This is a genomic window from Wohlfahrtiimonas sp. XWW7, from assembly GCF_056716055.1.
Genome location: NZ_CP168032.1, coordinates 1,410,344 through 1,525,686, shown reverse-complemented (window position 1 = coordinate 1,525,686; position 115,343 = coordinate 1,410,344). Strand labels below are relative to the sequence as shown.

Below are 115,343 nucleotides of genomic sequence, written 5' to 3'. Positions count from 1 at the left end.
CAAACCTGCTCAGATTCATATTCATAAGCTACAAATGGTCGACCAAATGTAATACCTGCACCACCAGGATTATAGCCTTTGCTGACTTTAAAACCTGCTGTGAAATTCTCAGTTGGCTTCCATGCAATATCCACCTTAGGTAAAAATACTTTTTCTGTTTTGTCTACATTCACAGCAATGAGTGAACTTCCGCCGTGTCTTTTATGCTTTTCTTGTTCAAATCGCCCTGCAATAGTGATATCCCACTCTTTTGTCGGCGAATACGTTAATTCAGCAAATACTGCTTTTGTTGTAGTGCGATCATCAAAAACATTCATCTGATTGAACAGCTTGACACTTTCATCCTGCTTACCTGTAAAGAAAAACAACCCCACTAAACCCCGTAAAAATTGATCCTCATTATTAAAGCGCACAATAGGCTCAATCTGCCACTCTTTACCATCCACCGTTGCTGGAATCCCTTGAGCATTGACAGCCCCAATGCGATTATTTTTATATTTGGTATAAATCACTTTATTAGCAAATCCAATATTGTCATTGATTTGCCAATCCACATCCCAAATTCCAGCATAAGATGCTGTTTTAAACATTGGGCGTTCTGGTGTATAACGTGGCGCTCCAGGATTGGTGGACGCTTCATTTTGTGGAGTGCGTGACTTAATATTATTAAATGTCAAACGCGTGAAAAAATCTGGGAAATTGGATGGTGTATATAATAACTTCGCGCGTGTTGTCGTTGTTTCAATATCTCTTGGGCTACCCACAGGAAAATAACTTGGCAATTTCACATAACTTTGGCGCGTCTGTCGGTCATAGCTCACACGAAATGCCAACTCATCAGCAATGATCGGACCAGAAATTACAGCTGATCCTTGTCGACTTTTTTGATTACCCAATAATAATTTCGCACCACCTTCCCATTCAAAACTTGGATCTTTCGAAGTCATCACAATGGCACCCGCAATCGCATTACGACCCTGAGAAAAACTTTGTGGCCCTTTAAACACTTCGATCTGCTCAATATCCCATAAGGATTGAGTTGCAAATGCAAATTCGTTATAAGTCGCTGAACGACCATCTGTTAATAAATTCAAACGAGGGCGAGAACCAGCCAAAAATGCTACAGCACCTTGTGCTGGGCCAGAACCATCCACACCGCGAACAGCAGGTAAATCATTTCCAACACTACCAATATCCACAACATTCAGCGTCTGCTTTAATAAATCTTTCACAGATTGAACATTACCATCTGCTTGTACTTGATCAATGGCAAAAATTTCTGTGCTCGCAGCAGTTTCAAAATGAGATCGCCCTGCTTTTTCACCAACTACAATCACCGCACTTAAATCTGTGACCGATTCATTTTGCTTAAATTCAACAGAACTCTCTTCTGCCAACACCTGCCCAGATACCAATAACGCCATCATTGCGACGACAGTATTTTTCCGCTTCAACATTGGATATTTCCCTTGGTTAACAATTTTGCTTAAATATTACAATTTTTGTAATATTATCATTAATAAATAACAATGCAAATGATTATTAATCTCAAATAGGAGTTATTTGATTTTAGGTTTTATATCAAACTTCGGTTACCATAGTGCCGATAAACGTAGATAGGAAGGTTATGGATCTAGGCAATCAAACTCGTCAAACCATCATACAAGCGAGCGAAAAATTATTTAGCCAACATGGTTGGCAGCGTATTTCTATTGGCGATATTTGTGAAGAAGCACAGATCAGTCGTGTGAGTTTTTATCGCTATTTTAAAAATAAAATAGAATTACTCAAAGAGATCATTAAGTTACAACAAATTGATGTCAAAAGCTATTACTCAGATATTCTGCATCAGGCAACCAATATAGAAGAACTCATTAATGCCATTTTTCAATATCAGGAAGCTGCACTGCAAAAGTTCTTCACTCCTGCGGTACTAAAAGACTTTGACAATAACAAGAACAAAGAACTCGATGCATTTATACAAGAAGAACGCCACCAAAAATACCTATTTTTGAACCATTTTTTTGAAGAATTACAACGTAAAAAACTCATTCATGTAAATTATCCAGTGCCATTGATACACGCTTATTTAAAAATCATGGATGATTTAATGATGAGTGAACATGTACAAAACATTTATGGCGGCGAGAAAAAAGAGCTTCGCAAAGATGTCCTCAAGCTCATTATGTTCGGTTTATCTGGCCCCAATTTATATCAAACTGAATAACCAATAAAAAAAGCTGAGCGTTTGCTCAGCTTTCATTCAATAAAACAGTCAATGTTAGATCAGTGTTTGTACACTCACTCGACCTTTAACAAGCGGCGCTTTTCTCTTTGTGCGATCATCTTCTTCACAAACAATTTCACCTGTAATACTTGTATAACAATATGCACCACTCGAATCTTTGTCCGTTGTATGCGTACTATTATCCTTACCTGTCAAATCTTCTAAAGACTCTTGGATAATTTTCTCCAACTGACTCACATCAGTCGTTGTATTACTAGTTGGTGGCTCAGAAATCGCATCACCTGTCGGCACACCTAATGCATTATTTGTTGTACCTTTATTGCCTCGTGGTGTTTTACCTACTCCACCTGTTGAAATATCAAATGATAAGGTTTTACCAAAAGCTAAATCCGCTAAGCATGGATCATACAAACCATTGTCATCATAAGGTAAATAACGCTCTGAAATACCCCATGTTGCAAACACTGCCGCTTTATAAATTTCATCATATTTCGGTGCTTGAACTAGACGCTCACCTGATTTTGTACCATCGGCGATCAATCTTTGATACCAGCCATCTTGTGTTTTAGCTACATCACCCGCAGGGCTTGTCAAAACCAAATCATGCGTAACAGTTTCATTGTAATCAATATTTGAGCCGTCCTTATAGCCGATCTTACCTTCTTTTAAGTTATTCACTGATAAAAGTGGTTGAATTCCAATGTTTGCTCGCAAATTAGATACTGTCGTTGTTGATAATGGCGTTGTTTTATTACGATCTGTAATACCATAAATTCCATGCTCTACAGCAGCATTATCGCCACGATCACGTACATGATTATTGGCAACACCTGTACCAAAATAAATACCGAATAAACCTGATTTCTCATTTTTAATCAATAATGGTTTCGCCGTAATTGCTGACTGATACTTTTTAGTTGGATGCTGTGGTGCTTGGAATAAATGCGTCACTTTCGTTTTATCATCATCAGTAAAATCCGCACCATTGAACTCTATCCGATATAAAGAACCTAAATAATCACCTACATATAGTCGATCTAGAACTTGCCCTTTGCCACTCGCATCTTTTCGTATGCTCGCAGCAATTGCGATCGCAGACACACCTGGTAAAGGAATACTGTGCAGCTTCTCACCTGTATAGGCATCCATAAAATAGATTTCTGATTTATCTGCCATACCATTACCAAATACAGCCACCAATTGACCTCTATCTTCACCATTTTTATTAATGATGCGATTAAACACCTCAAAATCAGAATATGTATAACCTAATTTATAATCAGAATTCTTTGCTGTACCATCAATTTCAAATAATGGCGTAATTTGGTTCATAATCGGTCGATTACTGTTCACAGATCCTCTAGATGCATTCCATTCTTTAACACTCAGATCAGATGCACCAAAGATACGGTAACCGACGATACCTTGTCCGCCCGTACCCATGCTAGTTAAACCTATAGTTGCATAAATATTACCAACACCAGGCTGATAAACTTTACCATCCACAATGCGAGTTTTCCCTTCCAATACCAAAGTTGCATTAGTATTCGGCTCTGTAATTTCTGGTAAACGTTTAACCAATAATTGTGGGAAATATGCTGTATCCCTTTCACCGCCTTTCGCATTACCTGTAAGACCGCGTTCAGCATTGATAAAGTTAATAAAGCCATCATTATCCGCAACAATCACGTAATTTTTGGGCTGGAATTTAGCTTTATACAGTAAATAATTCACGAGCTCTTTACTTAAACTCGTAGACATCATTTTAGGTAATACATTGATATGCAATACATCTTTATTAACTATCTGAATATCTGAATTTGTAATACTACCCATCGGATTCAATCGGCCGCGCAATCCCTGACTCGCTGCATTTTTAAAATCTGTCAGCCACTGAATATATTTTTGATCATAAACAGCATGGGGATTATTCAACTCTTTTTTCAGAACTTTAGTGAATTCTTTTTTAACTGCATCACTGTTTAGCTCATTAATTTCTAAACCATTCTTTTTACTGTTTAAAAAAGTGACATATTTACCCTGTTTAGGCTTAATGGTTTGATTGCTATCCCATATAATAGATGTAAATGTTTTAGACGTTTTTTCACCTTTGGCATTCGTTTCCGTAATTTTATACGGTACAACAGCACGTAAACTACCGAATTTTTGTCTAAAATTATAGATAGTATCATAACGAATCGCACCAATTTTTGATAAGTCTACACGACCATTTTTCATTGGTGGAGCACCTTCTAACATATCCGCATATGTCTTATCATTCTTTGCAAATGAGCTACTTGTACTACGGATAATGGATGCAAATATCGTATCAAATGCAATTAATAAATCCTCCGCTGATCCATTAGATCCTTGCTCCACTCCTAAATTCATACCTTTACTTGGCGCTGTCAATTGTGTATATACTGGCGAGGTTTTAGGCATATATAAACTTACGCTATGCGTAGTAATATTCATAGGGCGAGATAAAAGATCTTTCCAATTCCTCCCCGCATCATCAGTGAGTTTTTGTTGCCATTGACCATTCTTAAAAATTAATTTTTGAGCATCGCGCAAATCCACAGCTGCTAATTGTTCGCCTAATTTAATCTTTTGAGATGTTGCACCAAAGTTAATTGATAGTCGTTGATTAACACCATTATATTCACGAGAACCTCTACCACCTAAAGAAGTGGTCCCAAACATCGACTCATCTTCTGTTGCAATGCCTCTAGCAATATATTCATTGGGTAAACCATCTGTCATTAATACAATATGATTTTGTTGGCATCTATAACGTAATGGTGTTGCAAGTTGTTCTGCAGGAAAGTAAGTGACTCTTGATTCAGTTGCCGTTGTCCCTCCTGAACCATATTGATTAACAGGGAGCCCTCTAAACATTTTAGATGCTTCATATACCCCAGAATACACAGGCGTCATACCAGGTGCACGTAAAATCATATTAGATACAGGTGTAATCACATCTCTTCTAAAAGTATATTCATCTAAGATAGATAAATCAGCAATTGGCTGTGCAATTAAACCGCGCCCATTCGTCCTTTGGGATAAAAAGCTCACACCTAGATATGCTTTATCACGATATTTATAAAATAAATTTTCAAATGCATATTTAAGTGCCTCTGAACGTTTAATTTTTCTTTGTTTATTAGCATCCCATACGTCTCTAGCATCCATAGATCCAGAATCATCTAGCACCAGATGAATATTAGGTTTTGCTTGTGGCGTACTAAAAATAGGTTCATTTGATGGCTTCAGATTTTGGCCATAAGCTTGAGCAAATAAAATACAGCTGACGATACTTGCAAGCGCACCTACTTTATAAAAAGCCTCATTTTTTTTCATTATTTTGCCTCTTATACTGATTACATTTATTGGATATAATATACAGATACCTATAACATAAACTGTAATGAAATCATAACTCTATGGCAATATAATACAACTTTTTATATATATTTTCGATAAAATCAACCCTTCCCAACAATCAATTTTATCTATTGAGCAACATTGAGATACGATGAATCTATCTAACAATTTGATCTTCATAACAATATGAAAATTGCATAGCAAATGATCATTTCAAACCATTTGCTATATTTTTTGAGTTGATTGCCTTAAATCAAAAATAAATTAAGTAAATTATTTTATTGTGAACAAGCATTTAATAATGCTTCAATACTTTGGTATTCAATCCCTGAATGTTCAGTTAAGCCAATCTGACATGTACGACTCATAGAAACACCATGATCACAATATTCAGGGATATTTTTTTGCAATAACCTTAATCCATTAGCATTCAATTCAGGCAACAACATCCCTTTATTCCCTGCATAACCACAACAAGCAATATTCGTAAAGCTCAAATCATCCGTACAAGCCTCTGCCAATTTTGTTAAAGCTGGCGCTGCTTTCATTTTGGTGGCTGAACATGGGATATGTAGTGACAAATGCTCACGCTTATTCACGATGGTTAATTCGGGCAAAACCTTTTCCGCTAAAAAAGTTGCCGCATCATAGAGTGTAATTCGGCTATCCAACAAGCCTTGATCCTGAGCTTCAAAGAGTTTTAAAGCACATGGGGCATTATCAATATAAACAGGATATTCACCATTTTGACTTGCTTTCAACAATGCATCATTCACACGATTCACTGATTTTTCATTCGCCAATAACTCTTTTGTAGATTCAAAAGGTTGCCCGCAACATAAACTCGTATAATTTTCAGGGAAAATCGCGTTAAAGCCTGCTTTTTTGAATAATGACAAAGTATGATCAGCAACGGATACATGATCATTTGTGCCTTCTGCAAATGTACGATTCACACAGGATACAAAATAAACCACAAACTGCTGAGCATCGTCATTCACATATTTTGTAATAGGTTTTGCTGATTTTGGCAAAGATACAGGCAGAATCGGAATGCCTTTGAAGATTGAGTGCATTTTTTGAGAAATTTTTGCGCTGTTCTGGGCACCAATTGCATGGGAAGCATTGATCATTCCTCTTGCCACTTTACTCAAACCATTAATGTGAGATTGCGCAAAGTTAGCGATATCAGGCTGACGATTGGCAACTTTCAGTACCTTCATCATTTCACCTGTATTAATCCCAATTGGGCAACGAGTTGCGCACATGCCTGTGGTTGCACAAGTTTCAATGCCCATATAAGGATAAACTCGCTGAATGGATGCCAATAATTCAGGATTTTCACCTGTGCGCACTAATTCTTGATGCTGGCGCCACAATACAATGCGCTGACGCGGCGTTAAAGATAATCCATCCGATGGGCAAGCAGGTTCACACAAACCGCATTCAATGCATTGATCAATGATTGCGTCAGCTTCTGGCATTGCTTTAAGATTTTTTAAATGCAACGTTGGATCATCAGTAATGATCACATCAGGATTAAAAATCCCTTTGGGATCAAAAATAGATTTAATCGCACGCATGATGCCATAAGCATCTTCGCCCCACTCTACTTTCACAAATGGCGCAATATTTCTACCTGTACCATGTTCTGCTTTCAATGAGCCATTGAAATCAATCGCCACAATTTTTGCCAATTCATCCATAAAGAGATCATATTTTTTAACCTCCTCTTCATTGTCTAATTTTGGCGTGAGAATAAAATGCAGGTTCCCTTCCAAAGCATGCCCCATGATCATCCCTTCTTCATAGTTATGCTTTTTCAATAAATCTGTTAAAACTCGTACACCTTCTGCTAAGCGTTCAATCGGTACGGCTACATCTTCTGTGATCACATTACTACCTTGCGGGCGACTGCCACCAATAATGGGCAATAAGCCTTTGCGCACGCTCCAATAGAAATCCGTCACAACAGTATCTTTTGAGAAAGTACTGTGCTCAGTGGCATGATGCTCTTTCACTAAATTGTTGATGAACTTAATTTGCTGATCCAACAATGCATCATTTTCTGCTTTGGTTTCAATCAATAAACAACCTGAATCATCAGGAATATCCGCATAGAAAAAATTAGGGAGATTTTGTGTAATGTGTGAACCCACACAACGAATACTGAGGGCATCCAAAAGTTCCACTGAATCCACTGTCGCTCTTTGACGCAGCGCGGTCACTGCATTACAGCAGTTATCCAAATCATCAAAATAGATCAAAGCTGATGCTTTATGCGGGTGATCCACCACTGTTTTATAAGTAATCTCGCTGATGAATGCCAATGTGCCTTCTGCACCAATGATTAAATGCGTGAGCATATCAATGGGATCAGTGAAATCCACCAACGCATTGATACCATAACCCGTTGTATTTTTCAGGCGATATTTATGACGAATTTTTGTTTCTAATTCAGGGTTATCACGAATCATTTGCGCTAAATTTTGAATAGATTCCAAAAAGCTCGCATGAGACTGCCTAAAATCAGCGACACTTTTATCATCACTTGTATCTAAAATTGTGCCATCTGCAAGGATTAAACGCATCGTATCCATTGTGTGATAGCTATTATCTTTCGTACCGCAGCACATGCCGCTTGAGTTGTTAGAAGCTATCCCACCAATTCTTGCTGTATTAATGGTTGCTGGATCAGGCCCAATTTTTCTGCCAAAAGGCTTCAGAGCCAAGTTTGCATTAGAGCCAATCACCATCGGGCGCAATTTAACTTTCGCACCATTATCCAAAATTTTCGTATCGACAAAATCATCCCCCAATAAAACTAATACTGAATTAGATGATGTTTGCCCTGATAACGATGTGCCTGATGCGCGGAATGTCACTGGAATTTGCTGATCATGAGCGATTTTAATGATGCCTAAAACTTCAGATTCATTTTGTGCACGCACAACAATCTCTGGAATGTAACGATAACAACTTGCATCTGTACCATAGGCAAAGCGCACTGCTAATTCTGTATATATCTGTTTTTCAGGCAACACTTTCTTTAAAGCATTCTCAAACAAACCATAATCGCCCCGAGTTGTTTTTATATTTCCCATGATTGTTTTAGCCCCCCAGCCATACAATTTGATTTTTCCTGATTATTTGCGCTACATTTGCATTAATGTTTTAAATTATCAACACTGATAATGTAAAGCAAACACTTTTATTGACAATCGAACAGGATTCTAATTGGAGAAATCACATGATCATTTCAGCATCAACCGACTATAGAAAAGCTGCCGAAAAAACTTTACCGCCTTTTCTATTCCATTACATCGATGGCGGTGCGTATGCAGAACACACACTAAAACGCAATGTTTCTGATCTATCAGAGATTGAACTCAAGCAATTAGTACTGCGTGATATGTCCAACATCAGCACAGAAACCCAATTATGGGATGATACATTATCCATGCCAGTGGTATTAGCACCAGTTGGCTTGACTGGCATGTATGCCAAGCGCGGTGAAGTACAAGCTGCCAAGGCAGCAGCAAAACGTGGTATTCCTTTTACAATGTCATCCGTTGCCATCTGCCCAATTGAAGAAGTGACACCACAAATTGATCGCCCAATGTGGTTCCAACTGTATGTATTAAAAGATCGTGGTTTTATGAAGAATGTTTTGGAGCGCGCCAAAGCCAATGGTGTAAAAACATTAGTATTCACTGTAGATTTACCAACACCTGGCGCGCGTTATCGTGATGCTCATTCAGGCATGAGCGGGCCGAATGCAAATATTCGCCGCATGATTCAAGCATTCACTCATCCAACTTGGGCATGGAATGTTGGTGTACAAGGCAAGCCTCATGATTTAGGCAATATCTCTAAATACTTTGGGCAGCCGATTGGTTTAGAAGATTATATTGGCTGGTTAACGAAGAACTTTGACCAATCCATCAGCTGGAAGGATTTAGAATGGATTCGTGAATTTTGGGATGGTCCATTGATCATTAAAGGCATTTTGGATCCCGATGATGCGCGCGATGCTGTGAAGTTTGGTGCTGATGGCATTGTGGTTTCCAACCACGGCGGACGCCAATTAGATGGCGTATTATCTTCAGCGCGTGCATTACCACCGATTGCTGATGCAGTGAAAAATGATCTTAAAATCCTTGTGGATTCTGGCATTCGTACAGGTTTAGATGTTGTGCGTATGATTGCATTAGGTGCAGATAGCGTAATGATCGGCCGTGCTTATGCTTATGCATTGGCAGCGGGCGGACAAAGTGCGGTAGAAAACCTATTAACACTATTTGAAAAAGAGATGCGCGTTGCCATGACATTAACAGGCGCAAACTCTATTCAAGACATTACGAGTAAGATTTTGGTTTAATCTCATAATATATTCACCAACAAAAAGCCAACTCAGCTATTGAACTGCACCCCAAAAGTTGGACACAACTTTGGGGTGTTTTTATATGGCGAAGTATTCTTTTGATTTCAAATTAAAAGTTGTTAAGTTTTATCAAAAAGGAAATGGATATAGCTCTACAGCTGATCATTTTAATATTGATCACTCCACCGTTAAAAAGTGGGTCAAAGCTTATCAGTATCATGGTCAATCAGGGATTCAGCCAAGAACAACAAAACGATTATATTCTGCTGAATTCAAATATTATGTATTGAAGTTTATGTCAGATCATTATTACTCTGCCCGCGAAGCGGCTTCATATTTTAATATTCCAGCATTTACTTCTATATTAGAATGGCAATCACTGTTTAAAGAAGGTGGTTTGAGTGCACTTGAACCACGTCAAAAAGGAAGACCTAAAAAGATGAGATTGCCCAAAAAACCTGATAATCGCACTGAACAAGAAAAGTTGATAGATCAACTTCAAGCTGAATTAGCCTATCTTCGTGCGGAGAATGATGTGTTAAAAAAGTTTCAGGAATTGGACGAGAAGGAAGAAGCGCTCAGGCGCAAACAATCATCGCAGAAGAACTCAAAGTAAAGCATTCATTGTCATCGTTACTGAAAATCATGAATCTAGCCAAAAGCACTTATTACTATCATAAGGCAGTATTGGCTAAGCCTGATTCAGATGAAAGCCTTAAAGCAAGGATAACAGCCCTTTTTCATGAGCATAAAGGTCGATATGGTTATCGTCGCATCACTGCGATATTACAAAAAGATTTCCCCATTAACCATAAAAAAGTTCAAAGAATCATGCGATTACTGAATCTTAAATCTTTAGTAAGACCGAAGAAATACCAATCTTATAAAGGAAAAGTTGGAAAAATAGCGAAGAATATTTTGAAGCGTAATTTTAAGGCTCAAAGGCCCAACCAAAAATGGGTAACAGATGTCACAGAGTTTAAAGTGAACGGTGAAAAGCTGTATTTATCTCCGATTTTAGATCTATATAATCAGGAAATTATTAGCTATGAAGTTGCTAAAAACTCCAAATATGAGTTGGTGGGTAAAATGCTGAATAAGGCATTGAAGCATTTAAAGTTACATAAGAAAGGACGCAAGAAACTGATTTTACATTCTGATCAAGGTTGGCAATATCAAATGAAACAGTACCAACAATCTTTAAAAGATCACAAAGTTAGACAAAGCATGTCACGCAAAGGCAATTGCTATGATAATGCTGTGATTGAGAACTTCTTTGGTGTTTTGAAATCAGAGCTATTTCATGTGAAAAAATTTGAATCTATCGATCAATTAGAGAAAGAGATTCATGAGTACATCGATTATTACAATAATGATCGAATTAAGCTCAAACTAAAAGGACTGAGTCCGATAGAATATCGAAATCAGTCCTTGTCTTTATAATTTATAAACTGTCCAAGTTTATGGGGTCAGTTCACTATTGGGTTGGCTTGCTGTTTTTATAATAGCCATAAGATAATATCCCGCCTTGCAAGTGAGATATTAATGAATCAATGAGTTGATTATTGAGTGTCTTTCTCTAAAACAACCGCTTTACCGCGTAAAACTTTCCAAAATACAGATCTAAACATCCATAAGTTGATCAAAGCTAAAGCTGGTAAAAGTGTGATCAAGAAATAAACAATATACAGTTCTGACATCTCTTTTGCATTGGCCAATAAGCTATCTTTATCAAATTGCATGAATATCACGCTACATGCTGTAGCAATGATGAGCAAGAAAAAGGCAATGAACCATAATCTTCTCACTTGTTCTTTTTTCATAAATAGTGCAGTTAAAATGTACACAACAACTGCGATTGCTACGACTATTAATACCATCTTTCAACTCCTAGTGAATGCTTTCATATGAATTCTAGCAAGATAAATCCATTAAGGTAATAGTTTATATAATAATCTCCGATTAACCTGCTTTATTTTCTAAAATACTCAATCCAAACAAATACAGGCCGTGCAACCACCATGACCATTAATAAACGTAATGTTTGCATGGTTGTCACAATGGCGACATTTAAATGTAATTGTTTAGCCGTCAATCCCATTTCAGATATCCCCCCAGGCATCATCCCTAAACCTATGGTTAAAAAGTCCAAATGAAAGCTCACTGAAATTACATAAGCCACAACAATCAAAGCCACAATGCCCATCATGGATGATAGAATCATGCCTCTCATGTATTTCAAACCCTGTTTAACGGTTTGCGTTGTAATAGGATCGGCCAATGCCATTGCCAGCAAAACCTGTGCAAATGCCAAGAATGACACAGGCACTTTCATAGATAACTCCATAAAATATGTTGGCAGCGCTGTACCTAACAAAGCACCAATCATCCAAGGATTTGCCTGTTTTAACTTTTTCCAACCTAACACGCCAATGAGACTGCATATCCCAATTATAATCATGCCTAAAATGGATAAATGATTTTCAACATAAGCAACATCCGACACTCGGCTCACATCAGACCAAATAGTTGCGAGTAATGGCACACTGAATACTAATAAAACAATTCTAACTGTGTGACCAATAGCCACAAAAGCGGGATCTGCGCCAAATTTTTTCGACATATTCACCATTTCGCTTGCGCCACCTGGCAAATATGTAAAATAAATGGTCGCAAATGATGCATGTTGTTTAGCATTAATAAAAATAGTCATTAAACTAACAAATAAGCATGCAAATACTCCTAATGATAATAAAAACCACTCTTGAGAGATGAGATGAACTATATCCCGAGTAAAATATAAACCTAACGAGATACCAATAATGAATTGACCAATACGACGACCTTGCTTCAAAACCACATAATGTTGAGTACATAAATTCCACACAATGGAGGTAAACAATGCACCTAAAGTCCAAGGCAAAGGGATATTTAACAGGCTTGCCAAATATCCCCCAATGATTGCAACCGTGAATGAAATCAGTAAATTTCTAGTAACCAAGTGTTTATCCTTTAGCACTCACCTTCTTCATCAGGTATCTTTTATAAGCTCTATAGATTGGCAATAAAATGACAAAGAAAGATAAAACCCATAATGTGATAGAAATCGAGCTATTCCATAAAATACCAACTTCCCCGTTGGATATGGATAATGCTCGTCTTAAATTAGCCTCCATCATATCACCTAAAACATATCCTAAAATTAAAGCCGATAATGGGTAATTGAATTTCCGTAAGAAATAACCAAAAATACCAAATAAAATGACTAAAAACAGGTCAAAAGTCGTACTGTAAAGTGCATATACGCCTGTGAAACTCACCAAAGCAATGCCTGGCACAAGAATATAATTTGGCACACTCAATAATTTTGCAAAAAATCCCACCAGTGGCAGATTCATAATCAATAAAATAATATTACAAATGAACAGCGAAACAATTAATCCCCAAACTAATTGAGGCTCTTGGGAAAATAACTGCGGCCCTGGTGTAATATTATACAAAGTCAATGCACCAATCATCACAGCTGTCGTACCTGAACCTGGGATGCCCAGTGTTAACATTGGGATCAATGAACCATTGGCTGAGGCGTTATTAGCAGCTTCAGGTGCTGCAACACCACGAATATCACCATTACCGAAATCACCTTTATTACCTGCTAGCTTCTTCTCACTTGTGTAAGTAATCGCACTTGCAATGGTTGCACCCGCACCAGGTAATACACCCACAACAAATCCAACAATACCGCTTCTAATCATCACAGGAAATGCAATCAAAAATTCTTTAACATTAAAATACATGCGCTGCCCTCGAGTCGCAATTTTTGTACCTGCTGCCGCTTGCTCTAACATTAATAAAATTTCACTAATACTGAAAAATCCGATGATAATTGTCGTAAATTGAATACCATCAAATAATCCAACAATATCAAATGTATAACGATAAACACCGCTGACACCATCTACACCTGGAATTGATAATGCGATACCAATTAATGCTGCAATTAAAGTTTTAATTGGCTTATCTGTCACAAGTCCAGTTAAACAAGTAATGGCAAAAATCATCAATGCAAAATATTCAGCGGGCCCAAAGGAGGTTGCCCACTTTGCCAAAAGTGGTGCAAACAACACAACACCAATCGTTGCCAACAAACTCCCAAAGAATGAACTGACCGCAGAAATAGATAATGCGATACCTGCTTTACCCTGCTTCGCCATAGGATAACCATCCAGCGTTGTCATCAAAGCCGCTGCATCACCTGGAATATTCATCAAAATTGCAGAAATTCTGCCTCCGTATTCACAACCGACATATACAGCAACCAATAAAATTAATGCAGTTTCCGCAGGCAAACCAATCGCATACGTGAAAGGCATTAATAAAGCTACACCATTAACAGGGCCTAAACCTGGCAATAATCCAACAATTGTTCCAATAAATGCGCCCAATAACGCAACCATAAGATTAGTCGGTTGTAATGCAACCTCTAATCCTAACGATAAAAAACCTAATGTTTCCATAGTCAAATCCTATTCTGATTGGAATGGCCCGAGTGGCAATGGCACATCCAATAACACATCAAACAACAGATATCCGCCTATACTCATCACAAATGCAGTGATTAAACATGGGATAGTTTTGCCGCCAAATACCTTGCCAACCACAAAAATCATCATCATGCTTGCCAACGGAAAACTCGCAATTTCAAAAAGGTATGCATACGCAAAAAAAGCGATTAACAGCACGATAATCCGTTTAATTACTGGTGGCGTTACTTTCATTAACTCGTAATAATCATTGCGTCTTACTACTATGCTAATGAGTGATAAAATCAATAAGCTGGAAATTAAAATAGGAAATGCTTTGGAACCAACAGAATCATATGAAATAACACTATCAAATGAAAACGCCAGATAAAACATGCCCATCGATACAATCAATAAGCCTATCGAAAAAAAACGTTCAATTCTCATTTTTCACCCTCGACTAAGCACTGAAGGATAGTATTCCTTCAGTGCATTTCGTCTCATATTTCACTCAATGATATTATTGAATCAAGCCAAATTCTTTTGAGATTTCTCGCAAATCTTTCACTTGTTGATCAACATATTTATCCAATTCATCACCCGTCATTGCAAATGGCAATAAGTCACGTTGCGTACGCAACACTTGGAAATCCTTAGAAGCTAACAATTCATCAAATTTTGTTTTCCACCAATCATAATCAGAATCCTTCACTTTAGGCCCCATGTAGAAGCCCCTGATCACTGGCCATAAAACATTGTATCCCTGCTCTTTTGCTGTCGGAATATTTTCCAATACACCGCCAATTCGTTCATTTGAGAAAATTGCCAAGACTCTCATGTCACCACTTTCTACATAAGGTACCATTTCCGCAATTCCTGAACTCATTACATCAATATGCCCGCCTAATAAATTTGTTACAATCTCGCCACCACCTTCTAAAGCAACATAAGACATATTTTTAACATCGAAACCCGTCTCTTTACCTAACAGTGCAACTTGCAACCAATCTTGACCACCAATGCTTCCACCTGCACCAATCACAACAGATTTAGGATCTTTCTTCAAAGCTGTCACTAAATCTTCCAATGTTTTAATCGGTGAATCAGATTTCACTGAAACAGCACCATAATCAGTACCAATCGCGGCCAACCATTTCACATCACTTTCATCGTATTTTCCAAACTTACCTTGTGCAATATTTAATAAAGATCCTGTAGAAAATGCCACAATCGCATTCGCATCACTATTTCTATTGGCAATAATACGATTATAAGCAACAGCACCAACACCGCCTGGCATATAAGTCACACGAATAGGTTTGGTGATCAAACCTGTATCTTTAAATCCGCTTTGAATCAGTTTACATGTTAAATCAAAACCACCACCTGGTTGTGCTGGCGCGATACATTCAGGACGCTTTGCTTCAGCGGACCCAAATTGCATCATAGATGCAGTTAGTGCTAATACCAAACCTAAAAGTTTTATCTTAGATCTTTGTTTCATTAATATCCTCCAAATCCTTATTTATTGCTTTTAATGCTTTATTCTTAATCAATATTAGAAACATCCAACATTTATCACCTAAACTATGGACTTTGATCAATTTGGCACATAAACAAAAAAACTACAAATATAAATTTATATTGATCAGTGTCTAAATTTACATACATTGTTTCAATAATTTTGATATTAAACTTAATTATTTGATTTTAATCATGTTAAATATATAAATCCCATTTAAAAAATAGGAGCAAAGATATAGTAAAAATAAATTTTGTAGCCGCAATGTATCTATTATTTGACTAAATCAAATTCCTCAGAAAGACCGCGTAAATAGTGTACTTGCTCATCTATATATTGATCTAGTTCATTACCAGTCAACGCAAATGGCAACATGTCATATTGCGCACGCAATCCATCAAATTCTTTATGGATTAATAATGCATCAAACTTAGATTTCCACCACTGATAATCGGACTCTGTCACATTTGGCCCCACATAAACACCGCGCACAACGGGCCAAACCACATCATAACCTTGTGATTTTGCTGTCGGAATATTATAGAGCTCACCAATATCTTCCTCTGAGAAAACCGCTAAAACTCTAATATCTCCACTATCCATATAGGGCATCATTTCCGATAAGCTAGAGCTCATAACTTGTATTTTCTTATGAAATAAACTCTCTATAATGTCACCGCCACCTTCAAAGGAACGATATGTAATTTTCTTGGCATCGTATTGCCCACTTTTACTCAATAGTGCCACTTGCATCCAATCTTGATTACCTTCTGCACCTTCTACGCCAATCAAGATAGACTGAGGATTCTCCCTCATCGTCTTCACAAAATCCTTAAGGTTTTTAAAAGGTGAGTCCGCTCTCACAAATAATGCACCATAATCAATCCCAATAGCAGCAAGCCAGCGTACATCATGTTCATCATGCTGCCCATATTTGCCTTGCGCAATACTGAGCAATGTACCTGTTGAAAATGCTATCACCGTATTCACATCATCGTTTCTATCTGTCGTGAAGAAATCATAAGCTGTTGCACCAATCTTTCCTGGCATATAAACCAAACGAATAGGCCTCATAATTAATTCTGTTTCTTCAAAACTTGACTGAACGAGCTTACAAGTCATATCTAGACCGCCACCTCTTTTCGCAGGCACAATACATTCAGGTCGCCTAGCCTCAGCCTGTACAAATTGAAGAAACATAGATGATATAAAAATTGTGATAATTGTAATCATTCTGCACTGTATGAATCTTTTCATAAAAATCTCCTCGTAGTGCTTTTGTTTTTATACTGTGATACAAGCAACTACGCTTTCTATTGGTTGTTTTTTATCATTAAACGCCTAATTATTCACGATAAATACTACTTTAACTCTTTGTTATTCTAACATAAAAAATAAAGCCCTATTTTAACAACAGGGCTTTAAGATCAAACATCTATCATTTAGATAAAGTTAATTTTTTTGATTTCTGAATATTCATCACTGCAATAATGGCAACAATGATCATACCACCAATATCTGTATACAATTCAGGGATGATCAGCATTAAAGCACCCACAGCCAGTATCAAACGCTCAATCATATTCATATTCGTTTTAAAGTAACCTTCAACGGCCGCACCTAAACTAATGACACCAACAATTGATGTGAATGAGATCATTATAATAGACAAAATCGGCGGTACAGGAAATTCCGTCACATTCATACTTGTTAACCCTGTAGTATCGATATAGAGCATCGCAGGATTATAAACAAACATGAATGGCACGATGAATCCTGCTAAAGCAAGTTTCAATGATTGCCACCCAGTTTTCATCGGATCACCGCCTGCAATCCCAGCACCCGCAAAAGATGCCAATGCAACTGGCGGTGTAATATTGGCGAATAAACCAAAATAAAATACAAATAAATGCGCCACTAACACAGGCACACCTAATCCTGCAATTGCAGGTGCTGCCATCGTTGCTGTGATGATATAAGCAGGAATAGATGGTAATCCCATGCCTAAAACCATCGAAGCTAGCATAGTCAAGAATAATGTTAAGAATAAAGAATCTTTACCAATGCTCGTGATCATAGAGATCATAACACTTGCAAACCCTGTTAAACTCACTGTACCAATGATGATACCAACCACCGCACACGCTGCCATTACAGGCAATGATTGTTTAGCACCAGAAATCAATGCATCCACAACATCTTTGAAGTTCATACGAGTCTCTTTTCTAAATTGACTCACGATGATGCTGATCACAATTGTATAAAATGCTGCAAAGTTAATCGGTACGGACTCCGACAAAAAGTAAACCAACGCAAAAATTGGAATGAGTAGATGTCCACGCGCCAATAAAACTTCTTTAACTCGTGGCAAATCAGCTTTTGGAATACCTTTAAGATTATCTTTACCTGCTCTAAAATGAACTTGTGCAATCACACCTAAATAATAGAGTAATGCTGGGAAAAATGCCGCCAATGCGATCGTACTATATTTAACACCTGTTGTTTCTGCCATAATGAAAGCACTTGCCCCCATAATTGGCGGAAGAATTTGTCCACCAACAGAAGCACTCGCCTCAACTGCGCCCGCAAAGTTGGCATTATAACCAACGCGCTTCATCATAGGGATCGTGAATACACCTGTACCCACAACATTACCTACGGCAGAACCATTGATACTGCCCATAAAACCACTTGAAATGACGGCTACTTTCGCAGGTCCACCTTGCTTGTGCCCTGCCAATGCTAACGCTAAATCATTGAACAATTGTCCCATGCCCGATTTAGCCAAAAATGCACCAAATAATATGAATAAGAAGATAAAGGATACGGAAGCGCCAATGGCCGTTGAATAAATACCTTCTGTTTTAAGATACATCTGGCCGAAAATATCACCCAAATCATACGGACGAGTTAATAATCTATTCGGCATAAAGTCATAATGACTGATGAAAGGATAAACCAAAAAGATTAATGCTAAAATCGGTAATATCCAACCCATGACACGGCGCGCGCCATCAATGACTAAAATCACAGTCATAATACCAAAAGCAATGTCCAACTTATTGGGAATACCACCACGCGTATTCATAATGGCATCATACTCTATCCAGAGATAACCAAAGGATGCAAAAGCACAGCACATTAACAACCAATCATAGAATGGAATCTTAGTACGATTTTGTGAAGCATATGTAGGATAAATTAAAAAAATCAGTGCTAAACCAATCGCAACATGGGCTGCGCGATAAAGTAGCTGAGGAATCGGATAATACGTTGTCACCAGATGGTACAACGAATAAAACAACGCAAGCCCTGCGATAAACAGTGTAATGTTGCGATTAGAAGGATGTCGAACTAAAGATTCTCGATCAAATTTCTCGAGAATTTTTTGCCCATCATCAATTTGAGGCTGTGAACTTGTCATAGCAAGTATCCTTTAAAAAAGTCCAAATGGTATTCTTTTGTGTTGATAATGTGATTTCAGAGTAATCATCAAAATATTGGTAAATTGGAATACTGCCTTGCGCAGTCATAATCGTGGATTCAACATTTCTGGAAATCATCCAATAAATTTGTGGCATCTCTAAATTAGGATCAGATTCAACAAAACCTTCTTTAGTCGTCAAATGCACGCTATAGGGTGTACCTGCACCAAATGTTTTGAATTGAGATCGAAACAGCAGTAGATGATCATCCTCTGCTTTGTAAGTTTCTCGCCAAATTTCACGTTCGACAGAGTGAATCCACTGCAATGTAAAAATATCTTCCCTGAAACCACAAGAGAACTTTTCAGTTCTCAGGTTTATGGTTGTGAACCATGGATAAAATGACACACCTAACAGCAACAAGCATGCTGCTGTTAGATACACTGCTATTTTATTTTTTTTGCTCATCGTAGTACTTTTGAGCACCAGGATGAATCGGTGCAACCATACCATCTTGTGCTTTTTCTAAAGATACATCTTTAACTGCTTGATGAGAGTTTTGTAAGCGATCTAAGTTTTCAAAGAATGTTTTTGTTAATTTATAAACATCCGCATCACTTAAATTCTTATTCACAACTAAAGCATTCATGATCACCGCTGTTGGAATTGCTTCTGCATTACCATAAGTGTTTGCAGGAATTTCCATCGCCATGAAGTAAGGTTTATCTTTTGCGATTGTTGCAACATTTTCAGGCTTAATTGTCACCAATTGAAGATCAAAGCCTTGTGCCAACTCCATTAATGATGCATTTGGTAAACCGCTTGTTAAGAATGCCGCATCAATACGACCTGCACGAAGAGCATCTGCCGCCTCTGCGTAACCCAAGTAATCTACACTCAAATCATCATAAGTAATGCCATGACCTTTCAATAAAGCACGCGCATTCACTTCTACACCAGAGTTCTGATCACCGACAGCAACACGCTTACCTTTCAAATCTTCCAGCGTTTTAATGCCTGATTTTTGTGATGTCACGATCTGAACAAAGTTTGGATACAACACTGCAACTTGCTTAACTGAATCTACTTTCTTTTGGAATGGTGCTTCACCATTGATCGCTTGGTTTAAAGCATCACTCATCACAAATGCCATTTCTGCTTTACCTTGGTCGAGCAAGTTAATATTTTCAACTGATGCGCCCGTTGTTTGTGTTTTAGAGTTTGCTTTAAATTTTTCTGAGTAAATCTCGCCCATTGTAGTCGCAATGATGTTATATGGCCCCGATGCACCACCTGTTGCAATCGTTACAAAACGTGTATCTAAACGATCTGCATTATCTGCCTTAGGTGCTTCAGCTGTTGCTTTTGGTGCATCTGTAGAAGCTGTTGTCGCTGGCTTATCAGCTTCCTGTGAACACGCTGCTAAAAACATCGTTAATAACGTTGCTGCGATAACTTTTTTACGACTCATCATGGTGTGATCCCCTTCGAAATATTATAGTAATGCTATTAGATATATGTTTTTGACTCGATCGTCAATCATATTTCCCTAAATATTTAGCATGAATTTATAAAAACTCATATAATTCAATCAAATAAAAAATTATGTAAACTACATAATTCAATTAATATCTACATAAAAAACACCCAATGATTCATTGGGTGCTGATCAGATTTTATTTCAAATCTTGATAAAGTGCGATGGTTTGCTCAATATGCTGCTTCATTAACGAAACACCTAAATCTGCATCTTTTGCCACAAGTGCATTGTAAATCTCTCTATGCACATCGATGAATTGATCCACATTATCCAACTTACGAATGGTTGTCCGCGTTTCATTCAATGTTTCAAAAAAGCGTTCAAAAATGATCTCAACCATTTGTATCATCATGCTGTTATGACTTGCTTTTACTAGCTCTAAATGAAAACGAAGATCCTCTTTCGCTGCCGTTTTTTGTAATTTCACACGTGCTTCTAATGCTTCTAATGCTTCCTCTATCGATTTTAAATCCTGATTGGTAACCCTTTGCGTCGCCAAGACAAATGAGCGCGTTTCTAAACCTTCGCGAATCTCTAATAGATCAATAATATCTTCAGGGTGAATATTCAAAATCCGACTGCGAACACGACCTAAAATCAGATCCTTATCACTTCTTGTCAATATCAATGTGCCATGTGTTTCACCTAAAAGAATATTCTCTTCTTTTAAAATATCAACCGCATGCGCAACTTCTGCTTCAGAATAATGTAATCGCTCTGCAATCTCTTTTACCGTCGGTAATGTTTCACCTGGCAAAAAACCACCCGATTCAATGGATTCCATAATGTACACAATCACTTCTTCATGAGGTATACGTTTAACAGATGTAAGTTTCATGATGCATCCTCCTACTACGTTGATATTATTATTGATTGTTATCAAGCTTTTTGTAGCCGTAAATTCATACTAACACTAATTTTAAATATTACTCAAGCGATAGATACAAATAGCAAAAAGCCCTAGATGACGATTCATCTAGGGCTTGTCACAGATCTTAATATTTTAATATCACATTATACTGGACCATAATTCATCGCTGTTGCAATCCAAATTGCTACCATACCGATGACAATCCAAATCAATAGAATTGGGAATACAAATTTCACCCAACGCGTCCACGGTACTTTACCAACAGCCAATACGGCCATTAAAACACCTGATGTAGGCGTAATGATATTCGTGAAGCCATCGCCTAATTTTAAGATCAATACACCTGTTTGACGCGTTAAATCTAAAATATCCAAAATTGGTACCATGATTGGCATGATGATGGATGCTTGACCTGTGCCCGACGTTACCAACAAATTAAATAACAAGTTAAATAAATATAATAACTGTGCACCCCAATAATGAGAAGTTTGCTGTAATGGCACCAATGTTGCTTGAACAATTGAATCCAATACTCGGCCTTGATCTAAGATCACAATAACCGCACGCGCAATACCAACAACCAATGCACCATAAACCAAAGACTGCGCACCTTTCATGAAGGTTTTAATGTAAGCATTCGGTGAAATTTTGAACATCGCTGCAACGACAATACTCATCATAATGAAAATTGCAGATAAATGATCAACGCCCCATTTAAACTTAAATGCACCATATAAAAACACGCCAATGAATCCGATGAATACTAATAGACTCAATTTTTGCTTTAACGTGAATGTGCCATCCACTTCATGCACGCTATCATCTTCGTCAGGATCATCACTTTCCATACCAGCCATGTAACTCTTTTCAGGGTTATTTGCAATGCGCTTTGCATACCAAACGATATAAGTGATCGTTGCAACAATCAACACAGCAAACAACACAATTCTAAATACAACGCCTGAAAATAATGGAACTTCTGCCAATGTTTGCGCTGTACCTAAAATCGTAGGATCCAAAATCCCAACCGCATTACCAGCATAATAACCAAGGTAAACAACCGCAACACCTGTGATGGCATCAAGCTTCATGGAACGGGATAATGCAATTCCGATTGGAATAAATGCAATGACAGCATTCGCCGCCAATCCCAAAGAGGACAACATACCAAAAATGAAAGCCACCGTAATGATGAGAACTTTGTAATTCCCCTTCGTTTTCACAATCAAAGCATTGATACCAGCATCAATCGAACGAGTGCGATCATAAATAGCAATTGCACCACCAATCATAAAGATCAAAAAGATAATGCTCGCTGATTGTTTCAATCCTGTTGGAATGGCATAAAACACATCCATTAATGATGCGGGATTGGATGCAACTTCATGATAACTACCTGGAACCACACGATTAATGCCATTAATGGCTTCGCGTTCATAAGAACCCGCTGGGATCAAATATGTAGCAATCGCCGCTAAAATCACGATGCCAAAGATAATGATAAAGGCATCTGGCATTGCCCATTGAATTTTTTTCTTATTCTCCATAGTACCTCCTTATGCTGACAAACGCTTGATGACGTTTGCAAACAGCACTGTTCTTTCTGTTAATGTTGGTAATTCAAGGTACTCTTTATCGCTGTGTTGAAAACCACCCACAGGACCTAAACCATCCACGCTTGGCGTTCCAACGCCTGCTGTAAAGGAAGCATCGGAACCACCGCCTGTGAAAATATCATCCACTGATAAACCCATTGCCTGTGCTTCTGCCTTTACAATCTCCACAAGCACACTACTTTCCGCAGTTTTCATCATAGGTGGGCGATTAATACCTCCCGTTAATGAAATCTTAATACCATCCAAAACAGGCTGACTACACACTTCTCTCACTAAACGATCAATTTCAATTCCCTGCTCATCTGTTGTGATGCGCACATCGATTTCTGCACGCGCATTTGGTGCAACGGTATTGACAGATGTGCCACCTGAAATCAACCCAACATTCACGGACAAGCCGTCATCATGACGAGATAATGCATGCAATGCTTGAATCTTATAAGACAACTCTTGAATCGCACTAATGCCATCTTTCGGTGCAATACCAGAATGTGAAGCCTTACCTTCAATGATTAACTCATAAGTACCAACGCCACGACGCGCACTCACAATTGAACCATTCGCTCGCGCAGGCTCCATCACCAAAGCGTAAGATTTACCTTTTGCAAACTGCTCGATTAATCCTCGGGATGAATGAGAACCAATCTCTTCATCACAGTTCAATAAAATTTCAACATTTTTATAAGCATCATTGCCCGCTTCGTATAGTGCTTTAATCGCATAATATGTCAAAACATGACTTGCTTTCATATCGATCACACCTGGGCCATATGCACGATCACCTTCGATGCTAAATGGTCGCTCTGCCACTGTACCTTTTGGAAACACAGTATCTAAATGCGCTGCGATGAATACCTGAGGATTCGTCGCCTCTTGATGTACTAAACGATAATTATTGCCCAATGTTTCATTCGGAAATACTTCTACGGTAAATCCCAGCGCTTTATAACGCTGAATTAACACATCCGCAACCTGATCCACGCCCGCTTTGTCATATGATCCACTATCAATGTTCACAAGTTCTTTCAATAAATCGATCATTTGATCTTGCTGTGAATTAATAAAATTTTCCATCCTCACTATCCCCTTAACCTAACAATTACTTCTCCCAAAATCCGCACCCAACGTCATTAGCCATAACATATTCATTTTGGCGGAAAGTTTTATCCTATGTTACGACGTCGATAATGCAAGTGTAAAAATTAGACAACTACATTTTCACTAATCAGATTACATATTAAACTCACCCTCAACGCCTGATTTTTCCTATCATTATCATATCTATATGATTTTATTTTTTAATAAGTCCTAATTTTTAGAACAATATTGAAAAACTAGACATTGACTACATTTTAACCATGTATCACAATAAAAAAGACCATCTGGACGGTTTTTATTATTCATCTAAGGAGATCTATGAATCTATTATTGGCTTATGGTTTGCTAGCCATCGCTATTGTGACAGAAGTAGCTGGCACAGCATTTTTAGTGAAATCGCAAGGGTTTACAAAGCTGATCCCCAGCTCTATCACCATCATCTGCTATATCATTTCATTTTACCTATTAGCACAAGTGGCAAAAACGATTCCGATTGGCATCGCATATGCAATTTGGGGCGGCGTTGGCGTTGCACTCACAGCCGTGATTGGTATAGTGGCATTTAAACAATACTTGGATTCCCCAGCAATTATCGGCATTGGCTTGATCATGAGCGGTGTCATTGTTATGAATCTATTTTCCACTTCTCTTTCCCACTAATGCTATGACGAAACAGACAATAGACATGAAAACAGCACTGATCCAAAGTGCTATTACAATTTTGCTCTCTGAAGGCATTCAAGGCTTTACGTTACAATCCGTGGCAGATCATGCCAAGGTTTCTAAAGGTGGATTACTGCATCACTTTCCTAATAAACAAGCCTTAATTTCAGGCGTTTATCAAGCAATCATAGAGCGTTTTGAAGCTAAAATAAATGAATTTATTCAACAAGATACCATTGATCATGGTCGATTCACTCGTGCATATCTCAACACAGTGCTATTAGATACTGAAACTGGCGTCAACTCCAAGCTTTCCGCGCTATACATCGCATTGATCAATGATGAAAAGTTAAGCCTTGCTTGGAATCAATGGCTCACTCAGCAACAATCCAAACACAGTAAGACAGATAGCGCACAATCATTAGCAATGATTCGTTTAGCTGCTGATGGCCTTTGGTTTAATCATAATCTCAGTACGCTCACACCTTTTGAAAATGCAGCATTGATTGATCAAATGATCCAACAAACCTATCCGAGTTAGCAGTTGCCAGAACATAGCCAATGCTGGCTCGAAAAATCATAAATTAAAGAATCTACTGCCATTCCTGGTTCTGGAAACTCTAAACTGGCTAGATCCCGCCCTTCACGCTGATAAATGAATTGTGGCACATTGGTCTGGACTTTTTCATAATCTTCACTAATGTCCACCACTGTTGGAAAATAGCCATTTTTTTCCTTAAAGCTATTCACTACAACGATGAATTGATCCACTTGTTGCTGAATATAAAAAGGAATTAACTTGGTCGGAATTAATGCTGCCGAAAAAATGACAACAGCATAAATTAAATTCAACTGATGATATTTCAAACGCTTTTGATATTTCGTTCCCATTAACAATACAATCATCACCACTTGCCAAACGGCATAAACCATCAATACAACTACGCAAGCAATGTTCAATAACCAATCACCATACGACATGAATGGCAATAAAAATAGAATCAGTGCAATGGTTGTGACGATAATACGATCAATTCTAAATGGCATAGTATTCACCTGCAATATAACTATTTGAAAAAATAACAATATTTATAAGCATAGTAGAACTATAGCAAAATAGTTGAAGAAAACAACTTTATGAGTTTTTGAGAATTTCCTTATGATTCCTCAGGCTCATAAACATCAAACTTAATGATCGCAGTAAAGCCTTGTCCATCTTCCACGATTTCAATTTGATCAATGTAAGTATCTTTACTGCGGATCACAAGATCAATGCCTTCTGCAATGCTTGCCTTTTGCATCGTATTTTTGGATTGCTCACGAAATTGATGACTTGGCACGCTGATCTCACGATCAATCGCAAAGCCTGCTTTATTTTGCACCGCATTAAACACACGATTGATCTCTTGCTCTTCCACATAAGGCTTCGAGAAGTTTTCAAGATCTTTAAAGCGAATATCATCATGCTCTTCTAAATGGCTTTCTAAGCTTTTATTAAACTCCAAACGTTGCTCTGGCGTTGCGATGCGCTTATTCAAGCCACGCAAAATATCATTACTTGCTTTGAGTTCTGCATGTTCTGTTTGCTTTGGCTTTAAACTCAAGAAATCATCATGCCAATATTTTGTGCGTCTTTTTTGGCTATCAATCGCTAAAACAGATTCATCACTCGCCAAAATCAAAGCGCCTTTTTGAATATCTCTTAAAGAAATTCCTTCTTTTTCAATGAATTCCAAAGTACCGTTATTATCATAAATATCGAGATAATCATCTTTCGATTCAACTTTAAATAGCCCAAGCGCCTTGGTTTCCTTAGAGTTCATAAAGATGTTATCAAACAAGATAATAATAAAATCGCCCCCCATAATATTTGGGTGATTTGTCACGCTATGCAAGTGCCCTGCAATTTTTATGGAAGCATCATGAAAATCTGCATCCGCTGTAAAAATTTCTTTTGCATAACCCGCTATGACATCCGTTAAATCGCCTGCTTTAAACTCATAAGCATCTTCAAGCTCTGATAATGGCAATAAATAATGTTCTAATAATAGCGCTTCTAGCGATGCACTTGGCTTCACACTTGCTTCTGAAAATACGCACTCTTCCTCGCGCCCAATATTCCCAACTTGATGAATGATGATTTTTTCTATTGTTGCTGAACTGATGTTTAACATTTTGTTTTCCAACTAACCTAAAGACATATCTAAAATAAATTTAAAAAAATCCCAACTAATTCATTGAATTAAATAAATTATTTACTTTTATACTTAATAACTTTCAAAGCAATCCATGAATACAGTGAAATTAATAAAAATAAAACCATACTCAGAATAGTCATCATTACAATAATATTATCATTCGGAATAGGATCTTCTATTCTCCAAATATAATGCTGAATATTATAAGTCAAAATAAAAACTATACTTGTGGCTAATACAATTATTTTTTGTAAAAATCTTTGGCGAATCAGTACAAAAAATACAATTAAAGGTGGTATCAAAGGGATACTTAAACTGGCTAAATTGCTAATCCAATTCATATGAATAAGATCTACTGCTCGATGATAATCTTGCGCCTCAATATATTCACTAATAGACATTCCAATAGCAATAACCAATAAATAAATCGCCCATAAACTCAATGTTGCAATTGTGCACTGTTTATAGTTTGTTTTTACTTTATTCATATTAAAACCACCTCTACTGGTAAAGACTGAAGCCCTTTTTTTCCTTTTTCACAATCCCATAATTTAAATGGCACAACATAAAGCTTGAGATACTCCGCATGAAACTCAAATATAGGTAATGTTGTCGTAAATTGATCATGATAAGGATAAATTAAAATCATATTTGTGCAATTTTCTTGATTTTGTTGATATTTATAGCCATAAGCCAACATTTGATATAAATCCGCCTGACTGATGCCATATTTTTCAGAGCTATTACCCGCATTTTGATCCAACATTTTCCATTTAGTATCGGCAATGATCACATATTCAGATTCTTTATGACGCAATACAAAATCAGGCTTCAATTGGAATAAATTTTGACCTTGATGTTTCACCAAATGATAACTTTGCTCTTGAGTCTTAACATGATAATCAATGTGATTTTGCTGTAAATAATGCCCAACATAAGCCTCAAAAAGCTTTTCCATTGGAAACAATAATGCAATACCTTGATATTGTCCCTGCTGAAAATCAGGATTCATTTTTTCTAAAATCAAAGTACACCAAGGCAATATGGCACGATAACCTTTCATCAACTTACTATCTTGCCAATGCTTCAATTGCACATGGGCATGATGCACAATTTCCAAATCTGATAATCGTTGCATCAGTTCATTAGCAACACGCCAATTATCAGCATTTTTTGTGTTTTTAAACAAATAACTCAAGGCTGTTTTGATCAAACGGTTTTCTAACCGATTAAAATTAAACTCATCATAACGAATTGGAAATAAGTGCGCTTGCCCTGCCTTTTGCCGCATCACTTGGTTAATATCCAATCGCCCACGCATGAATTTTTCTGTGCGATTAACTCGCTGATAATCACGCTTTAAATCTTCTTTAAATAATATTTTCAGCTCATTTAAAAACTGCTGATAAATCCACTCATGCAAAGGTAAGTTATTACGTGTTAGATGTGCGCTATGCATCTCTTTAGGATTAACTTGAAGAACTACGCTCACCATTTTCTGTAAAAGCTCACGCAAGCGATCTTTTTCATCATCTTGAGTATGCAAAGCCGTTTTTGGCAAAATTTCCAAACCAATATCTGGCGTTTCCAAATAGCCAACTTGGCTACCTAATTTAATATGATCAAAGCCTAAAGTTGCATCTAATTTTTTGTGCTTAATCAATTCCGCTAAAAACTTAAATGTTTTATGCGAAATATGCGCTTGATCCAAGTTATCAGCATCCACTGATAATTGAGTCAAAACCGCATATTCTCTAACTTGAATAACTTCCATAATCATTACTCAGCAAGAATTTTTGAGTAAGCTTCTGCTTCCTTAAATGCATTTTCATTAATCTGATAACGACGATCAGTTAATGCTAATCCATCAACTTTTTTGAATAATCGTTCAATATCATCTTTTTTAATCTCACTTAGTAAATGAACAAACTGATATTGCTGAGATTTATTTTGATCATTCAAAACCCATTGAATTCGTTCCCAATCCTCAAAGAAATATTCTTGCAACAATGGAATGATTTTATTTTTGAAGATATTGGCTAATTTTTCTTGTTGTTGATCTTCTGTTAAACCTTCTAATTCCAAGAAATAACTATGCCCAATGAGATAATCACGCCCTAATAAAATTTCAATGCGATTATTCATGATTTTGAGTATTTCGCCAATATTAACGTCATGAACTTCAATATTATTCAATAGCTCATAATTAGGCAATAATTCCACAAATTCAAAACGACGACGTAGTGCCAAATCTAATTTAGTTAGTGAATGATCGGATGTGTTCATTGTGCCAATCACATATAGATTATTTGGCACAGAGAATGTTTTTTTAGAATATGGCAAAATCACAGATCGAGCATCATGATTCCCTGCGCGCTTGCTTGGTTCTAATAATGTGATCAATTCACCAAAAATATTGGCAATATTTCCTCGGTTAATTTCATCAATGATTAAGACATAGTTTTTCTTATCAACATGTCTAAATTGATAGTTCAATAGTTCCTTAAATTTTTCCTCTATCAAAATTTCTTGGCTAATTGGATACAGAGCATCCTTACCAAAACTTTGCGTTAATAAATCACTATAAGGAATAGATGGATCAAATTTTTCCAACCATTTAACATTACGTTTAGTGATATATGTATCTCGATTGATATTATCTAATAGTTTTGCTTCACCAGTAATTTCAGCTATTGCACGAATTTTATTGATGCCATCCGCAACCAAAATCAGATCGCCAACTTGCATTTCATCCATGAAATAGTTTTCCATATCTTGACGATATTTAGTATCGACAACTTTATCATCACACTGACCTAAATTATTACCATAACGCAATAAAATATAATTATTGTCCAAACATTCTTTTTCTATATTTTTTTGACCAACAAAAGATAATTTCCAAACATTGGTCAAAATCTTTTGACTTGCTAATTGGCTAATTTTTTTAAAAACACCATCTTCAATATCATATTCAATTTGCCTATTTTCTGTTTTAGCTCGAATACCTTCAACAAAATCCTCATAGCTAAAGCTTTGATGAAATGTCACAAAAGATATTTGTTTATTTTGAATTAACGCATCATATCTAGCTTTTAAACTGTCACGATCAAAAATATGACCATCTTCATTTTTGATAGATGCAAGAAATGCAGGATCACAAATGGCAACAGCCTCTTCTACAGTTTTATATGTTTTTCCTGTTCCTGGTGGACCGTATAAGACCACATTAGCAAGTTCACATTTATTTAATATTTCTTTTGTTGATTCCCCTATGACTTCATCCGCACTAGACTCTCTATTATTCCCAACTTGCCCGCCATATGCTTCTAAAGATAACTCTGGAAATGAATGGACGGGATAATCATCTTCTTGAAATAAATTATCTAAAGTGCCTAATAAATCAAAATACTCTGCGCCCGTACATCGTTGCTTAGAGCTGCTCGTGTAAATTTTAAGCTGTAATTTTTCTTTAATGTAACACCGTGTTTGCTCATCTAAAGGAAGATAATTCCAAGGTCTAATCCAATATAAACCTATAGATAATTTCCACCCTATCTGTTTTTGATTAGTAACAACATCATATTGCTCTAATAATTCATCTTGAATTTTAAACTTTTCACTTTCATCATGTAAATTAATTTGCGCCAATTCAAATACATTCCATAATTGATTAATGTCTTCTGGCTCTCTTTCTTCTTCGGAAGCAAAAAACCATGAATTTAAATTATTTAGTATTGGAATACCATCAAATGAAGCAGGTGCTGTAATGGAAACCTGTAGAAAATCTGCCAATTCTTGTGCAATTTTAGTTCTATTATTATTTGTCATTTTTCTATTAAACAGTCCAAAGACTGTAAAAGGACAAATATCTTGTAGATCTTTACCCTGCATATATGATAAAGAGAACCTTTCTGCCAACTGTAATACAAATTCAACAAGAGGTTTTCGATTATCCTTGTACTGTAATAATTTTTCTGCTAATTCCTCGTAAAAAACTGTCCATTCAAATGCTTGAGATGATTTATCAACATCGCCAAAACGGTCTTTCCAAGATCCATGATTTCTAAATCGATCAATATCTTGTGGAATATTATTCACACTAAAATCTATTAATGCTTTTTTCTTCCAATTTTCAGCCGTTACCTTCCAGATAGTTGGCTGATAGGTATAAAAATACCATTCATCTTTAGATAAAACACCTTGTCCCCAATCGACTTTTATTGTTCGACCATCACCATAATTCTCAACAATAGTGCCAATAGCTTTAATTAACATCACTGAGACGCTATGCTCACGATTATCAAAAGGGAGATCATACTTACGCGTATAGGTGCTTTTAATTAGAATGGTATCACCTATATTCATAGATCGAACAAGATCTAAATTCTTATCTGTATAGCCATTTTCCCATATGCCATTATTTATAAATCTTTCTGTTTGATCACCTTCTTCAAAAGATGCACCAACATACCAATAAACACCTGATCCTTCGTCTGATTTTTTATGATTCTCAATATCATTATTTGTCATATTTTTTATCCTTATATCAAAAAGCACCATATCACTATGATGCTTTCAATTAATTCTTACTTCTTCAAGCCGCCGAGCGCAGCCGCAAATGGATTATTACTTGGGGCTTCTTTCACATGTTTCTGATTAAAGCCCGCTTTGCGATCATTGCCTTTTGGTGCATTGTTTTTCACTTGGTTAATGTCATCCGATAAGCGCATTGTGAGCTGGATTCGGTTACGTGGCACATCCACTTCGATCACTTTAACCTTTACAATATCACCCACTTTCACAACTTCATGCGGATCTTTTACAAAGCGATCCGCCAAAGCGCTGATGTGCACTAAACCATCCTGATGTACGCCGATATCCACAAATGCACCAAAGTTAGCAACGTTTGTAATTACGCCTTCAAGCATCATGCCTTCTTTCAAATCTTTAATGGTTTCAATGCCATCTTTAAACGTCGCAGTTTTAAACTCAGGACGAGGATCGCGCCCAGGCTTTTCAAGCTCTTTAATGATGTCCAACACCGTTGGCAAGCCAAATTGCTCACAAGTATAATCACTCGCTTTTAAGCCTTTGAGGAAGCTTGCATTGCCAATCACTTGATCCATCGTTGTGTTGTTTTTCGCTAAAATACGCTCAACCACAGGATAAGCTTCAGGATGCACCGATGAACGATCGAGCGGATTATCACCAAAAATGCGCAAGAAACCTGCCGCTTGTTCAAAAGTTTTATCACCCAAACGTGGTACTTTCTTCAAAGCTTTACGATTGCTGAAAGCACCATTTTCATCACGATAAGCTACGATATTCTGCGCAATCGTCGCATTTAAGCCTGAAATATAAGTCAACAATGCAGAAGATGCAGTATTCACATCCACGCCCACCGCATTCACACAATCCTCAACCACCGCCGTTAAGCTTTTATTCAATTGCGCTTGGTTCACATCGTGCTGATATTGACCAACACCGATGGATTTAGGATCAATCTTAACAAGCTCCGCCAATGGATCTTGCAATCGGCGCGCGATGGAAACCGCACCACGGAGCGCAACATCCATATCAGGGAATTCTTTAGCTGCGAGTTCAGAAGCCGAATAAACAGAAGCACCCGCCTCGCTCACCACGATTTTCTTTAAGTTCGGAATACGCTCGCACAATTCCTGTGCCAATTTATCCGTTTCGCGTGAAGCTGTACCATTACCGATGGAAACCAATGTTAAATCATGCTTTTTACACAAAGCTTCTAAGATTGCCAAAGCTTGATTCCATTGATTTTGCGGTGCATGCGGATAAATCACAGCTGTATCGAGCACTTTGCCCGTCACATCCACACAAGCCACTTTACAACCTGTACGTTGCCCTGGATCTAAGCCCAAGATCGCTTTACTACCCGCTGGCGCCATCAATAATAGATCTTTTAAGTTTTTCGCAAATACTTTGATCGCTTCATCATCCGCATCATCACGCATTTGCCCAAGTTGTTCCAATGCTAATGATAAGAACAATTTTGAGCGCCAGCATAAACGGATCGTGTCGCTCATCCATTTATGCATATCTTTCAAGCCAAAATACTCCGCCATCATCACTTGTGGAATTTCTAAAGAGTTATCAGGCAGGATCAAATCCACATTCAATAAGTCTTCTTTTTTACCGCGCAATAATGCCAAAGCGCGATGCGATGGAATGGTTTTAATGGGCTCACGGAATTCAAAATAATCGGAGAATTTAATCGCTGCTGTTTTCTTAGCTTCATCCACAGAAGCTACAATCACGCCTTCATCCCAAACAAATTGGCGCAATTTACCCACTAAATCCGCTTGCTCTGACATATGCTCGATCAAAATAAAACGTGCGCCATCCAGCACTGCTTTTTCATCTTCAAAGCCTGCCTCTTTATTAATGAATTGCCCCGCCAATGTTTCAGGGTCAATGTTGGGGGATTCAGTGAGAATCGTCATTGCCAAAGGCTCAATACCTGCTTCACGCGCAATTTGTGCTTTGGTTCTGCGCTTTGGTTTATATGGTAGATAAATATCTTCCAATTCTGTTTTTGTTAATGTATTAAGGATTTTATTTTCTAAAACTGGCGTTAATTTATCTTGTGAACGAATGGATTCCAAAATCGTTTTTTGGCGCTCCGTCAATTCACGCAAATAAACCAAACGTGTATCCAATGTTCTCAATTGTGTATCATCCAATCCGCCTGTGACTTCCTTACGGTAACGCGCGATGAACGGCACCGTTGCACCGCCATCTAACAGATCAACAGCCGCATTCACTTGGTTAGCTTTGGCGTTAATTTCGCCCGCGATGATATCTACAATTGAAAGCATATTATTTGTATCCTAATTTTTATCAATAAGGCTGGATTTTAGCAGAATTACCAATGATTGGCACAATATGGCTATTTGCAATGCATAAAAAAATCCCGCATATTTTGCGGGATCTCTATAAAATTTAGAATTTCGACAATTACATCAATTTCGATAAGAAGATGTATAACAAAGTTCCAATATAATTACCTGTAATATAGCCCACTGTACCAACAACTAAGATTGGGCCAATTAAACTTCTCCAACCTTGACTAATTGCCATTGCCGCAGCAGTTGTCGGGCCGCCAACATTAGCGTTACATGCCAAAATGATCTCTTCTAATGTGAATTTAAAGAGTTTACCAACGCCCAATGACCAGAGTAAATTCACCATCATCACAATTGCTACGAATACAAATAAGATCGGCGCCTTCTGTATGATTAATGCGATAGATGCAGGCATTGCGATGACTACGAAGAATAAATAAATCGCATAAGTTCCTAATTCTTGTGCACCATGTAATTTTGCAAATTGTTTTCTAAAAATTAACAGTGCAACCAATGTAAAGGTTGTTAACAATAAGTATTTATCAGTGATTAAACCGAATAAAATCTCTTCAAAGATAGAAGCAGGCGCGCCAAAAAATGCTTTCAATAAACTAGATATTTTAAATGCTAATGCAACCAATAAAGCAGATGCAGCAATCGAGATACCAATATCTTTCAAACCAATTGTTTTTGGCTGCCAATAAGCTTCTGCAACTGTTTGGCTATGGTTGCCTTCTGCCGCATCTTTTTCAAACACATTGATGAAAGGCGTTTTATATTTGCGGCGGAAAAAGCCCATGCTCGCAATCAAGATCAGCATAATAAAGTAAACTGACATCACTAAGTTATCGGCAACAGTTGTTGCAGCCACGATATCTTTTGTTGGTTCATATTTACCAACCATCGCCGCAAAGTTCACACCGCCGCCAGTATAAGTTGCACCAATCATCGCGCTCACTTTATCCAGCTCTGGGATATAGTTTTTCAAAGCAAAGAATGCAATGATCACGCCAAATACAGTACCAATCGAACTTAATAAGAAAATTGCCAATAAGCGGCCACTTTCTCTAAAAATTGCGTGAATATCCACATGAAATAACAACAAAGGAATCGCTAACGGCACGATATAAGCCCAAACAGCATCATAAACTGCTGTATCTTGTGGCACTAAATTCAAATTCGTTGCAGCCAAACCAATGATCAAAGCGATCACTGCACCTGATAATTTCGCAGCCCATTGATATTTTTGCTCTAATACAATGGATGTTGTTGCTGCAATCAGTAAAAATGCCCATAAACCAATGGTATTATCGGCAGATATCCACGTTTCCATACTCTCTCCTCAATGATTATTTTATAAACTCGCAGCTGTATAAATTGCGTAGTTTGATTGACTATAATGTGCCCACGATTGATTGCCATAGTCAAAATGCCACCATTCGGTTGGCAAATTAGTGAAACCTGCATCTTTCATTGCATTGAACAAAATGCGACGACGATCACGAATTTCTACTGATTTTCCTGCCTTTTCAAAAGACGCTGTCCATGAATCTTCTTCTGGACTGTCAAACTCTGTGCCCATATCCAATGCATTGCCTGATAAATCGCACAAAGTTAAATCCACAGATCCACCAGTTAAATGCGGACTTGGGGAATCCTTTTGTGTTCTAGGTTCTGCCACAAATTCACTTAAACGTGCTTCAAATTCTGCTTGAGATAAATTAGGTTCTTGTGTGTGAATCACATCACCAACGCTATCGCGTAAAGCTTTTTGCACCGCATAAGGGCGCCAACCATCTAAAATAATAACGCCCATTGATTCTGGTAAAGATGCCACAACAATTTGTAGCTTTTCTGCAACACTTTCGCGTAACCAGATATCAGGCAATGAACCTTCAATTTTGCTCTCATAATAGAAAGATTGACAAAAAATCTTCCCTTTCCTATCGACCTTAACCAACTTATCCTGACTTTCGACAATCTTTCCCGTGTAAATTTCCGACCAATTTGGCGTTGTTAATACAGGAATCGCTCGATCAACCAAACTCATGTTACCCTCTTATACTGCGATGTTGACAAATTGAATTACACTATGCAAAAGATTACAAAATAACAACAAAAATTTTTAAATTATTTTGTTCTAATTTATAGAACACAATCAATGATAGAATTAAACACAGAGTAAAAGTAAAGTTAAGTACAATAATATTAATAACAATTGAGGATTTGGCATGATTTTTGTAATCGCTTTGGTATTGTTTATAGTCTATTCCGCCATTGTCAATCTGATCAAAGAGATGAGCGCTGCCTCTATTGCCTACCCACAGATTACTCAATTACCTAAAGACTTCTTTCCTGACTATTCTCAGGATCTATTTGTGCCAACCCATGAAAAACTCAAAGCTAGAGGTTGTTTAGGCCCATTGTGGTTTAAAATTGAATCTGAAGCGATGCCCAATCGCTATTTTGCACAAGCATATCTTGCATTTTATTTTGATCCTAAATACCAAACGATGATCAGCGTGCAACCTTCAGCCAGCATTGATATGCCCAATATCCTGTATCTATCTTGCATTACACCTACTGAAAATAATACATGGATTCACACGACCAATATGGCAACATCCATGTTAGAACAAACGTCAGATACTCAGTTGGACATTGTTGATTTGGTGAATATTGAAGAGGTGATTTTTCATCATTTAGAACGCTTAAAATCAGCCAAACAATCCATCAATTTTTCAATGACATCATCAGCAATCGCCGCCCATTGGCTAGATATAAAAAAACGATATGCCATGCTCATTGAAGAGAAAAGAATCATAGATGATCCTAACCAAAAGCAATATGTATTAACTTGGAAAGGCTGGCAACCGTTGTTTAAAAATATATTTAAACCCTTAAAGCAATTAATCAAAGATCAAGATACACCCACAGAGCGCATGGTGGAATTCCATCAAATGCAAGAACAAATGCTGAATTTTAAGAAAATCCCCTTAAAACTCAAAATATTCTTTCCTATATTCAGTTGTATTCTATTTTTAATCGCTGCTTACTTCATCTTCGATATAGAAACAGGCGCCATTTTATTATTCGTCATCATGTTTCATGAATTTGGGCACTACTTTGCCATGAAGAAGTGCGGCTATAAAAATGTTGATCTCGCAGCTGTGCCATTATTGGGCGGTGTAACAACGGGCATTCCCCAAAAATATAATCAATATCAACAAGCATGGATCGCAATGTGGGGACCTTTACCTGGCATCATTTTAGGATTGATCTTATCTGCCTTGCTGTATTTCAAACCTGAACTTTACCTAGATTTCAGCCATTTATCATAGATCATTATCTTTTTATTCATCATCAACTATTTCAATTTATTGCCAATTTTGCCTATGGATGGCGGACATATTTTAGTGAATTTAATCCCCAATCGTTTCATTAAACTCTATCGCACCATTGTCATCATGACCACAATATTGGGCATGGCAATCGTTTTCACATTAGATCTACCAATGTTTCTACTGTTTCTATTTGCTTTACCGCTCTTCTCGCTCGAGAGAGATATGGCTTTATATAAAATTGTGCAGCAAATTAAGCAAAGCCCTCAATATATGACAATGAATAATCAAGCACTATTAGTGACATCCATAGAAGCAGTTAAAACAAAATTTCCCAAAAAAACTACCAAAATTCAGCTCGCTTATATCAAAAATGTTTATTTAAACATTAGTGAGGTGACGATGACAAAAGCCCAAAGAGCTGGATTATTGAGCGTTTACTTATTGTTATTTACACCATTAATTGGTGCTGGCTTATATTTTTATCATGGCATTACATCATGGACAGATCAGATCAAAACTACCCAATATCAATCCTATGAAACACTTAAAGACTTAAAGCTTTTAAATCCTCCCATCACACCATCAGAGCGCTCTGATTTTGAGCATGCCTTCAAAATCACAATGCCAAAAGATTTGGCCGAACTCTATAACATGGCCAACGGTAGTCAAGATCATTACATTGCACCTAGTAATCATGTGGATTTCGTAGAGCATAATACAATGTGGCAAGATTTAATCCGTAGCTATCCACCAATGGAATATTCATATGATAATGATGGTAATGAGATCCAAACGCCAATATCATTACCTAGAAATCAATGGTTGCCCATCCTTGCACATCCTAAAGCCGTCGTGCTCATTAATATCAAAGCACAAGATGACAAAGTTTGGTTACAATGCAACCTCTATTCAGAATCAAAAAGTATGTACTGCGATTATAGTGAATCATACCCTGCAACCTATATATTCAGTCTTTATAAACATTTAATAGATAAAAAAGAGAAAATCTAGCGATCAAGCTTGCTCTCATTGAGTTTATACAATATGAATGGATTGCCATCTATACTCAAACAACCTATACCATTCATGTTTAATTGTTGGAGATTGCCATCCACAAATTTATATTTACTCTTTGCAGGCAGATCTAATTGAAGTTTTTCACCTGTTTCATCCCATTGATATAAGCCTGTATGAAATTCATCTAAATTGCTGGCAACGCCGATTCTTGTCACTGTTTGACTGTAATGCCCATCTGTTAAATTCAGCGTGATTTTAGTGCCTTTGCAATCAGCACATGGCAACATACCTTCATAAGTACCATTATGTTCAATGCCCTTTTTCGGTATATTTTGTTCATTGAATTTGGGGATTTTATCAGGATCAACAATGGCATCATCCACTTGGATAATTTCCATTTTAACCGATGGTTTCCCTTGCATGATGACATTGAAAGAAACTAACGCAATGCCTGTTAAAATCATGCCCAAGATAAATGCTCTCATCATTTTATAGCGCTCTATGGATATTCAAAATAATCTACCAATGGTAACAAATAATACTCGCAGCGTTATTGATTGAGTGCAATAAAAAAATCCTGCCGAAGCAGGATTATTGATCAATTTATATTTAATTATGCATTCGCAACTTCTGCATCTACAGGTTTTGGAATCAAGAATGACACAAAAAATGCCAATATTGTGATGCATAAACCCAATAACATGCCGTTAAAATAACCACCAATAGGCGTTTTACTTACAGTTTGCATTGCTGGTAATAATGCAAAGCTTAAGCCGGCACCAATGTGGAATGCTGCTGCATTCATGCCTGGCAAAAAGCCTGGATTATCTTTTGGTGATAACACAACGCCCAAACCATTCAACATGATATTAGCTGTACCTGCATAAGTTACACCAATAAAGATCGTCGCCGCAATTAAGATGGCCAATGTGCTTAAACCTAAATACATTAATGCAACAATGCCAGCCACACTGCCAATTAAACCCACACGCAAGATTCGGTTATAACCATAAACAGGTGCTAATTTACCCATAAATGGTCCAACTAACCAACCAATTAATGCATAAGGCGCTAAAAGATAAATTGCCGTTGCATTAGCAGTTAATTCATAACCAATCTCTTTATTTTGTGCAAAAGAAACCACCAAACCATTCACGATCGCAAAAATACCTGTCATGGTTAATACTGTCGTTAACAATAATGCCCATGTTGAACGCTTTTTGAGATCCGCAATGGTTACGAGTGGATTCATGACTTTTTTCTCTGTTTGCACAAATAATGCAAAAGAGACTAAAGCCGCAATCACCGCACCAATCACTAATGGAATATTGCTTGAGAAGTTCAATGCTGTTAAGAAACCTGCCAATGTTGTAACCAAGAAAACAACGCCCAACCAATCCATTTTTTGGCCTGCGTTCGGTTTGGATTCTGGCGCGCCTTTTAGAATGAAAGGCAATGTTAATAATCCCACCACTACAATGAACCAAAATACAGGTCTAAAGCCATAATGCGTTGCAATATAACCACCTAAAAATGCATCAATCCCTGCAATACCACCATTAACCGCTGTGATAATGCCCATCAAAATGCCGTACTGTTTAGGATCTTTTACTTCGTGGTGAAGCATGAGTAAACACAATGGCACAACAGGACCAGAAACCCCTTGAATCACACGAGATAAGAAATAGATCTCGATGTTAGGTGCCAATGCCGCCAATACTCCGCCCACCGTTGTCAATGCCGTCAGCGTAAATAAGACTTTCTGACGCCCCACAATATCACTCAAGCGCGGGATAAAAATTGAGAATAACGCAGCAGACATAAAAAATGCCGTTTGCGTTAAACTAACCGTTGCTTCCGAAGTTTCTAAACTGTTGGCAATTGTTACCAATACAGGATTGAGCATGCTGGCATTGAGCTGAAATGCCATACATGCCATTAAAAGTGCCACCATAAGTGGCACTACATTGGCTTTCTCCTTAAGTGGAGGATTATTGATCATAATCAACCTCGCCAATACGTTCTAACGCATCCACGATGAGATCCCAAAAATAAGTATGATCCAATTTAACCGCCACTTGTGTATGGCAATCAGGTTCTGGCGGATTGCGGAAATCTGCAACTGTCATACCCAATGTCAAAGTACCTGTTAATTCAATATCCACAGGAACTTTTTGCGTTGTCATAACTTTTGGATCAATCACATAAGCAACCGCACATGGATCATGCACAGGCGGATAATCAAAGCCTTGCGCCTTTTTATACATTTTACCGAAGCATTCTAAAAGCTCTAACACGAATTTTGCTGGCTTTGTACCGACTTGAGTGATTTTTTCCACCACTTCTGGCGTTGCCAATGCTTGGTGCGTTAAATCCAATCCCACCATTGTTAATGGCCATTTTTCATTGAATACAATGTGCGCAGCTTCTGGGTCAATTTTAATATTGAACTCTGCTACAGCACTCCAGTTACCCACATGATAACCGCCGCCCATCAATACGACTTCTTTCACACGCTCTACGATTTTTGGCTCTTTTCTTGCCGCCATCGCAATGTTTGTTAAACCGCCTGTAGGCACAATGGTCACAGTTTTGGGCGGATGACTCATAATTGTATCAATGATCAAATCCACAGCGTGGCGCGCATCTAATTCTAATGTTGGCGTTGGTAATTCAGGGCCATCTAAACCTGATTCACCATGCACATCAGGTGCAATTTCCACTTCTCTCACCAACGGTCGAACGCAACCTGCTGCAAATGGTACGCCCACAATATTTGCAACTTTAGCCATTGCCAACGCATTGTGCGTCACTTTTGCTAAGGTTTGGTTACCAACCACTGTTGTCACTGCTAATAACTCAATCTCTGGATTACCATGCGCTAATAAAATCGCAATTGCATCATCATGGCCTGGATCACAATCTAAAATTATTTTTTTGGTCATCATTCTTACCTTATATTGTTTAGAAGCACTCCTATCATATCCTAGTTTCTAGCAATAGTATTTCTCTATCTGTAGAAAATATATTCATGTCATAAAATTATATTTTTATCTTTGCATTTCTTAGGAAACATGCTAATAATAAAACCTCGTTCTGCAAAGAACACTTATCAAGAGTGGTGGAGGGATCGGCCCTGTGAAACCCAGCAACCTGAACATAAGTTTAAGGTGCTAACTCCCGCAAGTATCATGCTTGAGAGATAAGATGAATTGGATTCTAAGGCCAACATTCTTGATAAAAATTGAAGAGTGTTGGCTTTTTTAATGCCACAAATAAAGATTTTTGCTGGATTAAGGAGTAATAAAATGGATGATTGTTTGCGTCTGTCACAACTGCTTTCTGAAAGAATTTTGATTCTCGATGGCGCAATGGGGACGATGATCCAAAAACATAAATTGGATGAAAATGCATTTCGCGGTGAGCGTTTTAAAGATTGGCACAAAGATCTCAAAGGTAACAATGATCTACTCTCTTTAACGCAACCTGAAATTATTCTCAATATTCACCGTGCTTATTTAGAAGCAGGTGCGGATATCATTGAAACCAATACATTCAACTCCACAAGTATGTCCCTTGCTGATTACGGCATGGAAGATTTTGCCTATGAATTTAATCTTATTGGTGCACAATTAGCCAAACAAGCAGCCGATGAATTTTCAACGGTAGAAAATCCCCGATTTGTGGCGGGAACAATCGGGCCAACCAGTAAAACAGCATCCATATCGCCTGATGTGAATGATCCCTCTTTCAGAAATACATCCTTTGATCAATTAGTGGAAGGTTACACAGAAGCGATCAATGGATTAATCGATGGTGGTTCGGACATCATCATGGTGGAAACGATTTTTGATACTTTGAATGCGAAAGCAGCGATCTTTGCCATTGAATCGGTGTTTGAGGCACGCAATATTCGTTTGCCTGTGATGATTTCCGCAACCATTACTGATGCCTCTGGCCGAACATTATCAGGCCAAACCACAGAAGCCATGTACAATTCACTTCGCCATGCTGAACCATTTTCTATGGGTTTAAACTGCGCCCTTGGCCCTGATATGCTCCGTGCTTATTTAGAAGAATTATCTCGCATCTCCGAATATCCTATTTCAGTGCATGCCAATGCAGGTTTACCGAATGCGTTTGGTGAATATGACTTAACGGCCAATGCAATGGCCGAATCCATGAAATCATGGGCAGAATCTGGCTTAATCAATATCGTGGGTGGTTGCTGTGGCACAACGCCAGAACACATCGCTGCCATTAAAAAATTAGTAGAAAATTATGCACCAAGACAACTGCCTGAAATCAAAAAGATCACACGCTTATCAGGTTTAGAAGCTTGCAACATTGAAGCTGGTCAATCTTTATTTGTGAATGTTGGCGAACGTACCAATATTACAGGCTCTGCCAAATTCAAGCGCCTCATTAAAGAAGGCAATTATGCTGAAGCCTTATCCGTCGCCCGTGAACAGGTGGAAAATGGCGCTCAGATCATCGACATCAATATGGATGAAGGCATGCTCGATTCCAAGCAAGCCATGATCACGTTTTTGAATCTCATTGCTGGCGAGCCTGACATTGTTAAAGTGCCAATCATGCTAGATTCTTCCAAATGGGAGATTTTAGAAGCAGGTTTAAAATGTGTACAAGGTAAAGCCATTGTTAACTCAATTTCTCTCAAAGAAGGCGAAGAACTATTCATTGAACATGCAAAATTATTAAAACGCTATGGTGCAGCTGCCGTTGTGATGGCATTTGATGAAGATGGTCAAGCAGATACTTATGAGCGTAAAACAGAAATCTGTGCCCGTGCTTACCAAGTTTTAACAGAAAAAGTTGGCTTCCCTGCTGAGGATATCATCTTTGACCCAAATATCTTTGCCATCGCAACAGGGATTGAAGAGCATGCCAATTACGCAGTAGATTTCATCAATGCCACACAATGGATTCGCAAAAATCTACCTTATGTGCATATTTCTGGTGGTGTTTCTAATGTTTCCTTCTCATTTCGTGGCAATAACTTAGTTCGTGAAGCGATTCATGCGGTGTTTTTATATCATGCGATTCAAAAAGGCATGAGCATGGGCATTGTCAATGCTGGGCAATTGGCAATTTATGATGAAATCCCTGAAAAACTTCGGAACGCTGTAGAAGCTGTCGTTTTAAATACTCACCCAGAAGCAGGTGAACAACTTTTAGAAATTGCCCAAGAATACGCGGGGCAAGAAAGTAGTTCAGGTAAAAAAGAGGATTTAGAATGGCGCACATTGCCCATTCAAGAGCGCTTAACCCATGCACTTGTCAAAGGTATTGATACTTACATCATCGAAGATACTGAGGAGGCAAGACAACAATTTGATCGCCCCATCGAAGTGATCGAAGGCCCATTAATGACGGGCATGAACATTGTGGGTGACTTATTTGGCGATGGCAAAATGTTTCTACCACAAGTGGTTAAATCTGCGCGCGTGATGAAAAAATCAGTAGCATATTTGGTGCCATTCATCGAAGAAGAGAAAGCTGCAAGCGGCGAAACTCATGAATCCAATGGCAAAATCTTGCTCGCGACTGTCAAAGGCGATGTGCATGACATTGGTAAAAACATCGTGGGCGTTGTTTTGCAATGCAATAACTTTGAAGTGATTGATCTCGGCGTTATGGTGCCTTGCCAAACGATATTGGATACAGCCATTAAAGAAAATGTAGATGTGATTGGTTTATCTGGTTTAATCACGCCATCTTTAGAAGAAATGGTGCATGTGGCAAAAGAGATGCAGCGCCTTGGCTTTAAAACGCCTTTGATGATTGGCGGAGCAACCACTTCCCTTTCCCATACTGCTGTTAAAATTGATCCCAATTATGATCATGGCATCGTCTATGTGAAGGATGCTTCTCGCTCTGTGGGTGTTGCACAATCCTTAATCAGCCCTGAACTGCGCGATCAATTTGTGGCGGATACTAAAGCACTTTATGCTAATCGCCGCGAACTCTATTTATCCCGCCAGCAAAAAGTAGATTTAATTCCCTTTGAGGATGCCAAAGCTAATCATGCCACCATTGCACAAAATGCAATCAAACCATTGAAATTGGGCATTCATGAGATCACAGTGGATTTACATGAGTTGGTTGATACCATTGATTGGACACCATTTTTTTCATCTTGGCAATTGCATGGTAAATTCCCGCGCGTTTTAGAAGATGAAGTTGTGGGAGAAGAAGCCCGTAGAGTTTATGCGGATGCCAAGTCGATGCTTTCTAAAATTCTAGATGAAAAATGGCTCACTGCAAAAGCTCGCATAGGTTTATTCCCAGCGAGTAATGCAGGTGAAGATACGATTTTATATACGGATGAATCCCGCACAGAAATATTGACAAAGCTCCATCATGTTCGCCAACAAACTGCGCGCCCGCAAGGCAAGCCTAATCGTTCACTCGCTGATTTTGTGGGCAATGAAGATTATGTGGGTGCATTTGCCTGTACAGCAGGATTGGGCATAGAGCCTTATTTAGAAGCCTTTGAAGCAAAACACGATGATTATGCATCCATCATGCTCAAAGCATTGGCAGATCGCTTTGCGGAGAGCTTTGCAGAATATCTCCATAAATTAGTGCGCACAAGTTTATGGGGCTATGCAAAAGATGAAACCTTGGATAACGAAGCCTTAATTCGTGAAGAATATGTGGGCATTCGCCCTGCACCTGGCTATCCTGCCTGCCCTGAACACACAGAAAAAGGCACAATTTGGGAGTTATTAAAGCCAGAAGAAATCGGCATGAGCTTAACATCTAGCTATGCGATGTATCCGCAATCCTCTGTATCAGGTTTTTACTTTGCTGATCCTGAGGCTACTTATTTTGGCGTCGGGAAAATTGGCCGTGATCAAGTGGCAGATTATGCCAAACGCAAAGGTTGGGAATTGAAAGAAGCTGAAAAATGGCTCGCCCCGAATTTGGGCTATGAGCCAGATGATGAGTAATCTATACAATCACAAAATATCGCTCTCGTAGAGAGCGATGCTGTATTAAGATACTTAGCCATTGATCAATTGAGATTTTAGATCAGATCAACGCCAATACATCTCGCGGCTCTGCTCGCATCATGTAATTTGTTTCCACAAATGCATAAGTGATTTTGCCAGAAGGTGCAATCACATAAGTTGCTGGAATTGGTAATTCAAAAGAATCATCGCCATTAATGGTGGATAAATCCGCACCAATTTTCTTATAAATCTCTCTAACATTATCATCCAAAGCAAACACTAAACCAAATTGGCGCGCAATTTCGTTATGCTGATCAGCAATCAAAGTCAAATCAAAGTTCTTCTCTGCTTTCAGCTCTGCACTGTAAATTTGCATTTGTGGTGAAACGAATAAAAATTGTTCTGAAGGGAGTTTAAATTGCTCAATTGACTCTTGATAATCTGCCAATTCAGCCATACAAAAAGGGCACCAATTGCCACGGAAAAAGTTAATGATCACAGGCGCATTTTTCAATAAATCATACAATTTAATCTCTTTGCCTTCTGTATCCACAACTGTAATATCAGGTGCTTGATCACCAATCGTTAAAGCTTTGGCTGTAATATTTTGCTCTATCAATTGATTCAAATTTTCGCCAAATGCTTCAATAAACTCGCTGGGCATCTGCTCTGTCATTTCACCCTGAATTTTTTTTAATATTTCACGTAATGCCATAATGATCTTGATCCCTTAATTTTTATTTATATTTTGATTAATCTTTTCTAATATTTCACTGAACTGACTCATTTCTTGGATGCTGAACGAATCAGTCAATTTTTCAATCCACTGAGTGTGTTCTAATAAAGCCTGTGCAATCACTTGTTGCCCTTTTTCTGTGATTTTTAGTAGATATTTTCTGCGATCTTCCAACACAGATTCTTTATCAATCAATTGGTACTTAAACAGTGTATTAATCTGCTGCGTCATGGTTGCTTTCGTCACACCGCACATTTCAGCGGCTGCTTGTGGTGTTAACGCACCTTTTTCATTCAACAAAGTTAATAACAACAATCTAGATTCTGATAGCTGATGCAGCTCCAATTTTTCTGCACACGACTTATCAATCGCATCCGTAATAGATAGTAACTCCATGCATAAAGTGATTTTACTTACATCAACTGCATCTCTATCTCGAATTAAATCAATAAATGTTGTGTGTTTTTGCGCTAACATGATCTCTCTTTTAAAATTAGTAAGTACACGTACTATTGATAGGCATTTTAGTTTAAATGTAGAATTTGTCAATATAATCATAGATAAAAAAATAGCCCTGCGATATCACAAGGCTATTCATACTATTGATCATGCATTAGTAGCTTTGACACTCATTGACACAACGATTACTTAATCCTCTTGTCATTGTAAATACCAGTAAAAATGCTAAAGCTGTGATGATTAACATCGCTGCCATTAATGTCGTACCATTGAATGTATCCATCACAAATCCACCCATTAAACTGCCAATGGTGATCAAAATTAAGAACATAAATGTGATGAGCGCAGAACCTTTTTCAGTTAAATGTGGCACATGGATATACATCCAAATATTGATACTTGCTGGCACCATTCCTGCCGCAATTCCCCATAAAATGATCAAAGTAATGGAAGCAAATAAAGAGACATTCAGCACTGAAAATGCTAGGAATACAACCGTTAATAATAATGCCATCACAGCAAAATTATAGCGCACATTAAGCTTACCTAAATAACCTGCCAATACATTCCCTGCTACGCTTGCAATGCCAAATACTAATAGCAAGCCTGAAATTTGTGCATCCGAAAATCCTATAGATTGTTTGAAAAATGCCGTGAAATAATTATAAGCAGAAAAGTGTGCTAAAAAGATTAGTACAAATAGAATTAATCCTTTACGTGCAATGGGATGCATAGGCATGAGCAATAATTCATTCCACTGTAAAGTTGAAGATGGCTTCAATGAAGGTAAAGAGAAATACTGTGCGACCAATGCAATCCCGCCCAAAATGGCTAACACGATATAAGGTAAACGCCAGCCATAATGGTTGGCTAACCATGAACCAACTGGCACGCCCAATACAGTCACTAAAGTCACAGCTGAAAAGAATATTGTCACAGCGACAGATGTAGATAAATTATGTGGTGCCAAGCGAATCACCAATCCCGCTGCTACGCCCCAAAATCCACCCAATGCAATGCCTAAAGCAAATCGCCCTAGCAGTACTATATTGAAGTTATTTGAAAAGGCTGTCACCAAATTGGCAAGCATCATCAATACAATTAATGCTAATAAAAGGGCTCGGCGATCCATCGTTTTGGTATAGATAGGAATCAATAATGCAGAGATCATCCCTGCAATAGATGTTGCCGTTACCGTTAAACCTGCCATGCCTGTAGAAATTTGAAAATCATCGGCAATATTATTGAGAACGCCGATGGCCAAGAATTCGCCAGTGACCATGATGAAGCACGCGAATGTTGCTGACAGCAAAGCGAGCCAGCTACCATTGTGTGTAAAAGAGTTTGAGATTGTCATATCCATTCCAAAAAGGTGAGAGAATATTTTTATATCGATCGTTATAAAAATAGTGTGGTATTATTTATCGAAAATTAATTGCCTGTCAATCTATTTTATAACGATCACTACAAAATAGATTTAAACAGCATAATCTTTAATCTCAATGGTACATTGCAACAAATTATGACTAAACCTATCAAACGCGGCCGCCCGAAAGCCTTCAACGAAGAACAAGCACTTGAAAAAGCCATGCTACTCTTTTGGGAAAATGGCTACATTGGAACATCTATCAGTGATATTACTAAAGCGCTGGGCATTACTGCGCCTAGCTTATATTGTAGCTTTGGTGATAAAGCTGCATTATTCAATCAATGCATTGATTACTATTTAGCCAATGAAGCTTGCCCAATTATGCCCATTTTAAAACAAGCCAAAACCACAAAAGTTGCTTTTGAACTGTTTTTATACGATACCGCCAAACGTTTAGTTCAACCCGATAAACCCATGGGATGTATGTTGATCACGACAACTTTGGGCAATTCTAAACAGATCCAAGAAGTGCAACATAATATACAATCCAAAAAAGAGAGTTACAAAACCTTGCTATTGCAAAGATTACAGCAAGGTATCGAAAATGGTGATATTGCACCCAATGCACCCATTCATGAAATCTTGGACTTTTATCTTACAATTTTAAATGGCTTATCCATCAAAGCTTGCGATGGCGCAGATTTAGAAACATTGAACCGCATCATCCACAATGCCATTAAAGCTTGGGAAATTTTTGAGCATTAATTAAATCAATAAAAAATTATAGAATATAATATATTAATAATGTAGTTTATATAAACAAAACACATAATAAATAAAATATAAAGGTACTACATGAAAAAAAAGATAACTATCCTTGCCCTCTCTTGCCTCAGTCTATCTTATGCTTATGCTCAATTCCCACCCAATTCACCCTTGAACAATCCTGCTGTTAAAAAGAAGCTATTTACGCATGCAACGACAACAGGGGCAAACATTATGTTAGCCAACTATTTCACAACTTTTATTGAAATGCGTACAATTTCAGATCGAAAAATCTGAAATAAATTTCAAATTTAGAGACATTACTCATACAAATATCATCAAAAAACATTGGTGTGATTATAGCATTGGGTCACACATGACATTCAATCGCCATCACTCAGCGGTTTTAGAAGTTGGCACTGCAAATGGAAACTGTTTCAAGGAAGACCTCAATCTATCTTTTGCTTATCGCTATAACTTCTAAGTGATCTTGCATGTTTAATTGAACGTATTACAAGCTTGAATACTGCCTGTAGTAAAACCTTTATTGAACCAAGCTTGGCGCTCTTTGGATGTGCCATGCGTGAAACTATCAGGCACAACTCGTCCGCCATTTTGTTGTTGTAATCGATCATCACCAATGGCGGAAGCTGTATTCATGGCAGATTCAAAATCGCCCACTTCCATTAAGCCTTTATCTTTGACATATTTGCCCCAAATGCCAGCAAAGCAATCTGCTTGTAACTCTTGTTTAACGGAGAGTTGATTTGCTTGTTTTTGACTCACTCGACTTTGTGCTTCTCGCACTTTTTGATTGATGCCTAATAAGTTTTGAATATGGTGCCCAACTTCGTGCGCGATCACATAACCTTGGGCAAAATCGCCACCGCCGCCCAAATTACGTTTCATATCATTATAAAATGATAAATCTATATAAACTTTATAATCAGCAGGACAATAAAATGGCCCCATTGCTGCCTGTCCATAACCACATGCAGTCGAAGTTTGTCCACTGTAAAGTACAAGCTTTGGTGCTTGATACTGCTGCCCTGCTTGTTTAAATTCAGTTTGCCACAAATCTTCTGTCATCCCTAAAGCGGCCGCTGTAAAATCCGCCATACGAGCTTCTTGTGGAGAAATGTCTTGTGGTATTTGGTGCTGTGTTTGTGCTTGCTGGGGAATTTGTCCATTCAATAATGGCGTTAAATCAACACCATAATAACCTGCCACTAAAACGACAATTAAAACAACTGCGCCTGCTTTACCTTTGATGGGAATCGGCAAACCGCCCATATTATTTCTACGATTTGAACCGCGTCGATCTTCTATATTGTCACTACGTCTTTCATTTTCCCAGCGCATTTGTGTCTCTTACAATTAATTCAATAATTATTCAGTATAAAACATGATCGAGAATAATGAGCTAATTCAAATAATTTACTTTGTAATATTCATATTTTTATACGGAGATGAATAAATTTTATATTTACCATCATGTTTTCTAAAGCTTACTTGTTTCTCTAAAGTAAACCTCATACCAACATTAAAATAAGGACGCTCTTTACCACGTAACTTTTGTTCTAATGCTTCAATATTTTCCTGATTAGGATTATTCGATAAACCATACAACTCTTCCGTTAGCATTTCTTCCGCAACCTGACTTTCAGTTACAACACTTAATGAAATATCAGTATTAATAGACTCTATATTTTTCCGATTAACAATATAAACCCCTAAATTGGTTATAGCTTTCAATGTGTAATCATAATTTCTAATTAGTTCTATAATCTGATCACCATCATAATCTGACATAATAGGGTCTAAAGTTAATGAAAAATTTTCAAAATTATACCTTCTTTTAATGATTTTAAAGTCTTGCTTAATGCTCTGATCTTCAATTTTAAATCCTACAATATTTGGTATTTCTATATCTACATGCGCATATGCAGATAGAGTTAATGGGTAAGATTTTGGCAATAATAATGAAACATTATCAAATTCAATGTATAAGCCATAGAGAATAATATTTCTATCTTTCAGATTTAATAATGAAAATTTCATTCCTCCAGAACCAATATTAGAGTCATCAAAATTGATTACATATTCCAATTCAGCATTGGACTTTCTAGCAAAATTTAAATATCCAACGGTTAAAGCTATTCCCCCCATAATTATGGGTATGATTTTAAGCATTAAATCTACTAATCTCTCTGTAGGTCCATATATATGCAGTAATCCTAAAAGCACAATTAGAAATATATCCATACCAAGAAAAATACTACGCTTAAATATTAGTTCTTCTTTATTTTTAATATAATCTTTTAAATGTTTAATATCTAAATAAGCTTTGTAAATAATATAAGCTATAACAATGAAGTTTATTATAATTAAAATTGTACTAATAGGCTGAAGTATAGATTGAATCTCTGCAATTACTCCTGTCAACTCATTTGCATTACCAAACACTTCTTTCTCTAAAATATTGATTTCTTCCCTCAATTGAATATTTTCATTCAATACATCAATAGCCTCAGCCCTAATAGCCTTACTTTCATCCAAAATTTTCTGGGCTGCATCAAGTTTCTCATCAGCACTCACTCTAATTCTCCACCAATTTTTTTCTTACTTTGTCATAACACCAATTGTAAACATAAGTGTAAAACAAAAAGAAAATCAAAAATCCAATTTCGATCATAAAGGCTTCCAGCAAACTAACTTTTAGAAATAAAGCAATCATCGGCACTGTAAATAACACCAATGCGCCTTCAAAGCCAATGGCATGTAACATTCTGACTTTAATTGAGCGTTCACCATTCACAAAGGGGAATAAGCGATCAAAGAGCCAATTGAATACAATATTCAGAATCAAAGCAATGACAGAAATTAATACAGACAAAATCCCCATAGAGCCTACAGGTTTATTCAATAAAAATATTCCGATCAGCATCGTGAAAACAATTGCAAAAAATTCAAAAGTACATGCATGAAATACGCGCTCTTTCACTGAGCGATCATTAGTTAACGCCATTATTCATAACACTATAAAATTAATAACATTCCTGTATTATAGAACAAATGAACCGATAACTATAACCCTATAAATTTGAAGGAAAGATACACTCAAAGGAGAAAGTTAATGAGATTTTTACTGTGTATTCTTGCGTTGTGTACGCTATCTTGGGCTGAAGATCGACAATATGTCATGATAGATTCCGACATGCGAGACATTGATAAAGATAAAGAACCCGAATTAATGGTGCTTTATACTGTTTCTTCTCCTAGCAACCAAAACTTTGGTTTACCAAGAGAACTCATCATCTATAAAACTGCGGCAGATGGTGCTCTCATTCCTTGGATTCGTTCAAAATCAGCCGTTTTAGATGCAGAAGCTGGTGGAATCATGGGTGATCCCTTCATGGGCATGAGCTATGAATATGATACTTTAGTCATCAGCCATTTTGGTGGCAGTCAAATCAAATGGTCATATACCGATAAATATCGTTTTCAAGATAATAAAATGGTTTTAGTGGAACATATTTCAAAGTCTTTTGATGGTGGCTGTCATTTTAAAGAACTTGTTTATGATCTCAATACAGGCAATGCCTCTTATACACGCAATAAAAGCTTGCACGGTGATTTGAAAAACTGTGATCAAAATATCAAAACTCTCAATGCCAAAGGTAATTTTTCTCGATTACAACCTGTCTCCATTGAAAATCGTCATACTTTTGTCCCTTATGAGATAATGGCGGATCTCGAAAGAAGTTTTTATACCCAATAAAAGGCAACAATGAAGCGAACCTTTAAAGTCTTATTTATGATTTCTGCACTCACATCACTGCTACAAGCATCACCATTGAAATCAGATGAATATGTGATGTTCCTACCGAGCATCGCATATATCAAAAATGATCAACTGCATGTAGAAATCAATGTATGGATTTATGAAAAAGAATCCCGCCCTGGCTTTAATACCGTATTAAGCAAATACTTAGGCATCAAACGCTCTCAACTACCTAAAGATCAATTGGATTATTTCAATCAACAAACTGCGCTGTTCAAAGTGGATTCAGAGCGCAATAAATCATTCAATGTCCAATTTTCTGATGGCACAATCAAAACATTGTCAAAAAGCGATCGCGCTGGTCGCAGCCATAATTTATTCACATTTAGCCTCGCCGAAATGCCACAATTAATGACGCAAAATCACATCCATTTCACCATAGAAAACGATGAACGCGCACAAGGTTTTGCGCTCTATAGTGAAGATCGTGGCTATCTTATAATTTCGGACATTGATGACACCATTAAAGATTCTTCCGTTTTAGATACTAAAACTTTGCTGCGCAATACATTTTTATATCCACCCAAAATTGCACCCAATATGCCTGAACTATTTCAGCAATTTCAACGTGATTTACCATCGCCATTATTTGCTTATGTCTCTTCAAGCCCCATCCAATTAATGCCAACTTTAAGTCAATTCATCGATGATCACTATCCAAAAGGCTTATTAAAACTACGACAAAGCACTGCATGGGATCAAGTCATTGCATCGAAGAGCGAATCCATTGCTCATAAAACCTCTAGCATCACACAATTATTAGAAGCTTATCCTAATAAAAAATTGATTTTACTCGGTGATTCAGGTGAAAATGATCCCGAAATTTATCTTGACCTCCATCGCACTTATCCTGATCGCATCGAAGCCATTTACATTCGTAATGTCACCAATGAAGCAAAAGATAGCCCGCGTTATCAAGATTTCCCACATGATCAACTCACCATTATCCATCCATGAAGTTATATGAAAAATTTGCCAGCGAACTCATTGAGCTCATTCGTAATGGCACGCTCAAAGGTTCTGAAAAATTACCCTCCATTCGCCAAGCAAGCAAACGCTATGGTATTAGCCCTGCAACGGTGATTGAGGCATATTATCTTCTAGAAACACAAGGTTTAGTCTTTGCGAAAGATCGCTCTGGTTTTTATGTCAAACCACAAATTAATCGCTCGTTAAAAACACCGAAACAGATCACGAATGTCACACAGACGACAGAAGTGAATGTCAGTGACTTAATTTTTGCAACACTGCAAAACGATAAAGAGTCCGATACGATTACTTTTGGTACAGCATTCCCAAGCCCATCGCTCTTTCCAATTGCAGAGCTCACACAAAGCATGACAAAAGCGATGCGCCATTTTACACAATGCGCCAGTGAATTGATTGTGGATATGCCAACAGGTAATCCTGATTTAGTAAGACAAATCGAGCTCTGTTATCGCCTTAGCGGCACAGTGGTTTCTCCCGATGAGATCATCATTACAAATGGTGCAATGGAAGCTTTGAGTTTATCATTACAAGTGGTCACTAAAGCAGGTGATCTTGTGGCAATAGAATCTCCCGCTTTTTATGCAACACTACAAATTTTAGAACGCTTACAACTTAAAGCCGTAGAAATTCCCGTGGATCCTATCTCTGGCATGGACATTTCTGCCTTGGCTGAATCCATTGAGCATTTTGATATTAAAGCCGTTGTATTGATGACAAGCTTTCAAAATCCATTGGGTTCATCACTGTCAGATGAAAAAAAACATCAATTGATCCAATTAGTCAAACAGCATCAATTACCCACAATTGTGGATGATGTTTATGGTGAACTCTACTTTGGCAAAACTGCGCCCATTTCATTAAAATCCATGGATGAGCAAGGATTAATCATCCATTGCAGCTCTTTTTCTAAAAGCTTATCGCCTGGTTTTAGAATTGGCTGGCTCGCAGGCGGAAGATTCACACAATCCATTGAGCGCTTAAAGCTCACCAGTACATTATCCCCTTCTGTTCCAGCACAATTAGCGATTGCCTATTATTTACAGCGCAATCATTATGATCGCCATCTACAAAAACTGCGCTATATTTTGGCACTGTCACAAAGACAGATGCTCGCTGCAATTGCACGCTATTTTCCTAAAAATGTTGCGGTGACAGAACCTAAAGGTGGATATTTTTTATGGGTTGAATTACCTGAACATGTGGATGCACTAGAGCTGTATAAAAAAGCCTTAACACATAAGATTAGTATTGCACCAGGCCCTATATTTTCAGCGTCTCAAAAATTTAAAAACTGTATCCGTTTGAATTACGGCATGGAATGGCATCCTGAAATTGAAAATGCCATGAAAAAGTTGGGAATGATTATCAAAGGATTTAGTTAATCATTTATTAATATATACATAATATCAATGATTTTGATCAAACTGTTATGCTTTTTTAATAAAAACTGTATCTGTACTGCTTTCAATCTGCTTGTAGAATTAGCCGTACCAAAAGTGCTAGTCATTGCAGTTATAGGAGCAAATCATGTTTGGGTTAGAAGCGCTCGATCTCGCGCGCATACAGTTCGCATTCACAGTTTCATTTCATATCATCTTCCCTGCCATCACTATCGGGCTTGCAACATATCTTGCTGTGCTAGAAGGATTATGGCTCAAAACCAATCAACCCAAATACATCAATTTATTTAACTTCTGGAGCAAAATTTTCGCCGTTAACTTCGGGATGGGCGTTGTTTCAGGTGTTGTTATGGCATTCCAATTCGGTACACATTGGAGTGAATTTTCAAGATTCGCAGGTGGCATCACAGGCCCATTATTAACTTATGAAGTCACAACAGCATTCTTCTTAGAAGCAGGTTTCTTAGGTGTGATGATGTTTGGTCGCAATAAAGTCAGCAAAGGCATGCATTTCTTTGCAACATGCATGGTTGCGCTGGGTACAAATATCTCTATGTTTTGGATTTTATCATCCAATAGTTGGATGCAAACGCCAGCAGGTTATGAAATCATCAACAATCAAGTGGTACCTACAGATTGGTTCGCCGTTGTCTTTAATCCATCATTCATCTATCGCTTAGTGCACATGGCCATTGCTGTATTCATGACAACTGCATTATTCATTGGTGCAGTCGGCGCTTGGCACTTATTAAAAGGCGATCAACGCCCTGAAAACAAAACCATGTTTTCCATGGCAATGTGGTTACTATTGGCAGCAATCCCATTACAGTTTTTAGCAGGTGATCTTCATGGTTTAAATACCTTAAAACATCAACCGATGAAAGTTGCTGCAATGGAAGGTCATTGGGAAAATGTAGGGGATGAACCAACGCCATTGATCCTTTTTGCCATCCCAGACATGGCGCAGGAAAAGAACCATTTTGAAATCAAAATCCCAGCACTTGCAAGCTTAATTTTGACGCACAGTTTGACTGAGCAAGTACCCGCGCTCAAAGAAGTACCGAAGGCAGATCGACCAAACGTACCATTAGTTTTCTGGAGTTTTCGTATCATGGTTGGCTTAGGTTGCTTAATGCTATTAACCGCCGTCATCAGCTTATATCAACGTAAAAAACAGACGTTTTACACCAATAAAAATTGGCTTCGTTTAGTCATTGCAATGGGACCCACAGGTTTAATCGCCATCCTAGCTGGCTGGTTTGTCACAGAAGTTGGCCGTCAACCTTGGGTGGTTTATGGATTACTCCGCACGAAAGATGCCGTTTCTCCACACAGTACATTGCACATGAGCATCAGTTTAATCAGCTTTATCGTTGTTTATGGATTGGTTTTCATCACAGGTTATTTATACATGATCAAGCTAATGAAAAAAGGCGTTGATACACAACAAGGAGCAAACTAATGAGCACAACATTTGATCCTTCATTCATTTGGGCTGCGTTGATCTTAATTGGCGTGACAATTTACATCATCACAGATGGATTCGATCTGGGCATTGGTATTCTATTGCCATTCTTAAAAGACGAAGCCGAACAAGATCAGTTTGTGGACAGCGTTGCCCCCGTTTGGGATGGCAATGAAACATGGTTAGTTTTAGGCGGCGCAGCATTAATGGGTGCTTTCCCATTGGCTTATGCTGTGATTTTAGAAGCTTTTACTGTGCCAATTGTCATCATGTTATTCGCATTAATCTTACGCGGTGTTGCCTTTGAATTCCGTGTACATTCCAATCATAAGCGTTTATGGACATATGCTTTTATCATCGGATCTTGGGTGGCAAGCTTTATGCAAGGTGCAATGGCAGGTGCATTTTTACAAGGTTTTGATATGAATGGTCAAACATTCATCGGTACAGATATGGATTGGCTCACACCTTTTTCAGTTTTGACTGGGTTTGGCTTGGTGATCGCTTTTGCATTGATTGGTAATTATTGGGGAATGATGAAATGTCATACGAGTATTAGAAATCGCCTCGCTAAACTCAGTCAACCCATATTAATGGCATTGATGGTTGCATTGGCATTCATCGCCCTATTCATGAACTTTGCGAGCAATATCTCGTATGATTTAAGCATCACTCGTAAAATCATCATTGCAGCTTGCTTCATCGCAATTCTCATCATCGCTGTGATCTTATTTGCCACGAAAGTCAGCGATATGACAAAATTTTTACTCACACTTGGCATCGTATGTTCAGGCATGATCGGATTCATGACAATGTTTTTCCCTTACATCATTCCACCGAGCTTAACGATTAATGATGCAGCAGCATCAGGTGCAAGCCAAATGTTCTCTCTTGTGGGCACATTGGTGATGTTACCAATCATTCTGCTCTACTTGGGTTGGACATATTATGTCTTTCGCGGAAAGGTTTCATCCGAGGGCCATTACTAATGTCTAATAAAAACTCAACCCTTAAACAACTTGGCTGGATGTTTCTATTGTGGTGCGGTGGCGTTGGTGGATTATTCATCCTTGCGCTCCTCATTCGACTGATGCTCACATCCGCGGGATTAACCAGCTAATTAAGAACTATGCATCCCAATTAGCCCCCTTACTCCCAAGTTATTGTCCCATCTTTTTAATCTAAGATGCGATACCCTTGCTAATTGGGATGCGCCCTGTTTCCCCCAATCGGAGAAGGCGATATGCTTTCTCCTTCTTTTTTTCTCGGTTTCGAGGTGTGATTCACTAAATAGATCGCCAAAAAGATTAATAAACAGCCCAAGATAAATTTGACTGTTAATGCTTCACCTAAAAAGATCATCGCAAAAACAGTAGCGAACATTGGCACTAAAAATAGGAATGAAGAAGTTTGAGAAACGCCGCCTTTCTGCAAAGCCATAAACCACAATGAAAATGAGCCAATGGATGCAGGTATGATTAACCATGCTAAATTAAACCAGCCTAAGCCACTTAACTGTGCCCAATCATAGGATTCTGATGAAGAAAGCGAGATTACAGATAAGATAAATCCTCCCATCAACATCTGCCAACCTGCTAGGCTAAATGGTGTGCTATCAATTCTGCAAAAGCTTCTGACAGAGATCGTGCACAATGCCCAGCTCAATGCGCCGAGTAGTGCAAAGATCATACCCAAATAATTACCACCTTTGCCTAACTTCAAGCATAACATAACGCCCAAAATACCCAACAATAAACCGACTAAACGCTTCATTGTCAGCCTTTCCATTTTCGTGAAATGCGCCAAAATCAAAACCCATAACGGATTTGTAAAAAATAGAACTGATGCTAAAGCTGAATCAATGCGCATCAATGCTAGATTTAAAAATCCCATGGCTGCCGCCGTTTGTAGTAATCCCACGATGGAAACATTCAAAAAACCAAAGAACATCGAACCTCGAAATGTTGGAATCACACCTGCTAAACCATATTGATAACGACAAATGGCTAAGACAATCATGCCTGACACTACAAAGCGTACACCGCCCAAGAAAAATGATGGCAATGATTCTGTTGAAATTAAGAATTTGCCTGTGGGAAATGATGATCCCATACAGAAAGTTGCCACCAACAGTAGCGTTATGAATCCTAGATTGCCTCGATTAACCACATCTACTCCTTCTCTACTTTGTGTAGTTTTTATATCCTCACACTATTAATTAGCAGATTATGATTAATTCGTCATACGATATTTATGACTTACTTCATGCTTTGTTTAATACACTAAAATATTTTGACCACATTTTTAGATGTATTGTTTTTCGAGTTTATAGTGATTACAATGCTTCTCTTACATTGAACAAACTTTCTTTTCCATGAATCGTATCCATTCATATCAAAAGTGACTCAGCACAATAGTCTCTAGTTTAGAGGCAAGTGAGAGTGTCTAAGGCAAAATCGACCTGTTAACTTTTTTGTCGTAACACTTTCAGACTTTTTAACGCCTGTTAAAAATTGCTTTCTCACATTGAATATTGAACGACTTAAGGAACGACTATGAAAAGACGCGAATTTTTCACTACGGCAGCCACTTCTGTTGCTGGTTTAATGGCTTTAACCACATTCTCTTTTGCAAACACGAACGGTAATACAATCACGATTCCTGAACTGAAAAATCAGCGTCGTCGTTTCACCATCACACAGAAACATACACCAATTGCACCACTGGGTTCAGAAGGTACAACAAAATTGTGGATTCCATTACCAGAAGATACTGTATTCCAACGATTGATCAGCTTAAACATTGAAGGCAATTATGATGATAGCAATATCAATGCCAATAATGATTTTGGTGTTAAAACACTGTTTGTCACATGGCAACCTGAAACTAAAGATCCAAACATTACCATTACAATGGAAGTAGAAACTTTAGATTGGGAAATTGCGGCACAAGGTTTATTGGATCACTATGAAGCACCTGAAACGATCCATTATCCAAAGGAAGTATTGATTTACCTAGAACCCAGCGAGCAAATTGCAACAGATGGCATTGTTAAAGCAACTGCAGATAAAATTGTGGGCAATGAAACTAATCCTTTAGAAAAAGCGCGTTTAATTCACAAATGGGTCAGCGCTAATATGAAACGTGATAATAGTGTCATTGGTTGCGGTTTAGGCAATGTGAAACAAATTTTAGAAAGTGGTAATTTAAGCGGTAAATGCACAGATATTAACTCTGTATTTGTTGCACTTGCTCGTGCAGCTGGTATTCCTGCAAGAGAAATGTTTGGCATTCGCGTAGGCAAAAGTCATAAATTAGAGAAATATTCCAAAACAGCATTTGGTGGTGCAGATGCTAATGGCTTATCTAACATCACTGGTGCGCAACATTGTCGTGCAATGTTCTATTTAGCAGGATTTGGTTGGGTGCCTGCGGATCCTGCCGATGTCACTAAAATGCGTTTAGCTGAAAATAAAGCACACAATGATCCAGATGTTCAATTCATCGATGAATATCTATTTGGTAACTGGGAAATGAACTGGATCGGCTTTAACTTTGGCCGTGATTTTGACATCTATCCTGCAACGGAACAAGGAGCAATGAATAACTTTGGTTATCCATATGCTGAAGTGGATGGTGATCCACTGAACTATTACGATCCTAAAGTATTTGCGTATAACTATGAATCACAAGAGCAATAATTCCATATCATCTAAAGGGATTATAGGCTTTTTAGCAGCGGCTATGACAACAGCCGTTGCTTCTAGCTTATGTTGCCTAGCGCCATTGATCTATTTGGTCTTTGGCGTTTCCGCGGCAAGCTTATCGGGCTTATCCAAACTCACATGGTTACAGTGGCCGATGCTTGGGCTTTCTGTCATTTTTATTGTGCTCATCACACACAAATTATTTTTGTCTAAAAAGCCATTATGCAGTGGCGGATTACAGCGCAAACATCTCATCATTCTCTATTTTTTATCATTACCATTGGTGATTTTCATGCTGTCTTATCCTTTTGTATTGCCTTGGCTGTTGGAGTTATTAGAATGAATTTGATTAAACAATTATCCTTAATATTTATAATCTTTTTGGCAGCATTTTCTATGGCAGAAGATGTCAAAATTACGATTGATGTAGAAGATATGACATGCTCATTGTGCGTCACTTCAATTAATCATTCTCTGCGTAAAACTGAAGGTGTGATTAAAGCTAAAGCATCATTGAAAACACATAGCGTAGAAGTGATTGCACCCAAAGAATTAAACACAGATATTCTGCTAGAGGCGATCAAAAAAACAGGTTATACAGGGAAAATTGCTCAAATTGAGCCTATTGAGTAAGCTTTATGCTCTCTTTCACTTCTGCCAAAAGCCATTCTGTAAAAATATCGATATGACTGCCTTTTTGAATGGCTTTAGGTGATAACAAATAATAAGCAGAACCATCTTCAATGAATCCTTCTGATGCAATCAGTTGCCCTGAAAGCACTTCTTCTGTCACCATTAAAAATGAGGCTAATGCAGCACCTTGCCCAGCCAATGCAGCTTGAATACATAAATAAAAATGTTCATAAATGATCTGTTTATTCTCTTGAAGATTAATTCCCATGATACCTTGCCATGTTTGCCAAGCCATCGGACGAGAAGCCGTACTCAACAATGTTAAATCAGCGAATGGCTTCTTAATTTCTGATCGTTGAACGATGCCCATTCGTTCTGAACATATCTTTAAAGCATAAATATCATCCGACCATTGGAAATCGTTGCGGCGCAGCGCAATATCTACATGAGTTTTTGTAAAATCTATTGAACCACCAGCAGCAACTAAATGAATTGTAATTTCAGGATGTTGAGCATAAAAATTCATTAATCTAGGAATGAGCCATTTCATGGCAATGGTTGGCTCACAGGAAACACTCACCGTTGACGACTCAATTGGTTCCTGCAATTTAATGACAGTATCACTTAACTCTGAAAATATATGCGTTGTAGTTTGGAACAACAATCGCCCTTTTTCTGTGAGAAATACAGCACGATTACGACGCTCAAACAATTCACAACCTAAATGTTCTTCCAATAAACGAATTTGTCGGCTAATTGCGCTATGTGTGACATGCAGAGATTCAGCCGCTTTGACAAAACTCTCTTCGCGTGCAGCCGCATCAAAAAATCGTAAGGATGTTAAAGGTGGTAATTTCATAAATAGGTAACGAAAACTGACAGATAACCGTTAGAATAAATTGTTTTTCATATCCTTTCAATCGCTAGATAATGTAGTTCTTATATAGCATCAAGATTAAAATGGATCACAATTTATGAATGAAATCATCACCTTTGCAACCATCACTATTTTAGCTGTCATTAGTCCTGGACCAGATTTCGCTATGGTCACACGCAATAGTTATGCATATGGCATTAAAACAGGTCTACTCTGCGCTTTGGGCATTGCCATTGGTGTACAAGTTCACGTTTTTTATACGATTTTTGGCATCACTGTCATTATTTTAAATTCACCGATGCTTTTTTTAATCGTTAAATTATTAGGTGTTGGTTATCTCGTTTATATCGGTTTTCAATCATTCACTAATACGAAGCAACTGACCATCGAGGGCAACAATATAGCGTTACCATCGACTTTGGCGGCTTTTAAAAATGGCTTTTTAACCAATGCATTGAATCCCAAAACCATGTTTTTTGTGATCTCTGTTTATACGCAAGTGATCGATGCAGGACAATCCCTTTGGCGTAATTTCAGTTTTGGGCTATTCATCACTTTTGCCCATTTACTCTGGTTTAGTTTAATCGCCCTATTTTTTTCATCCCCAGTGATCCGCTCACGAATATTGCACCATCAATTTCTCATGGATAAAGTCATCGGTGTGTTATTAATCGGCCTTGGATTATCATTGCTATTCTGGGATATTGCTTAAAGCCCCATATTGGTCAAAGCATTATAAATGACATCTGCCAGAACTTTATAACCTGCTTGATTTGGGTGAACATGATCTTGCTTTAAATTTTCTTGCCCTAAAATGTCTGAAAACAGATCAGAAATGAGATTAACCTTCTCTTCTTTCGCCAAAGCCTGATAAATATCTGCATCACTAGGTTTTCCTGTGATGGCAGCAACGGGCGACAATGCTGGTACGGCGACCAATACAGGAATGGCACCATGAGCTTTCACACTTTGGATGATGGCTCTTAAATCCTCTTTGACTGCTTGAGCATTGCGCCTTTGCAAGAAATCATTACCACCTAGTTCAATGATGACCAACTGTGGTTGATGCTCAACCAACACGGAATCAATACGATTTTTCGCTTCATCCGCACGCTCTCCCACAACACCAGCATTGATCACATTCCAATAGGATAAATCTGCCAATAACGCAGGATAGGAATCTTTGGGATTGACTTGATAGCCAAATGTTACGCTGTCACCAAATGCCACAACTGTTGCATTGGCAGGCAAACGATCATAACGCTGTGGTTGATCACCACAAGCCATCACGACAAAGCTTAATAACAACACCCAAAGATATCTCATTCCCTACACCTTCACTAAAATAATATTTATGACAAGTAATCTAATAATTTTTGGAGATTAACTTGTCTATTTATTCTGCCTTTTTTCACAATTGGACTAATATTCGAATTTAAATCATGAGATTGAATATTTCTAATTATTTTCAATATATATGCTTTTGATTCCATATTTTGAATGATAGATAACGCATCCATCAAGGCTGATGTATCTTTTTCTGTATTTAATATACGATAAAAGAAAGTCTCTGCCCAATCATTAGCTTTATCAGATAAAACATAAATAAATTCTAAAAAACTATATAAATATGAATGATCCTTGAGTGTTAAATATTCCACTAATTTCAATAATTCAAATTGTAGTTCGGGGAATGAAGATTCATCATTGAACATTGATAACAATATTTTCATATTCATTGTTTCAGAAGATAAATAGCAATCCTCTAATAGTTGATCAAAATACTCTCGATCAACTTCAATATCGAACTCAAAAACTTTAGAAATTTTTTCAATCAATTGCATATTTACTAATCAGCCTTTTAATTTTACATGTATGCATTAAACCTTCACTAAAATGATATTTTTAGGATCAATTTGAATGCCCACAGAATCGCCTTCCTTCATGGCTTTAACATCAGCATGAATATTACTGGAAACAACCGTCTGATTACCCACTTTCAATGTCACTTCAGCACCATCTTTATCTGATTTATGAGAAATCACTTCACCCACAATGCAGTTATCTTCTGTATGAGGCACAATAGCCACATTCGGTGCTTTAATGAGCAAAATGAATCGCCCATTCTCTTCAATATCCAATAATTTTGTACTTTCATCCGTAATGGATGCTTTTAAAATATTGTCAGCACCGATGTCAAAATAGATTTCATCATGAATCCCAAAAGATTCCACTTTGATCACTTTACCAGACAATTGATTGCGTGCGCTCGTTTGAAAACGTAACTGTTGCAATAGATTCAAATCATCCTCAAAACTTTGTGAATACTGGCTCATGCTCTTTAAAAATGCAGAATGCGCTTCTGCAATGAGATCAAAACGCTGCACCAATTGCAAACCACGCTCTGTCAAACATGTTCCGCCGCCACCTTTTCCACCTGCGACGCGAATCACCAAAGGCTCGGAAGATAAATTATTCATTTTATTAATCGCATCCCAAGCTGCTTTATAGCTCATGGGAACAGCTTTAGCGGCATGAGTGATGGAACCTGTATGATGAATCTCTTTCAACAATTTAATTTGTTGCGGATTACCAAAATGAACACCTTCCGCAGTTAAACGTAAATCACCTTCAAAATTAAGCATTATCCACCTCATAATTCGCTAATTGACGAATAAAAAGCTGACGCAACTGATCAATTTCTGCATCATCTTTCATCGCTCTTTTGGGGATGATCGCATAATGATCCGAGCCATTATAAAAGATCATAAAAAGCTCATCCGTTTCTAAATACGCTGCATAATCATCCCAATCAATCGTTTCTGAAACCATCCCACATTCATACACAATATGCTCTTGTGAAAATATCAACGACTCTGTTTCGCCAGCATTCACCATTTTGTAAAAATTACGACGCACAATCCAACGCTTTGCATAACCTTGTTGCAACATAAAGGCAATCACTGCGATGGTGCCGCCCAAGAAAAATTGACCGATCATCACAAAAGCTACTGCAATGATCCATAAAGCGATCTGCACATATAAATCCACTGAGTTTTTCTTCAAAGCCTGACGAAAAGCTTCATCGGCATGATAATACTCTTCCAATGTTGCGATATAAGCAACTTTAATATTCATGCTATTCCTCGTTTTATAATTGTTGACTCATGTCGTACAACTCAAATCCTTGCGGCTCTATTTCGATATTTTTACCTAAAGCTAACACCTTAAAGCGCTCACCCATTTCAGCTGGTAAAACAAGTATCTGGATCGCTTGTGCGATTTTATACCACGCCATTTCATCGCTGATTTGCGCTTTAGCTTCTGTCAGCATCGCTTCCAAGCCATTACCATATAAGAAATATGCTTGCGATGTGTAACCTAGGAAATCTAAATCTGCTTCTAAACCAGCTTCTGCCAATAACGTGAAATCCACATTGGCCGTTAAATCTTGCAAGCCTTGGAACAACTCCCAGCTGTTGTGAACACGATGTTTAAAGTGAGCAATCAACGTGCCTTCTACGCGCTCAGCCATATAATATTGCTGACGACTATAACCATAATCCAACAATATCACTGCGCCTTTGGTTAAACATTGCGTTAAATCAGCGAGCCATGTTTTCACCATTGGGCAAAACTCACTTAAATAACCATCAGGCAATGTAATGTTAGCTTCAACAAGTTGCGCCATAAACTGCGTTAATTGATCATCTTGGCGGTTAGCGACGGTGATGAACTGCTCTATTGATTCATCATAACCAACATCAGCATAATAAGCTTCACCATTGTGAATCGTAAAGCGTTCCACAGGAAGAGCATCCACAATTTCATTACCAATGATGCAACCTTGCCACGCTTCTTTAGGTGCTTCATTCAACCAAACCACACGATCAATCAGATCAGGATGAACTTTTGCGATATTTTCTCTCTGTCTTTCACGCAAAACTGGTGATATTTCCACAATATAATAGTGATCAGGCAATGCATTGATCTTCTTTAACTGCGTTAAAATATCTGTTGCCATCACACCTGTACCTGCGCCCACTTCCATAATGGCAGGCGACTCACACAATGCTAAAATCTCTGCGATTTGATTCGCCAAGCAATAGGAAAAATATGGTGAGATCATCGGTGCTGTTACAAAATCGCCTGTACGACCAAACTTTGGTAAAGCGCCCGTGTAATAACCCAACTCAGGATGATATAAACATTCCGCAAAATATTCACTGAATGGGATCGAACCGTTAGCTTTGATTTTCTCAACCAACAAATGCGCTAAACGCGCACTATGTGCGCGCTCATCGTCTGTTAACTCAGGAAGATCTAACTCAACCCTCATTGAACAGCAACCTCACCATAACCACCTGCTTGTCTTTTCACACGGACTTTCTGCCCTGGAAAAAGATCTTGTGCTTCTTTCAACATGACGACAACGTAGCCTTGTCCTTCAATTTTAACACTCACTTCCTGCTGATTATTATCACGCAAAACCACCGCAGTAATTTCGCCTGTGCCGTTATAAGCTGATTTCTGATCATCTGGAATCGGTGCATTTGCACAACCCACAACTAATAAACCCACTAATAAAGATGTTAATAATTTAAGCTTCACCATTACCTCCAGTTTCTGTTGGTGCTTGTGTATTATTGCGCTGATGCGATTTGCTACGACCGCGCGTGTGCATGTTGCGTGGACGACGACGTTTTTCAAATTTACGTTCGATCTTATCTTCTGCCGATTGAACCATTTCATTCATATTGTCTTCCGTAGGCGCCGCTTCTACTGCATCTTCTACGATAAATACAGGTTCTTTATCTGCCTTATCAGTTTTATCTGTTTTTTCAGCTCTTGGCTTATTACGATTCTGATTTTGACGAAATTTATTTGACGACTGATTTCTACTTGGCTTTTTAGGCTCAACCAATAAATCATCTTCCAACTGAATCGTCGGGATTCTCATCTCAATGTATTCTTCGATATCTGGCAATGAATATACATATTCTTCACATGCAAAACTGATCGCTGTACCTTCTTCCCCAGCACGCGCTGTACGGCCAATACGATGAACATAATCTTCCACATCTTGTGGTAAATCATAGTTAATGACATGCGTTACATCAGAAATGTGTAAGCCACGTGCTGCGACATCCGTTGCCACCATAATGGAAATCTTGCCATCTTTGAAATCACCCAATAAACGCTCGCGCTTATTTTGTGGAATATCACCTGACAACACACCCACTTTATAGTCATTCGCTGCTAAGTAATTAGAGATCTCTTCTGCTGCTCGTTTTGTATTAACAAAAATAATCGTGCGTGTTGGCTGTTCTTTTTTCAATACGCCAAATAGCAATGAAATCTTATCTGGAGAGCCCACATGAATAAGATATTGCTTGATTTTATCTGCCGTCACATTGTCCGCTTCGATCTGAACTTTTTCTGGCATATCCATGTGCTCATACGCTAATTCTAAAACGCGCTGAGAAAATGTTGCTGAGAAAAATAGATTTTGGCGCTCTGTGACACTTGGCATTTTTTTGAACAAATAACGAATATCTGAGATAAAACCTAAATCAAACATGCGATCCGCTTCATCCAACACCACAACTTCGATCTCTTTAAGATTCAATTCACCTTGCTTATAGAAATCTAAAATACGGCCAACTGTACCAATCACCACATCCACATCGGATGCTAAATCACTGCGTTGTTTCTCGTAACCTGTACCGCCATAAATGCAGCTGAATTTTAAACCTGTGTAACGGCCTAACATCTCTGCATCTTCATAAATCTGGATCGCTAATTCGCGCGTTGGCGCCATAATGATGGCAAAAGGCCCGCGTTTACCTTGCACCACAGGAACCGTCATCAAACGATTCAAGGTTGCCAATAAGAACGCCGCACTTTTCCCCGTGCCCGTTTGTGCTTGGCCAACTACATCTCTACCTGCCAATAAAAGTGGCAAAGATAGAGCTTGAATCGGTGTGCATTGCACATAATTATTATCTTCTAACGCTTCTTGCAAAGATTCATCGAGCGGTAAATCCTTAAACATTATTTGACTTAATTCTGGTTTTGCCATGTGTATCTTGACCTTTGATTGAAATGTGTAATAAACAATTTTTACTGAAAGCGTTTAAACTTTAAATACAAACTATGCTTGTTATTTCTAACTAATTCCGTTTTAATAAACCAGAATTTTAAATAACAGACTAAAATTGTCTATTATAAATTATTTTAAGGAGTTTTATCATGAGTAATTACGTTAATGCAACAGATGCTACATTTGAAGCTGAAGTTTTGCAATCAGATCTACCTGTTTTAGTGGATTTCTGGGCTGATTGGTGCGGTCCTTGTAAAATGATCGGACCTCACGTTGAAGCAGCTGCTGAAACATTTGCAGGCAAATTGAAAGTTGTGAAATTGGATGTTCAAAACAACCAAGCAATCGCAACTCAATTGCAAATTCGTTCAATCCCTGCATTGATGATTTTCAAAAACGGTGAAGTTGTTGATACACAAGTTGGCGCAATTCCAAAAGCTGCATTAGAAGCTTTCATCAACAAAAACATCTAATTGCAAATATTACGAAGTTTCAAAAGGCAGAGCAATCTGCCTTTTTTGCATCTTAAATACCCGAAATTTCTATTGCATCATTTTTCATCTATAATCCTAAAAGCTTTCCGCTATTGAACGATTCTCAAGGAGATGACAATGTCACAAAGATCTAGCATTACAATGAAAGGCAACCCAATCACATTAATGGGCACAGAAGCAGTTGTTGGACAAGAAGGCGCAAACTTTAGAGTGGTTGATCTTGGTTTGAATCCTATCACTTTGGATAATTTTGACGGAAAAATTAAAATCATCTCCGTTGTGCCATCGATCGATACTGGCGTTTGCTCAATTCAAACTAAGCGTTTTGAAGAAGAAGCAAAAGCATTGGCAGATGTTGCAGTATTAACAATCTCAGTGGATTTACCATTTGCACAAAAACGCTTTGCAGATGAAAACTGCATTACTCATCAGAATCTATTATCTGACTACCAAACACATGATTTTGGTGTTGAATACGGCTTTGAAATCGAAGGCTTAGCATTATTGGCACGCGGTATTGTTGTATTAGATAAAAACAACATCATCCGCCACGTTGAATATGTTCAGGAAGTGACAAACGAACCTGATTATGACAAAGCATTGGAAGTTGCAAAGTCGTTGTAGTTTTCTAGTAGAAAGATGTGAAAAAAGGCAGAGAAATCTGCCTTTTATTCACTTTAAAAATATACTTTATATGCTAGCTCGATTTTAATCAAAATATAAATAAAAAAATTCAAAATATAGGCAAATAATGAAATACATCATCACCTTATTGTTACTATTCAAATTTAGCGTTGCTCAAGATATAACTGAACTACAAAAAAATATTGATCCATCAGATGTGCTCTTGGAAATATATAAAAAAGATAAGAACAAACAAAATTATTTAGAAGAAATATTACTATACCAACAATCAGCAGATAATGGAGATGCTTATGCTCAAACTCTCATCGGTGTTATGTATGATGACGGTATGATTATAGAAAGAGATTCTGAAGAAGCACTAAAATGGTTAACATTGGCATCCAATCAAGGTAATTACTATGCACAATTTCATATTGGAAGAGTAATGAGATATTCCATGGATAATCACATAGAAGCTATCAAATGGTATCAATTAGCAGCAGAGCAAGGATATGATGACGCGCAATATTACCTTGGTGAGATGTATAAAAAAGGTAATCCATATAAACGAAAAAATAGGGTCGATCAAAATTATGATCATGCTATTAAATGGCTAACATTAGCTGCAAATCAAGGTCATAATGATGCTCAGATAGCTCTTGGAGAAATCTACGAACAAAGTGAAGGTATACAACAAAATTATGCTGAAGCTTTTAAATGGTACAAACTAGCAGCTGAAACAAGTAATTCAAGTTATGACTACATTAAGCTTGCTGATATGTATTTTGAAGGTAAAGGAACGAATCGAGATTATTCAAAAGCAAGAGAAATATATAGAAAAATTTGTTATGAAAGTAAAAAGCAAAATGAGAAAGTTTGCACTAAATATAACAAATCCATATTAATTGAAATTCTATCACTGTACTCACCTATTAGTTCAAAGATAGCTGAGTATTTATAATAGACGAATAAATACAAAAACCCTTGCATCGCAAGGGATTTTGGTTAAGCAGAAGCTTATTAAGCTTTCATATCCACAACCATTCGGCCTTGGACTTTACCTGCTTCCACTTCTTCAAAGATAGCATTCACATCAGCCAATTTACGCTTTTGCACAACTGGTACAACCAAACCATCTGCTGCGAATTGGAATGCTTCTGCTAAATCTTGGCGCGTGCCAACTAAGCTACCAATCACTTCAATACCATCTAGCACTGTTTTAACAATCGCTAAATCCATAGTTTCTGATGGCAAGCCAACTGCGATAACTTTACCTGTTGCGCGGAGTGAATCCACAGACTGATTGAATGCAACTTTTGATGCCGCCTGTTTCTTAAAAAGAAGATATATCTTTACTTACAAGTTGGAATACAGCTTGTTTCGCATTTGAATTAAGATATTATCAATCAATATTTGATCTGGCTTATCTTGCAATGGTGATGCTGTGAGGGATTCCTCGATATTTTTCATGAGATTATCCGATAGTTCAATGAGTCTATCGTAATCTTCTTCGCCTGATTTTATTTTCAACAATGCTTCACGATTAGATCGTTTAACATTTAACTTTCCATCTCTAATAATTTCTTGAGCAACTTGTAATAACCTAATTGTGTGCATCATATTTTTCGAATCATAATTTTTTCCATGATCCATATTAGTTTGATAACGATCTTCATTTCTATTCTCAACCCAATCCCAATATGCTTTGTACTCTTTACAATAGCGAATATATGCTTCTTGATTCCAATACAGGTAAGCAACTAATGGTTCATTTTTAGGAATGGATGAAATAAACACACCATTAGTATTATCATTCTCAGCAATGCCTTTATAACCATAACTATTTGTTTGATCATAAAACAAAGCATGTAATCCTTTTGCATGATCAATCACGCTTAATCCGCATAAATTTTGCTGATAATCCTTATCTAACAGCCAATCTTTTGCAGGAATAGATTGCCCTTGTTCGATGATATAACAAAAATCTATCAATGATTTCCGCTCTTTATCCATAGGATTGACTATTTTCTTTTTATATCCACGAGCTTTTTTGATTTGTGTCGTAGCATAGCCTGCAAAAGTATCTTTGCAGAGTTTAGATAAAAACAGATCCAACGATAAATGATTCATAATCGGATGTTTATACAAAATACATTCCTCTGGCGATGCTAAAACCTCTAAAATATTAGGATTGTTTTTCGTAAGGAGCTCTATAAATCGCCCTAATTCATAATAAACTTCATCATTCGTTTCATTATTAATTTGTGCAACGTAATGACCTGCATAAAATTGATCTTTTGGCAGATAAAAAACACCTTTTAAATCAGTATCTGATTTTAGAGTATCTAATCCATATGCCCTACTTCCGCTGATACACTCAAAAAGTAAATAACCATTGTTCTTAATAAACTCAATGTCCATTTTTAATATCTATATCCTGTAATCAGAGATTTAAAATAGTCATCCGCTTTTTCAATACTCAAAGAGCTTTTTTCTAACAATCTTGCCTTGTCTCGACACTCATCAAAAGTTGTCATGATCCAATTTTTTAACTTCGGCTCGATTGTGATTAAATATCCCTCATGAACAGTTTCTTTTAACTTAATTAAAGCTACCACTTCATCTCTTAAGTCTTCTGGCAAAAGCTCTAACATAGGGTAAATATTCATTGGGGCAATTCTATTTTTTTCTATGCACCAAGTTGCTGCCAATAAAGGCCTCAAAACATAAAATAATTTTTTAATACCTATTTGTTCATTTTTCATTGTACTCATTGCACTTTCTGCAATGCCTACATAATGAAATGTATTACCTCTTTGGCCAAAATATTCTTGACATAAATCCCACAACTGCTTTTTGATCACCTCATCTTCTCTATAAATCACAGGAGATTGTAGCCATTCAAAAGGTGTTGTATTAGATTTTGTCATCAACTTTAAAAGCTTCACAACATCCCACCCCACAAAATCCAACTCATCATTAATAGGATAAGTAAGCTGATCTTTTTTAGGCATTAAAGATAAGTAATTATCCAATTCTCTCATATAAATAAAACGAACATCATAATCGCTATCAGGCGAAGGAAATCCCCAAGCACGACTACCTGATTCACACGAATAAAGTATTCTAATATTTTCTTGTTGCTCTATTTCAGTTAATTTATTGTCGATAACGACTTGTACATCTTTAGGTATGTTCATCATATTTATTAAAAATCCACAAAAATATTATAATTAGCAAGATAGTCTATAGAATTTTTTTAAGATATCACTGCCTTTTAATCATATAATAACCGATTCAAAATTTTCACCCATCAAAAGGAAACACAATGGAACTCAATTTACATTACGAAAAAATTGATGACCTCTTAACAAGATTGCACGATCTTAGGGGGTATCTTTGACTTTGATACAAAGTCAGAACGATTAACTGAAGTTCTTATGGAACTTGAAAGCCCTGAAATCTGGAATGATCCAGAATATGCACAAAAGCTCGGTAAAGAGCGCTCTTCCCTAGAAAACATTGTTTATGGTATTCGTGATCTAACATCCCACTTAACCGATGCCAAAGATCTATTAGAGCTCTGTGAAATGGAGAATGACGACGATTCTCTCGAAGTTGTTTTATCAGATTTATCAACGTATGAAAAAGAAGTTGAAGCGTTAGAATTCCGCCGAATGTTCTCTGGCGAATTAGATGGCGCAAGTGCGTTTATGGATATCCAATCGGGTGCAGGCGGCACAGAAGCGCAAGATTGGGCTTCTATGGTGATGCGCATGTATTTGCGTTGGGGCGAAGATAAAGGCTTCAAAACTGAAATCTTAGAAGAATCTCCTGGTGATGTTGCAGGCTTAAAATCTGCCACTATTAAATTTGAAGGCGATCACGCTTATGGTTGGTTAAGAACAGAAACAGGGATTCACCGTTTAGTTCGTAAATCTCCATTTGATTCAAACAACAAGCGCCATACATCATTCTGCGCTGTGTTTATTTCACCTGAAATTGATGACAATGTGGACATTGAAATCAACCCTGCGGATTTGCGGATTGACGTTTATCGTGCATCGGGCGCAGGCGGACAGCACGTTAACAAAACTGAATCTGCTGTGCGTATTACGCATTTACCAACGAATATCGTTGTACAGTGCCAAAATGATCGCTCTCAGCATCGTAACAAAGAAGTGGCAATGAACCAATTGCGCTCTAAGTTATATGAATTTGAAATGCAAAAGCGCCGCGAGGCTTCGGATGCATTGGAAGATTCTAAGTCTGATGTGGGTTGGGGCAGCCAAATCCGCTCTTATGTATTGGATCAATCACGCATTAAAGATCTTCGTACTGGTTACGAAATGGGCAATACACAAGCAGTATTGGATGGCGATCTCGATGGCTTCATTGAAGCGAGTTTGAAATCAGGATTGTAATTTCATCGGCTCATATCCATTAAAAAGCTCAATCATTATTAATGATTGAGCTTTTTTAAGCTAAAAAATACTGATCAATCTTTCTGACAAGTATTAATTCCCAGCAAAGTATATAAAGGACAAAAACGAATTGCACCTGCAATAATTGGCACTAAACCAACTAAGCCCCACAATGTTTTTGGTCCCCAAAAGATTAAGCTCAACAGGAATAATCCAATAATAAAACGGATCACCATATCAACCGTACCGACATTCTTTCTCATAACAACCTCCTTCTCTCTCTCGAATAAATTACTAAAAGTAACTTATAAAATATCATAACATAAAACATCTGAGAAAAATAAAGAAAATCTATGATTTAAGTTTTGAGAATTTTTCCACGCTGTGCTCAAATGAGCGATTCGATAGAACCTTAGCTAAACGATCAATCTCTGGTAAATCAATGGCAGCTTGCATTGTCCCATTTGGATTTTTTGTGATTTTCACTTTGCAGTAAATTAAACCACTATGAATACCTAACTCTTCTTTCTCTTGTTTAAGTGCGTGTGCAGTTTCTGCTTTCAAATGCCCAACTGGCATACCATTGATCAATATACGATGCTGAGAATGATTATCTCGACTCAATATATTTTGCGTGATCATCCCATCCATAATGCTCACTGTTTCAGTTGATCGTGCTGTGATAATTTGCAAATTTTCTTGGTGAACTTTTTCAGTGTCTAAAACTTCATTAAAAGCGCCATTCGCACACACATAAAAAATATTACCAGAGCCAATATGCTTTTTTCTGAATGAAAAAAAGAGTTGATAAACAATCGCAGATATTGCCGCCATAATGGCCAAAAGCCCTAAGATTTTTAACATCGTCACTCCGATTGCGATTGCCCTAAAACAAAGCATCCTATAAGGATGCTCCATGAAAACATTCAACTGCCTTAATCTCTAAATTGCCTACCTGACATTTGAGCATTTTTAATTTTTTGATCTGTTGAATATTGCGACAACGCATAAACTGACCAAATCACCGCAGGTAACCATCCGATGATTGTTAACTGCAAAATTAAACAAATGATCCCCGCAATTGGGCGACCGATTGTGAAAAACTGTAACCAAGGCAATAAAAATGCCAATAATAAGCGCATGACTCCTCCTTTTATTTAACTATAATTCGATAAAAACTCATCGATCACTGGCTGAAAATATGGGGCCATTCGTTGCTTTTCAAAGTATGATGCCAATGTTTTTTCATTCGATGGCTGATTAAAATCTTTCGACATACTGATCAAAGCTGCATCATCCACAACCCAACGCTTTGGCATATTGTGTTCAATGGCAAGCTCTTCCCTTTTCTTTGCCAACAATTTTAAAAGCTGTAAACGCTTGCCTCGCAAAGTTTTGCGTGCTTTCACCTTCATCCAAGCCATGTCAGGATTCGGTGCGTACTTTTCCACCATATATAAAGCTTCGGTTTTATCAAAGAACATGCGTTGTTCTTCTTTCGTTTCGATCTTATCTTTCATTAAAAGATAAAGATCATACAAATATGTCACATCATCGTAGGCATAATCAATTTGATTTTGTGACAATGGGCGTTTTTCCCAATCTGTGCGAGTTTCTGCTTTATCTAATAAAACATTCAAACGCATTTCCACAGTATCTTGATAGCTCATTAAATGATCTGCACCCAAAACTGTTTCCGCAATTTGTGTGTCAAAAATTGGCTTAGGAATGAGATTGAAAGTTGTATAAATTGTTTCCAAATCCTGACTTGCTGAATGGAAAATTTTTACGATTTTCGGATGCGTCAACATCGCCAACAATGGCTCAAAATCGGTGATTGCTAAGGGATCAATACAAATCGCTTCTTGATCTGTTGCCAATTGTATTAAACATAATTTTGAAAAATAGGTACGAAAACGCATGAATTCAGTATCCACCGCTATCGCTGTTAAATCTTGTTGATTGGCCAACCAGTTTTTTAATGCTTCATCACTATCGATGAAAAGATATTCTCTAGCCATGCTGTCCAGTTATTTTAAAAACATGGCGAAATTATAGAGTAAATTCCACAATAACAAAGATTATTTTTATAAAGATTCGTTCTAGTATAGAATTAGCACTATTTACCGACTTACTTTGCATGGAAATGATGATGAAAAAGAGAGTAATGCAGATCAGCAGTCTATTATTGATGACAGGCTTAGTTTCCGCTTGTTCCAATTTGCCAGGTTTACATAAAACAGTAATATTGCAGGGCAATCAAATCGAAGATACTCGTTTAGAGCAGATTAAACCAGGTATGGCACATTTAGATGTGCAACGTATTCTAGGTACACCTTTAGTGAGAGATCCGTACCATCCTAATGTTTGGCATTACACATTCATGAGCACATTATCGACAGGTGAACAAACAGCTCAACAAAATGTCAAAGTAACATTCGACAAAAATAATCGCGTTCAATCTGTTGAAAGACTTCAATAATCATAGGAGAAGTTATGCTTCATAAAGGCATTGGTTTAGTTGCACATGACCAAAAGAAAACTGAATTGGTAGAGTGGATGAAACCTCACTACGAATTTTTCAAACAATTCCCTTTGTATGCAACAGGAACAACAGGTAAAGTAATTTTAGAAGCCTATCCTGACTTAAATTTAACACGTTTAAAAAGTGGACCATTGGGCGGTGATCAACAATTAGGTTCGTTGATCTGTACTGGCGAGTTAGGCTTGCTCATTTTCTTTACAGACCCATTAACACCAATGCCACATGATGTTGATGTTAAAGCATTAATTCGTTTATCCACGCTTTATAATATCCCAATGGCTTGTAATCAAGGTACAGCGGACCTATTAATGACAGGTCTCACTCATGTTTACTCACAAAAAGGTTAATACAATGGTTAATATCCCTCTATTTAAAACTCCAGTTAGCAATGACACACCTTTTTTCTTGATCGCTGGTACATGCGTGATCGAATCAGAAGAGATGACATTTGAAGTTGCAGGTCGTTTAAAAGAGATGTGTGAAAGACTCAACATTCCTTTCATTTATAAGTCATCATTTGATAAAGCTAATCGCTCTTCCATCAATAGCTATCGTGGTCCTGGCATTGAGAAAGGCTTAGCGATTCTTGAGAAAATCCGTGCAGATTTAAATGTACCTGTATTAACAGATGTGCATGAAGATACACCTTTAGATGAAGTGGCATCTGTTGTGGATGTATTACAAACACCTGCATTTTTATGCCGTCAAACTAACTTCATCCAAAATGTTGCAAAAACAATGAAACCTGTCAATATCAAAAAAGGGCAATTCTTAGCACCTTGGGATATGCAACACGTGATCGAAAAAGCACGTGCAACAGGCAACCAAAACATCATGGCTTGTGAACGCGGTGTTTCTTTCGGCTACAATAATTTAGTTTCAGATATGCGTTCATTAGAAGTGATGAAAGATATCGGCTGCCCTGTTGTATTCGATGCAACACACTCAGTGCAATTACCAGGCGGACAAGGCACAAGTTCTGGCGGTCAACGTCAATTTGTTCCTGTGTTATCCAAAGCTGCGGTTGCTGTTGGTGTGGGCGGTTTGTTCATGGAAACGCATCCTGATCCTGATCAAGCATTGTCAGATGGCCCAAATGCGATCAAATTATCAGAATTAGAAGCATTGTTAATCAAATTAAAAGCCATTGACGAGATTGTTAAAGGCTAATGATTTTACTTGCATCCAAATCGCCACGGCGCCAAGAGCTATTGAGACAAATCGGTATTGATTTTCAAGTGATCAATACTGATATTGATGAATCGGTTTTAGATCACGAAGATCCTTATCAATATGTTGAACGTATGGCTCATTCTAAAGCGTTGATGGCAAAATCAATGCTGAGCAATACTCAGCATCCGATTTTAACAGCAGATACTTCGGTGATTAAAGACCAAATCATTTTAGGCAAACCCGAAAATTATGATGATTTTCAACGCATGATGTCTCTGTTATCTGGCTCAACACATCAAGTTTTGTCTGCCATTGCAGTGCAATATTTAGATCAAATCATTGTAAAAACTAATGTCAATGCCGTAACATTTGCACATTTACCCGAAACATTCATCGAAACTTATTGGGCAACCAAAGAGCCTTGTGACAAAGCTGGCGGCTATGCTATACAAGGCTTAATGGCACAATATATCCAAAAAATTGAAGGCAGCTATTCAGGCATTATGGGTTTACCTTTGTTTGAATTATCCGAAGTTTTACGAGAAATTGGTTATAATGCTCATTCGCCGATTCAATAGATCCTGACAATAGACAAATTCAATATGGAACCATCATTTAAATACATTAAAGACCCTGAAAGCGGTAATCAAGAATCTGTTGCCATTGAGACCAAAAATGTCAATGAACAGAATAAAGAAGCCGAAGTTATCCAGAAAAAGAAATCCAAAAAATATGGAAGTTCTTTAGGCTGGGGATGGTTTCAAGGTTTTAACTTATTTGTCACAGGATGTTTCCTTGCCATCTGCTTAGTTTTTGCTTACTTCATGATGGGCAGTGAAACAACACGCACAGGCTTACCTAAATACTCAATTGACAGAGCCAATGATTTAGGTAAAGCCATTTACAATCCTGCATTATCTGAAGAAGAGCGCGAATCATTTGTATACAAACCACCAGTTCGTCGTCCAACAATGACAGATAAACCAACTTTAGAAGAGATCGAATTGATCAGTGAAGCTGAAAAAAATCCGACAGCTAATTTGGATTTACCTGCATTAAGTTTGATTTCATCGGCCGAAGAAGATGACGAGGCAGAACACAATGCAGAAAATTTCTATGGTGATTCGCCGTTTGGTCTCAATATGGAATCATTACAATTGGAATCTTCTGCGCAAAATAGTGCGCCTGCTCAATCAGACAATCCTGCAATCAATACTGCAATTCAAAATGCAAAAGTTGCATGGCAAAAAGGACAATTGAGCGAACCCTATCAAGGTTCTGCACTTTCGTTTTATCATCAGGCATTGGCGATTGATCCTAATAACCAAGCAGCGCTTTCTGGCATTAGCCAATTAGCCAACCACTACTTAAATCAAGCTAAAAAAGAGTTCAGTAAAAATGATTACTTTTCAGCCTTGGATTATGTTGATGTCGGTTTAAAAGTGGATCCATTAAATCCTGAATTAAACCAATTAAAAGCTCAATTGATTAATGAATAAAACGATTCGCATAGTTGTTTTGATAGGGCTAATATTCTTCTTTATTGCCCATTGCTTAGTAATGAGCATTGATAAAGAATATTTCCCTGTCTTTGCTTATCTCTATCCTTTTGTTGCTAAAGTTTGGTTTGAAGCTGGTAGATTGGTATTAGCTTTCAATCTACAAACAGACATCACAACCATTTTCACAGCCATTAAATACATCTTCTTAATGAATATCGCGCTGGCTTTATTTGCTTTTAAATATGATCGTTTTTATAGAATGGTTTTATGGAGCAGCGCTGGCATTTTTATATGCTATCTCATCGCACTGCTCTTTTTAGGTTTAGCAACAATCTACCCCATTTATACCGTTTCCATTGCTTTTGCCTTAGCAATTAGCTTATCATTATTAAAAAACCAACATAACTGATCAATATATAATAATATGTGCATACATGTATCATTTTGATCATTCAATGATAAATTATTTTCGTTTAATTTCATCTAGATCAAATATCTATGAATTGCTGTTATAAATTTGTCATATGCACAGCATATAATTAAAGTATTGAAACTGTACTCAAGAAAGGAACCGACCTATGGTTAAATTCTTACTAACAGTGCTGATATCTATCCTACCGATTGTAACGTTTGCACATAATGTCGATGACCCAAATTTTTGGGAAGGTTGGAAACGTGACACATCTGTTGAAAATAATGTTTTAACACTTGTTAATAACAGTCGCTTATCTGCTCAAGACTTAATTGATTATGCAACTGAAGCTCATCCTGAGCATGCGTTTTATGTCGGCTTACTTTATTATCTTGGTTATCATCATCATGCTAGCGTCCCTTTTCCAAGGGATCATAAAAAAGCTTTACAATATTTCAGTAAAGTCCGTAATCATCAATATTTAATGCCTTACGTTAACTATTACAGTGGTATGATTTTATGGAATGGTTATGATGGCGTGACCAGTAATAAACGACAAGCAAAACAGTTATTGGCACGCTCTGGCACACCTGAATCATTTTTAATCCTTGCTGCGATTAACTATGATGATCCACAAGAACAACTACAATGGTACAAAAAATTAGCCTACACAGATGATTGGCGTGCAATTTTAACCGTTGCTCATTGGTATTCTATTGGACGTGGTACTCATCGAAATACAGGCGAGGCAATTTATTGGTATAGCAAAGGCTGTGAGCAGCGCATTGAAGATGCTTGTGAGAAAATACGCGCTTTAAAATATTAATATTTAACATGATAGGCTTTGATAATCATATGGCTACAAGATAAAATAGGCAAAAAATCAGGGATGGATAAAAATTATCACTATTCAAAAGAAAAAAATGTAGCCAAATGAAATTTTTCCTGTAAAATCCCCTGATTCCTCATCTTCATATGAGGATTTTTTTTTAGAGTTAAGTTTATATTGGGTATTTAACTCGCACACAAGGGGGCAGTAATTCTTTTGAATTTCGGCACATATTTATCTCTCTTTCAACAAGCCATGGAAAGGCTGGGGGAAATAAACTTATGTTATCAAACAAACAAACGTTATCTCCTAACGTTACCAATAACGGTTCTGCGAGCTTACAAAAAACATTAGTGCTTTGGCAGCTTGTCATGATCGGTTTAGCATATATGCAACCTATGACTGTGTTCGATACTTTTGGTATCGTTAGTCAAGATACAGGTGGACATGTTCCAACTGCATATATCATCACATTAGTCGCTATGATGTTCACTGCACTGAGTTACGGCAAGATGGTTCGCCGTTATCCTTCTGCAGGTTCAGCTTATACATATACACAAAAATCCATTGATCCTAAAGTAGGTTTCGTTGTGGGTTGGTGTACATTGTTAGACTATTTATTCAATCCAATGATCAACATTTTATTAGCAACGATCTATTTGAAATCACAATTTGGTGACATCAATATTTGGTTCTATGTTGTACCATTGGCAGCATTGATGACTTATATTAACTACCGTGGTGTAGAAATGGTGGCAAGCTTTAACAGCATCATCGTATTCTTCCAATTATTGTTAATGGTTATCTTCATAATTTTAGTCATTAAAGGCCTCTATTTTGATGGTGTTGGCGCTGCAACTTTAGCAAGCACAAAACCATTTGTGAGCCCCGAGATGTCAATCAGTGTTGTTGCTGCTGGTTCTGCAATTTTATGTTTCTCGTTCCTAGGTTTTGATGGTTTAAGTTCATTATCTGAAGAAGCAAAAGATGCAGCGAAAGCGGTCCCCAAAGCAATCTTCTTAACAACATTGATTGGTGGTGTGATCTTTATCTTCATCACGTATTTCATGCAGTTATTCTTTGAAGGTTATACTTTCGTTTCACCAGATGAAAGCCAGCCTGAAGTATTGTTATATGCAGCAGAGCAATCAATGGGCAACTTACACATTGGTAAATTCTTAGCATCAACCTTCTTCCAATCCATTGGTTTATGGTTGGCAATCTTTGCAGTATTTGCATCTGGTTTAGCAGCACATACAGGTGTTTCTCGTATGATGTATGTTATGGGTCGTGATGGTATCTTCCCTAAAAAAGCATTCTCTTACATTAACCCTAAATACAAAACGCCTTCTATCAATATTGTGATCGTTGGTATTGTATCGCTAAGTGCAGGTTTCTTCGATTTAGACTTTGCTTTGCATTTAGTTAACTTCGGTGCATTGACAGCATTCTTCATTGTTAACGTGTGCGTTATCGTACAATGTTACTTTAAAGATGGTCAAAGAGATGGCTTTAAAAATACTTTAAACTTCTTGATCTTACCTTTCTTCGGTATGCTTTTCATCGGTTATTTATGGTACAACCTCGAAAGCATTGCATTGCAGATTGGTCTTGTATGGGGAACTTTAGGTATTATCTACTTAGCAATTGTCACCAAAGGTTTTAGAAAATATCCTAAAGCATTTTTGGATCGCGAACATAGAGTAGACTAATAACATTAAATTTTCCCCCAGGAAAACAAACACCCGCACCCAATAGCGGGTGTTTTTGTGTTACAGTTTGTACACTTTTATATCTTCATGAGAACTCATTCATGCTTAACTTAAATCGCATTGGAAGCTTACTCACAATCGTTGCAATTACAGCAGGTTGTGCAACAACTATTCCTGATCCAAACAAACCCTTAGAAAAATATACTGCCATTGGTCGTGCCGCATTAAAAGCGCCTGAAAATAGTGGTCAAGCAAGTTTCAATTGGGCTCAAAAAAATCCTGAAGATTTGAAGCTGATTGTTCAAGGTCCTTTAGGTAGTGGCAGAATCGATCTTGCAGTAACGCCTAATGAAAGCGTATTAGTGACAGAAGAGCAAACATACAAAGGCCAATCACCAGATGCTTTATTCACTGAAATTACAGGCTTTGACTGGCCGATTTCAGGCATGAAAAATTGGATCGTTGGGATACCCAACGAAAAAGCAACAAACATAGAACGTGATGATAAAAACCGCGTGATTGCTTTTAAAGAAGATGGCTGGAACATCCAATACAAAAAATGGATGACATATAAAAAACGTGATATTCCAAAGAGCATTGAATTAACTCGTGGTGATGTCCGCTTACGTTTATTAGTTGAGCACTGGTTATATTAAAATGCAGTTTTTTAAATCCCCCGCTAAAATCAACTTATTCCTTCGCATTGTGCGCCAAGAGCCGAATGGTTATCACTATTTGCAGACATTATTTCAATTCATCTCATTGCAAGATGAAATCGGCTTTGAGCTGCGTGATGATAATAAAATTATGGCTGATTATCACAATGAGTTCATTACAGAAGAGAATGATCTCATTGTTAAAGCAATCCGTCTGTTACAAAAAGAAAGTGGCATTACAACGGGCTTAAATATTACTCTTAAAAAAAGTATTCCAATGGGCGCAGGTTTAGGTGGTGGCAGCTCCAATGCGGCTACCACATTAATGGCAATCAATGAACTATACCAACTTAATTACAGCTCTGATAAGCTTCAAGCGCTCGGCCGTACTTTAGGTGCAGATGTTCCGATCTTTATTTATGGGCAAAGCGCATGGGCAGAAGGTATTGGCGATTTATTCATTCCAATGCAACCGAAAGAAAAAGCTTATGGTTTGATCATTCCTAATATTTCCATAAGTACGCAAAAAATTTTCCAATATCCCGAGCTATCCAGAAATAATCCAATCTTAGAAAAGACAGATCAACCTGAATATTTGAATGATTGTACTTCTGCAATTTACGCGCTCTACCCCAAAATGCAAGACTATATGGCAACATTAACATCTCTAGGATTGGCACCCAAAATTACAGGGACAGGTTCTTGCATTTATATTAACGAGCCTACATTTGAGCAACAAATTCAATTAGATCAATTTTTAGCATCAGAAAATCTACAATACCGATCTTTCCATACGTTGAATCACTCGCCCTATCATCGTTAACATTCATTATATGCGCTCTTTTGTGGTATGATTTCGCACGATAATTACCACCAATTCACTAAAGGAGCGCATAGTGACCATTATCAAACGTGAAGATCTTGTTCAATCGATCCATGATAGTTTGCAGTTCATTTCCTATTATCATCCAGAAGATTATATTAAAAGTTTAACAGCAGCTTACGAACGTGAAGAGTCGAAAGCCGCTAAAGATGCCATGGCACAAATCCTCATCAACTCAAGAATGTGCGCTGAAGGTCGTCGTCCTATCTGTCAAGATACTGGCATTGTGACTGTATTTGTAGAAATCGGTACATCTGTACAATTTGAAGATGGCTTTGATGTGACTCAAGCGATCAATGAAGGTGTTGCAAAAGCTTATACTGATCCTGATAACATTTTACGTGCATCTGTTCTCGCTGATCCAATGGGTAAACGCATCAATACTAAAGATAATACACCTGCGGTGATCCATTATGATTTAGTGCCAGGCGATAAAATCGATATTCATGTTGCAGCCAAAGGCGGCGGCAGTGAAGCAAAAAGTAAATTTGCAATGCTCAACCCTTCTGATTCTGTTGTGGATTGGGTGCTAAAAATGGTACCTGAAATGGGCGCAGGTTGGTGTCCACCAGGAATTTTAGGCATCGGCATCGGCGGTACTGCGGAAGAGGCAATGTTGATGGCTAAAAAATCCTTGATGGAACCGATCGACATTCAAGATTTAATGGCAAAAGGTGCAGAAACTCGCGCAGAAGAAGTACGCTTAGAGTTATATGACAAAGTGAATGCTTTAGGTATTGGCGCACAAGGTTTGGGTGGATTAACAACGGTATTGGACATTAAAATTCTAGAATGCCCAACACATGCTGCTAACCTACCTGTTGCGATGATTCCGAACTGCGCAGCAACGCGCCATGTTCATTTTACTTTAGATGGCAATGGCCCTGCTGTATTAACGCCACCCAATTTAGATGTTTGGCCTGAGATCACTAATACAGGTTCTGCGGGTAAAAAAGTTAACCTAGAAACCATCACAAAAGAAGAAATCGCAACATGGCAACCAGGTGATACATTATTGTTATCAGGTAAAATTCTAACAGGCCGTGATGCAGCACATAAACGCATGGTGGATATGTTGAATAAAGGCGAGCAACTGCCTGTAGACTTTACCAATCGTTTCATCTATTACGTTGGCCCTGTTGATCCAATCAATGATGAAGTTGTCGGCCCTGCTGGCCCAACAACTGCAACGCGAATGGATAAATTCACTCGTCAAATATTAGAATCTACTGGCTTAATCGGTATGATTGGTAAATCAGAACGTGGTGATATCGCAATCGAAGCCATCAAAGATAACAAAGCTGTTTATCTCATGGCTGTTGGCGGCGCAGCTTACTTAGTTTCTAAAGCAATCAAAGCTTCTAAAGTATTAGCCTTTGAAGATTTGGGTATGGAAGCAATCTATGAGTTCACAGTGGAAGATATGCCTGTCACTGTAGCCGTTGATACTTTAGGGCAATCTGTTCACAAAACTGAGCCTGTAAAATGGCAAGCTAAGATCGGGAAAATCCCAGTCATTACTCAGTAACTCATTCTACTGATTAACTATATCTCAATATCTCAACAAAAAACCAGTTCATTATTGAACTGGTTTTTCTTTAGCACTGAATCAATTTATTTCTCAGCTTGTTTTGCTAATAGATCACGAATTTCTTTTAAGTAATCTTCAGATGTTGGTGCAGGTGGTGCTGGTGGCTCTGCCGCTGCTTTTGCTTTCTCTTCATGATGAGCTGCTGCAACAATTTTATTCGCAGCTTTCATAATCGCAAATAATACAATCGCCGTGATCAAGAATGTAATCAAAGCGCTCAACACTGAACCCACATTAAATGTCACACCTTTCACTTGAAACACCAAGTTGCCCAATGCATCATCTGCTGATGTTTTGCCCGTTGTCACAACGAAAATTAAGCTAATGATTGGTGTTAATAAACCCTCTACAATTTTATTAACAATCGCTGTAAATGCCGTACCAATCACAACACCCACTGATAAATCTAAAATATTGCCACGCAATAAAAATTTCTTAAATTCTTTCAACATAATTTGCTCGCTTATTTATAAATAATGATAAAAATTCGGAGTAATCAGATTAGTACACAAATGTGAATAATGAGTGACAGTGATTAATATTTGCTAAACCTACTAAAATGTTCCTGGGTACGCACCGCCATCAATCAAAAAATTTTGCCCTGTGATATAAGCTGCTTGAGCACTACAGATATAAGCGCACAACGCACCAAATTCATCAGGCTCGCCAAAGCGTTGCGCTGGAATTTTCTGCATACGTCCACTGATCGCATCTTCTTTAGAAATACCATTTTTATCAGCTTCTGCCGCCATTGTTTGCATTAAGCGATCCGTTGCAAACGCACCTGGCAAAATATTATTAATGGTGACATTATCTTGCACAGTTGTGCGTGCAACACCCGCAACAAATCCTGTCAAACCAGAACGTGCACCATTGGACAAACCCAAAACACTGATCGGTGCTTTCACGGCACTCGATGTAATGTTCACAATACGACCAAATTTTTGCGCTTGCATTTTTGGCGTCACTGCTTTAATTAATTCAATGGCAGTGATCATATTATTATTCAATGCCTTCATCCAATCTTCCGTTGTCCAATCCAAATAATTACCTGGCGGTGGACCACCTGCATTATTGATCAAAATATCCACTTGAGGCGCTGCTGCTAATACTTTTTCACGGCCTTCTGGCGTTGTAATATCTGCTGCCACAACAATGACTTTGCCTGCATTTGGTAATGCTTCTAATTCTTTTTGTGTTGCCAATAATGATGATTCAGTGCGGCCATTAATCACAACATTCACGCCTTCGCTCACTAAAGCTTTTGCACAAGCTTTTCCTAAACCTTTACTACCCGCGCATACAATCGCCCAGCGATCTTTAATCCCTAAATCCATACTCTCTCCTTGGTTACATTAATTATCAAATGATAATATGAATCATAGCGGAAATTCTCCACTCTTTCACTCATAAGGTTTTCTATGCTCAATCATTGGCCTCAAAACTCAAACACACCTTTTATTTTATCTTTCAGCGGTGGTAAAGACAGTACTTTGGCGCTCTATCACGCCTTGCAACAAGGTAAATGTATTGGCTTAATCATGATGCTATCTGATGAAGGTGATCATTCTCGTTCTCATGGCGTACCAATGTCCATCACACAAAAACAAGCAGATGCTTTAGGTCTCCCCATTCTCAGCGCTCAATCGAGCTGGGATGATTATGAAGTCAATTATCTAAAATTATTGGCAGATGCTAAAAATATGGGCGCAAATCTTTTAGTCACAGGCGATATTGATGTACCAGAACATGCCTCGTGGCATGAACAGATCGTACAAAAAGCCGATTTAGATTTATATATGCCTTTATGGAATCGACCACGCAGAGAAATTGTCGAAGAGTTCGTGAGATTAGGCTTTCAAGCTATGATCGTTTCTGTGAATTTAACTAAAGGCATGACAACAGAAGATTTGGGGAAAATGCTGACATTAGAGATGATTGATACTCTCGAAGATCGCGGCATTGATCCTTGCGGTGAAGCAGGTGAATTCCATACTTTAGTCATTGATGGGCCAATTTTTCAATCGCCCATCGAAGTCTTACCCATCGATATTCGCTCTAATGGGACAAATGCATTTTTGCAATTGACATCTTAAAATTTAACTCAAAGCCCAAGGGCTGCTGCTGAATATTAGGCAATAACCCACTATCCTTCCAATTACCTGATAAAAATACATTACTCAAATCCATATTTTTGAGTAATGACCAATTAGGCTCTAAAATTTCTCCCACATGACCGCCCAATAAGTAAAAATCCACATCCTGATAATTCATTTTTGGTGCATCATCTTTCCAATGAGCGATCTTAATGATCTTAATAGATTTAGGCAGTTGCTCACGTAGCTTTGTGATGAATGCTTGTGTTTCCCAGCCATTTAATAAAATCGCATCGAGCGTAATTTCATTCACCACATACAAAATATCTGCTAAATCCGAATTCTGAAAAATACCGATATGCTTTAAAGGAGAATCTTTAGCGATCTCTTTTGCATCCTCGATTGCAATGCCATAAGGTGACGTTAACACAAAGATAAAACCTGCGTAAGTCGCACCTGCTTCATGTGCTGCCATTAAATCTGCACGATTTGTGATGCCACTTACAATGGATTCTTTCGATCGTAATGTTTTCAATTGTGTTAACGCTGCCATTTCATTTCCTTTGGATATCATCGAGATATAAAAAAAGCCCGCTTTTGAGCGGGCTTTGATTTGATATAGGGTGAACTATTTTTATTCACGAACAACTATATCTCCCGCCTTGTGGAGATAGTAGTAATAATAGTAATTCGCAAAAAATTGGTTCATATATTTTCAATTAAAATAATTTCAATAACAAATCGATCATAATCTTTTATTTAAAGATGTCAAGAAGGTTCTACAGATGACTCTTCAAGCCCTAACTTTTTAGCATTGCGTCGTTCAGATAGATCCACAATCTTAGCAGCCACCAAATCTCCAGTGACGTTACCCAATGTAAATACCATATCCACAAGAATATTGATACCTGCTGTCAATGCAACGATTTCAATCGGTAAACCTGCTTGCGCAAATACCGCAGACATTGCAATTAAGCCTGTACCAGGAACACCTGCTGTACCTACAGCTGTCAATGTTCCGATCAAAATGATTGATACCAGCTCAACCATGCCCAATTCCATGCCCATGATTTCTGCGGCAAAAATTACAGCAACACCCAAACGCAATGCTGTACCGTTCATATTCACAGTCGCACCGATTGGCAATGTTAAGTTGGCAATACTTTCATCAATGCCCGCTCTTTTTGCAGCTCTAATTGAGATCGGCAATGTTCCTAAACTACTCGCTGTAACAAATGATGTCAGCATACAATCTTTAATGTCACGATAGAATTGGATCACTTTACCGCCACACAATTTCAAAATGATTGGGTAGAAAACAATGATTAATAAACCAACACCAATGTATGACGTTAAAATAAATTTACCCAACGCAATGACTGTATCCAAACCTTGCGATCCGATCGTTGCTGCTGTGATACCAAACACACCAATCGGTGCATATTCCAAAATACCGCTTAAAATTCTCAACGTCACTTCATTCGCAGATTCTACAAATTTCATGAGCGTATCACCCATTTCTTTATGGGTATCATTCTCTGAATGGCGCATATACAACATTGAAATACCGATGATGATCGCAACAAATACAATTGCAAGAATATTGCCATCAGCAAATGTCTTCACAATATTTGTTGGGATCATATTCAAGATAGTATCAATCAAACCTGGGCGATCAGGAACGGAAATGGTTGCACCTGTATCTAATTTCACACCAGCACCAGGATTCATAAATTTTGCAACCACAATACCAATGGCGACAGACAATGCCGTTGTCACAACATAAATCGGGAAAACTTTAACGCCGATGCGCCCTAATTCAGTAGGACTTGAATGATTCACTGCAACCAACAATGACAAAAAAATGAGCGGAATAACGATCATTTTCAATAAATTCATAAACACAACACCGAGCGGTGAAAAAATTGAGCTTTGTGGGCCTAGTACAACACCAAAAACCAATCCAAGAATAAAACCTACTGTAATTTTGAGCATAAAAGATTTGCTCATATACCAATTCCACAACAACTTCACTACATACCTCCCTAAAAACATTTTTATGTTTTGTCGACTATACTATCTACGAAAAGACTGATGTAATCGACAAAATGCTGATATAAAAGCTCTTCAGCATTATTGATTAGCATAACCTATTTTATTGATCTAGGTCATACAGTCGGGTAGATTAGTAGTAAATGTGTCATAATTGCAAACGAGCTTTCCGCATTAATTCATTCCATATTGGATTGAACACTAGATTTATATTTTTAAGGATACAATGTATGAACCTTTCACAAATACCGCGCAAACAAATCCCATCTATGGCTTCTTTGCAGTGTTTTGAAGCCTCCGCGCGCTATTTAAGCTTCACTCAAGCAGCTGAAGAACTGTTTTTAACACAAAGTGCTGTCAGTAAACAAGTGGCACAATTAGAAGCAACATTACAAACAAATTTATTTTATAGGGTTCGTAAGCGTTTAAAGCTCTCCGCAGCAGGTGCTGCATATTTACCAGAAGTGCGAAAAATTCTAGGCATTGTCGAAGATTCCACACTACATATGCTGACTTATGGCGGTGATCGTGAAATTTTAAGTTTAGCGGCACATCCAACATTTGGCGCCCGCTGGCTCATCCCAGCACTCAAAGAGTTTTATGACATTCATCCCAACATTCATTTGAATTTAAAAGATTATGTTCAGCCCTTTGATCTTGCAACAGCGGGCATTGATGTCGCCTTCATTTTTGGTGGTGGCGTTTGGGAAGATATCGAATGCATTAAGCTATTTGACGAATGGATGGTACCTGTTTGTCATCCTAATTTTCTTAAAGATAATGGCCGCGCCATTCAAAAAGTGGAAGATTTCCAACATTACACTCTTCTACAATGCCAATCTCGTGTGGCATCTTGGTTTTTATATTTCTCAAGCCAAGGCGCAACCATTGATCACTGTTATCAAGGCCCAGAATTTGAAACATGGTTTGCTTGCATTCGTGCAGCAGAGATGGGTTATGGCATCGCTTTAGTGCCAAAATTCTTAGCACAAGATGAATTAGAACGCGGAACTTTAATCATTCCTTGGGATTATGAACTGGATAGCCATGGCGCTTATTATTTAGCATACGAAGCACAATCCATTGATATTCCAAGAATTAAAAAATTCATCACTTGGTTAAAAACCTATTTACAGACGATGCATTCGGTGGAATCGGAAAAAAAGGAATAATTCACAGCTTTTTTTTCGTTTGAACCACTTTCGGATTTTTGATTTGATAGCTCCATCTTATAGCCCAGTTACATTTTTCCAACAGAGAAAAAGTGACTGGTTCTATCACTTGGAGGAATAACATGTCTATCACATCCGCACTATCCATCGTGCATCCTATCACTTTGTCTCACGGTTTGAATGCAACTGTATGGGATGAAAGTGGTCGCGCTTACATCGATTTCGTTGGTGGCATTGGCGTTTTGAACTTAGGCCATTGCAATCCTAAAATTGTTTCTGCCATTACAGAGCAGGTACAAAAATTAACCCATTATGCTTACAATGCTGTGCCACATGGACAGTACCAAAAAGCCATGGATGCATTGGCAAAGTTCATTCCAACTGAACAACCAATGATGGGAATGTTCACGAATTGTGGCGCAGAAGCGACAGAAAATGCCTTGAAAATCGCGCGCTTACAAACTAAACGCACGGGCGTAATCGCATTTGATGGCGGCTTCCATGGCCGAACATTGGCCGCATTGAATCTTAACGGTAAAGTTGCCCCTTATAAACAAGGTGTTGGCCCATTGCCTGGCCCTGTTTATCACTTACCTTTCCCAAGTCAAGATACTGGCGTAAGTGCGGCAGATGCAAAAGCAGCATTGGCGCGTTTACTCAGCGTAGAAGTCGATGTTCAAAACATCGCATGTATCTTCGTAGAACCAGTTCAAGGTGAAGCAGGATTCCAACTATTTGATCGTGAATTCGCACAATACTTACGTGAATTCTGTGATCAAAACGGCATTTTATTGGTATTGGATGAAATTCAATCAGGCTTTGGGCGCACAGGCAAACGCTTTGGCTTTGAACATTTAGGCATTGAACCTGATCTATTATTGCTTGCAAAAAGTATCGCTGGTGGAATGCCTTTGGGCGCTGTCATGGGTAAAGAACATCTCATGAACAATCTTCCTAAAGGTAGCTTAGGTGGTACATATTCAGGCAATCCTGTTGCATGTGCAGCGGCATTAGCAACGATGGAAATCATGTCAGATGCTGAACAACTAGCTCAATGGAATCAGCAGTACACTCAAACAATCGAAAAATATCATGCGCAATGGCAAGCTGAAGGGTTAACTTGTGTTGGCCCATTAACTGGCGTGGATGCAATGCGTGGCATTACTTTATTGAATCAAGATGGTTCAGCAGGCACAGAAGTACTCGCAAAAGTATTAAAAAGCGCACGTGAACGCGGTTTGTTATTGATGCCAAGCGGTAAAAGCCGAAACATCATCCGTTTATTGGCACCGCTGACGATCGAACCTGAAACACTAGAACAAGGCTTAAACATCCTAGGCGAATGTTTAGCCGAAGCAATTCACCAATAATAATATTAAGCAGTTCATTTGGAGGAACTCATGTCAACTACAGATTTTATCTCCCCTGATTTAATTAGGGCTAAATTTTCAAGAGCAATGTCCCACATGTACCGTGATGAAGTGCCATTGTATGGCGACTTGATGCAATTAGTGGCAGATGTCAACAAAACAACATTGGACAACAATCCATTGCTCAATAAGCATTTAATCCAAACAGGCGAAATCGAGCGCCTAGATGAAGAGCGCCACGGTGCAATTCGTTTAGGTACAGCACAAGAATTACACACAATGCGCCGTTTATTCTCAGTGATGGGCATGTTCCCAGTGGGTTACTATGACTTAACACCAGCGGGCGTACCTGTTCACTCAACAGCATTCCGTGCGATTCATGAAGATTCTTTGAATGTGAGCCCATTCCGTGTATTCACATCATTATTGCGCCTAGAATTGATTGATGATGCGGATCTACAAAAAGAAGCCAAAGAAATTTTGTCTCAACGTAACATCTTTACAGATGGCGCAATGCGCTTGATCGAAAAGAATGAGAAAGAAGGCGGCTTGAATGAAGCGGATGCAGATGCATTCATTCAAGAAGTGTTAGAAACTTTCCGTTGGCACTCTGATGCAACAGTCACAGCAGCACAATATCAATCATTGCATGATCAACATCGCTTAATTGCGGACGTTGTGGCATTCAAAGGCCCACACATTAACCATTTGACACCAAGAACCGTTGATATTGATATGGTTCAAGAGTTAATGCCAAAACGTGGCATCACACCAAAAGCCGTTGTGGAAGGTCCTCCTGCACGTCAATGCCCTATTTTGCTTCGTCAAACAAGCTTTAAGGCATTGCAAGAAAATGTACGCTTCACAGATCAAGCCGCAGATGAGAGCACAGGCAATCATACTGCTCGCTTCGGTGAAATCGAACAGCGCGGTGCAGCATTAACACCAAAAGGCCGAGTATTATATGATCAATTATTGAATCAAACGCGCGCGGAAATTGGTGCAACGTCTGAATCTAATGCTGATCAATACCGTGCAGCTTTGGCAAAGCATTTCCAAGCATTCCCAGATAGCTACAAAGAGTTGCATGACAATAAATTAGCTTATTTTGCTTACTATCCAACGCAAGATGGCATCGCAAAAGCAGGTTCATATGCCGCTGATGCAACGATTGAAGAATTAATCGAAGCTGGTGCAATCAGCTATGAACCAATCGTTTATGAAGATTTCTTGCCAGTGAGCGCAGCGGGTATTTTCCAATCTAACTTGGGCGATAATGCACAAGCGGAATATACAATCAGCTCGAACCAAGAAGAGTTCATGAGAGATTTAGGCTCTAAAACAATCGATGAATTAGAGTTGTATGCTTTATCCCAAGCGCGTTCGTGGGAAGCATGTAAAAAAGCACTTGCGATTTAATTAACGCATGCGCTAAAAAGCAAATGGTGTTCCTCCCGCCATTTGCTTTTTTTCGTGGCATAATAACCCACTACGTTATGCAGTCACTGAGGATATGATCGAATGGCAACATTATTAAACTATAAAATCACCCAACCTGAAACCGAGCTTCATGCAACACCGATTTTGTTGATTCATGGCCTGTTTGGCGATATGAATAACCTTGGTATGATCGCACGCGGTTTGACGGATTACACAACCATCCAAGTGGATGCGCGTAATCATGGTGATTCTTTCCATTCTGACGCAATGAATTATTCTGCAATGGCACAAGACATCGTTGCCCTGCTTGATACTTTGAATATTCCTGAAGTTACTATTATCGGCCATTCTATGGGCGGTAAAGTTACAATGAAAGTCACGGAATATATTCCTGAAAAAATCAAAAACCTCATTGTGATTGATGTTGCGCCTGTGGCTTACAATGTGCATCGTCATACTGAAATCTTTGCAGCATTGAATGCTGTGAGCGATGCTAAAGTCACAGATCGTAAAGAAGCGGCTGAGTTAATGCGTACGATTTTAGATGAAGAATTTGTGATTCAATTCTTATTGAAATCATTCAAGCAAGGCGCTTGGAAATTTAATGTGGCAACCTTACAAGATCGCTATTTAGAGATCATTGGTTGGCAGGATGTACCAACATTCACCAAGCCAACTTTATTTATCATTGGCGGTGAATCTGGTTATGTTCGCAAAGAAGATCAAGCATTGATCACAGCACAATTCCCTAATGCGACTGCAAAAGTGATCGCGGGCGCTGGTCATTGGGTTCATGCTCAAAAAACGGATGCTGTGCTCCGCACAATTCATACGTTTTTAGATTAAACACATAGCTAATAGCAGTTATTCATTATAATATGTAATTACATTTTCTGTTAATCATTAAAGGTTCTTCATGGCTAATGTAGCTCTTGATCACTTGCCAAGTGCGTTAATTTCTCAAATTTCTAATATTATTAATGTCAATCCACAAGATGTTATACAGGATATAAAGGCAAAAGGGTTGCCTGTTGATACTTTTGATGATTTAAATACTAATATAATTATCAAAAACTACCGAAGAATTGAAGATATGTCTCAATCTTATTGCAACTATGCTGCTAGAAATAGTGCTGTTACGGGTTTAGCATCAGGTTTCGGTGGATGGACAACTATGATTACAATTGGTGGGGTCGATATTTTAAATATGGCCGCCCAATTATATAGACTAAATCAAAGAGTTGCATATTTAAATGGTTTTAATCCCAATAATCCTCATGATTCTGAATTAACCAAAGAAATTTATTTATATTCATTGGGATTTGATAGAGCAGCTGTTGCTAGCATGCAAGCAATAATGACCAAAGCTGCAAATATTGCAGGAAAAAAAGGAGCTAACTCAAACCATATACTCAAATTTATCATACAAGTCGCCTCAATATTGGGGGTACAATTAAACACAAAACAAGCTGCTAAATATATCCCTATCGTAGGTGGGGTTTTAGGTGGCGGGATCAACTATACTTTTGCTAAAAAAACAGCAACTGCTATTCAGAAACGATATAAAGAAGAGTTTTTTCGTAGAGTACAAACTGAACTCATTAATGCTAATAGTTCAGCTGAATAAACTACTATAAACTTGTATCATAAAACAACTTCTTCTCGCCCATATTCTCAATCTATTGCTTTTGTGCTATGTTCAGAAAGTAGTCAAAAATAATTACAATTGGGAGGACGAAGGTTTATGAGAACAAGTAAAATTTTATTGTTATTGTCAGTTTTGATGCCATTTTCAATCGGCACATTATCCTTGGCAGAAAAAGCCAATAAGCGCGTGGCAATCACTGCGATTGTAGAGCATCCTGCATTGGATCAAGCACGCCAAGGTGTAATTGATGAACTGAAAGATGCAGGCTATGTGGAAGGTCAAAACTTAACAGTAGAATTCCAAAGCGCACAAGGCAACACAGCAACCGCAGCGCAAATCGCCAAAAAATACGCAGGTGATAATCCTGACGTGATCGTAGGCATCGGCACACCAAGCGCACAAGCATTGATTGCATCTACAAGAACAGTACCAATCGTTTATACCGCTGTGACAGATCCTGTGGCTGCTAACTTAGTGAGAAGCTGGGAAGCAACAGGCGGTAATGTGACAGGTGTTTCGGATCATTTACCTTTAGAACCACAAGTAGAATTAATTAAAGCTGTTGTGCCTACTGTGAAAAATGTGGGTTTCGTTTATAGCCCAGGTGAAGTGAACTCAACGATTGTATTGAAAGAACTTCAAGAAGTTTTAGATAAAGATGGCATTAAAGTTGTGGCAGCGCCAGCGCAACGCACGACAGACATTTCAACTGCTGTCAAAAGCTTACAAGGCCGCGTGGATGTGATTTACACAAGTACAGATAACAACGTGGTTTCTGCTTATGAATCCATGTATCAAGCTGCTGTACAAACTAAAATCCCATTGATTGCATCAGATACTTCATCTGCTGAACGTGGTGCAGTTGCAGCTTTAGGCGGTGATTATTATGGCATGGGCAGACAAACAGGCAAATTGGTTGTGCGCATTTTAGAAGGTGAAAAAGCAGGTGATATTCCTTCTGAAAAACCACAGAAAACACAATTGTATGTCAATTTAAAAGCAGCAAAACAACAAGGCGCAACATTGCCACAATCTATGATTGACTCGGCAACTAAGGTAATTGAGTAAATTTTTCTGGAGCATTAATGTCTTTAATTTCTTTATTTGGCGCCTTGGAAGTTGGGCTAATCTACGGATTGGTTGCCCTTGGCGTCTTAATTTCATTTCGTATCTTAAACTTCCCTGACTTAACCGCCGATGGTAGCTTTCCTTTAGGCGGTGCGATTTGTGCCATTTGTATCGTTTCTGGCATGAATCCTTGGCTCGCAACATTACTTGGCACATTAGGCGGCGCAATGGCGGGCTTTGTCACAGCTTGGCTCAATGTTTCATTAAGAATCATGCAATTATTGGCAAGTATTTTAGTGATGATTGCGCTTTATTCTGTGAACCTACGCATTATGGGCGCGCCCAACGTGCCGATCATTTGGGATCCAACGATTTTCAGCCCATTCATTGCAGAGGATTACAGCAATCAGTTTTGGGTAAAGCCTTTGATCATCTTATTATTTGTGATTGCAATTAAGCTGTTATTAGACAGATTCTTTAAAAGCCAAACAGGTTTATCACTCCGTGCAACGGGCGCTAATCCTCGTATGTCCCGCGCGCAAGGCATCAATACTAATGTCATGACTTATCTCGGCATGATGTTATCGAATGCATTGATTGCTTTGGGCGGTGCTTTATATGTGCAAACGCAAGGCGGAGCTGATATTTCCATCGGCATTGGTACAATCGTGATTGGATTAGCTGCTGTGATCATTGGTGAAACACTCATCACTTCAAGAAAGATCTTCTGGATCACACTTTCAGTGATCGTGGGTGCAATCTTATATCGCTTATTCATTGCTTTAGCATTGCACAGCGGGCCACTCAATAAAATCGGTATTGGCGCGCAGGACTTAAACTTAATCACAGCCGTTTTAGTGGTGATCGCCTTGGTATTGCCACAAATCAAAACAAAATTTAAAAGAATGAGAAGGAGAAAATCAAAATGATGCAATTAAAAGATATTCGTGTCGTTTTTAATGAGGATACTCCTTTAGAAAATATCGCCATTAAAAAGATCAACTTAACAATTCGTGAAGGTGAATTTGTCACGGTGATCGGCAGTAATGGTGCAGGTAAATCCACATTATTGAATGTAATCAGCGGTGATATTCCTGTCACGGAAGGCACAATCAAAATCAATGATATTGATGTGACGAATCATTCTGTTTCCAAGCGTGCCAATATGGTGGCGCGTGTTTTCCAAGATCCGATGGTGGGCACTTGCGAAGCATTGACCATTGAAGAAAATATGGCGCTTGCTTATGGCAGAAGCAATGAATCAGGTTTGGGATTGGGTTCGGCTATCACAGAAGAGCGTAGAAAAATCTTCCGTGAACACTTGGCAACATTGAATTTAGGCTTAGAAAATCGCTTGGGCGATAGCATGGGATTATTATCAGGTGGGCAACGCCAAGCCATTAGCTTACTAATGTCTTCCCTGCAACCTTCTAAAATTTTATTATTGGATGAACATACTGCCGCGCTTGATCCTAAAACTGCATCTTTCGTTTTACAATTGACGGATAAAATCGTGCGCCAAAATAAGCTCACAACATTGATGGTAACCCATTCAATGCAACAGGCTTTAACCTATGGCACAAGAACCATCATGCTGCATCAAGGGGAAATCATGCTGGATGTCTCAGGCGAAGTTCGTGAGAATTTAAGCATTTCTGATCTTTTAGAACTCTTTGAACACAAAAAAGGCACCAAAGTGAGCGATGATGCCTTATTGCTAGGTTAAATATTTTTAAATACATAAGCATCATCTTTCAGGATGATGCTTATTTTATATGACTATTTTTTATTTCTTCGCCGCAGGCTTTTGAATCAAATCAAATGTTAAATCCCAAAATTTATCTTCGTCAATCGTATGAACAATTTTTGCAACTTGTGTGCCCAATGGCCCTTGAATCGTATAAGCCAAGCTTCTGCCATAATCCTGCGTATATTCAGTGTTCACATCAATCCATTGATTTTTCGATTCTGTAATAATAGATGGATCAATGATAATTGCTGAAACCAATAAATCCCAAACATACGATGTTGCTTTTGGATTTTGGAATTTACGCTCGTACCAGCTCGTGACAAACATATCTTTTAATGCTGGATACAACTGCGGCAATGCTTTCATTTTTTCGTAGCGGTCTTTCGTCACAAAGACTTTATCTGTCACATCTAAACCCACAACGATTTGCTCTTTAAACGGTGCTCGCACGCACATTTTTGCAGCTTCAGGATCAAACCACCAATTAAATTCAGCGGCTGGCGATGTATTACCTGGCACTTCAAAAGCGCCACCCATATAAATGATACGCTTCACTAATGGAATAATGTCAGGATCCTTTCGGATTGCCATTGCGACATTCGTACAGGGCCCAATTGCTGCAATCGTCACTTGATTAGGATTTTTATGAATCGTATCAATGATAAAGTCCACAGCATCACGTTCGATTGGCTTCATTTTAGGTGGCTCGAGATAGATCTTTTTATAAAATTCATCCCATGCTTTTGGTTCACCTGTTGAGCGTTCATCATAACCCAATGAACCTAAGTAATTAGAAGGCCCAATACCAAACATTTGTTGCTCTAATTGAATCCCTTCATGACGGCTTGCTCGGAATGGATAGCGAATTCCCTCCACAACTGGTACATCCATACGATCAATCACTTCCAATTGCCTAATAGCATAAGCAGTACCTTCTCGTGACCAAGTATTGCCCGAAACAGTTGTTACACCGAGAAGATCCACTTTATCGGAATTAGCCAACATAATCATGGCTAAACCATCATCAAAAAGCTCCACCATATCTGTATCTAGAATTACTTTTTCTTTTGCCATCGTCATCGCCATAGAAGTTGCCAATACTGCTGTCGTTAATAATACTTTTTTCAGTGCCATATTATCTCCTAAACCAACGTGTAATGAATGTGAATGAGACCTGCCCGCGGCGCACTTGATCCAAAAATACTGCAAGAATAATCACAACGCCAATGATCAATCTTTGTGAGTAAGATGCAACATTAAGTAATGTTAAACCATTTTGTAAAACACCCATGATCAACGCACCAATCGCTGTACCAATCACAGAACCCACGCCACCCACTAAACTTGTACCACCGATAACAGTGGCTGCAATTGCATCTAGCTCATAGCCTTCACCTGCGATCGGTTGCGCTGCATTTAATCGCCCTACCAATATTACTGCGCCCAATGCAGCTAAACCACCATTGATAATGTACGCACGAATTTCTAGCCAAGCAACATTGATCCCTGATAAACGTACCGCTTCACGATTCCCTCCGAGCGCATAAATTTGTCGCCCAAAACGTGTCTGAGTTAATACATAATAGCTCACCATCACGACAGCAAAAGCGATGATCACAGGCACAGGTAAACTGAAACTTTCTGTGACAGGAATTTTGCCGTTACCTAAATAACGCAAGGATTGCGGGAAGCTATAAAGCGTTTTACCACCTGCGATTGTCAATGCTAAACCACGTGCAATCCCCATCATTCCTAACGTTGCAATGAATGGTGGTACTTTCATACACACAATCACAAAGCCATTAATTAAACCACACATTGTTCCCACTAAAATTGCCCCGATGATGGATAGAGCAACCACTAAAAGCACCATGAATTGTGAAGGATCTTGCCCGATCCACTTCATGCCAGCATGGATGAATGTACCTAAGCAAACTGCACTTAACGCCACAATTGAGCCAACGGACAAGTCAATTCCGCCCGTTAAAATCACATAAGTCATGCCTGTCGCGATGATGGAAATTGTCGCCACTTGCAATAGGATATTCACGATATTATTCGTTTTTAAGAACACAGGCGAAGCAAAGCTCATACCTATCACAAGCCCAACTAAAACGAGCCCAATCCCCAAATTAGAAATAATAGATAATGCAGATGATTTTGTTAGTTTTTGCATAATTATGTCACCTAAATATTTTAAATTCTTCGATTAATGGATTTATACGCCCACCATTAAGTGCATTAATTTCTCTTCTGATGCATCTTTTCTTAAAACCTCGCCTACCATTTTGCCTTGTCGCATGACCATAATTCGGTTAGATAGCGCCAACAATTCAGGTAAATCAGAAGAAACCATCACAACTGTGCCACCTTCTTGAGTGAATTCACGCATCAAATCATAGATTTCTGCCTTAGCACCTACATCTATACCGCGCGTTGGCTCATCGAAAAAAAGAATTTTCACGCCACTTTCTAACCAACGGGCTAGCACAACTTTTTGCTGATTGCCACCTGACAATGTCCCTGCTGTTTGCTCTTGGCTACTTGCCACAACGCGAAGCTTATCCAAATTCTGTTGCACACATGCTTTCTCTTTTTTCTGGTCAATGAATAAGCCATTCCATAATCTATGTAAGATGGGCAATGTCACATTTTTACGGATGCTTGTACCCAGCACTAAACCCTGCCCTTTGCGATCTTCCGTTAATAATCCAATGCCTGCATCCACCGCATCTTTCGGTGAGCGAATATTTTTCTTTTCACCATCAATATAAATTTCGCCACTGCTTTCATCTGCACCAAACATAGCACGCAAAATTTCTGTTCGCCCTGAACCCACTAAACCCGCAAAACCTAAAATTTCACCTGCATAAACATCGAATGAAAGTCTTTGTACATGAGCATTTTCTAGATTTTTCACACTGATTTTAATATGATTATGATCCGTATAATCCTCTGTGTGTGTTGCTTTAATCTCTCTGCCCACCATTAATTTAATGATTTCATTATTAGTTGTATCTTTATAAAGCATTGTGCCTGTGCGAACGCCATCACGCAAAACAGTTACGCGATCAGCAATGTGATTAAATTCTTCTAAACGATGAGAAATATAGATCATCCCAACGCCCTTTTCTTTCAATTGGTGAATGATTCTAAAAAGCGTTTCCGTATTTTTACGGGAAATGGATGCTGTTGGCTCATCAAAAATAATGATTTTATAATCATGCAAAATCGCTTTCGCAATTTCCACCATCTGTTGCTGCGCGAGGGATAAGCTACTCACTTTAGCATTGGGTGAAATATCGAGCTCCAATTCATCTATGACCTTTTTAGAACGATCATACATCTCCTTCCATTGCATCTGCCCAAAGGCATTATGTTTTTCACTACCTAAAAAAATATTCTCTAAAACTGTGAGCTCAGAAACTAGCAATAACTCTTGGTGAATGAAGCCAATACCTTTTTGTTGAGCTTCTTTAACTGTAGTTGGATTGTAGCTTTCTTCAAATAGCATCATCGAACCACTATTGGCGGGATAAACGCCCGCAATAATCTTGCATAAAGTCGATTTACCAGCACCATTTTCACCCACCAGACAATGGACTTCACCTGAGTGTAACGTAAAATCAACGCCCTTTAATACTTCAACTTGATTAAAGGACTTAGTAATATCATGCATTTCAAAAACAACTTTTCTATCTAGTTCATTCATATCATTATTCTTTTAATTCAATCGTTAATGAAAATTTAAACTGCGGTATAGATTTGCTTGCTTATAAATTTTACTACATAATAGCTATGGTTTGTTGTGATTTCTCTATTTTATACTATATCAATTAATCAGAGGTAAATCCGTATGAAACGTCTATTACAGTCATTAGTAGCAACCGTTACACTTCTCAGCGTCATCGCTTTCGGTCAAGCCGAAAAACCCAAAATTGCCCTTATTATGAAAACACTCAGCAATGAATATTTCATCGCCATGAAAGAAGGTGCAGATAAAGCCGCCAAAGAACAAAATATTGATCTTGTAGTGCAAGTGGCGGAAAAAGAAGATTCCACAGAACAATTAGTCTCATTGGTTGAAAATATGATTGCTTCTAAAGTGGATGCCATCATCGTAACACCCAATGATTCCCACGCTTTCGTCTCTGTGTTCAGTGATTCAGAAAAGGCAGGGATTCCTATCATTGATCTTGATGTAGAGCTAGACAAAGATGCAGCTAAAGCCGCAGGTTTAACTTATTACTATGTTGGCGTGAATAACTTTGAAGGTGGTTATAAATCGGCAAAACGCTTAGTGAATGAATTGGGCGGCAAAGGTAAAGTTGTGATCCTAGAAGGTATTCCTGGCGTTGATAATGGCGAACAGCGTAAAGCAGGCGCTATGAAAGCATTCTCTGAAGCATCAGGAATTGAGGTCGTTGCATCACAAACAGCTAACTGGGAAACAGAACAAGCGTTGAACGTGATGACAAATATCCTAACAGCAAATCCTGATGTTGTGGGCGTGTTTGCAGCGAATGACAATATGGCGATTGGTGCAATCACTGCGATTGAAAATGCTGGTTTAGATGGAAAAATCCTTGTCTCTGGCTATGATGCATTACCATTAGCATTGCAATACATTAAAGAAGGCAAAATGCTCAATACCATTGATCAAGGTCCTGCTGCTCAAGCCGCAAAAGGTTTGGAATTTGCTGTTAAACGCATCAACAAACAAGAAGTACCTGAGCGCTTCTACCAAGATTTAATCGTCATTGATAAAAGCAACGTACAATAACTAGCTAACTCATTCATTAATAATCATAAATAGCCATCATAGTCATGGCTATTTTTTTATGCTTTAAAAACAAAGACTAACCAATCAAAAACAATGTCATTATATTCAACACAAATCAGCAGATTTATAATTTTTATCGGTTTTTAAATAAAAATATTGCATTTTATCAATGATTTTTAGTAAATTTACGTGTTTTATTCAATACAACTTTCGGGATAATGGATGTATAAAAAACTTCAGTACTTTTTTTCTTTACCCACCGCAGGTGGCATCGTTTTAATGATCTCTGCATTATTGGGATTAGTAATCGCCAATAGTCCATTGGCTGACTCATATTTTTCTATTCTAAATAGTTACGTTGCTGGGCTTTCCATCTTGCATTGGGTGAATGATGCTTTCATGGCAATCTTCTTCTTATATGTAGGCTTAGAGCTGAAGCGCGAATTTTTAGTGGGAGAACTAGCGACTAATTCACAACGCATTTTACCTGGGTTAGCTGCATTAGCAGGTTTAGCAGTACCAGCTGTTATCTATTATTACTTCAATAAAGGTGATGCTGCTGCTTTAAATGGCTGGGCAATTCCAACAGCAACAGACATCGCATTTGCATTAGGTATATTAGCGTTATTAGGTAGCCGTGTACCGTTATCATTGAAAGTATTTTTAACAGCGTTAGCGATCATTGATGACTTAGCTGCCATCATTATCATTGCAGTTTTCTACACACAAGAGCTTCATTTAGTTTATTTATTGGGTGCATTAGGCAGCATCATTGCATTAATATTCTTAAACTTTAAGAAAGTAACATCGCCTTATTTATATCTAATTTTTGGTCTGATCTTATGGTTTATGGTATTAAAATCAGGGATTCACGCAACATTGGCTGGCGTAACATTGGCACTAACAATCCCATTGAATAATATCGGAACTAATGCAAAAGGTGAGCCACCATTAATCGCATGGGAGCATAGCTTAAGTAATTGGGTGAGCTTCTTGATCATTCCTATATTTGGTTTTGCCAATGCAGGTGTATCATTTGCTGGTTTAGAATTATCCATGTTAGCGCATCCTGTGGTATTAGGCGTTGCTTTAGGCTTATTCTTCGGTAAACAAATCGGTATTTTTGGTATCGTTTATGTGGGCGAAAAATTAGGGTTATTCAACCGCCCGAATGGCGCGACATGGTTACAAGTCTATGGTGTTGCATTATTATGCGGTATCGGCTTTACAATGAGCTTATTCATCAGCATGTTGGCATTCGTTTCACCTGAATTACAAGACTTGAGCAAAATCGGTGTATTCATCGGTTCATTCTTGTCGGGTGGATTGGGTTATGCAATCTTGAGACTGCATCCTCAGCCAAAAGTGTAAAACATCCGATAGAAAAACAAAATCCCCAAATACCACTATGATATTTGGGGATTTTTTAACTCAGAGTTTTAAATCATAATGCTCATATTATCTTTAGCATCTGAATAATAATCAGGCAAAGATGCTCGATTTTCAGGATCACGCAGCCACATATCCATATCATGACTAATATGCGTTAATATCACATGATCACATGATAAACGGCTTTCTATCTTCTTCACCAAATTAAGATCATTGTGATTACGCGGCGGCGTCTCTTGCGGTGGAAATGTACAATCCAAAATCAAATAATCAAAATGATAAGCCTGTAAGAGCTCATAAGTCTCTTCTGGTAAATCCACCGTATCCGTTAAATATGCCACTGTGCTTCTACTCGTTGCAATCACGTAACCCAAAGTGGGCTTAGAATGTTGCAAATTGACAGCCGTGATTGTAAAACCTTCAAATTCGATTGTTTGACCATGCTTCCAAGGTTTTTGGAAATTCAAAATGCCTGGGTGCTTATAAAGATCAGCAAACCCTTCATCATCCTCTGGACCATAAACAGGAATCGGCTTGCCAAAGCCCCAACGAATGTGCAACAAACCCTGCGCATGATCGCCATGATAGTGTGTTTGGATGATCGCACCGATCTCATCTCGTCTAAAACGCCCCAACATATCTGAAATACCGCAATCAATAAGCATCGTCTGCCCTTCGCATTTCAGCATCACAGAACACGAGCTTCGGCGAAACTCTTTTAAATTATTAGCATCCAAACATACTGGGCAATCACAACCAAAAACTGGCACTTCTGCTGTATCTGATGTTCCAAGAAATGTCAGCTTTAACATATTTCACCTTCTCTCACTCTTAAAATTAATTGAACAAAATCATCCACAACATCTGATAAAGGCTGATTAGCATTCAATTGAAAAATATTATCTATTTGCATATCACTGGTTAAAGCTTCATTGCGCATGATTCGTGCTTCGATCTCCGCTTGAGATTCTCGTGCTCGTCCTTCTAGTCGAGATCTCTGGACTTCTGTATCTAATGTTAATGCGATCGGAACTAATAACTCCGTAAATTTATCTTTCGCCTCTGGCCAATATTCCCTAGAACCATTGAGCAACACAATTTTATTTTCCGTCACATCATTGATCCACTGTTTATCATAAGCATAATGATAACCATTGGCTTGCCAACTCAAGGAAAAACAGTCTTTGACCAATAATTCATTAAAAATCTCTGGCGAGATCACATTATGCTGCTCTGCATCTGCCGTATTCAATATCCTTGTAATATAACGAGGCGGCCGACTCACTTGATCTGTAAAATGTTGACAAATACCTTCAATCACAGAATCCTTACCCGAGCCAGATGGCCCCATTATATAAAATGCATTGCGATGCATAATCACCCTTTTAAATCACTCGACGACCACTTTTCCAAACTGCTTGAATCAACGGCTGATCACCATGCATGACCACTTGCAATAAATCAGCTTGTTTACCAATGGCAATTTCACCACGGTCATACAAATCCACAGCTTCCGCGGGATTTTTACTCACACAGCGTACAGCTTTGGCCAAATCATAACCAATATCATCATGCGTTAATAAAAATGCAGCATGCAATAAACTGGTTGGATAATAATCGCTAGATAAAATGTGTAATAAATCTTGTTTGGCTAAAATACTAGCAGATATATTGCCTGAGTGTGAACCACCACGAACAACATTCGGTGCGCCCATCAAAACCTTCATATTTTTTAAAGTTGAAAATTTTGCAGCTTCTTCAGTGGTTGGGAATTCAGCAATCTTCATCCCTAACTCATAAGATTCTAAAGCGTGAGATTCTGTTGCATCATCATGGCTAGCCATCACAATATTTTTATCACGACAATATGTGGCAATGTCTAAGCGATGTTTATGGCTAAATTTCTCTGCATTGGCGATTTGCTGTGCTTCATAAGCATACATTTCATCCGCTGTTAAGCCATATTTCCCTTGATAATACACTCGATAATGTTCGACTTCTCTGAACTGTCTCTGACCTGGAGAATGATCCATTAAAGAAACCAAGCCCACATGTTTATTACCCACAGTTTCTTCAAATGCGGCTAAAGTATCAGGATGAGCCACTTCACAGCGTAAATGAAGCTTATGTTCCACTCTCGTCAACTGATGATCTTGAGAATAATCCAACGTTTCTAACATCGGTTTTAAGCTTTCTATGCGCGTACTTCGTGGGCTGATATCTCCCAAAGAGAGCGCATCGAAAACCGTTGTAATACCAGAGCTTGCAATCTGATTATCATGGCTGATCATCGCAGGCAATGATGGCCATTTGACAGAAGGTCTTGGCGTCATATGTTTTTCCAAGTTATCTGTATGCAATTCCACCATACCTGGCATTAAGTAACTGCCTTGCATATCCAACGCAGATGGCATCATGACATTGCCTTGCTCGATGCTTTTAATCTTGCCATCTTTCACAACCACAGTACCGTGAATAACTTCATCACCTAAAATAATCTGAGCATTTGTGAAAACTTGTTCAGCTAACATGATCAACCACCTCATTTTTCAATACATTGAATTGACGATTACCCACTTGTTGGCGCACATAAGCATCATGAAAAATCCCAACAATGGCACTGCCACTATCTTTGGCTTCTTGAATAAGCTCTAACACAACATCGCGATTTTTTTCATCTAATGATGCTGTCGGTTCATCCAACAATAAAATCGGCCAACTCACCATAAAGCCACGTGCAATGTTCACACGTTGTTGTTCGCCACCTGAAAATGTGCTCGGCGCTAAGTGCCACAAACTTTCAGGGATATTTAAACGGCTCAATAAACTTTCTGCACGTTGTTGCGCAGCTTCCTGAGACATGCCACGCTCCAATGCTGGCTGCATCACAACATTCAGTGTTGTCACTCGTGGAATCGTTTTTAAAAATTGGCTCACATAACCAATGCTATTTTTACGCAGCGCAACAATTTGGCGCGGCGTTGCTTTCACCATATCCACCCAATGACTACCTGTTTTAATCTTCAACTCGCCGCTATTGGAGAGATAATTACCATACATCATGCGCAATAATGTGGATTTACCAGAACCTGATTGGCCAGATAAAATCAAACATGCACCAGATTCAGCATCAAAATTCAGGTCATTGAATACGTTAATTTCTGCACCGTTTTGTTGATGCATGGTGAATTTCTTAGATATCCCTTTGGCTGAAATCATAACTTTAGACATAACGCGCCCCTTATACTTGCAAGATGGATGACACTAACAACTGCGTATATGAGTGTTGTGGATCATCTAAAATTTGATCAGTTAAACCTGTTTCAATCACGCGTGAGTTTTGCATCACCACTAAACGATCTGCCAATAATCTTGCCACTGCTAAATCATGCGTCACTAAAATGATGGACAAATTATATTGACGAACTAAAGAGCGAATCAGATCCAACAATTTTGCTTGTACCGAAACATCCAAACTACTTGTGGGTTCATCCATAAAGACTAAACGAGGATTAGACACTAAATTACGAGCAATCTGTAAACGTTGCTGCATACCGCCTGAAAATGTTCTCGGATAATCATTCACACGCGTTTCAGAAATTTCCACTTCTTCTAACCATTCGCGTGCTGTTTGATTCAAATGACCATAATGGCGAACGCCTTGCGCCATTAATCGCTCACTGATGTTTGCACCCGCTGAAACATCCATTCTTAAGCCATCGCGCGCATTTTGCTCAACAAAGCCCCATTCAGTTCTCAATAGTTTTCTGCGTTCTGCTTCTGTTTGTTCATAGAGATTTTGAATGGTGCCATCCATATGGATATAATTCACAGAACCATGATCTGGCTTCAATCGACCTGACAATGTTGATAATAACGTCGATTTACCTGAACCCGATTCACCCACAATACCGATCACTTCACCAGGATAAATTTCAAAAGAAACATCTTGGCAACCTTTATTCGGGCCGTACAACTTGGTTAATTGCTTCACTTCCAATAATGGGGTTTCCACAACTTCATTACTCATCATTAACTCACTTTGATTGACTAATTGCATGCGTCATCCTTCATTGCCAATTGTTGCTGACAATAATCCGTATCTGAACAGACAAAAATGTGCTGACCTTGGTCATCTATCACAACTTCATCTAGGAAAGAGTCGCCGCTACCGCAAATTTCACAAACGTCATCCCACTTTTGTATTTCAAAGGGATAATCCTCAAAATCTAAACTTTCTACATCTGTATAAGGTGGCAAAGCATATAATCGTTTTTCTCGGCCCGCGCCAAAGAGCATCAATGCTTCACTTTGATTCAATTTTGGATTATCAAACTTAGGAATCGGTGAAGGATCCATAATGTAATGGTTATCCACTTTCACAGGATAAGCATACGATGTTGAAATATTGCCAAAGCGTGCAATGTCTTCATACAATTTCACATTGATCACACCATAATCTTGCAGCGCATGCATTGTGCGCGTTTCCACTTCCGAAGGCTCAATGAAACGCAAAGGTTCAGGGATGGGCACTTGAAATACCATAATCTGCCCTGACTTTAATGTCTCTTCAGGAATTCTGTGGCGCGTTTGAATAATATCGGCTGCCTTCGTATGCGTTGTTGTTGCAACATTTGCCGTTTTTTCAAAGAATTTTCTGATGGAGATGGCATTGGTTGTATCATCTGCACCTTGGTCAATCACTTTTAATACATCATTTTCACCGATGATGCTGGCTGTGACCTGAATGCCACCTGTTCCCCAACCATAAGGCAATGGCATTTCACGACCACCAAATGGCACTTGATAACCTGGAATTGCGACAGCTTTCAACAAAGCTCTACGCAACATGCGCTTAGTTTGTTCATCTAAATACGCGAAGTTATATAAACTAGTTTCTTGCATTTGCTTATCCTTCCATTCCTTGATCAGCTTTGGCGGCGGCTCTTTCTGCACGAATTTTACGAAGCAACTCAAGCTCTGATTGGAAATCAACATAATGTGGTAATTTAAGATGGGATACGAAGCCAGAGGCTTCCACATTGTCACAATGGGATAAGACAAATTCTTCATCTTGAGCGGGAGATTCACGCTCTTCTTCCCAATCATCTGCACACAAAGCACGATCAATCAATGCCATCGCCATCGCTTTACGTTCACAGTAACCAAAACCTAAACCATAACCGCGTGTGAATTGCACATCCTCTGAAGTTTCCACAAATTGGTTCACCATTTCGCACTCGGTGATTTCAATCGTGCCAATTGGAATGTCTAAATCCAACTCTTCTGGATGCAACCAAACTTCAATATCGCCCAAACGCATTTCGCCCATAAATGGATGCGTCCGACCAAAGCCACGTTGTGTTGAATAAGCCAATGCCAACAAAAAACCTTCATCACCACGGGCTAACATCTGCAAGCGCTCTGCACGCCCTGCTGGAAACTGCACAGGATCACGCGTAATATCTTTAACAGGTGCATGTTTTGCTTGATCTGGTTGCGTCACCAAACCTTCATTCACCAATAAATCCAATACATGTGGACACTTCATGACTTCTGGCACAGCATGATGACAATCTTCAGCAACTTGGGAAATTTCTCCCTCTTCTGCGGCCAATGCAAAATTCAATAAACGATGCGTATAATCAAATGTTGGCCCTAATAGTTGCCCACCTGGAATATCTTTATAAACCGCAGAAACTCTACGCTTCAACAATGTTTTTTGTGTATCCAAGGGCAAGCTATCTGTCAATCTTGGCAATGTCGTACGATATGCTCTCAATAAAAAGATCGCTTCCACAACATCACCAGCACTCTGTTTAATGGCCAATGCAGCCAATTCAGGATCATATAAAGAACCTTCCGTCATCACACGAGACACTGCCAATGGCAACTGTTCTTTGATCTGCTCGATGGATAGTTCATCAACAGTGCGATCACCACGACGATAATCACTTAAATAAGCATGGGCATTTTCAATAGCTTTTTCACCGCCCTTCACTGCTACATACATTCGCTCATCTCCTCAATCGTGATTCTTGTACTTCTTGGCAAACCCAACACGCGATCACCTTGTGTGAAGATAAAATCGATGCCTCTTGGGAATTCAATCAATGCATCACGTTTTTCCCAAAATTCTTTGGGTAACGGCAACTGACATTCACGTGCATTTTCAATACCAGGACCGCTCCAAACAACATTCAATGATTCTGATGATTCAGGGATCTGCACAATAATGGTGGCAGACAGATCAGGATAACGATCATTCCCCATTGAAAAGGCTAACTGATCATCCGCTAAGAAATCTGCCAAATCATAAATAGCAAATTGCGCTGCATTTTTATCTTCTGTTAACTGACAACCACAATGGAATGTTAAATTGGTTTTGACTGCTTCTGATCGCTTAGAATCCACCAACCATAACGTGGTATCTGCATCCAATAATGTCAATAAAACAGACATTGTGCTTGGTTCAAACTCAGGCAATGTTTCGCATTTTGGCAATGTTTGCCAAATACCTGGCTCACTCAGTGCTGATAAAACCTTACGAAACACAACTTGCGATGATTGCACAGGATTTTCAAAATTTTTAATCAATTGAACTGTCATTAATCTTCCCCTCTTACCATCGTGAAGAAATCTACTTTCGTGGATTGAACACGGGCTTCTTCAGCTTTCAAACGCTCATTCAATGATTGCGTTAAAGGTGCCAATAAATTTTGCTGCCAAATGGTTTGCTCATCGCTTTGCAAATAAGCATCAGCCAATGCGATCAATAATGCTTGAGATTGACTACGACCAATCACGTAACCAAAGCCCATCGTGCCATCTTCAATGCGTACAACGCAGCGCGTTACAGTCACTTCGCCTAAATTAAAAACCTGCCCTTCACCAGCTGTTTTACCTTTCACCATTGCCATACCAACTTCTGGGGCACGTACAATGTCATATTTCTTTGCTTTCAAGCTTTGCTCATAATGGCTGATCTGCTCTTTTTGCTGAGTCAAAACAGACAACCACTGTTGACGATCTGTCAGTTGCATGAATACATTTCCTGTGTCGACTAAAATTAAATGAATTTTTTACGTAAATACTGTGACAACATATCAATGAGTGAAACTGTCACGATGATGATGAAAATAATTGCGGATGTTGCTGGGAAATCAAATCCACGGATGCTTTCCCACAATAAAACACCGATACCGCCAGCGCCCACCATGCCCACAACTGTTGCGGAACGAACATTGGATTCAAAACGATACAGCGCATAAGAGATCCAAAGAGGTAATACTTGTGGGATCACACCATACTGAATCTCCTGTAATTTACTCGATCCTGTAGAGCGCACACCTTCCACTGGGCCTTCATCAATGGCTTCCACCGCTTCGGCAAATAGCTTTGCCAATGAACCCACTGTATGTAAGAAAAGTGCTAAAATCCCTGGGAATGGCCCTAAACCAACGGCTGCCACGAAAATCATCGCGAAAACCATTTCGTTAATGGAGCGCAATGCATCCATTAAACGTCGAACGATTTGCTGAACCCAACGTGGCGCGATATTCGATGCACTCAATAAGCCTAAAGGAATCGCAAAAATTACACCCAACAATGTTCCCCAAATGGCAATATATAATGTCACCAAAATTTCCGATAAATAGAGCTTCCAATGCGTAAAATCTGGAGGGAAAAACTCTTTGGTCAATGTCCACATATTATCGGCATCAGTGATCAATTTAAGCGGCTGCATTTCTCCACCGCGCCATGAAATCACAAGGATAAATGCAATCCCAACCACTAATACCCAGTTAAACCACTTTTTAAAAGGGTTCGAGGATTGCACACTGATTGAATCCATATTATTCATTCACAAGACCCTTATTGATTTGCCTGCGCTTTTTTAAAGGCTTCCAATTCTCTAATTGGTTCCAATTGGCTATTATCAGACTCTTTAAACTTAGACCAACTTAAACGCTTCAATACCGCTTGCTCTTCTGGTGTTGAGCCATAATTAACGAAGAAAGCTTTCACTTTTTGCTTCATATCATCAGACATATCTGTACGCCAAACTAATGGATCTGATGGAATTTCTGGCGATTCCCAAATGATTTTTACTTTAGATAAGATTTCTGGCTGGCGCTCTTTCATCATATCCCACGAATTACTATTAAATGTTGCAACATCTAGCTGTCCATTCGCGACAGCCATTAAATTGCTCTCATGATTTGCATTTAAAGTACGCTTAAAAATTTGTTTGGGATCCACATTATGCTTACCAAAAACATAATAACCTGGTACTAAATAACCAGAAGTTGAATTCGGATCACCATTACCAAAATTCAATGTTTTTGCGCTCGCCAACATATCTTCAACATTATTGATTGGGCTATTTTTCTGTGCGATCAAAACACTTGTATAACCTGTTGTGCCATCATCATAAACAACACGAGCAAAAACTTCACCCGATGCACGATCCACAGCTTCCATCGCAGATTTATTGCCATACCAAGCCATGTCCACTTTGCCAAAACGCATTGCCTGAATCACACCTGCATAATCACTTGCAAAAAACGGCTTAATTTCTGCCCCAACTTGCTTGCCCATATCATCCAACAGTGGCTGCCAATCCGATCTCAAATTTTGAGAAGATTCTGTACTGATGATCCCAAAATTAATGACGGTTTGATCTTCTGCATTGGCAGAACTCAGCATGCTGATACATGCCGCAGAAACAAGTGCAACTTTACCCATAGAACCTAAAATTGATTTCAACATAGTGATCTCCTAACCTTTCATGAATTGTAAATCTAAAATAGAATTTGGTAATGCGCTGCACGCTTCATCATTACTGATGCGAGAGGCATATAAGTTATCTAAAAATGCATCATCTAAATTATCCATACGACCGTAATAGCGCACTCTGCCCTGTTTCAAAGCTGCAACGTGATCACAATATTCACGGGCATAGTCCACTTGGTGCAATGTCACAATGACAGTTTTACCATCAATGCGATTAATGTCTTGCAGTGCTTTCATCACTGATTTTGCAGATTCAGGATCTAAAGATGCGATGGGCTCATCAGCTAAAATAATGTCTGCTTCTTGCATTAAGACTTTAGCGATCGCAACACGTTGCTGCTGTCCACCTGATAATGTGGAAGCACGTTGATAAGCAAATTCTTCTAAGCCAACACGTCTCAAACAGCGCAATGCTCGATGCTTTTCTTCCCATGTGAAATATTTCACCAAGCTTCTCCATCCAGAGATTCGCCCTAAACTACCAATGAGCACGTTATCCAACACTGATAAACGCGTCACTAAATTGAATTGTTGGAAAATAAAACCGATATTGGAGCGCTGCTGACGAGCCGTTTTTGTAATATTGCCATTGTTTTGAAGCGTATTACCTAAAATTTCAACATGCCCCGAAGATGCTTTTGTCAGCGCATTAATGTGTCTTAAGAGCGTTGATTTACCTGAACCTGATGGACCCAATAGAGCGGTCATTTGCCCTTTTGGAATATCTAAATCTATATCAAAGAGAACCTGCTTTTGTGCAAACAACTTATTCAACGACTTGATCTTGATGGCATCCATAATTAAATCCCTTAATCATTTTTGATGGATGCAGTATAGGTAGCCATCGTGACATGGTCATGACATGAATATGACGATCCAATGACATGTTCATGACACTTTTATGACGCAGTTTATTGATATCAATAACGGTATAATCCAATGTATAAACTAAAATTATATTTATAAAAATCAATAATATATAAAGTTTAATTTTAATATTTATAATAAATAATATATGCTTGATTACATAATATTTATAATGAAAGTCTTATTGAGCAACTCTCTTCTGATATGGAATACAATGACAAAACGTAATTTATCCATTGCTTTAATCACAGCATTACTGGTCACAGGTTGTAGCAGCACAAATGGCGGTAGCGGCTTTGCCAGTGCCTTGAATCAATTTGCAGACATCATCAGCGGTGCATCACCTTACATTCAAGAGGCAGAAGAGTGGGAACAATATGCCAATACAACAGCACAAAAAGGTTTAACTTATCAGCCCGCAAGCACAACAGAAACACAATTCGTAGCAAATAAAATGAATGCTGAATACGCACCTGCCATTGATCGATTGGCCAAACCTTTCATCAAGAATGAAGCAATGGACAATGAGTTTGATCAAGCTAATCAAAACTGGCACTTCAAATACAATAAAATTGTCACTGTTAAGGATCAACAGTCAGCGCAAGTGGTTGGCTTTTGTGTGAATTTTGATGCGAATCATTGGCAAAATGGTCAACCAACGCCCGCAGATACAGCAGGTAATGTAAAAAATCATTTAGTTTATATTGCAACCAACCGTCCATTCTCGACAGCAGCATCGCATCCAGATATTATTAAAACATTGTGCAAAAACACACTTTTGTAATAAAAATTTAAATTATAAAGCATTGCATCACAGTGCCATGATGATGCTAGTCAGATCTTTTCACACCTGATTCTGACTAGCATTACCGTCAATTTCTTACGGACTTAATCCTATGATTTGAGTACCTATTTTTTTCTGTTGTCTAAAAATCCTGTCATAAAAACTTCATAAAGAGTCGTTAACATTTGCCGCATCTTCTCAACTCAGTATGTATTTATGACCATGAAACGGCAACAACATCTCTATTGGATATTACTTCCAACCTTCTTTTTCCTCATTATTTTCACCTACTGGCCTTTATTTCGATCACTCATCGATAGTTTTTATGACAGCCGCTACCTAGATCAAGCGCAATTTGTCGGCCTAGAAAATTTCTCAAGACTTTTCGCAGATCCTATCTTTTGGAAATCTTTAACCAACAACATCATCTACATCATTCTCACTGTTTTCCCAAGCATCATCTTAGCCCTTATTTTAGCGGTTGCTTTATGGGAGAATCGCCACATTAATCGTTGGTTACGCACAATTTTCTTTCTGCCCACCATCATCCCATTAGTCAGCGCTGCAACTCTTTGGACCTTCATTTTTATCCCAAGCATCGGTTTATTAGACTATTATTTAGCCAAATTCTTTGGCCCAATGAATAACAATTATTTAGGCATGAACAACAGTGCTTTGATTGCACTTAGTTTTGTGGGTATTTGGAAATTTGCAGGTTACTACATGATCTTTTTCATCGCAGGTTTACAAGCCATTCCACAATCCGCCAAAGAAGCTGCAATTATGGAAGGTGCATCTCGTACTCAAGTATTTTTCAGAATTACACTGCCACTATTGAGGCCCACCATTAACTTTGTCGTGATCATTGCGTTTGTCTACTCAATCACACAAATTGATCATGTGATTGTTATGACACAAGGCGGACCTAATCACAGTACTTCAGTGCTTTTATATTACATTCAAGATTTAATGCTCAATACGCATGATGTGGGTAAAGCCTCCGCCGCAACCTTCATCACATTGGCACTGCTGTTCACTTTTTCCATTGTTAATCTTCGTGTATTGGAAAAAGGAGTCCATTATGAACACTAAATCCAATAAAGTTTGGTTCATCACATTACCCATCATCATCAGCTGTGCTGCACTTTTATGGATCACGCCCTTCCTTTGGATGATGGCATCTTCCATCAGTGAAGATAGTTTTAGTTTGGATATGGCTTCCATTTTACCGCGCATGC

Annotated in this window: 114 protein-coding genes, 2 pseudogenes and 1 riboswitch (2 of these 117 running past the window's edge); of the genes and pseudogenes, 49 read left to right on the top strand and 67 right to left on the bottom strand. The window is 38.2% G+C overall.

Going from position 1 to position 115,343, the window contains the following annotated elements:
- Positions 1 to 1,457: the 5' portion of a TonB-dependent receptor gene (locus ACA100_RS07345; protein WP_481077059.1), read on the bottom strand. The gene continues 598 nt to the left of window position 1, outside the view; 1,457 of the gene's 2,055 nt are visible here — the first part of the coding sequence; it begins with the start codon at positions 1,455 to 1,457; its stop codon lies beyond the left edge, outside the window.
- Positions 1,458 to 1,627: 170 nt separating this feature from the next.
- Here ACA100_RS07345 and ACA100_RS07340 point away from each other — a divergent pair, with 170 nt between their 5' ends.
- On the top strand, positions 1,628 to 2,227 hold the full coding sequence (locus ACA100_RS07340) for a TetR/AcrR family transcriptional regulator (protein WP_481077058.1): 600 nt from the start codon (positions 1,628 to 1,630) through the stop codon (positions 2,225 to 2,227).
- A gap of 54 nt (positions 2,228 to 2,281) precedes the next feature.
- On the opposite strand, the gene ACA100_RS07335 is transcribed toward ACA100_RS07340, so the two are convergent.
- Positions 2,282 to 5,608 carry a hypothetical protein gene (locus tag ACA100_RS07335; RefSeq protein WP_481077057.1) on the bottom strand — a complete coding sequence of 1,109 codons (3,327 nt, stop codon included), beginning with the start codon at positions 5,606 to 5,608 and terminating at the stop codon, positions 2,282 to 2,284.
- 302 nt (positions 5,609 to 5,910) lie between these two features.
- Positions 5,911 to 8,736: an FAD-binding and (Fe-S)-binding domain-containing protein gene (locus ACA100_RS07330; RefSeq protein ID WP_481077056.1), complete on the bottom strand. Its 2,826-nt coding sequence runs from the start codon at positions 8,734 to 8,736 to the stop codon at positions 5,911 to 5,913.
- Between the two features lie 146 nt (positions 8,737 to 8,882).
- Between ACA100_RS07330 and lldD the strand changes: the two genes are divergently transcribed.
- Both lldD and ACA100_RS07320 read left to right on the top strand, forming a co-directional pair.
- A complete protein-coding gene (lldD, locus tag ACA100_RS07325) occupies positions 8,883 to 10,013 on the top strand; it encodes an FMN-dependent L-lactate dehydrogenase LldD (protein ID WP_481077055.1) in 1,131 nt (376 codons plus the stop codon).
- Positions 10,014 to 10,098: 85 nt separating this feature from the next.
- Positions 10,099 to 11,459, top strand: a protein-coding gene (locus ACA100_RS07320) for an IS3 family transposase (protein ID WP_481076906.1) whose coding sequence is annotated in 2 segments (ribosomal slippage) — positions 10,099 to 10,579 and positions 10,579 to 11,459 — 1,362 coding nt in all. Because the reading frame shifts where the segments join, the coding sequence is not laid out codon by codon here.
- 119 nt (positions 11,460 to 11,578) lie between these two features.
- On the opposite strand, the gene ACA100_RS07315 is transcribed toward ACA100_RS07320, so the two are convergent.
- The 12 genes from ACA100_RS07315 to ACA100_RS07260 form a co-directional block, all read right to left on the bottom strand.
- Positions 11,579 to 11,896 (bottom strand): hypothetical protein, encoded by a 318-nt coding sequence (locus ACA100_RS07315; RefSeq protein WP_481077054.1) that lies wholly within the window; start codon positions 11,894 to 11,896, stop codon positions 11,579 to 11,581.
- 92 nt (positions 11,897 to 11,988) lie between these two features.
- Entirely contained in the window at positions 11,989 to 13,017 is a 1,029-nt protein-coding gene (locus tag ACA100_RS07310) for an AbrB family transcriptional regulator (protein WP_481077053.1), read from the bottom strand.
- Between the two features lie 4 nt (positions 13,018 to 13,021).
- Positions 13,022 to 14,533, bottom strand: a complete 1,512-nt coding sequence (locus ACA100_RS07305) for a tripartite tricarboxylate transporter permease (protein ID WP_481077052.1) — start codon at positions 14,531 to 14,533, stop codon at positions 13,022 to 13,024.
- A 9-nt stretch (positions 14,534 to 14,542) separates the two neighbouring features.
- Positions 14,543 to 14,986, bottom strand: a complete 444-nt coding sequence (locus ACA100_RS07300; protein ID WP_481077051.1) for a tripartite tricarboxylate transporter TctB family protein — start codon at positions 14,984 to 14,986, stop codon at positions 14,543 to 14,545.
- Between the two features lie 73 nt (positions 14,987 to 15,059).
- The gene (locus ACA100_RS07295) at positions 15,060 to 16,043 is read right to left on the bottom strand and encodes a Bug family tripartite tricarboxylate transporter substrate binding protein (protein WP_481077050.1); all 984 of its coding nucleotides are present in this window, start codon (positions 16,041 to 16,043) and stop codon (positions 15,060 to 15,062) included.
- 291 nt (positions 16,044 to 16,334) lie between these two features.
- Positions 16,335 to 17,318, bottom strand: a complete 984-nt coding sequence (locus tag ACA100_RS07290; RefSeq protein WP_481077049.1) for a tripartite tricarboxylate transporter substrate-binding protein — start codon at positions 17,316 to 17,318, stop codon at positions 16,335 to 16,337.
- 181 nt (positions 17,319 to 17,499) lie between these two features.
- A complete protein-coding gene (locus ACA100_RS07285; protein WP_481077048.1) occupies positions 17,500 to 19,485 on the bottom strand; it encodes a TRAP transporter permease in 1,986 nt (661 codons plus the stop codon).
- Entirely contained in the window at positions 19,460 to 19,954 is a 495-nt protein-coding gene (locus tag ACA100_RS07280) for a DUF1850 domain-containing protein (protein WP_481077047.1), read from the bottom strand. The genes ACA100_RS07285 and ACA100_RS07280 overlap by 26 nt, the downstream gene beginning before the upstream one ends.
- Positions 19,938 to 20,960, bottom strand: a complete 1,023-nt coding sequence (locus ACA100_RS07275; RefSeq protein ID WP_481077046.1) for a TAXI family TRAP transporter solute-binding subunit — start codon at positions 20,958 to 20,960, stop codon at positions 19,938 to 19,940. The genes ACA100_RS07280 and ACA100_RS07275 overlap by 17 nt, the downstream gene beginning before the upstream one ends.
- A gap of 202 nt (positions 20,961 to 21,162) precedes the next feature.
- Positions 21,163 to 21,864: a FadR/GntR family transcriptional regulator gene (locus ACA100_RS07270; protein WP_481077045.1), complete on the bottom strand. Its 702-nt coding sequence runs from the start codon at positions 21,862 to 21,864 to the stop codon at positions 21,163 to 21,165.
- A gap of 176 nt (positions 21,865 to 22,040) precedes the next feature.
- A complete protein-coding gene (locus ACA100_RS07265; RefSeq protein WP_481077044.1) occupies positions 22,041 to 23,444 on the bottom strand; it encodes a YfcC family protein in 1,404 nt (467 codons plus the stop codon).
- A gap of 9 nt (positions 23,445 to 23,453) precedes the next feature.
- Positions 23,454 to 24,587 carry a M20 family metallopeptidase gene (locus tag ACA100_RS07260; RefSeq protein ID WP_481077043.1) on the bottom strand — a complete coding sequence of 378 codons (1,134 nt, stop codon included), beginning with the start codon at positions 24,585 to 24,587 and terminating at the stop codon, positions 23,454 to 23,456.
- 342 nt (positions 24,588 to 24,929) lie between these two features.
- Here ACA100_RS07260 and ACA100_RS07255 point away from each other — a divergent pair, with 342 nt between their 5' ends.
- A complete protein-coding gene (locus ACA100_RS07255; RefSeq protein WP_481077042.1) occupies positions 24,930 to 25,271 on the top strand; it encodes a DMT family transporter in 342 nt (113 codons plus the stop codon).
- Positions 25,272 to 25,296: 25 nt separating this feature from the next.
- The gene (locus tag ACA100_RS07250) at positions 25,297 to 25,815 is read left to right on the top strand and encodes a TetR/AcrR family transcriptional regulator (RefSeq protein ID WP_481077041.1); all 519 of its coding nucleotides are present in this window, start codon (positions 25,297 to 25,299) and stop codon (positions 25,813 to 25,815) included.
- Here the strand turns inward: ACA100_RS07250 and ACA100_RS07245 are convergent.
- The 8 genes from ACA100_RS07245 to ACA100_RS07210 form a co-directional block, all read right to left on the bottom strand.
- Entirely contained in the window at positions 25,812 to 26,321 is a 510-nt protein-coding gene (locus ACA100_RS07245) for a hypothetical protein (protein ID WP_481077040.1), read from the bottom strand. The two genes, ACA100_RS07250 and ACA100_RS07245, sit on opposite strands and share 4 nt — an antisense overlap.
- Positions 26,322 to 26,431: 110 nt before the next feature.
- Positions 26,432 to 27,448, bottom strand: coding sequence for a nucleoid-associated protein (locus ACA100_RS07240; RefSeq protein ID WP_481077039.1), 1,017 nt, complete (start codon positions 27,446 to 27,448; stop codon positions 26,432 to 26,434).
- Positions 27,449 to 27,525: 77 nt separating this feature from the next.
- Entirely contained in the window at positions 27,526 to 27,960 is a 435-nt protein-coding gene (locus ACA100_RS07235; protein WP_481077038.1) for a hypothetical protein, read from the bottom strand.
- Positions 27,957 to 29,246 (bottom strand): McrC family protein, encoded by a 1,290-nt coding sequence (locus ACA100_RS07230; RefSeq protein WP_481077037.1) that lies wholly within the window; start codon positions 29,244 to 29,246, stop codon positions 27,957 to 27,959. The genes ACA100_RS07235 and ACA100_RS07230 overlap by 4 nt, the downstream gene beginning before the upstream one ends.
- A gap of 5 nt (positions 29,247 to 29,251) precedes the next feature.
- Positions 29,252 to 32,005 (bottom strand): AAA family ATPase, encoded by a 2,754-nt coding sequence (locus ACA100_RS07225; RefSeq protein ID WP_481077036.1) that lies wholly within the window; start codon positions 32,003 to 32,005, stop codon positions 29,252 to 29,254.
- Positions 32,006 to 32,061: 56 nt separating this feature from the next.
- Positions 32,062 to 34,326 carry a Tex family protein gene (locus tag ACA100_RS07220; protein WP_481077035.1) on the bottom strand — a complete coding sequence of 755 codons (2,265 nt, stop codon included), beginning with the start codon at positions 34,324 to 34,326 and terminating at the stop codon, positions 32,062 to 32,064.
- Positions 34,327 to 34,465: 139 nt separating this feature from the next.
- Positions 34,466 to 35,686 carry a DUF819 family protein gene (locus ACA100_RS07215; RefSeq protein WP_481077034.1) on the bottom strand — a complete coding sequence of 407 codons (1,221 nt, stop codon included), beginning with the start codon at positions 35,684 to 35,686 and terminating at the stop codon, positions 34,466 to 34,468.
- 21 nt (positions 35,687 to 35,707) lie between these two features.
- Positions 35,708 to 36,403, bottom strand: a complete 696-nt coding sequence (locus tag ACA100_RS07210; RefSeq protein WP_481077033.1) for a M15 family metallopeptidase — start codon at positions 36,401 to 36,403, stop codon at positions 35,708 to 35,710.
- A gap of 181 nt (positions 36,404 to 36,584) precedes the next feature.
- On the opposite strand from ACA100_RS07210, the gene ACA100_RS07205 reads away from it, so the two are divergent.
- Positions 36,585 to 37,694: a site-2 protease family protein gene (locus tag ACA100_RS07205; RefSeq protein ID WP_481077032.1), complete on the top strand. Its 1,110-nt coding sequence runs from the start codon at positions 36,585 to 36,587 to the stop codon at positions 37,692 to 37,694.
- A gap of 75 nt (positions 37,695 to 37,769) precedes the next feature.
- Positions 37,770 to 38,708, top strand: a complete 939-nt coding sequence (locus ACA100_RS07200) for an SMI1/KNR4 family protein (RefSeq protein ID WP_481077031.1) — start codon at positions 37,770 to 37,772, stop codon at positions 38,706 to 38,708.
- On the opposite strand, the gene ACA100_RS07195 is transcribed toward ACA100_RS07200, so the two are convergent.
- The 3 genes from ACA100_RS07195 to uriH all read right to left on the bottom strand — a co-directional run bounded on the left by ACA100_RS07195 (position 38,705) and on the right by uriH (position 41,659).
- On the bottom strand, positions 38,705 to 39,202 hold the full coding sequence (locus ACA100_RS07195) for a copper resistance protein NlpE N-terminal domain-containing protein (protein ID WP_481077030.1): 498 nt from the start codon (positions 39,200 to 39,202) through the stop codon (positions 38,705 to 38,707). The two genes, ACA100_RS07200 and ACA100_RS07195, sit on opposite strands and share 4 nt — an antisense overlap.
- Before the next feature lie 125 nt (positions 39,203 to 39,327).
- Positions 39,328 to 40,716 (bottom strand): uridine transporter UriT, encoded by a 1,389-nt coding sequence (gene uriT / locus ACA100_RS07190; RefSeq protein ID WP_481077029.1) that lies wholly within the window; start codon positions 40,714 to 40,716, stop codon positions 39,328 to 39,330.
- A complete protein-coding gene (uriH, locus tag ACA100_RS07185; RefSeq protein WP_481077028.1) occupies positions 40,706 to 41,659 on the bottom strand; it encodes a uridine-preferring nucleoside hydrolase UriH in 954 nt (317 codons plus the stop codon). The genes uriT and uriH overlap by 11 nt, the downstream gene beginning before the upstream one ends.
- 161 nt (positions 41,660 to 41,820) lie before the next feature.
- Positions 41,821 to 41,923: riboswitch (SAM riboswitch) on the top strand.
- Between the two features lie 99 nt (positions 41,924 to 42,022).
- On the opposite strand from uriH, the gene metH reads away from it, so the two are divergent.
- A complete protein-coding gene (gene metH / locus ACA100_RS07180) occupies positions 42,023 to 45,691 on the top strand; it encodes a methionine synthase (protein WP_481077027.1) in 3,669 nt (1,222 codons plus the stop codon).
- Positions 45,692 to 45,773: 82 nt separating this feature from the next.
- On the opposite strand, the gene ACA100_RS07175 is transcribed toward metH, so the two are convergent.
- The 3 genes from ACA100_RS07175 to ACA100_RS07165 form a co-directional block, all read right to left on the bottom strand.
- Positions 45,774 to 46,409, bottom strand: coding sequence for a peroxiredoxin-like family protein (locus tag ACA100_RS07175; RefSeq protein WP_481077026.1), 636 nt, complete (start codon positions 46,407 to 46,409; stop codon positions 45,774 to 45,776).
- Positions 46,410 to 46,424: 15 nt separating this feature from the next.
- Positions 46,425 to 46,907, bottom strand: a complete 483-nt coding sequence (locus ACA100_RS07170; protein ID WP_481077025.1) for a MarR family winged helix-turn-helix transcriptional regulator — start codon at positions 46,905 to 46,907, stop codon at positions 46,425 to 46,427.
- Between the two features lie 136 nt (positions 46,908 to 47,043).
- A complete protein-coding gene (locus ACA100_RS07165) occupies positions 47,044 to 48,252 on the bottom strand; it encodes an MFS transporter (protein ID WP_481077024.1) in 1,209 nt (402 codons plus the stop codon).
- Between the two features lie 159 nt (positions 48,253 to 48,411).
- On the opposite strand from ACA100_RS07165, the gene ACA100_RS07160 reads away from it, so the two are divergent.
- Both ACA100_RS07160 and ACA100_RS07155 read left to right on the top strand, forming a co-directional pair.
- Positions 48,412 to 49,023: a TetR/AcrR family transcriptional regulator gene (locus tag ACA100_RS07160; RefSeq protein WP_481077023.1), complete on the top strand. Its 612-nt coding sequence runs from the start codon at positions 48,412 to 48,414 to the stop codon at positions 49,021 to 49,023.
- A gap of 90 nt (positions 49,024 to 49,113) precedes the next feature.
- A complete protein-coding gene (locus tag ACA100_RS07155) occupies positions 49,114 to 49,320 on the top strand; it encodes a hypothetical protein (RefSeq protein ID WP_481077022.1) in 207 nt (68 codons plus the stop codon).
- 201 nt (positions 49,321 to 49,521) lie between these two features.
- Here ACA100_RS07155 and ypfJ read toward each other — a convergent pair whose 3' ends face one another.
- The 3 genes from ypfJ to ACA100_RS07140 all read right to left on the bottom strand — a co-directional run bounded on the left by ypfJ (position 49,522) and on the right by ACA100_RS07140 (position 52,051).
- On the bottom strand, positions 49,522 to 50,385 hold the full coding sequence (gene ypfJ / locus ACA100_RS07150) for a KPN_02809 family neutral zinc metallopeptidase (protein ID WP_481077021.1): 864 nt from the start codon (positions 50,383 to 50,385) through the stop codon (positions 49,522 to 49,524).
- A 75-nt stretch (positions 50,386 to 50,460) separates the two neighbouring features.
- A complete protein-coding gene (locus tag ACA100_RS07145) occupies positions 50,461 to 51,621 on the bottom strand; it encodes a hypothetical protein (protein WP_481077020.1) in 1,161 nt (386 codons plus the stop codon).
- A gap of 1 nt (position 51,622) precedes the next feature.
- A complete protein-coding gene (locus tag ACA100_RS07140) occupies positions 51,623 to 52,051 on the bottom strand; it encodes a PACE efflux transporter (RefSeq protein WP_481077019.1) in 429 nt (142 codons plus the stop codon).
- 108 nt (positions 52,052 to 52,159) lie between these two features.
- On the opposite strand from ACA100_RS07140, the gene ACA100_RS07135 reads away from it, so the two are divergent.
- From ACA100_RS07135 to ACA100_RS07110, 6 genes are all read left to right on the top strand, one after another.
- Positions 52,160 to 52,804 (top strand): hypothetical protein, encoded by a 645-nt coding sequence (locus tag ACA100_RS07135; RefSeq protein ID WP_481077018.1) that lies wholly within the window; start codon positions 52,160 to 52,162, stop codon positions 52,802 to 52,804.
- A 9-nt stretch (positions 52,805 to 52,813) separates the two neighbouring features.
- The gene (locus ACA100_RS07130; RefSeq protein ID WP_481077017.1) at positions 52,814 to 53,824 is read left to right on the top strand and encodes a phosphatidate phosphatase App1 family protein; all 1,011 of its coding nucleotides are present in this window, start codon (positions 52,814 to 52,816) and stop codon (positions 53,822 to 53,824) included.
- On the top strand, positions 53,821 to 55,239 hold the full coding sequence (locus ACA100_RS07125) for an aminotransferase-like domain-containing protein (RefSeq protein ID WP_481077016.1): 1,419 nt from the start codon (positions 53,821 to 53,823) through the stop codon (positions 55,237 to 55,239). Before ACA100_RS07130 ends, ACA100_RS07125 begins: the two co-directional genes overlap by 4 nt.
- A 145-nt stretch (positions 55,240 to 55,384) precedes the next feature.
- A complete protein-coding gene (locus ACA100_RS07120) occupies positions 55,385 to 56,719 on the top strand; it encodes a cytochrome ubiquinol oxidase subunit I (RefSeq protein WP_481077015.1) in 1,335 nt (444 codons plus the stop codon).
- Entirely contained in the window at positions 56,719 to 57,711 is a 993-nt protein-coding gene (cydB, locus tag ACA100_RS07115) for a cytochrome d ubiquinol oxidase subunit II (RefSeq protein WP_481077014.1), read from the top strand. The genes ACA100_RS07120 and cydB overlap by 1 nt, the downstream gene beginning before the upstream one ends.
- The gene (locus tag ACA100_RS07110; protein ID WP_481077013.1) at positions 57,711 to 57,842 is read left to right on the top strand and encodes a DUF2474 domain-containing protein; all 132 of its coding nucleotides are present in this window, start codon (positions 57,711 to 57,713) and stop codon (positions 57,840 to 57,842) included. Before cydB ends, ACA100_RS07110 begins: the two co-directional genes overlap by 1 nt.
- An 80-nt stretch (positions 57,843 to 57,922) precedes the next feature.
- On the opposite strand, the gene ACA100_RS07105 is transcribed toward ACA100_RS07110, so the two are convergent.
- Entirely contained in the window at positions 57,923 to 58,891 is a 969-nt protein-coding gene (locus tag ACA100_RS07105) for a DMT family transporter (protein ID WP_481077012.1), read from the bottom strand.
- 386 nt (positions 58,892 to 59,277) lie between these two features.
- On the opposite strand from ACA100_RS07105, the gene ACA100_RS07100 reads away from it, so the two are divergent.
- Genes ACA100_RS07100 through ACA100_RS07090 form a run of 3 tightly spaced genes read left to right on the top strand, consistent with a single transcriptional unit; the run spans position 59,278 to position 61,062 of the window.
- Complete coding sequence (locus ACA100_RS07100) at positions 59,278 to 60,423, top strand: transglutaminase family protein (protein ID WP_481077011.1); 1,146 nt, start codon at positions 59,278 to 59,280, stop codon at positions 60,421 to 60,423.
- Positions 60,424 to 60,466: 43 nt separating this feature from the next.
- Complete coding sequence (locus ACA100_RS07095) at positions 60,467 to 60,772, top strand: hypothetical protein (protein WP_481077010.1); 306 nt, start codon at positions 60,467 to 60,469, stop codon at positions 60,770 to 60,772.
- Positions 60,769 to 61,062 carry a heavy-metal-associated domain-containing protein gene (locus tag ACA100_RS07090; RefSeq protein WP_481077009.1) on the top strand — a complete coding sequence of 98 codons (294 nt, stop codon included), beginning with the start codon at positions 60,769 to 60,771 and terminating at the stop codon, positions 61,060 to 61,062. Before ACA100_RS07095 ends, ACA100_RS07090 begins: the two co-directional genes overlap by 4 nt.
- Here the strand turns inward: ACA100_RS07090 and ACA100_RS07085 are convergent.
- Positions 61,052 to 61,921, bottom strand: a complete 870-nt coding sequence (locus ACA100_RS07085; RefSeq protein ID WP_481077008.1) for a LysR family transcriptional regulator — start codon at positions 61,919 to 61,921, stop codon at positions 61,052 to 61,054. The two genes, ACA100_RS07090 and ACA100_RS07085, sit on opposite strands and share 11 nt — an antisense overlap.
- Before the next feature lie 115 nt (positions 61,922 to 62,036).
- Here ACA100_RS07085 and ACA100_RS07080 point away from each other — a divergent pair, with 115 nt between their 5' ends.
- Positions 62,037 to 62,651: a LysE family translocator gene (locus ACA100_RS07080; protein WP_481077007.1), complete on the top strand. Its 615-nt coding sequence runs from the start codon at positions 62,037 to 62,039 to the stop codon at positions 62,649 to 62,651.
- Here the strand turns inward: ACA100_RS07080 and ACA100_RS07075 are convergent.
- Genes ACA100_RS07075 through ACA100_RS07045 form a run of 7 tightly spaced genes read right to left on the bottom strand, consistent with a single transcriptional unit; the run spans position 62,648 to position 68,021 of the window.
- Positions 62,648 to 63,265: a GDSL-type esterase/lipase family protein gene (locus tag ACA100_RS07075; RefSeq protein WP_481077006.1), complete on the bottom strand. Its 618-nt coding sequence runs from the start codon at positions 63,263 to 63,265 to the stop codon at positions 62,648 to 62,650. The genes ACA100_RS07080 and ACA100_RS07075 overlap by 4 nt on opposite strands.
- Before the next feature lie 26 nt (positions 63,266 to 63,291).
- A complete protein-coding gene (locus ACA100_RS07070) occupies positions 63,292 to 63,783 on the bottom strand; it encodes an Imm30 family immunity protein (RefSeq protein ID WP_481077005.1) in 492 nt (163 codons plus the stop codon).
- A gap of 36 nt (positions 63,784 to 63,819) precedes the next feature.
- Complete coding sequence (locus ACA100_RS07065) at positions 63,820 to 64,584, bottom strand: TOBE domain-containing protein (RefSeq protein ID WP_481077004.1); 765 nt, start codon at positions 64,582 to 64,584, stop codon at positions 63,820 to 63,822.
- A complete protein-coding gene (locus ACA100_RS07060) occupies positions 64,577 to 65,077 on the bottom strand; it encodes a YcxB family protein (RefSeq protein WP_481077003.1) in 501 nt (166 codons plus the stop codon). The genes ACA100_RS07065 and ACA100_RS07060 overlap by 8 nt, the downstream gene beginning before the upstream one ends.
- Before the next feature lie 13 nt (positions 65,078 to 65,090).
- Complete coding sequence (locus ACA100_RS07055; protein WP_481077002.1) at positions 65,091 to 66,278, bottom strand: class I SAM-dependent methyltransferase; 1,188 nt, start codon at positions 66,276 to 66,278, stop codon at positions 65,091 to 65,093.
- Positions 66,275 to 66,553, bottom strand: a complete 279-nt coding sequence (locus ACA100_RS07050) for a hypothetical protein (protein WP_481077001.1) — start codon at positions 66,551 to 66,553, stop codon at positions 66,275 to 66,277. Before ACA100_RS07050 ends, ACA100_RS07055 begins: the two co-directional genes overlap by 4 nt.
- A complete protein-coding gene (locus ACA100_RS07045; protein ID WP_481077000.1) occupies positions 66,540 to 68,021 on the bottom strand; it encodes a DEAD/DEAH box helicase in 1,482 nt (493 codons plus the stop codon). Before ACA100_RS07045 ends, ACA100_RS07050 begins: the two co-directional genes overlap by 14 nt.
- 170 nt (positions 68,022 to 68,191) lie before the next feature.
- Here ACA100_RS07045 and trxA point away from each other — a divergent pair, with 170 nt between their 5' ends.
- The 3 genes from trxA (at position 68,192) to ACA100_RS07030 (ending at position 70,121) form a co-directional block, all read left to right on the top strand.
- Positions 68,192 to 68,515, top strand: a complete 324-nt coding sequence (gene trxA, locus ACA100_RS07040) for a thioredoxin (protein WP_077928900.1) — start codon at positions 68,192 to 68,194, stop codon at positions 68,513 to 68,515.
- Between the two features lie 138 nt (positions 68,516 to 68,653).
- Positions 68,654 to 69,160 carry a thiol peroxidase gene (gene tpx / locus ACA100_RS07035; protein WP_481076999.1) on the top strand — a complete coding sequence of 169 codons (507 nt, stop codon included), beginning with the start codon at positions 68,654 to 68,656 and terminating at the stop codon, positions 69,158 to 69,160.
- A gap of 127 nt (positions 69,161 to 69,287) precedes the next feature.
- Entirely contained in the window at positions 69,288 to 70,121 is an 834-nt protein-coding gene (locus ACA100_RS07030) for a tetratricopeptide repeat protein (RefSeq protein WP_481076998.1), read from the top strand.
- A gap of 59 nt (positions 70,122 to 70,180) precedes the next feature.
- On the opposite strand, the pseudogene ACA100_RS07025 reads toward ACA100_RS07030, so the two are convergent.
- From ACA100_RS07025 to ACA100_RS07015, 3 genes and pseudogenes are all read right to left on the bottom strand, one after another.
- A pseudogene (locus tag ACA100_RS07025) lies at positions 70,181 to 70,486 on the bottom strand (zinc-binding dehydrogenase); the annotation flags it as partial.
- A 30-nt stretch (positions 70,487 to 70,516) separates the two neighbouring features.
- Positions 70,517 to 71,581, bottom strand: coding sequence for a DNA polymerase beta superfamily protein (locus ACA100_RS07020; RefSeq protein ID WP_481076997.1), 1,065 nt, complete (start codon positions 71,579 to 71,581; stop codon positions 70,517 to 70,519).
- Between the two features lie 2 nt (positions 71,582 to 71,583).
- Positions 71,584 to 72,363, bottom strand: coding sequence for a nucleotidyltransferase domain-containing protein (locus ACA100_RS07015; protein WP_481076996.1), 780 nt, complete (start codon positions 72,361 to 72,363; stop codon positions 71,584 to 71,586).
- 125 nt (positions 72,364 to 72,488) lie between these two features.
- Between ACA100_RS07015 and prfB the strand changes: the two genes are divergently transcribed.
- A protein-coding gene (prfB, locus tag ACA100_RS07010; RefSeq protein ID WP_481076995.1) for a peptide chain release factor 2 occupies positions 72,489 to 73,584 on the top strand; the annotation gives its coding sequence in 2 pieces (ribosomal slippage) (positions 72,489 to 72,560 and positions 72,562 to 73,584; 1,095 coding nt in all).
- A gap of 74 nt (positions 73,585 to 73,658) precedes the next feature.
- On the opposite strand, the gene ACA100_RS07005 is transcribed toward prfB, so the two are convergent.
- The 4 genes from ACA100_RS07005 to ACA100_RS06990 all read right to left on the bottom strand — a co-directional run bounded on the left by ACA100_RS07005 (position 73,659) and on the right by ACA100_RS06990 (position 75,605).
- A complete protein-coding gene (locus ACA100_RS07005) occupies positions 73,659 to 73,847 on the bottom strand; it encodes a YgaP family membrane protein (RefSeq protein ID WP_481076994.1) in 189 nt (62 codons plus the stop codon).
- Positions 73,848 to 73,935: 88 nt separating this feature from the next.
- Positions 73,936 to 74,448 (bottom strand): hypothetical protein, encoded by a 513-nt coding sequence (locus tag ACA100_RS07000; RefSeq protein WP_481076993.1) that lies wholly within the window; start codon positions 74,446 to 74,448, stop codon positions 73,936 to 73,938.
- A gap of 71 nt (positions 74,449 to 74,519) precedes the next feature.
- The gene (locus tag ACA100_RS06995; protein WP_481076992.1) at positions 74,520 to 74,726 is read right to left on the bottom strand and encodes a YqaE/Pmp3 family membrane protein; all 207 of its coding nucleotides are present in this window, start codon (positions 74,724 to 74,726) and stop codon (positions 74,520 to 74,522) included.
- Between the two features lie 15 nt (positions 74,727 to 74,741).
- Positions 74,742 to 75,605, bottom strand: a complete 864-nt coding sequence (locus tag ACA100_RS06990) for a ribonuclease D (protein WP_481076991.1) — start codon at positions 75,603 to 75,605, stop codon at positions 74,742 to 74,744.
- A gap of 131 nt (positions 75,606 to 75,736) precedes the next feature.
- Here ACA100_RS06990 and ACA100_RS06985 point away from each other — a divergent pair, with 131 nt between their 5' ends.
- The 11 genes from ACA100_RS06985 (at position 75,737) to ACA100_RS06935 (ending at position 84,824) form a co-directional block, all read left to right on the top strand.
- Complete coding sequence (locus ACA100_RS06985) at positions 75,737 to 76,066, top strand: outer membrane protein assembly factor BamE (protein WP_481076990.1); 330 nt, start codon at positions 75,737 to 75,739, stop codon at positions 76,064 to 76,066.
- Between the two features lie 14 nt (positions 76,067 to 76,080).
- Positions 76,081 to 76,476 carry a methylglyoxal synthase gene (locus tag ACA100_RS06980; protein ID WP_481076989.1) on the top strand — a complete coding sequence of 132 codons (396 nt, stop codon included), beginning with the start codon at positions 76,081 to 76,083 and terminating at the stop codon, positions 76,474 to 76,476.
- A 4-nt stretch (positions 76,477 to 76,480) separates the two neighbouring features.
- Positions 76,481 to 77,299 carry a 3-deoxy-8-phosphooctulonate synthase gene (kdsA, locus tag ACA100_RS06975; RefSeq protein WP_481076988.1) on the top strand — a complete coding sequence of 273 codons (819 nt, stop codon included), beginning with the start codon at positions 76,481 to 76,483 and terminating at the stop codon, positions 77,297 to 77,299.
- Positions 77,299 to 77,880: a Maf family protein gene (locus ACA100_RS06970; RefSeq protein ID WP_481076987.1), complete on the top strand. Its 582-nt coding sequence runs from the start codon at positions 77,299 to 77,301 to the stop codon at positions 77,878 to 77,880. Before kdsA ends, ACA100_RS06970 begins: the two co-directional genes overlap by 1 nt.
- Positions 77,881 to 77,904: 24 nt before the next feature.
- The gene (locus tag ACA100_RS06965; protein ID WP_481076986.1) at positions 77,905 to 78,801 is read left to right on the top strand and encodes a tetratricopeptide repeat protein; all 897 of its coding nucleotides are present in this window, start codon (positions 77,905 to 77,907) and stop codon (positions 78,799 to 78,801) included.
- A gap of 61 nt (positions 78,802 to 78,862) precedes the next feature.
- On the top strand, positions 78,863 to 79,213 hold the full coding sequence (locus ACA100_RS06960) for a hypothetical protein (RefSeq protein ID WP_481076985.1): 351 nt from the start codon (positions 78,863 to 78,865) through the stop codon (positions 79,211 to 79,213).
- A gap of 169 nt (positions 79,214 to 79,382) precedes the next feature.
- A complete protein-coding gene (locus ACA100_RS06955; RefSeq protein WP_481076984.1) occupies positions 79,383 to 80,042 on the top strand; it encodes a tetratricopeptide repeat protein in 660 nt (219 codons plus the stop codon).
- 284 nt (positions 80,043 to 80,326) lie between these two features.
- On the top strand, positions 80,327 to 81,757 hold the full coding sequence (locus tag ACA100_RS06950; protein ID WP_481076983.1) for an APC family permease: 1,431 nt from the start codon (positions 80,327 to 80,329) through the stop codon (positions 81,755 to 81,757).
- A gap of 101 nt (positions 81,758 to 81,858) precedes the next feature.
- Positions 81,859 to 82,413, top strand: a complete 555-nt coding sequence (lolB, locus tag ACA100_RS06945; protein ID WP_481076982.1) for a lipoprotein insertase outer membrane protein LolB — start codon at positions 81,859 to 81,861, stop codon at positions 82,411 to 82,413.
- 1 nt (position 82,414) lies between these two features.
- Positions 82,415 to 83,236: a 4-(cytidine 5'-diphospho)-2-C-methyl-D-erythritol kinase gene (gene ispE, locus ACA100_RS06940; RefSeq protein ID WP_481076981.1), complete on the top strand. Its 822-nt coding sequence runs from the start codon at positions 82,415 to 82,417 to the stop codon at positions 83,234 to 83,236.
- Between the two features lie 73 nt (positions 83,237 to 83,309).
- The gene (locus ACA100_RS06935; RefSeq protein WP_481076980.1) at positions 83,310 to 84,824 is read left to right on the top strand and encodes a fumarate hydratase; all 1,515 of its coding nucleotides are present in this window, start codon (positions 83,310 to 83,312) and stop codon (positions 84,822 to 84,824) included.
- A gap of 86 nt (positions 84,825 to 84,910) precedes the next feature.
- Here the strand turns inward: ACA100_RS06935 and mscL are convergent, their stop codons facing one another.
- The gene (gene mscL / locus ACA100_RS06930) at positions 84,911 to 85,339 is read right to left on the bottom strand and encodes a large conductance mechanosensitive channel protein MscL (RefSeq protein WP_481076979.1); all 429 of its coding nucleotides are present in this window, start codon (positions 85,337 to 85,339) and stop codon (positions 84,911 to 84,913) included.
- Between the two features lie 102 nt (positions 85,340 to 85,441).
- Positions 85,442 to 86,224: an SDR family oxidoreductase gene (locus tag ACA100_RS06925; RefSeq protein WP_481076978.1), complete on the bottom strand. Its 783-nt coding sequence runs from the start codon at positions 86,222 to 86,224 to the stop codon at positions 85,442 to 85,444.
- A gap of 84 nt (positions 86,225 to 86,308) precedes the next feature.
- On the opposite strand from ACA100_RS06925, the gene ACA100_RS06920 reads away from it, so the two are divergent.
- Positions 86,309 to 86,983: a Dph6-related ATP pyrophosphatase gene (locus tag ACA100_RS06920; protein WP_481076977.1), complete on the top strand. Its 675-nt coding sequence runs from the start codon at positions 86,309 to 86,311 to the stop codon at positions 86,981 to 86,983.
- On the opposite strand, the gene trpF is transcribed toward ACA100_RS06920, so the two are convergent.
- Together trpF and ACA100_RS06910 are read right to left on the bottom strand one after the other, a co-directional pair.
- Positions 86,946 to 87,536 (bottom strand): phosphoribosylanthranilate isomerase, encoded by a 591-nt coding sequence (gene trpF, locus ACA100_RS06915; RefSeq protein ID WP_481076976.1) that lies wholly within the window; start codon positions 87,534 to 87,536, stop codon positions 86,946 to 86,948. The genes ACA100_RS06920 and trpF overlap by 38 nt on opposite strands.
- A gap of 215 nt (positions 87,537 to 87,751) precedes the next feature.
- Positions 87,752 to 88,993: a dicarboxylate/amino acid:cation symporter gene (locus tag ACA100_RS06910; RefSeq protein WP_481076975.1), complete on the bottom strand. Its 1,242-nt coding sequence runs from the start codon at positions 88,991 to 88,993 to the stop codon at positions 87,752 to 87,754.
- A gap of 272 nt (positions 88,994 to 89,265) precedes the next feature.
- Between ACA100_RS06910 and ACA100_RS06905 the strand changes: the two genes are divergently transcribed.
- The 8 genes from ACA100_RS06905 to ACA100_RS06870 all read left to right on the top strand — a co-directional run bounded on the left by ACA100_RS06905 (position 89,266) and on the right by ACA100_RS06870 (position 97,459).
- On the top strand, positions 89,266 to 90,207 hold the full coding sequence (locus ACA100_RS06905) for a LysR substrate-binding domain-containing protein (RefSeq protein ID WP_481076974.1): 942 nt from the start codon (positions 89,266 to 89,268) through the stop codon (positions 90,205 to 90,207).
- A 122-nt stretch (positions 90,208 to 90,329) separates the two neighbouring features.
- Positions 90,330 to 91,577, top strand: coding sequence for a 2-aminoadipate transaminase (locus ACA100_RS06900; protein WP_481076973.1), 1,248 nt, complete (start codon positions 90,330 to 90,332; stop codon positions 91,575 to 91,577).
- A 30-nt stretch (positions 91,578 to 91,607) separates the two neighbouring features.
- Positions 91,608 to 92,996, top strand: a complete 1,389-nt coding sequence (gene hglS / locus ACA100_RS06895; RefSeq protein WP_481076972.1) for a 2-oxoadipate dioxygenase/decarboxylase HglS — start codon at positions 91,608 to 91,610, stop codon at positions 92,994 to 92,996.
- A 102-nt stretch (positions 92,997 to 93,098) separates the two neighbouring features.
- Positions 93,099 to 93,863: an alpha/beta fold hydrolase gene (locus ACA100_RS06890; RefSeq protein ID WP_481076971.1), complete on the top strand. Its 765-nt coding sequence runs from the start codon at positions 93,099 to 93,101 to the stop codon at positions 93,861 to 93,863.
- A gap of 70 nt (positions 93,864 to 93,933) precedes the next feature.
- Positions 93,934 to 94,644, top strand: a complete 711-nt coding sequence (locus ACA100_RS06885; RefSeq protein WP_481076970.1) for an EcsC family protein — start codon at positions 93,934 to 93,936, stop codon at positions 94,642 to 94,644.
- A gap of 156 nt (positions 94,645 to 94,800) precedes the next feature.
- Complete coding sequence (locus ACA100_RS06880; RefSeq protein ID WP_481079118.1) at positions 94,801 to 95,733, top strand: ABC transporter substrate-binding protein; 933 nt, start codon at positions 94,801 to 94,803, stop codon at positions 95,731 to 95,733.
- Between the two features lie 17 nt (positions 95,734 to 95,750).
- Positions 95,751 to 96,662, top strand: coding sequence for an ABC transporter permease (locus ACA100_RS06875; RefSeq protein WP_481076969.1), 912 nt, complete (start codon positions 95,751 to 95,753; stop codon positions 96,660 to 96,662).
- On the top strand, positions 96,659 to 97,459 hold the full coding sequence (locus ACA100_RS06870; RefSeq protein WP_481076968.1) for an ABC transporter ATP-binding protein: 801 nt from the start codon (positions 96,659 to 96,661) through the stop codon (positions 97,457 to 97,459). The genes ACA100_RS06875 and ACA100_RS06870 overlap by 4 nt, the downstream gene beginning before the upstream one ends.
- Positions 97,460 to 97,519: 60 nt before the next feature.
- On the opposite strand, the gene ACA100_RS06865 is transcribed toward ACA100_RS06870, so the two are convergent.
- From ACA100_RS06865 to ACA100_RS06855, 3 genes are read right to left on the bottom strand one after another with little or no spacing between them, the layout of a single operon-like run.
- The gene (locus ACA100_RS06865) at positions 97,520 to 98,617 is read right to left on the bottom strand and encodes a nucleoside hydrolase (RefSeq protein ID WP_481076967.1); all 1,098 of its coding nucleotides are present in this window, start codon (positions 98,615 to 98,617) and stop codon (positions 97,520 to 97,522) included.
- 1 nt (position 98,618) lies between these two features.
- Entirely contained in the window at positions 98,619 to 99,659 is a 1,041-nt protein-coding gene (locus ACA100_RS06860; RefSeq protein ID WP_481076966.1) for an ABC transporter permease, read from the bottom strand.
- A gap of 42 nt (positions 99,660 to 99,701) precedes the next feature.
- On the bottom strand, positions 99,702 to 101,195 hold the full coding sequence (locus tag ACA100_RS06855; RefSeq protein ID WP_481076965.1) for a sugar ABC transporter ATP-binding protein: 1,494 nt from the start codon (positions 101,193 to 101,195) through the stop codon (positions 99,702 to 99,704).
- 144 nt (positions 101,196 to 101,339) lie between these two features.
- Here ACA100_RS06855 and ACA100_RS06850 point away from each other — a divergent pair, with 144 nt between their 5' ends.
- Together ACA100_RS06850 and nhaA are read left to right on the top strand one after the other, a co-directional pair.
- Positions 101,340 to 102,266 carry a substrate-binding domain-containing protein gene (locus ACA100_RS06850; protein ID WP_481076964.1) on the top strand — a complete coding sequence of 309 codons (927 nt, stop codon included), beginning with the start codon at positions 101,340 to 101,342 and terminating at the stop codon, positions 102,264 to 102,266.
- 222 nt (positions 102,267 to 102,488) lie between these two features.
- Positions 102,489 to 103,637, top strand: a complete 1,149-nt coding sequence (gene nhaA / locus ACA100_RS06845) for a Na+/H+ antiporter NhaA (RefSeq protein ID WP_481076963.1) — start codon at positions 102,489 to 102,491, stop codon at positions 103,635 to 103,637.
- 68 nt (positions 103,638 to 103,705) lie between these two features.
- Here the strand turns inward: nhaA and phnP are convergent, their stop codons facing one another.
- From phnP to phnC, 12 genes are read right to left on the bottom strand one after another with little or no spacing between them, the layout of a single operon-like run.
- A complete protein-coding gene (gene phnP, locus ACA100_RS06840; RefSeq protein ID WP_481076962.1) occupies positions 103,706 to 104,470 on the bottom strand; it encodes a phosphonate metabolism protein PhnP in 765 nt (254 codons plus the stop codon).
- Positions 104,464 to 105,033 (bottom strand): hypothetical protein, encoded by a 570-nt coding sequence (locus ACA100_RS06835; protein ID WP_481076961.1) that lies wholly within the window; start codon positions 105,031 to 105,033, stop codon positions 104,464 to 104,466. Before ACA100_RS06835 ends, phnP begins: the two co-directional genes overlap by 7 nt.
- Before the next feature lie 10 nt (positions 105,034 to 105,043).
- Positions 105,044 to 106,189 carry an alpha-D-ribose 1-methylphosphonate 5-triphosphate diphosphatase gene (locus ACA100_RS06830; RefSeq protein ID WP_481076960.1) on the bottom strand — a complete coding sequence of 382 codons (1,146 nt, stop codon included), beginning with the start codon at positions 106,187 to 106,189 and terminating at the stop codon, positions 105,044 to 105,046.
- Positions 106,179 to 106,889: a phosphonate C-P lyase system protein PhnL gene (gene phnL, locus ACA100_RS06825; RefSeq protein WP_481076959.1), complete on the bottom strand. Its 711-nt coding sequence runs from the start codon at positions 106,887 to 106,889 to the stop codon at positions 106,179 to 106,181. The genes ACA100_RS06830 and phnL overlap by 11 nt, the downstream gene beginning before the upstream one ends.
- A 10-nt stretch (positions 106,890 to 106,899) precedes the next feature.
- Positions 106,900 to 107,691, bottom strand: coding sequence for a phosphonate C-P lyase system protein PhnK (gene phnK, locus ACA100_RS06820; RefSeq protein WP_481079117.1), 792 nt, complete (start codon positions 107,689 to 107,691; stop codon positions 106,900 to 106,902).
- A 17-nt stretch (positions 107,692 to 107,708) separates the two neighbouring features.
- Positions 107,709 to 108,563: an alpha-D-ribose 1-methylphosphonate 5-phosphate C-P-lyase PhnJ gene (locus ACA100_RS06815; protein ID WP_481076958.1), complete on the bottom strand. Its 855-nt coding sequence runs from the start codon at positions 108,561 to 108,563 to the stop codon at positions 107,709 to 107,711.
- A 4-nt stretch (positions 108,564 to 108,567) separates the two neighbouring features.
- Complete coding sequence (locus tag ACA100_RS06810; protein ID WP_481076957.1) at positions 108,568 to 109,671, bottom strand: carbon-phosphorus lyase complex subunit; 1,104 nt, start codon at positions 109,669 to 109,671, stop codon at positions 108,568 to 108,570.
- Positions 109,662 to 110,267, bottom strand: a complete 606-nt coding sequence (gene phnH, locus ACA100_RS06805) for a phosphonate C-P lyase system protein PhnH (RefSeq protein ID WP_481076956.1) — start codon at positions 110,265 to 110,267, stop codon at positions 109,662 to 109,664. The genes ACA100_RS06810 and phnH overlap by 10 nt, the downstream gene beginning before the upstream one ends.
- A complete protein-coding gene (gene phnG, locus ACA100_RS06800) occupies positions 110,267 to 110,701 on the bottom strand; it encodes a phosphonate C-P lyase system protein PhnG (RefSeq protein ID WP_481076955.1) in 435 nt (144 codons plus the stop codon). The genes phnH and phnG overlap by 1 nt, the downstream gene beginning before the upstream one ends.
- Positions 110,702 to 110,727: 26 nt before the next feature.
- Positions 110,728 to 111,513 carry a phosphonate ABC transporter, permease protein PhnE gene (phnE, locus tag ACA100_RS06795; RefSeq protein WP_481079116.1) on the bottom strand — a complete coding sequence of 262 codons (786 nt, stop codon included), beginning with the start codon at positions 111,511 to 111,513 and terminating at the stop codon, positions 110,728 to 110,730.
- A 20-nt stretch (positions 111,514 to 111,533) separates the two neighbouring features.
- A complete protein-coding gene (phnD, locus tag ACA100_RS06790) occupies positions 111,534 to 112,430 on the bottom strand; it encodes a phosphonate ABC transporter substrate-binding protein (RefSeq protein WP_481076954.1) in 897 nt (298 codons plus the stop codon).
- 9 nt (positions 112,431 to 112,439) lie between these two features.
- Entirely contained in the window at positions 112,440 to 113,255 is an 816-nt protein-coding gene (phnC, locus tag ACA100_RS06785) for a phosphonate ABC transporter ATP-binding protein (RefSeq protein ID WP_481079115.1), read from the bottom strand.
- 280 nt (positions 113,256 to 113,535) lie between these two features.
- On the opposite strand from phnC, the gene ACA100_RS06780 reads away from it, so the two are divergent.
- From ACA100_RS06780 to ACA100_RS06770, 3 genes and pseudogenes are all read left to right on the top strand, one after another.
- Positions 113,536 to 114,105 (top strand): hypothetical protein, encoded by a 570-nt coding sequence (locus tag ACA100_RS06780; protein WP_481076953.1) that lies wholly within the window; start codon positions 113,536 to 113,538, stop codon positions 114,103 to 114,105.
- A gap of 222 nt (positions 114,106 to 114,327) precedes the next feature.
- A complete protein-coding gene (locus ACA100_RS06775) occupies positions 114,328 to 115,197 on the top strand; it encodes a carbohydrate ABC transporter permease (protein WP_481076952.1) in 870 nt (289 codons plus the stop codon).
- A 43-nt stretch (positions 115,198 to 115,240) separates the two neighbouring features.
- Positions 115,241 to 115,343: pseudogene (locus ACA100_RS06770) on the top strand (carbohydrate ABC transporter permease); its annotated part runs 677 nt beyond the window's last position; the annotation flags it as partial.

Coding starts and splice junctions, on each gene's coding strand:
- ACA100_RS07340 (WP_481077058.1), top strand. CDS start 1,628: ATGGATCTAGGCAATCAAACTCGTCAAACCATCATACAAGCGAGCGAA.
- ACA100_RS07335 (WP_481077057.1), bottom strand. CDS start 5,608: ATGAAAAAAAATGAGGCTTTTTATAAAGTAGGTGCGCTTGCAAGTATC.
- ACA100_RS07330 (WP_481077056.1), bottom strand. CDS start 8,736: ATGGGAAATATAAAAACAACTCGGGGCGATTATGGTTTGTTTGAGAAT.
- lldD (WP_481077055.1), top strand. CDS start 8,883: ATGATCATTTCAGCATCAACCGACTATAGAAAAGCTGCCGAAAAAACT.
- ACA100_RS07315 (WP_481077054.1), bottom strand. CDS start 11,896: ATGGTATTAATAGTCGTAGCAATCGCAGTTGTTGTGTACATTTTAACT.
- ACA100_RS07305 (WP_481077052.1), bottom strand. CDS start 14,533: ATGGAAACATTAGGTTTTTTATCGTTAGGATTAGAGGTTGCATTACAA.
- ACA100_RS07300 (WP_481077051.1), bottom strand. CDS start 14,986: ATGAGAATTGAACGTTTTTTTTCGATAGGCTTATTGATTGTATCGATG.
- ACA100_RS07295 (WP_481077050.1), bottom strand. CDS start 16,043: ATGAAACAAAGATCTAAGATAAAACTTTTAGGTTTGGTATTAGCACTA.
- ACA100_RS07290 (WP_481077049.1), bottom strand. CDS start 17,318: ATGAAAAGATTCATACAGTGCAGAATGATTACAATTATCACAATTTTT.
- ACA100_RS07285 (WP_481077048.1), bottom strand. CDS start 19,485: ATGACAAGTTCACAGCCTCAAATTGATGATGGGCAAAAAATTCTCGAG.
- ACA100_RS07280 (WP_481077047.1), bottom strand. CDS start 19,954: ATGAGCAAAAAAAATAAAATAGCAGTGTATCTAACAGCAGCATGCTTG.
- ACA100_RS07275 (WP_481077046.1), bottom strand. CDS start 20,960: ATGATGAGTCGTAAAAAAGTTATCGCAGCAACGTTATTAACGATGTTT.
- ACA100_RS07270 (WP_481077045.1), bottom strand. CDS start 21,864: ATGAAACTTACATCTGTTAAACGTATACCTCATGAAGAAGTGATTGTG.
- ACA100_RS07265 (WP_481077044.1), bottom strand. CDS start 23,444: ATGGAGAATAAGAAAAAAATTCAATGGGCAATGCCAGATGCCTTTATC.
- ACA100_RS07260 (WP_481077043.1), bottom strand. CDS start 24,587: ATGGAAAATTTTATTAATTCACAGCAAGATCAAATGATCGATTTATTG.
- ACA100_RS07255 (WP_481077042.1), top strand. CDS start 24,930: ATGAATCTATTATTGGCTTATGGTTTGCTAGCCATCGCTATTGTGACA.
- ACA100_RS07250 (WP_481077041.1), top strand. CDS start 25,297: ATGAAAACAGCACTGATCCAAAGTGCTATTACAATTTTGCTCTCTGAA.
- ACA100_RS07245 (WP_481077040.1), bottom strand. CDS start 26,321: ATGCCATTTAGAATTGATCGTATTATCGTCACAACCATTGCACTGATT.
- ACA100_RS07240 (WP_481077039.1), bottom strand. CDS start 27,448: ATGTTAAACATCAGTTCAGCAACAATAGAAAAAATCATCATTCATCAA.
- ACA100_RS07235 (WP_481077038.1), bottom strand. CDS start 27,960: ATGAATAAAGTAAAAACAAACTATAAACAGTGCACAATTGCAACATTG.
- ACA100_RS07230 (WP_481077037.1), bottom strand. CDS start 29,246: ATGGAAGTTATTCAAGTTAGAGAATATGCGGTTTTGACTCAATTATCA.
- ACA100_RS07225 (WP_481077036.1), bottom strand. CDS start 32,005: ATGACAAATAATGATATTGAGAATCATAAAAAATCAGACGAAGGATCA.
- ACA100_RS07220 (WP_481077035.1), bottom strand. CDS start 34,326: ATGCTTTCAATTGTAGATATCATCGCGGGCGAAATTAACGCCAAAGCT.
- ACA100_RS07215 (WP_481077034.1), bottom strand. CDS start 35,686: ATGGAAACGTGGATATCTGCCGATAATACCATTGGTTTATGGGCATTT.
- ACA100_RS07210 (WP_481077033.1), bottom strand. CDS start 36,403: ATGAGTTTGGTTGATCGAGCGATTCCTGTATTAACAACGCCAAATTGG.
- ACA100_RS07205 (WP_481077032.1), top strand. CDS start 36,585: ATGATTTTTGTAATCGCTTTGGTATTGTTTATAGTCTATTCCGCCATT.
- ACA100_RS07195 (WP_481077030.1), bottom strand. CDS start 39,202: ATGATGAGAGCATTTATCTTGGGCATGATTTTAACAGGCATTGCGTTA.
- uriT (WP_481077029.1), bottom strand. CDS start 40,716: ATGATCAATAATCCTCCACTTAAGGAGAAAGCCAATGTAGTGCCACTT.
- uriH (WP_481077028.1), bottom strand. CDS start 41,659: ATGACCAAAAAAATAATTTTAGATTGTGATCCAGGCCATGATGATGCA.
- metH (WP_481077027.1), top strand. CDS start 42,023: ATGGATGATTGTTTGCGTCTGTCACAACTGCTTTCTGAAAGAATTTTG.
- ACA100_RS07175 (WP_481077026.1), bottom strand. CDS start 46,409: ATGGCATTACGTGAAATATTAAAAAAAATTCAGGGTGAAATGACAGAG.
- ACA100_RS07170 (WP_481077025.1), bottom strand. CDS start 46,907: ATGTTAGCGCAAAAACACACAACATTTATTGATTTAATTCGAGATAGA.
- ACA100_RS07165 (WP_481077024.1), bottom strand. CDS start 48,252: ATGGATATGACAATCTCAAACTCTTTTACACACAATGGTAGCTGGCTC.
- ACA100_RS07160 (WP_481077023.1), top strand. CDS start 48,412: ATGACTAAACCTATCAAACGCGGCCGCCCGAAAGCCTTCAACGAAGAA.
- ACA100_RS07155 (WP_481077022.1), top strand. CDS start 49,114: ATGAAAAAAAAGATAACTATCCTTGCCCTCTCTTGCCTCAGTCTATCT.
- ypfJ (WP_481077021.1), bottom strand. CDS start 50,385: ATGCGCTGGGAAAATGAAAGACGTAGTGACAATATAGAAGATCGACGC.
- ACA100_RS07140 (WP_481077019.1), bottom strand. CDS start 52,051: ATGGCGTTAACTAATGATCGCTCAGTGAAAGAGCGCGTATTTCATGCA.
- ACA100_RS07135 (WP_481077018.1), top strand. CDS start 52,160: ATGAGATTTTTACTGTGTATTCTTGCGTTGTGTACGCTATCTTGGGCT.
- ACA100_RS07130 (WP_481077017.1), top strand. CDS start 52,814: ATGAAGCGAACCTTTAAAGTCTTATTTATGATTTCTGCACTCACATCA.
- ACA100_RS07125 (WP_481077016.1), top strand. CDS start 53,821: ATGAAGTTATATGAAAAATTTGCCAGCGAACTCATTGAGCTCATTCGT.
- ACA100_RS07120 (WP_481077015.1), top strand. CDS start 55,385: ATGTTTGGGTTAGAAGCGCTCGATCTCGCGCGCATACAGTTCGCATTC.
- cydB (WP_481077014.1), top strand. CDS start 56,719: ATGAGCACAACATTTGATCCTTCATTCATTTGGGCTGCGTTGATCTTA.
- ACA100_RS07110 (WP_481077013.1), top strand. CDS start 57,711: ATGTCTAATAAAAACTCAACCCTTAAACAACTTGGCTGGATGTTTCTA.
- ACA100_RS07100 (WP_481077011.1), top strand. CDS start 59,278: ATGAAAAGACGCGAATTTTTCACTACGGCAGCCACTTCTGTTGCTGGT.
- ACA100_RS07095 (WP_481077010.1), top strand. CDS start 60,467: ATGACAACAGCCGTTGCTTCTAGCTTATGTTGCCTAGCGCCATTGATC.
- ACA100_RS07090 (WP_481077009.1), top strand. CDS start 60,769: ATGAATTTGATTAAACAATTATCCTTAATATTTATAATCTTTTTGGCA.
- ACA100_RS07085 (WP_481077008.1), bottom strand. CDS start 61,921: ATGAAATTACCACCTTTAACATCCTTACGATTTTTTGATGCGGCTGCA.
- ACA100_RS07080 (WP_481077007.1), top strand. CDS start 62,037: ATGAATGAAATCATCACCTTTGCAACCATCACTATTTTAGCTGTCATT.
- ACA100_RS07075 (WP_481077006.1), bottom strand. CDS start 63,265: ATGAGATATCTTTGGGTGTTGTTATTAAGCTTTGTCGTGATGGCTTGT.
- ACA100_RS07070 (WP_481077005.1), bottom strand. CDS start 63,783: ATGCAATTGATTGAAAAAATTTCTAAAGTTTTTGAGTTCGATATTGAA.
- ACA100_RS07065 (WP_481077004.1), bottom strand. CDS start 64,584: ATGCTTAATTTTGAAGGTGATTTACGTTTAACTGCGGAAGGTGTTCAT.
- ACA100_RS07060 (WP_481077003.1), bottom strand. CDS start 65,077: ATGAATATTAAAGTTGCTTATATCGCAACATTGGAAGAGTATTATCAT.
- ACA100_RS07055 (WP_481077002.1), bottom strand. CDS start 66,278: ATGAGGGTTGAGTTAGATCTTCCTGAGTTAACAGACGATGAGCGCGCA.
- ACA100_RS07050 (WP_481077001.1), bottom strand. CDS start 66,553: ATGGTGAAGCTTAAATTATTAACATCTTTATTAGTGGGTTTATTAGTT.
- ACA100_RS07045 (WP_481077000.1), bottom strand. CDS start 68,021: ATGGCAAAACCAGAATTAAGTCAAATAATGTTTAAGGATTTACCGCTC.
- trxA (WP_077928900.1), top strand. CDS start 68,192: ATGAGTAATTACGTTAATGCAACAGATGCTACATTTGAAGCTGAAGTT.
- tpx (WP_481076999.1), top strand. CDS start 68,654: ATGTCACAAAGATCTAGCATTACAATGAAAGGCAACCCAATCACATTA.
- ACA100_RS07030 (WP_481076998.1), top strand. CDS start 69,288: ATGAAATACATCATCACCTTATTGTTACTATTCAAATTTAGCGTTGCT.
- ACA100_RS07020 (WP_481076997.1), bottom strand. CDS start 71,581: ATGGACATTGAGTTTATTAAGAACAATGGTTATTTACTTTTTGAGTGT.
- ACA100_RS07015 (WP_481076996.1), bottom strand. CDS start 72,363: ATGATGAACATACCTAAAGATGTACAAGTCGTTATCGACAATAAATTA.
- ACA100_RS07005 (WP_481076994.1), bottom strand. CDS start 73,847: ATGAGAAAGAATGTCGGTACGGTTGATATGGTGATCCGTTTTATTATT.
- ACA100_RS07000 (WP_481076993.1), bottom strand. CDS start 74,448: ATGTTAAAAATCTTAGGGCTTTTGGCCATTATGGCGGCAATATCTGCG.
- ACA100_RS06995 (WP_481076992.1), bottom strand. CDS start 74,726: ATGCGCTTATTATTGGCATTTTTATTGCCTTGGTTACAGTTTTTCACA.
- ACA100_RS06990 (WP_481076991.1), bottom strand. CDS start 75,605: ATGGCTAGAGAATATCTTTTCATCGATAGTGATGAAGCATTAAAAAAC.
- ACA100_RS06985 (WP_481076990.1), top strand. CDS start 75,737: ATGAAAAAGAGAGTAATGCAGATCAGCAGTCTATTATTGATGACAGGC.
- ACA100_RS06980 (WP_481076989.1), top strand. CDS start 76,081: ATGCTTCATAAAGGCATTGGTTTAGTTGCACATGACCAAAAGAAAACT.
- kdsA (WP_481076988.1), top strand. CDS start 76,481: ATGGTTAATATCCCTCTATTTAAAACTCCAGTTAGCAATGACACACCT.
- ACA100_RS06970 (WP_481076987.1), top strand. CDS start 77,299: ATGATTTTACTTGCATCCAAATCGCCACGGCGCCAAGAGCTATTGAGA.
- ACA100_RS06965 (WP_481076986.1), top strand. CDS start 77,905: ATGGAACCATCATTTAAATACATTAAAGACCCTGAAAGCGGTAATCAA.
- ACA100_RS06960 (WP_481076985.1), top strand. CDS start 78,863: ATGAGCATTGATAAAGAATATTTCCCTGTCTTTGCTTATCTCTATCCT.
- ACA100_RS06955 (WP_481076984.1), top strand. CDS start 79,383: ATGGTTAAATTCTTACTAACAGTGCTGATATCTATCCTACCGATTGTA.
- ACA100_RS06950 (WP_481076983.1), top strand. CDS start 80,327: ATGTTATCAAACAAACAAACGTTATCTCCTAACGTTACCAATAACGGT.
- lolB (WP_481076982.1), top strand. CDS start 81,859: ATGCTTAACTTAAATCGCATTGGAAGCTTACTCACAATCGTTGCAATT.
- ispE (WP_481076981.1), top strand. CDS start 82,415: ATGCAGTTTTTTAAATCCCCCGCTAAAATCAACTTATTCCTTCGCATT.
- mscL (WP_481076979.1), bottom strand. CDS start 85,339: ATGTTGAAAGAATTTAAGAAATTTTTATTGCGTGGCAATATTTTAGAT.
- ACA100_RS06925 (WP_481076978.1), bottom strand. CDS start 86,224: ATGGATTTAGGGATTAAAGATCGCTGGGCGATTGTATGCGCGGGTAGT.
- ACA100_RS06920 (WP_481076977.1), top strand. CDS start 86,309: ATGCTCAATCATTGGCCTCAAAACTCAAACACACCTTTTATTTTATCT.
- trpF (WP_481076976.1), bottom strand. CDS start 87,536: ATGGCAGCGTTAACACAATTGAAAACATTACGATCGAAAGAATCCATT.
- ACA100_RS06910 (WP_481076975.1), bottom strand. CDS start 88,993: ATGAGCAAATCTTTTATGCTCAAAATTACAGTAGGTTTTATTCTTGGA.
- ACA100_RS06905 (WP_481076974.1), top strand. CDS start 89,266: ATGAACCTTTCACAAATACCGCGCAAACAAATCCCATCTATGGCTTCT.
- ACA100_RS06900 (WP_481076973.1), top strand. CDS start 90,330: ATGTCTATCACATCCGCACTATCCATCGTGCATCCTATCACTTTGTCT.
- hglS (WP_481076972.1), top strand. CDS start 91,608: ATGTCAACTACAGATTTTATCTCCCCTGATTTAATTAGGGCTAAATTT.
- ACA100_RS06890 (WP_481076971.1), top strand. CDS start 93,099: ATGGCAACATTATTAAACTATAAAATCACCCAACCTGAAACCGAGCTT.
- ACA100_RS06885 (WP_481076970.1), top strand. CDS start 93,934: ATGGCTAATGTAGCTCTTGATCACTTGCCAAGTGCGTTAATTTCTCAA.
- ACA100_RS06880 (WP_481079118.1), top strand. CDS start 94,801: ATGCCATTTTCAATCGGCACATTATCCTTGGCAGAAAAAGCCAATAAG.
- ACA100_RS06875 (WP_481076969.1), top strand. CDS start 95,751: ATGTCTTTAATTTCTTTATTTGGCGCCTTGGAAGTTGGGCTAATCTAC.
- ACA100_RS06870 (WP_481076968.1), top strand. CDS start 96,659: ATGATGCAATTAAAAGATATTCGTGTCGTTTTTAATGAGGATACTCCT.
- ACA100_RS06865 (WP_481076967.1), bottom strand. CDS start 98,617: ATGGCACTGAAAAAAGTATTATTAACGACAGCAGTATTGGCAACTTCT.
- ACA100_RS06860 (WP_481076966.1), bottom strand. CDS start 99,659: ATGCAAAAACTAACAAAATCATCTGCATTATCTATTATTTCTAATTTG.
- ACA100_RS06855 (WP_481076965.1), bottom strand. CDS start 101,195: ATGAATGAACTAGATAGAAAAGTTGTTTTTGAAATGCATGATATTACT.
- ACA100_RS06850 (WP_481076964.1), top strand. CDS start 101,340: ATGAAACGTCTATTACAGTCATTAGTAGCAACCGTTACACTTCTCAGC.
- nhaA (WP_481076963.1), top strand. CDS start 102,489: ATGTATAAAAAACTTCAGTACTTTTTTTCTTTACCCACCGCAGGTGGC.
- phnP (WP_481076962.1), bottom strand. CDS start 104,470: ATGTTAAAGCTGACATTTCTTGGAACATCAGATACAGCAGAAGTGCCA.
- ACA100_RS06835 (WP_481076961.1), bottom strand. CDS start 105,033: ATGCATCGCAATGCATTTTATATAATGGGGCCATCTGGCTCGGGTAAG.
- ACA100_RS06830 (WP_481076960.1), bottom strand. CDS start 106,189: ATGTTAGCTGAACAAGTTTTCACAAATGCTCAGATTATTTTAGGTGAT.
- phnL (WP_481076959.1), bottom strand. CDS start 106,889: ATGTCTAAAGTTATGATTTCAGCCAAAGGGATATCTAAGAAATTCACC.
- phnK (WP_481079117.1), bottom strand. CDS start 107,691: ATGATGAGTAATGAAGTTGTGGAAACCCCATTATTGGAAGTGAAGCAA.
- ACA100_RS06815 (WP_481076958.1), bottom strand. CDS start 108,563: ATGCAAGAAACTAGTTTATATAACTTCGCGTATTTAGATGAACAAACT.
- ACA100_RS06810 (WP_481076957.1), bottom strand. CDS start 109,671: ATGTATGTAGCAGTGAAGGGCGGTGAAAAAGCTATTGAAAATGCCCAT.
- phnH (WP_481076956.1), bottom strand. CDS start 110,267: ATGACAGTTCAATTGATTAAAAATTTTGAAAATCCTGTGCAATCATCG.
- phnG (WP_481076955.1), bottom strand. CDS start 110,701: ATGCAACTGACAGATCGTCAACAGTGGTTGTCTGTTTTGACTCAGCAA.
- phnE (WP_481079116.1), bottom strand. CDS start 111,513: ATGGATTCAATCAGTGTGCAATCCTCGAACCCTTTTAAAAAGTGGTTT.
- phnD (WP_481076954.1), bottom strand. CDS start 112,430: ATGTTGAAATCAATTTTAGGTTCTATGGGTAAAGTTGCACTTGTTTCT.
- ACA100_RS06780 (WP_481076953.1), top strand. CDS start 113,536: ATGACAAAACGTAATTTATCCATTGCTTTAATCACAGCATTACTGGTC.
- ACA100_RS06775 (WP_481076952.1), top strand. CDS start 114,328: ATGAAACGGCAACAACATCTCTATTGGATATTACTTCCAACCTTCTTT.